The organism is Diaphorobacter caeni, assembly GCF_015354245.1.
Lineage (GTDB): Bacteria > Pseudomonadota > Gammaproteobacteria > Burkholderiales > Burkholderiaceae_C > Diaphorobacter_A > Diaphorobacter_A caeni.
The window spans coordinates 1-113236 of sequence record NZ_JADKYZ010000009.1; the positions used below are offsets into that span (position 1 = coordinate 1).

Below are 113236 nucleotides of genomic sequence, written 5' to 3' on the forward strand. Positions count from 1 at the left end.
CGGGGGAATGAGGGGTTGCAGTTGTTGCCACAACTCTTTGCTGATGGGGGCTCGGGACATGAGACTGTGAAGCATAAATGCTTTTGGAGCCCTCAAATTGAAGTTGTGTTAGCCGCTCTTAGAGCGTATGAGGTAAAGGGTTAGGCATTGAGAGCATGAAGAATCTGAATTGCCAACCCGTCAATGCCGTGCAGGCGGTAGTGGCTCACCCAGGTGCGGATCTTCTCCTCGGGCACGGGCCACTGTCGAGCCAGCAGCTTGGCCCCGCCTTCCCCAGCCATAAAACGCTTGACCACCGTGAGCTTGAAATCTGTTTGATACTTCTTCATGACCCACTGAAGTTTGTCACACTTCTGGGGGCAGTTCAAAACCGGGGATGTTCAGTTTTGGGTTGCATTCATCCCAGAGGATGGGTTGCATAAAAAATCAAATCCTCTTTCAAATTTGAGATTGTTGTAGCACTTGTACGTCATTCGTACTTCGCGAAGTCTTACAAACGAGTCGAATAGTTTTGCATACATTGGTCTCTGCAAAGGAGGCGCAAATGCTACGTTATGCCGTGATATTTTTGGTGATCGCCCTTGTCGCAGCGGTTTTTGGATTTGGTGGAATAGCTGCGGGTGCGGTCGATATTGCGAAGATACTTTTCTTTGTCTTCATCATCATTGCAGTCATTACCTTCGTTCTGGGTTTGATGAAGAAGTAACGTAAACACTCATCCTAAGGAGAAAACATGAACACACAAGGAATCTCTCGAATCGCCGTTCTTGCTGTCGCGCTGGGTGTAGGCGCCTTGACAGCGACTGGTTGCTCGGTCGCACGACATCAACAAACAGCAGGGTCTTATCTTGATGACAGCGGAATTACAACTGCTGTGAAGGCCAAGTTCGCCGAAGACAAGACTGTTGCGGCGACGTCGATAAGTGTGGAAACGCTGAAGGGCGAAGTGCAGCTTTCAGGCTTTGCCAAGAGCCAAGCGGAAAAAGACCGTGCTGCAGCGATCGCGCGAGATACCAAGGGTGTCACGGGCGTGAAGAACAGCATCGTTGTTCGTCCCTGATGAGTGACGCAAGGCCGACCGAATCGAAGTGAGGACGGGCACTTAATAAACGAAACCGGGCAGCGTCCCGGTTTTTTTATATTGATCTACTTACGGCGGGCGGAGGGCGATTCGGCAAGATTGAAAGCGGTATCTTCAATCGCGAAGGTACGGCTTTAGAGTGATGAGCTCTTGAGCATGCAGTGATCGCCTGGCCGCACCATCGCTCACCTCATCTTTTGGTGATCAAGAAGCCCGCCAATACGCCCAAGGCAACAGCAGTACCGACCACAGGCCATGGATCGTCGTGCACGTATGCGTTCGTGTTGCGCGCAATCTTCGCGCCTTTGCGTCGTGCCTGCTTCATCATGTCGGAGGCGGAATCTTCGAGTTCTCCCATGCCCGCTTCGAGCTTTTGGCGCAGCTCCTTGACTTCCGGTATGTGATCGAAGTCTTTGTTGGCGAGTACCTCCTTGAGGCTATCTACCGAATCTTCAAATTTGCTTTTCGCGTTGGCGATGTTCCGCTTTCTTAACTGCATTTCAAACCTCCTCAGAATTGGCAGAAAATTGGGCGGTCTGCGTGACTCGTAGACCGCCCTGATGTGGTAGTCGGTTTACAGATACGGAATGCCGTAATACTCATAGACCCGACGGCCATAGTCGTCGTTATAGACCGGCGTGGAAGCAGTGTCATAACGCGGTGCACCCTCCAGTTGCTCCTTGCTGAGGCTCACCACATAACCGCCTTGTTCGGGGCTGTATTGGAGGGTGTCCCAAGGAAGCGGGTAATGGTCGGTGCCAATACCAAGAAAGCCGCCGAACTCCATAACGGCATAGCGAACTTGGCCAGAAATTTTGTCGATCATCAGGGTCTCAATGGAGCCGAGTTTGTCGCCATTGGGGTTATAGACGTGCGTGCCATTGACCTTGTCCGATGAGATGACACTCGATGCTGTGTTGTCGATATCCATGATTGAATCCTCGCGTGCTGAGTTGAACTGCCAAGGCTGCTCACTCTAGTTTTTCAACAAGTCGTGCTGAAGTGATCACTTCTGTTTTCATGTTAGTTGGCTACGCGGCACATCGCGGTAGTCGTCGCTTGTACACGTCCGTAGGACATACCTTGCGTAGAAAAAAACCGCCACGCAGGCGGTTGAAATGAGTGGGCAGCGCAGAGCGGCGTAACGACGCTCTCGCCAAAGGTCAGTGCTGTTGCTGCGAACGCGGCAATGGCTGACCTTGTTGACGTTTATACGTCTTGGTTTGCATCTGGCTATAGTTTTCGTCCGTGATGGGTTGACCCATTTGCATTGGCACGTAATGGCGTTGATGCGAACCCAGAATTGGAAGGAGCTGTTTCATTTCTAAGCCTTCCTTTCTCGATAAGTGGAGAACCGCGAAGTCCTCCACAGCCTTACTTAGGAGTTAAGAGCCTCAGCGTTGCTGTTGAGGCTGCTGCTTCTGGTCTTGCTGACCAGATTGTCCCGGTTGCTTTTGTCCCGGGCTTTGCTGCTGCTGGCCGGGGTTTTGCTGACCCTGACCGGGCTGCTGTTGGTTAGGGTTCTGTTGTTGTTGCTGAGAATTTTGCTGAGACATAGGAACACCTCTTTCTTGAAATAACAGGGTGCTACACAGCGAGCTGTGTAGCGGCTCAAGTCAGCGGTGGTGCGCACCTCTTCGCTGGTCTTCATTGTGGGCACATCATCGGCTGAAGGCTTGTAGGCAAATGCGCCCGATGTCCATGCAAGTAAGTCCCTCACCTGTAGTCCAGTACAGAAGGCGGGCCGGTGTCGGTGCGAATCTTTCTCGATGCTGATTGCAAGGCGTTCCAGTGAAGTCATGGCGGTGTCTGCGACTCGCCGATGTGGTGCGAGGCGATGGAGCGTGTCATTGCGTGATGAATTGAATATGGCTATATACTGTTAATTCGTACAGTTATTTCTGAGGCGTTTATTCGCGTCCCACTTCATCTGCTCGCATCATGCAAATCATCGCCAAACTGAAAATTCTGGCCGATGCAGCCAAGTACGACGCCAGTTGCGCCTCCAGTGGCGTGAAGGGCAGGGACTCGCTGGATGGCAAGGGACTTGGCTCGGCTGAGGGGATGGGAATCTGTCACAGCTACACGCCCGATGGGCGCTGCGTTTCGCTGCTCAAGATTCTCCTCACCAACTTTTGCATTTATGACTGCCGCTATTGCATCAACCGCAAAAGCTCCAACGTGCAGCGCGCGCGCTTCACAGCCGAGGAGGTGGTGCGACTCACGCTGGATTTTTATCGACGCAACTGTATAGAGGGTTTGTTTCTTTCGAGCGGCATCATCCAATCGTCCGATTACACGATGGAGCAGCTGGTTGAGGTGGCCCGCAGTTTGCGAGAGGATCACGATTTCAGGGGCTATATTCATCTCAAAACCATTCCCGATGCCGATCCGCAATTGCTGGTGCTGGCGGGTCGCTACGCTGATCGCCTCAGCATCAACGTGGAGCTGCCCACCACAGAGGGTTTGCAGCGATTGGCTCCTGAGAAGGACGCTGCAGGCCTCGTTGGCGCGATGAAGCATGTGGCAAAGCATATTGAGATTGCGAAACTCGAACTTCAAGCACAAGCCTCTGGCAGGGTGGTTTCACTGCCCGGTGCGCAACGCACTCAACGTGCTGTGCCGCCGCGTTACGCGCCAGGTGGGCAGAGCACGCAAATGATCGTGGGAGCCGATGGGGCCAGCGATGCGCTGATTCTTGGCACGAGCAGTGCACTCTATCGTCGCCAGCGGTTGCGCAGGGTGTATTACTCAGCGTTCAGTCCGATTCCCGATGCCTCATCCGATTTGCCTTTGCAAGCTCCGCCACTGGTGCGCGAGCATCGTCTGTACCAAGCGGATTGGCTGATGCGCTATTACGGATTCACGCACGATGAGATCGTCGCGCCGGGCAACGCGGGCATGCTGGATCTGGAAGTCGATCCTAAATTGGCGTGGGCGCTCGCCAACCGCCACGTCTTTCCCGTTGACCTGAATCGCGCGTCTCAGAGAATCCTGTTGCGCGTGCCCGGCTTAGGTGTTCGCAGCGTGCAGAGATTGGTCGCTGCACGTCGTGTGCGTTCTCTGCGCTTGGCAGACCTTCAGCAACTGCATATCGCTAGCGCTAAAGTGCTGGCCTTTGTCGAGTTGGCGGACTACCACCCGCGGATTGATTTGCTGGACAGTCCATTGCTTCGCCGGCAACTGCTTGCACAGATGGCGCAGAACTCAACGCAGCGCTCGCACAGCGGCATGAAGCCGCGCGTTGAAGCGCAACTGGCTTTGTTTTAGACATGCATAGCAGCCACGAAACGCTGGTAGTCGAGCTGGATGCGCCTGACGATTTCGCAGGCTTTCGCCAAGCAGCACGCGTTTTGCTTCTTCTTGGTGTTGAGCCGGACTATGTGCAATGGCGATGGGTAGATGCGCTGGACATACGAGCGAATATGCAAGTGAATGCGCAAGCGGATTCGGACGATCTGTTCACCTCGATCGCAGCCAAAGTGGTGACAACCGCTGATCTCGACCGCGTACCTGCTGCGGGTAGCTCACCCGTGCACATACGCAAGTCCCAATTGACCGTCCTGCGCAATGCCTGCTGCCATAGCCATGTTGGACGATACGCGCTGTGTTATCGCTGGCTTTGGCGTGTGCAACAGTTCCCTGAGTTGATTGGCGATGTGCTCGACAGCGACTGGTGCCACATCGAGCAGATGGCGCAGGCAGTGAGTCGTGAGATTCACAAAATGCATGCCTTCATCCGTTTCAGGCCCACGATCAACGAAGAGGGCGAGACCGTACACATCGCGTGGTTCGAGCCCGACAACCATATCCTGCGTGCTGCCTGCGATTTCTTTGAGCGCCGGTTTGCTAACATGCGCTGGGTCATCCTGACGCCCAAAGGTTGCGTGAGTTGGGATTTGCACCAGCTGAAATGGGCGCCGGGAGCCACAGCGGCCCAAGCACCCAAGGCGGACGAAGGCGAGGCGTTATGGCTTGCTTATTACCAATCGACCTTCAACCCGGCGCGTTTGAAAGAGCAAGCGATGCTGCGGGAAATGCCGCGCCGCTACTGGAGGAATCTCCCTGAGACTCGACTGATCAGCCCCATGGTATCGATGGCGCGAAGCCGCAAACATGAGATGCTCGAGAAATTGCCTCATTCGGGAAAGAGGACTTAACCGTACAGAGGCAAATGAGAGCGCCTCGGGAATCGCTGTGCGTGAATAGGATCTCCTCGAGTTGAACGGCCGCTATGCGTGACCGGCAGCCTGACGTTTTCGCGTCTCTGCCGCTTTTTTCGCCGAGGCTGAGCGAGCCGATGCAGGCCTGTTTGCGGGGCGTTGTTGCACAACTCAACCGGTCATCTGCGGTAGCCTTACCGCATGAGTGAATCGAGCTGGGGCAAGCGGCGCTACCGCACTACAAATTGGAAGGCGTACAACGCAGCATTGAAGGCCCGGGGTGATTTGACCATCTGGCTGGACAAGGACATGCAATGGCAGGCCGTTCCAGATGGCAAGCCTGGCCGCAACAAGACATTTTCGGATGCTGCCATCCAGTTTTGCCTGACCGTCAAATGCCTGTTCAGCTTGCCTTTGCGCCAGACCTTGGGCTTGATTCAGTCGCTGCTGAGAATGGCTGGCCTGCCTTGGTCAGCGCCTGACTACAGCACGGTGTGCCGTAGACAAAAAAAGGGTTTGAATGTTCAGGTGCGTTATCGTCCAAGCCGCAACGGACTGCACTTGCTTGCTGACTCTACGGGCATCAAATTTTTGGGCGAAGGTGAGTGGAAAACCAAGAAGCACGGCACAGAGCGTCGCCGACAGTGGCGCAAGCTACGCAAAGGGTTGGTGTTCGCGCATCGCAACGAGGCCGTCAATGCATGTAGGCGGTTGGGCCGTTATATCTGGAAACGCTGGAGCGGCTACCACCGCAGGTCTTTGGTGGAGACGAAAATGAATTGCTTCAAACGATTGGGTGAGAAGGTAATGGCTCGCACGTTTGAGCGACAAGTGGCCGAACTCAACATTCGCGCATCTATCCTCAATCGCTTTACCGAGCTGGGCACACCCCAAACAGTGGCTGTGGCATAGCTACGTCTGGGGTTGGGGGAAGCTTGACCTCAGATGGGTTATGCAACAGAGCCATCCCAATCCACCGATTGTTAGTTCGGTTGGCCTTGCGCAGCCTCGGTTGCGGCAATGACTCGGCCAATGCCTGCACTTTGGCTGTGCGAGTTGGCTCATTCGCTCACGAGCTAACAGGTGCGGCTCCTTCTAGGAATTGCTCATCGTTCACAACTGCTAGCCTACTGTTAGGTGAGTCTCGTGATCAATCCGCTCTCAACCTTGGCACTCCCAAACAGGTTGCAGAGCGGGTCGTCTGCAAGCGGGTGCCACTGGTTCCTGATGACGTACGTATGCCCCTGTCCCATAAAGGAGCTCGCTCCTTGACTATTCAGACGGCCGCGTTCCTTGTAGACAACGCTGTGGACATGCGCGCGAGAGTCCGCTTGGAGTAAATCCGATGTCATGATTTGCAATCCTGTCGCCCCTGCTCGCACATTGGAGTCGGACTGGCCTAGCGAAAGAATCTGATCGTCTGTCATGTCGTGCAAGGCTGCAACCAGCCGATCATGCCGGCGATGGACTCGATGGCCGCCCACTGCGACGGATGCTCACCACGGTGCTCCAGCACCATGCGCACGGCGCGCTCTCGGACTTCAGGTGAAAACTTCGGGGACTTCTTCATGACTCCATTCTCCTGTGTTGGAGCCTTCCGCGAAACCCGGGGCGCTTCATTTTGCCGGTAAGCAGTTCGGCAGCGTGAATCAACTCGGACGACGGAACATTCAGAGCGGACGCGATCCTTGGATACGATTGGGTCATCGCGCCTTCATTGGCTCTGGAAATGGAGTGTTGTGAGACGTTCTCTTTCGGCTCAAGTTGACAACTTTGTGACCCCCATCACATACTGCTCCAACTTTGCTGTTCGACGGAGACATGAGCGACCCGCCATTCACCCTTGTCATCAAGACCAAGTTGGCGCCGCCACGGGTGGGGGGGGCGTTGGTGCGTCGTGAGCAGATTTTGGCGGCGCTGCAAACGCGGCCACATGATGCGCTGACTTTGATTCTGGGGCCTGGAGGATCAGGCAAGACCGTTTTGTGTGCTTTGTGGCGGCAGCAGCTGGTAATCAGTGGTTGTGATGTGGCCTGGTACAACCTGGGCGCGGAAGATGATGATGAGGCGCAGTTTGTGGACTACATCGCGGCCAGTTTGCAGTCTGCAGGCCTTGCGCTGGGTGCTGACGCGGCGGGGCTCTATAACCGCTCTGGCGGTAAGTCGTTAGATGCGTTTCTTGCGGTGCTGGTCAATGCCTTGCAGCAGCATGAGCGGCCTCTGTATCTGATGCTGGAGGATTTTCACTACATCCGCTCATCCGCGATCACACACTTCATCGATAAGCTGGCCGCCCTGGCGCCGCCAAATTTTCATCTTGTGATCAGCTCGCGGGTGCGGCCATCGCTGGATCTGGTGCCGCTGCGCGTGAAGAATCAGTTGAGTGAATTCAGCTTCAGCGATCTTCGCTTTACGCTGGAGGAATCGATGAGCTTTATGCGCAATCAGCGCATTGACCATCTGACGCCCACGCAGTTGCGCACGTTGCATCAGTTGACGGACGGCTGGCCCGCAGGTTTGCAACTGGCGGCGTTTTCGCTGCGCAAGACGCAGGATGCCGATGCGTATCTGCGGCGCTTTACCGAGACGCTGACCCCAAGCCGCGATCACAGCCTGCGCGACTACTTGAGCGAGTGCATCTCTGATCATCTGAACGATGAAGAGCTGGATTTTCTCGTGCGCACCTCGGCTTGCCGGCGCTTTAACCGCGCGCTGTGCGAGCAGATTACCGGCAATGAGCGTGCGGGCGAATTGCTGGAGAAGTTCGAGGCGGAGCACCTGTTTTTGCTGCCGATTCTCGGCGGTGGTGCTGGTCGATCCGGATCGCTTCGTTTTGCCTGTGCCGCCGCCCAATCAGGTGCTCAAACTGGAGAATCAGAGCATTCTTTGATCTGGGTAGCACTGTAACTGCTTGTCGTTGTTTGACACGTTCCTGTCAGCGTGATACCGTGCCCCCAGACAGATTCAGTTCAACGTATCTATCAGAGGTACAGAGGGGAAAATTCAGTGAGGAAGAGAGTCCAAACCTCTTTTCCAACAGACTCTATTTAGTAGATACGATGTATATTATGTTTAATCACAAAATCACTTCGGCGACGCTTCACGGCCCTAGTGCTTCCCCTGATTCCGCGTCTCAAACCCCAATTGACAACCTACCGTCAGTGTGCATCTCAAACATGAGCGCCCTTTACTCATGTTTCGCTCACCATCACAAGCCGGTTTGCCCCACCTCACGTACCTAATCGACGATCTGCCAGCGACACGCGAGCAGATCGCTCGCCACCTTGACATAGCACCCCGAACGCTCGACAGGTACATCAAAGACGAGCAAGCGCCGCGCGCCATCATGTTGGCGCTTTTCTGGGAGTCAGTCAGATCGAAAATTCGCCGGCCGCCTGCACTGACCACGAAGGTTTGCAGCACCTGGCCTGCCTTGCGAAGCTCGCCAGTCAGATGCACCAGCTTGCCAAACAACGGATCGACCGTCTGCGATGCAGGTGGCGGCGCACTCGCAGCAGTCACCGGCGGCTCATGACGACCGGCCTCCAGAGCCTTCGCTTTCTGATACTCATCAGCCGTCATAGATGGAAATTCGCGCTTCTCGCGTGGCTTGAAGCCAGTCACCTGCATACCCGCAGGCCCCTGCTTCGCCTCCTTCGTGCCGTACCACGTATAGCCCGGCTTAGGCGAGAACGCCCAGAAACAAAGCAACGCAGTGACTGCCATCACCGCCCATTTCACCCTGTTGAAATGCACGATCATCGGCTTGACGTCCTGCGCCTTTGCCTCTGAGCTTCCATTGCTCTGCGTGTTGCTCTGATACAGGCCAAAGTACTGCGCTTCGTACTTGCGTTCGTCCTGCTGAATCTGTGCGCCACGATAGCCCGCGTGCACCTTACGGATGTACTTATGGGCCTTCCCGAGAATGTCAGCTTTGCGCACCTTCACGAGCATGGCCAGCAGCTGCGCGATTGGCTGGTTGATATCCCTGAATGACTGAGTCATCAAGAGAACGTCTGCGTTGAAATGGCGGTGCAACTTGAACCACTGAACAACGCTATCGGGCGTGCCAACTTTCGGAAAAGCTACATGACACTCATCTATCACGTAGAGTGGCCCCTGCCCCGTTGCGCTGCGCCACGTTGTGAAGAAGTCCCAAACAGTGCCGAAGGTAAACACGTTTTCTGGTGGTGGTTCTGGGTCGCGGTCCGTCCAAAGTTGAAACGCTGGCCGCGCTGCTATGTCCGTTGCATCCCAATCACCAAGGCGGTTTGCAGGACGCGTGCGCACTTCAATCAGATCGCGGTAAGCCGGATCGATGGCAGCGAACGACTCAACATTGAGCGGCAGATTGGTGATGACCATGCGGCCTTTTTTGAGAGCATCGAGCACATGGAAAACAACGGCTTCATAACTCTTGCCAGAGCCAGGAATGCCCTCCAAACCGTTGATCATGATCCAAGCCTTGTGAACGGAATCAATTGAAGAATGAGCCGAATGCCGATGGCTGCTACGACGATGGGCACAGCAACAGAAAGGCCTGACAGCTGCATGACATTGACGATTTCGGGCGGCATGATTGACCAGTCACTCGCGTGACCTTGGAGGCCAGATAGATCGAGTGCATTGGCTGCAGAAACAGCGACTCCGAGCAGTTGCTCGAGCACCCAGCAAACACCATCGCCGAGGAAATCCCACGCTGCTTTGAAGATCGCGACAAAGATATCGCCAAACCAAGAAAAAAGCTTATCGAACGCGGTTTTGAGCCAGTCCAAAAGGGTTTGCATATCTCAACCTCCAAAGACCAACCGACGCGCCAACACGAGCGCGGAAATGATGGTGAAAGCCCGAAGCACAGACCACACGGCAGGATCGGGCATCAGGTTGAAAGAGCCGAAATTCCAATGACCGCCGAAATCCAAATCAATCTGCCAAGAAGGCTGCATTCCGCCATCGCCATGAATCACACCGGGTTTGGTGGAGGCTAGATTGTTGAAGTACAGGCGTCAGCCTGCACAGGTTTTGCAGCTCGCTGCCGCCAGTAGTTTGCCTCAGCTTCTGCCGGCGGTATATGCCCTATGGGCTCCAGTAGTCTGGTGTGGTTAAACCAATGCACCCACTGCAGCGTTGCCAGCTCCAGTGATTCACGTGTTTTCCACGGCCCACGTTTGTAGATGACCTCCGTTTTGTACAAGCCGTTGATAGTCTCCGCCAGGGCGTTATCGTAGGAATCACCTGTGCTGCCTACAGATGGCATGAGCCCCGCTTCTGCCAAACGCTCGGTATAGCGCACTGAAACATATTGACTACCTCTGTCCGAGTGGTGAATCAGTCGGGACTCTTGCTGCGGCTGTCTTGCGTGCAGCGCTTGCTCCAATGCATCCATCACAAAATCGGTCCGCATGTGGTTGCTGACTCGCCAACCCACAATCCGGCGGGCATAGACGTCAATCACAAAAGCCACAAACATCTGGCCTTGCCATGTCGAGACATAGGTGAAGTCAGACACCCAAAGCTGGTCTGGGCGCTGTGCTTTGAACTGGCGATTGACCAAGTCCAGTGGACATGGCCGGGCTGCATCGGGCAGAGTGGTTCGGACCTTCTTGCCTCTGCGCGCTCCTTGCAGCCCAAGCCTTCGCATCAGGCGCTGCACGGTACAGCGGGCAATTGACAAGCCCTCTCGGTGCATCTGCCTCCAGACTTTGACGACCCCGTAGACCTGCCAATTGGCATGCCAGACACGTTGAATATCGCTACAGTGCTCGGCATCGGATTGGCTGCGCTTGCAGCGCAGCCAGGGGCAGGCTCTCTGCTGAACCCTGCACCTGTAGCCCGACGGGGCAATCTGCAGCAGCCTGCAAATTGGCTCGACCCCATAGGCACCTCGATACCTGTCGACGAAGTCAATCAACTCTTGATGCGACGGTCGAGCTCCGCCTGGGCGAAAAAAGCGCTCGCAGCCTTCAGGATGTCGTTGGCCCGACGCAGCTCCTTGACTTCGCGCTCGAGTTGCCTGAGATGTTCACGCTCATCTGTGGTCAAGCCAGGACGCTGTCCTGCGTCAATCTCAACACGCTGGACCCAACTGTTCAACGTGGTGACGCTGCAACCAATCTTGGGCGCAATGGATTCACAGGCCGCCCATAACGATGAATAGCTGGAGCGGCACTCCTGCACTAGGCGGACTGCACGTTCACGCACTTCTGGCGAGAATTTATTGGCTTTACTGTTCATGACTCAATCCTCTCAAAGGGTTGAGCCTCCATTAAACACGGTGTGATTCACCAACACTGGGCATCAACGATGACGCGAGCGAGCCAAGACCAGATGATTTGAGATCAGCGGACTTGGCATCCCAAACGCCCTTCACACCGTTTGGATACTTTTTTTCCCAAAGCTTTGGCATTGCACCGCCCGGTGCGCCGGGAGCATTCAGATCGTCATCACCGTCACCGCTGCCTGAGCCGCTGCCACCCTGCCCTCGTGTCTCGCCTGATTGATCTGTTGGGCCGCGGCATATCGCCGAACGTGGATGCTCACCGCAATACTGATCGCGGCTCATGTTCGTTGTCGTGATGGTGCCGCCACCGCCGCCGCTTGGATTTCCGCTATTGCTGATATTCGTTGTGGTCACCGTGCATTGCTCACCCTTGCACGTCACATCTGTTGTCGTGGTGCTGGTGTTGCCATTGGCATCGGTCGTGTTGCGCTTGTCTGAGGCCGTTGTGGTGCCGCTGGATGCGTCGATGCACACGTCCTTACCGTTGACCGTTCCGGCTTGCCCCTTGCATGGTGGATCAGGCTCCATAGGCTTGGGCTTGTCATCAGTGCCAGGAGCGTCATCAAGACCCGGAACACATGCAAGACCGGCGCCGTCTGTATCGGCCCAGCTTGTACCGTCCGAATGCCATACCTTCGCATCCTTGTCCATGCTGAACGACATATCTGCAGTGAACGTGTGTTTGCAGCCCGGCGGCGGAAGATAGCCTTCTTTGCCGAATCTGACCTCCGGATCGACATCCATACAAACCTTGATCGGCTCACCAATTGGCACTTTTCCGGGAACGCGGCCTTCACGATTGCCGTTTTCCCAGCTGTTGTAAAGCATGCCAAGAACACGGCATTTTTCATCATCAGTAGGCTCGACCTCCGGGGGGACGCATGCGGCTCCAGTGGCCTGTTTTGACAGGATCGGTGCCCAAGCAATGTTTCCATTAGTCGATGCGATCATCTTGCATTGACCATTGACAGGGCCGCCAGTAGTCCAAATGCCTTTTACGAGTGCGGAGCAAACATCTGCCTGTGTCAGCTTGTCGCCCGTGGCAGTCGCATTCCAGTTAGCGTAATAGAGCGTGCAGGTGGTTTGCGCACCAGCAGGCAACACAAATAGCGCAAACAGCAGCGCGAAAATTTTGATCATCTTCAACCTCGCGCAAGGCTGAAAAACACCATTGCCCCGATAGCGCCGATCAGCGCAAAACAGGCGTGGATCAGCGTTATCAGGGCAATGAAAAGCATCAGCGAACCCCGATTAGATTTTGCTGATGATGCGCTTGACGATGCTCGGACCCTTGATAACGAATGCGATGGTCACGATGATGGCGGCGAGAGCCAGGATCTTGGTGGCGAGGCCGGAAAGGTCGATCTGATCGAACAGGCTGTCAATGCCGGTCGCTTGAGCGTGAGCACCCGTAGCGGCCATCACCAGCGCACCAGCGGTGCAGACGCGAGCCATGTTGCGCACAGCCAGAGCGCGCAGAGTTTGCAGTTTTGCCTTCATAGAAATCTCCAGAAAAAAGTAAGGATGGAAAGGTGCGAAATTGCACCGGCAAGGCCCAAAGCCTTGACGCTGGAATCTCAGATAGTGCGGATCAGCCGAACGATCCAGCCAGCCACCAGACCGGCAACGGCCAGGAAGAAGACGAGGCCGAAACCCAGCGTTGTGGCTTGCGCCAGAGAGGCCGCAGAGATGCCCATTTCTGCGAGCTGCTCGACCGTGACGTCGGTCAGCAAGACCTGATTGACAAGCTGACAAGGGGACTCGCTGACTTGGCAGATGAAGACCTGAGCCATCACGTTTCCCCTTCCACGATCCAGCCGCAGGACGGGCAAAAAGGCTGCACGTCGTCATCAGCCGCGGGGCCTTCGTAACCACATTCAGGACATTCGATTTCTTCATCGTCCATGACACCTCCTAGTAGTCGTCGACAGTACCGAGACGATCCAAATCGATCACCTGGGCGAAGTCTTCCGGATCGCAGTGATCCGCGAGTAGCTGGGCGACACGCTCAGGGTCATCTGTCACGCCGCCGCCCGCTTGCTGGAGCAACTGAACCCAGCACGGCTCACCGCCTTCCAAATCAGCGGCGAGGAATCGACCCGAGGTAGCAGACTGGATGACGTAGCGAGCCATCGCCCTACTCCTTACGCCTTCGCCTGCGATGCTGGCTTGATAGCCAGCAGCGTCAGCTTGGTGCCGTCAGACGAGGCCACCACATCAAATTCGCACTCGACGGGGACAGGTTTTCCCGCGCTCAGATGCGGAGCAAATGCCGTCCACTTTTCAATCTCGGTCGAATCACCCAGCTTGAAAGGGCGCGTCACTACGCCGATGGTCTTGCCGTTCGATTTCGATCCCATATCGACTGAGATATGAAACTTGGTGCTGTCATAGGTCGTGTTTTCGAACGTGCCTTTGCTGCTTTCGATACCGAACAGCAATGCATTGCTTTGCATCTTCATTTGCGATCCTTATGCGGCTAGCCGCGTGCGTGGTTGATAAATTGCAGGAGAGAGCGCGGTGAATGCCGCTTTGATTTCCGAGCCTGAAAATTTCTTCAGACGACCCGGCAAATTGCGATGAGAAACGAGCTCTATGAATTCGTCTTCACCGAGAAACTGGAAGGCCAGCGCAAGCGACTGAGAGGCGGTGTCGCTGAGCCAGCGCACTGCGCGAGTCACTTCGGCCTTGACGCTTTGCACTGCCTGTTTTGCTTTGACTTTGACCGGCTCGGGAGCCGTGATGCGGCCATGCTCGGCAAGCATTGCTGCATGCCAATCAGACGCGCCCGCGAAAAAAGCATCAGGGCGGCGCAGGATGTCGGCAGGCAGCTCGCGGAGCTTGTTCCCATAGCGGAGCTCGATGCGCTCCCAGTTGGTAGCGTCTTTTTTGCCGAAGAGCTGCACACCCTTTTCATAGGCGTTGGTCTGCTTGCCCGCTTCCTTGCTGCCAAAGTAGAAAGATCGACCACGACCGCCATCCACCCATGGGCCGACCGTGTTGGCATCTGGACGATGCCCCCTGATGTCCATCAGGCCCGCATGCCAGTCATCGCGCACACGATCCACGCCACCGCTGATGCCATCAAAGAAGTCGAGCGCCAGGTCAACGCGGGTAACCTTGCCGTCGTGTTCCTCAATCAGGTGAGCCATGCGATGCCGCCAATCGCCATTTGCGAATGTGCAGGCCGCGCCGTAGAGATTTGCATGAATCGTTTGACCTTGCGCTTGCTGGCGTGGTGATTCGCCCGATGCGAGGAAGCCGACCCATGCGCATTCAGCGCCATTGCGCACGATTGACCAGCGAAAACGGTAGAAATCCTGGCCCTTCTTCAACTCAGGTTCAACGCTGAATTGACTGCCCAAGATGGCACAGATTTTCTGGGCCAGCAGATGGGCTTGAGCACTTGCCGCGAAGTCTGCATCGGGCATCTCGCGAAGCATTTTTGCCACCTTGGCACGCTTCCAACGGACTATGTCCATGTCCGCTTCCGACATGCTGTAGTCGTAGGAGTCGCGCTGCACCGGATCAGGGAAAAGTGTCTTAACCGTTGGGATCGGTGCGTGCTTTCGCTGGAACGTGACACGGAGCCAATCGACGTGCACCGCGTGGCCGGAGACCCGGCGATCAGCCTGCAGACGCAGCTTGATTTCGTTGCCTTCGAGGATCAGGGCTTGAGCGTTCTTTCTCATGCATGCACCCCAGCACAGCCAGAAGCCAGCTCAACCAAAAATTTCGCGAAAGCCGGAGGAGTTCTTTCTCGCTCAGCTCGACCCATTCGCTCAACGGTCGTGACTGCGTGACAGACAGGATCTGGCAACGCAGGGACTGGACCGCATACATAAAGGCCCGTTGCTTTCGGCGCACGATGTCCCCACCAAGATTGAAGAACCGGAATGAGAACCCCACCGTGGCTATCGCGAACGCCATATGGCAAAGCTCCGATTTCTTTCCAGAGCCGGGAATTAATGGGATGCTCAACAACACCGCCAAACTCGCGGCAACGATCAACAGCCCACAAAGCCAGCTCACGTTCGCCAGGTCGCGGCTTCGCAAAATGAGACAGCTGCCCCCAAGAGCGACACGGAGGGTGAAAGACGCCAGGTTGACCGCCTAGCCAGGTCAAGGCATTGCGGTGAATGTCATAACAGTCACAGCCCAGCTCTGAATAGTGGTTATCAGCCCGGACAAACAAAGCTGCCACGTTCATACGCCCTGCTCCTTGACATAGCCCGATATCTCCCCGTGATTACCAACGGGGAGAGCCAAGGCCGCCGCCGTGCGTGCGGCTACCTTCCCCGCAAGCGGGGCCCCTTCCGCACGCGCGGCTGCACCACGCGAGGCAAGTTGGTCACACAGGTTTTGACGGACCAAAAAATCAGCGACGGATAGCCATTCGTTACGATTGCGACTTTCAACAGGAGGGAAAGACGTGAAGCTGCTATTTGCCGTACTGGCCGTATTGATAGTCGTAGTCGTATTGGCCGCGCTGCTTGCAAAGAAGAACGGCGATTCATCTGCCAAGACAGGAACCGGAGAACGACCCACGAAAAGGCCAGTACTCACCGAGCGCGAGCAAGCAATGCACAACCGGCTAACACAGAGCGTGCCCGACTTGATCGTGTTGGCGCAGGTGAGCTTCAGCGCCCTGCTAAACGCGAAAGCCACCGCGACGCGGAACACGTTTAACCGCAAGACCGCAGACTTTGTGATTTGTGACAGGGCCTTCCAAGTTCTCGCCGTCATCGAGCTAGACGACGCCTCGCACCGAAGCAAGAAAGCCAATGACGACGACCGCGATGCAATGCTGCGCAACGCTGGGTATCGAGTGATCCGATATGCCAACATACCGGATATCGAAAAAGTGCGGCAAGACTTCGCACCCGCACCTGTTGTCGCGATCACGGCAACATCATCAACAGCCGACCGGCTTGAACCAACGCTCGATTGAGTGGAGCCGCCCCCCTGCCCTTCGACGGCTAGAGCCGTCACGCAATCAGCCGCCGCAGTTTGTACGGCAGGGGGACGACATAACCATTGATCGGAATATTGAGACATGACGGCTCCAGGTGATGAGCCGAAATGTAGTCCTATGATTTCGTACTAGTCCTAATTCCTAGGACCGTTGAAGGTCATAGGACTTAGGACTACCATGCTTTCGTTTCAACCAAGCAACGAAAGGCGCGAAAAATGAAAGCTTTTGAATGGATAGATCGCGTGAAATCTGTACGCGGTATCGAGAGTGATTACGCCGCCGCGAAGCTGCTCGGCATCAGTAAACAAGCAATCAGCACCTATCGAGCACGTGGATCAACGCTCGACGAAAATGCTTCAATTACTGTAGCGTCAGTGCTAGGAATAAAGCCAGAAGGCGTGATATTGGATCAAGCTGCAGAGCGTGTGAAATCGCCTGAGGCACGCACTGCCCTGCTCGCTACTGCAGAGCGCCTCTGTATATTATGTTAAATTACATATTCAAATTGGCAAACACCCAAGCCATACATCCATCCCCTTTCGTCATCCCTCAAAGTTCGCTCGTCTTCAACAACAACCTACAGCAATCTGAAAATTCAGCCACCGCCGCAACGGGCCTCCAGTGACCTTTGCCCAGGTCCGAAGAGATTCACCCACCCGGTGGCACACGGAAATTTTCCATGATGCGTCGCTCGGCACGAGCCAGCCATTCCGCGGCACAGGCGGTCCAGCGATTCCATAGTGACGAGGTTTTGTCGCGCGTTGGAGGCTTGCTGGTTTTGCTTTTGCCATCGTCTGGTGTTGCGTCGCCGATGCAGTTGGGAGGTTTGCTGTCGTTTTCCATGGGCGTCAATGCTCGGCGTACAGGTACCATCTGTAAAGTTGAATTGACTAACGCATAACGTCAGAAAACCTGATGCGTAACCTGAACCTTGACCAACTGCAGACGCTGATCGCCATTGCGGATCTGGGGACGTTTGCGGCGGCCGCGCAGGCGTTGCATCTGGCGGCGCCTACCGTCAGTCTTCATATCAAAGAGCTGGAAACGCGTCTTGATGCAACGCTGCTCGTGCGGGGGCGGCGGCATGCCGAGCTCACTCCTGCCGGGCGGGCGCTCGTGGACGAAGGACGGAAGCTGCTGCTGGCGAGCGACGATCTGATCGAGTTGGTCAAGCGCCGCGCCACTGGGCGTGAAGGCGTGGTGCGCGTGGGCATGTCGGCGGGGGTCAGCACGCGTCTGTTGCCGTTGATGCTGGAGACCCTGATCGCCAGAAGTCCCGGTGTCGAGGTGCGACTTGAGGCGCTCGGAACGGGCGAGTCCATCAAGCGGCTGCAGGCGGGGACGTTGGAGATCGGGATCGTTGCGAGTCCGCAGGCGGCCTCTGCAGAGGTGAAGATGATTCCGTGGCGCAATGATCCTATGGTGGCCGTGCTGCCCTCCTCCTGGGATCCTCCCGAACACGTCACGGCCGAGTGGCTGGTGAGTCGGCGCTGGGCCTCGTTTGCGCCCGCAACGCAGATGCACGGGTTGATTTCCAGCTGGTTCGCGCAGGCCGGGCAACGCCCACGCCCGTTTCTCACGATGAGCTATCCAGGCGCGCTGATCAGCATGGCGGTGGCCAGCCAAAGTGCCGCGTTGCTGCCGCTGGAAATTGTCGATGAGCAGCAGTTGCCCGAGCATCTTGTGATCCGCCATCTGTCGCCGGCGCTCATGCGCCCGATGGCAATCGCCCACCGGGTGGCCGCACACCCCAATCCTGCGGTTGAAAGCGTGCTTTCAGTTATCGCAGAGTACGGAAACTGATAGGCAAACTGAACGTGGCATCCGCTATGCTGCGCTCCATGGACTCGCAGACGTGGACGGTTTTCATCGATGGCAGCGCCCTGCCCAATCCCGGCAAGCTGGGGATTGGCGGGGTGGCCTACGCTCCGGATGGCTGCGTGGACGCGTTCAGTCTTCCGTTGCAACGAACCGGCTGCAACAACGAGGCGGAGGCCCGTGCGGCGATCCATGCCTTCGAGTGGTTGGCGGCCAAGCAGGCGCGCCATCTATGGATTCACACCGACAACAGCATTCTGGCCGAGCAATTGAGCCTTGCTGCACCCAAGCGGATCGAGCGCCTTTCAGCCGTTTATGAGAAGGCGCGTGCGCTGGCGCTGTGCTTTGAGAGCGTCCGAGTGACCTGGATTCCCCGCCACAAGAACCCCGTGGCCGACGCTCTGGCGCGCGGGGATTGGGAAGGTGCGGGATTTGGTGACATCTCCGAGTGCGGCACTGTAACAACGCCCTAGTCTGCACCGCAGACGTCCATTTTCGGTTCTTCAGCCGCAGGACGATCGAGTGCCTGCGCGGCCAGAATCCGTTTTTTTCTTCACTTTGTCCTTGCCGCACCGGCAACAGAACACCCTTGAGGCCCGATAAGGGCCCGAGAACACTCCTCGTACGATTGATTGGCCTTTTCCCCCAGACACTTTTCAATTACCATCGATAAATGAAGATTATCGTTATTTTGTAGTATGCATTGTAATTAACAATACATACTACATATTGAATATGACAATACAGCCGATTTTTTCACTACAAACTGCTGGTTTGGGGCTTTCGCCGCTCCTGGACCCTCAAAAACTGTCCGAAATCGCATCCCAGGCCGTCGAAGAGTTGCTTCGCGAGGGAGAGTCGGCCAATACCCTGGCGAGTTACCGCAGTGCGCTGCGCTATTGGGCAGCTTGGTATCAATTGCGATTTGGTCAGGCGATTGCCCTGCCCCTGGCTCCGAGCGTGGTGATGCAGTTCATCGTTGACCATGCCCAGCGCACCACGACGGCTGGGCTGCAGCACGAATTGCCGGAGGTGATCGACGAGTTGCTGGTGAAGCTGAAATTCAAGGGCAAGGCCGGCCCGATGACGCTGAGCACGCTCACGCATCGGGTTTCCGTGTTGTCCAAGGCCCATCAGCTGCGCCAGTTGGAGAACCCCTGCCAGGACGCCAAGGTGCGGGAGTTGCTCTCGCGCACGCGGCGGGCGTATGGCAAGCGTGGTGATCTGCCTCAGAAAAAGGATGCGCTCACGCGGGAGCCGCTGATGGCGATGCTTGAGACCTGTGACACCAGCCTGCGCGGCAAGCGTGACCAAGCCCTGCTGCTCTTTGCGTTTGCCACAGGCGGACGCAGGCGCTCGGAGGTCACCAGCGCAGAAATGAAGCACCTGCGGCGCATGGGAAGTGACGCGTTCGTGTACATGCTCGCGTTTTCAAAGACCAACCAGACCGCAGCCGACCGACCAGAAAACCAGAAGCCCATCGAAGGCAAGGCGGCGCAGGCGCTGTCGGCGTGGCTGGCCGCGTCCGGTGTGGTGGACGGGCGCATCTTCCGGCAGGTGCGCAAGAGTGGCGCGCTCGGCGGGCCGCTCTCCCCCTCTGCCGTGCGAGACATCGTCAAATACCGGGCCGTGTTGGCCGGTCTGCCAGACAGCTACTCGGCCCACTCGCTGCGCAGCGGCTTCGTGACCGAGGCCGCCGCGCAGAATGTGCCGCTGGCGGACACCATGGCGATGACCGGCCACCGCAGCGTCGCAAGCGTGCTCGGCTATTTCCGGCCTTCGGGGATGAGCAAGGCAGCGAAGCTGCTCGATTGAGTGCGGCCGAGTGCACTGAATCCCGCACGTACCGGCTCGTGCACACAAGCAATTTCTATTTAGTGCACTCAAATACATCGTATTTGTGTTGTTTTGTGCACCCAAAACCTGCAGATTCACCTATTTAGGGGACATACAAACTATCGCTTACTTGATGTAATAGTTTTGACAAGGGTCGACGGGCCATGTGTCGATCCGCTTCATCATTCAACTCGTCAGGTCAAGCAATGCAAAAAACGTCCCTTGGCTGGATCCAGCACGCACTCCTCAGCATCGCCGTTCTGGCGCCGCACGGCATGCTTCAAGCCCGTGAACTGAGCAAGGTGGATGCGCTGGGAGATGCGCCACTCGCCGCCGTGCAGCTCAAATCGCTGCCGGCGGGTGTCGAGCGCCTCTCGCGCGAAGAACGGCTCGGCCTGCCGACCTTTGTGCAGATCAAGCCCATTGCGAAATCCGCAATGCTGTCCGGTGCCGGCAGGAGCACGCCGGAAACCGCAGCGCGCGCGGAGATCAAGCAGCTCGCGAGCCTCTACGGGCTCACCGATGCAGAAGTGGATGCCGCCCCGCTTCACCACGTGCAGACGCTGCCGAGCGGTGCTCTGCTCGTGCTCCTGAACAATCAGCGCGACGGCATCGAGGTGTTCCGCGAACGTGCCACCGTGCTGCTTGACGCCGACATGAAGGCGACGGCCATCGGCGGATATCTCGGCAGTACCCGGACCGTGCAGGCGAGCACCAAAGCGGCTTCGGCCAACCGCGTGGACGCCGCCGGCGCGGTGGCCCGGGCTCTGCAGGATTTCGGGTTCTCCGCACAGGTCGTCGGGCAGTTGCAGACCGTGGCTCCTGACGCGAACCAAAAGAAGGGGCCCTATCAGCAACTGTCGCTGCCTCCGGGCGTGAGCGGCAACGCCGGTGCGACGCTGTCGGTTCCGACGCGGGTAAAGCCCGTCTGGTTTCGCCTGCCCGATGGGCTGGTGAGCGCCTTCTATGTGGAAGTGCAAGGAGAGGAAGACGGTGCGCACTTCGCATACGCGTATGTGATCGCGGCCGACGATGCGCGCCTGCTGCTGCGCCACAGCCTCACGTCGCACGCAGCCGATTTCTCTTACCGCGTCTGGGCTGATCCGGCCACCGGAATGCCGTTCTCCGGACCGCAGGGCCAGAATGGAGTGCCTCATCCCACGGGGCTGCCCGACGGCTATGCCGCGCTGCTCGAGCCAGCCCAGCTGGTGACGATGAACAGCACGCTCGCCAGAGTCAATGCGCCGTGGCTCGCCGATGCCGCCACCACCACCTCGGGCAACAACGTGCAGGCATTCGCCAACCTCAATGGCCCAGGAGACAGCTTTCCAACGGCCGACCAGAACAACTGCGACTGGGTGGCCAACCGCGACATGATCGCGTGCACCACGGCCCCCTCCACATTCGATCATCGCTACGACCACAGCCGCACGACACGGGCAGATACGGCGCAGGTGTCCGCTTCGGTGGTCAACATGTTCTACACCACCAATTGGCTGCACGACTGGTTCTATGACTCGGGCTTCGACGAGGCGGCCGGCAACGCGCAGAAGGTCAACTACGGCACGGAAGGTCTGGATGGCGACGCACTCATCGCCCAGGCGCTGGACAACAGCGACTCAGACCCGTCAAACAACCTCAACGGTGCGAGCATGACCACGCCGGCGGATGGTTACTCCCCCATGATGCGCATGCATCGCTTCGTCAATGCGTCCGTTGTGCGGGCGCGGGTGGTCACTCAATCCGCTCCGTCACTCACGTCCGCTGTGAAAGGCGCTTTGTTCGGATCATCGTTGTACGAGATCACGGGGGAATTGGCCACGACGTCCGCTACGTCGAACGAAGCGTGCGCGACGCTGCCGGCTGGATCGCTCACCGGCAAGATTGCATTGGTAGACCGTGGGACCTGCAATTTCGCAACAAAAACGTTGAATGCCGAGAAGGCCGGAGCCATCGGCATCGTGATCGTGAACAACTCAACGTTCCCGGCAAACACGATGGAAGGCAACGGCATCGATCACCCTACGATTCCCGCCATCCACATGGCGCAGGTTGACGGAAACGCGCTGAAAGCCGCACTCGGCAACGGCCCGGTGGAACTGAGCATGTCTGGCGAACATTCCGAGCGCAGCAGCGCACTGGACAACAGCATCATCGCCCACGAGTGGGGTCACTACATCAGCAACCGCCTGATCGGTGATGGAAGCGGCCTCGGCACCAACCATGCCGGCGGGCTGGGTGAAGGCTGGGGAGATTTCCATTCGCTGCTGATGCTCGTAAAGGATGATGATCGCAATCGCCCGGGGAACAGCGCTTTTCAGGGTGCCTACAACATCGCGAGCTATGTCTTGGGCCGCGTGACCGCGCCAGCTCTGGATAGCAACAACACCGCATTGTTCGGCATTCGCCGCTATCCCTACTCGACGGACATGACCAAAAATCCGCTGTCGTTGCGCCATATCGTCCAAGGCACACCGCTGCCCACGAATATACCGATCAACAAAAAAAACAGTAACTTCAACCCCGATGTCCACAACGCCGGCGAAGTCTGGGCCACCATGCTGTGGGAGTGCTATGCGTCGCTTCTGAACGCACACCCGTTTGCCGAAGCGCAATCGCGCATGAAGAACTATCTTGTGGCTGGGTACAAGCTCACACCCGTCATCCCGACCTTGACGGAAGCCCGTGATGCGCTGCTCGCCCCCATGGCGAGCAATGATCCCGCCGACTATGCACGCTGCAGCGCAGCGTTTGCCAAGCGCGGAGCGGGCATGCTCGCCGTGATCCCGGACCGCTATTCGCAAACCAATGCCGGTGTGATCGAAAGCTACTCCACCAACGGTGACCTGGCGCTCGACAACATGCAACTGTCCATGAGCGGTGCGGCAGCCCAGCGGTGCGATGCCGACGACGTGCTGGACAGCGGCGAAACCGGCGTGCTGACCTTCACCGTGTACAACAATGGCTCTTCTGCCGTGGCCAGCGCACAGCTGGCGCTTTCAGCGGACCTTTCCAACCTGAGCTTTCCGGATGGCAACATCCTTGCCATTCCGTACATCGCGACTGGCAACTCGATCACGGTCAGTACACGCGTGCACGTGACGGGCCTGACCGCGCCGAGTGGCTCGCGCATCACCGCCCGCCTGACATTTCCCGGACAGCGAGGGGGGGCCAAGGAGCGCACGCTGTTTGTTCCGTTGCACCGTGATCGCCTGGCGGACAGCCTGCAATCCGACGACGCCGAAGCGCTGCCCAGCGCCATGGAGTTCGGCAGCAGCAGTTCGACCAATGTCAACGCTTGGGCTTCACGCGTCATTGATGAAGCGGGTCAGCCGGTCGATCGCCGCTACACCGCGGCGGGTCCGGACACTTTTGGCTCGCACTGGATGCGCACGCCCCCGCTTCAGGTGTCGACAAGCGAAAATTTCACCGTATCGTTCAAGCACCGGTACAGGTTCCAATTCTCCGGCAGCGGGGTCAACTACGACGGCGGGCAGCTGATGATCTCCACCGATGGGGGGACTTCCTGGGTGAGCGTCGCCGACAGTGCTTACAACGGCACGGTCTATGACTATCCTGGAAGCCGCAATCCCGCCAAAAACCAGCGGGCATTCGTGATGTACAGCGCCAACTGGCCGGCCATGCAGTCCGTGACCGTCGACCTCGGCTCCGCCTTCAGCGGGCAGGCCGTGCGATTCGCCTGGGTGATCCAGACCGATCAGTTTGGTGAATCAAGGGGCTGGGAGGTGGACGATATCGTCTTCACGGGCATCACCAACACGCCGTTCCCCAAGGTCATCACCGACGCGCAGACCTGCGTTGGCACCCCTGCCCTGAACGCCATCAGCGGCGACGCGCAAAACGCGCAAGTCAACACGGCCTTCACTCTGCCTTTGCGCGTGCGCTTGTTGTATCCGAGCGGTACACCCGTCGCCAACGCCGCCGTCAGCTTTGCCGCGCCCACCACCGGAGCCTCCGCAGCGCTGTCCTCCAATTCCGCGCAGACTGACGGTGACGGCTATGCCCAAGTGACCGCGACCGCCAACAGCATCGAAGGCAGCTACACCGTGACCGCCTCGGCCAACGGCGTCAGCGGCCAGTTCACGCTGACCAACACGGCCGCGCCGGTGCATCCGGGCGGCGGTACAGGTGGCACTCCGCTGTCCATCAGCGGCCCGTCGCCCAACGGTCAGGGCACCGTCACGATCACCGTGAATGGATCCACCACCGCATTGCCCGCCACGGCGGAGTTCGCCAACGACCAGTTCGGAAACGAGTCCACCGTGGCCGTTCCTGCCCTCCCCGGCTACGGCTTCCCGTTTGGACTTGCGGGCTTCAAGCTTCAGAACGTGGGCGCGAACAATACCGTCACGCTGCGCATCAAGTACCCTGCAGACATTCCGGCAGGCGCAGAGTACTGGAAATACGGCAAGACCACCCCGACCGGCCGGCCGCAGTGGTTCAAGATCCCCATGACTCAGGTCGCCAGCGACACAGTGGACATCACGCTCACCGATGGAGCACAAGGCGACTCGGACGCCACGGCCGACGGCACGATCACCGACCCGGGCGGCCTGGCCGTTGCGGCTGCCGTGCCACCGGTGACCGGCGGCACTGCGATCACACCCGTGCCTTCGCTCTCGCAATGGGCGCTGGTGATGCTGTCGATGGGGCTGGCGTGGATGGCGTGGATGGGCTTTGCGTCCAGAAACGGACGAAAGGAACGCTCCGCCCGCTGAGCATTGCCCGAGCGCTGGCGCACAGGCAGCGTCCGCGCTCGGATGGTCAATACATCAAGGAATACGCCAAGGAGTACGTCAAGGCCGCGCCGCAGCTCAGCGCTGCGGCGCGTTGGCCTGGCTCCAGTTGCTCTTGCGCAGGCGGGCCTCGATGTTCGCGGCCTCGCGGCGCAGTTCGGCGGCGATCTTCTGGATGCGCGCGTTGGGCATGCGCTGAGTGAGCGCGGCCACGCTGATGGCGCCGATGGGCGTGCCCACGGAGTTGCGGAACGGGATGCCAACGGCCGTCACCCCCATGCTCACCTTGTTCTGCACCAGTGACATGCCTTCGGCGACGGTGTGTTCGCAGGCGTCCTTCAGCAGCGCGGCGCTCATGTTGCCGAAGTCGGGCAGATAAGGCTCCACCCGTTCGATGATGTCACTGCGTTCGTCGGGATCGATGGCCGCGAGTATCGCGAGCCCGCCCGCGCCGACGCCGAGCGGCCTGCGGCTGCCCACCTCCAGCACCAGAGCGCGGATCGGAAAAGGGCCTTCGCAGCGGTGCATGCAGACCGCCTCGAAGCCGCTGCGCAAGACCAGGTAGACAGTGTCCTCGGTGGTCTGCGCGAGGTCGCGCATCGAGGGCTCGCACAGGTCGCGTATGTCGTGCAGGCTCGATCCGGCAAGGCCCAGCTCGAACACCAGCGGTCCGAGCTTGTAGCGGTGGGTCTCGAAATGCTGGATCGCGAGTCCTTCGGCGATGAGCTGCTTGAGGATGCGATGCGCCGTGGGATGCGGAATGCCGGCCTTCTCGGCCACTTCGGTCAACGCCTGACCGCGATTGCCGGCGGTCGCCAGGATCTTGAGCAGCGCGACGCCGCGCTTGAGGGAGCCGGCATCGGTGGCGATTTTCGAGTTCATTTAATGGACAGGTGTCTTTTGTCGGTGATGGCATTGGAAAACAATCGATCCATGCACTCACAGCCATGTCCGATAAACGGACATTGTATGTAGAACCCCAGCAGCACCGAAGCGAGATCCGAGAGAGACAACATGAGCGACCCATGCGCCACTCCACCCATCGCCCATCCGATGGACTACGACATCATCATCTCCGGCTACGGTCCGGCGGGCGCGACCATCGCCAACCTCATGGGCCAGCGCGGCTACCGCGTCGCGGTGATCGACCAGTTCGAGACCATCTTTGACAAGCCGCGCGCGATCACCGCCGACCAGGAGGTCATGCGCGTGTTCCAGGAAATCGGTCTCGCCGACGAGATCAACGCGAGCAGCACGCCGCATCCGGGCACCGACTTCGTCGGCATGGACGGGCAGGTGATCAAGCGCTTCTACCCCGCTCCGCCGCCCAACCAGCTGGCGTGGGAGCCGACGTGGATGTTCGTGCAGCCCGAGCTCGAGGCCACGCTGCGCAAGGGCGTGGCGCGCTTTGCCAACGTGACCGAACTGCTCGGCCACCAGCTCGTGCGCCACGAGAGTCGCGCCGATGGCGTGACGGTCGAGCTGCTGCGCCTGTCTGACCGCACGCCCGTTCGCCTGACCGGCCGCTATCTTCTGTCATGCGAGGGCGCGAACAGCCCGATCCGCCTGCGCGAGAACGCCAGCGTCGAAGATCTCGCGTTCGACGAATGGTGGATCGTCGTCGACATGTGGATCCGCGGCCCCGTGGAGCTGCCCGAGCGCTGCGTGCAGTACTGCCGTCCATCGCGCCCCGGCACCTACATCGTCGGCCCCGACAACCTGCGCCGCTGGGAAATGAAGATGCTGCCCGGCGAAGACCCTCAGGAATTCATGAAGGACCCGGCGCTGGTGATGAAGGCCCTGTCCTCGTTCGTGGACACCACGCATCTGGAGCTGTGCCGCATCGCCGTCTACCGCTTTCATGCGGTGGTGGTGGACGACTGGCGGTTCGACCGCGTGTTCCTGCTCGGAGACAGCGCGCACCAGATGCCGCCGTTCCTCGGTCAGGGCCTGTGTGCGGCGGTGCGCGACGCCGTCAACCTCGCGTGGAAAATCGACGGCGTGGAGCGTCTGGGCTACAGCCAGCGCATCCTTGACACCTACGGCCACGAGCGCAAGAAGCATGTACGCACCGTCGTGGGCCATGCCAAATCATTCGGGCTCATCATCGGAGAACTCGACGAGGCCAAGGCCCGCAGGCGCGACGAGGAACTGGGAGAACTGCTGCGCGCGGGCAAATCGGAGACCGTGCGCCAGAAGTTCATTCCGGGACTCGAGACCGGCGCGCTTGCACGCAACGCGGACGGCTCCCTGCTGACGGGGGCGGGCGATCTTTTCGTGCAGCCGTGGGTGCGCCACGCAGACGGCTTCACGCGCATGGATGACGTGATGCCGTGCGGCTTCTGGATCGCCACCACGCCCGACACGCCCACGCACGAATGGAGCCAGCTGCCGGCCTGGCGCCGGATGAACGGCCGCACGGTGGTCATTCACGACCACGCTTTCACGGCGCCGAGCAATGGCGACCCGCAGGTGCTGCATGTGCAGGAACAGGACGCGCTGTTCACCCACTGGCTTGCGCAATACCACGGCGTGGCTGTACTGGTGCGCCCTGACCACTACATCTACGGCGTCGCCCACTCGGTGCAGGAACTCAAGTCGCTGATCGCCGGTGCCGCAAAGGACCTGTTCGATCGTCCGGACGCGGCGGCCGATCTGAGCCACGGCGTCATGGATGCACGCGCCGCGCTCGCGCAAGTGTCGGCCTGAAGGCCCACGTTTTTTCAATCATCACAACAAGGAGGCAAACATGTCCAAACCATCCATTCTTCACGCGCTCCAGCGCCGTGCCCTGATCTGCGGGATCGCGCTGGCCGCCGCCCTGCCCTCGTTGGCGGACCCGCCCGAGGCCTTTCCCAACAAGCCCATCAAATGGACGGTGGGCTTTCCCGCAGGCGGCGGCACCGATGTGCTGGCGCGCACCGTGGGCGTGGAGCTCGCCAAGCATCTCAAACAGCAGGTCATCATCGACAACCGCGCGGGTGCGGCCGGCATGATCGCCGCCGAGGCCATCTCGCATGCGGCGCCGGACGGCTACAACCTGCTGACCGCCGATGTCGCCATCCTCGCGTTCAATCCGGCGATCTATTCCAACATCCGCTACGACGCGCAAAAGAGCTTCACCTCCGTCGGACTCATGGGCCGCTTTCCCATCCTGATCGCGGCCTCCACGCAGAGCGGCATCAAGAACATGAACGAGCTCATGGACCAGATCCGCAAGGGCGGCGTCGGCTACGGCACGGCGGGCGTGGGAACGCCCCACCACCTCGCGATGGAAATGCTGCTCGGCAACACCCAGACGCAGGCCGACCATGTGCCCTACAAAGGCGATGCGCCCGCGCTGCAGGATCTGGCGGGCGGCCAGATCAAGGTGGCGGCGCTCGCGCCATCGCTCTCGCTGCCGTTCGTGAAGGAAGGCAAGCTCGTGCCGCTGGCCGTCACCGGCGACAAGCGCCTGCCGCAACTGCCGAACGTGCCGACGCTCAAGGAGCTCAACCTGTCGACGCAGGCCGTGTACGCCTGGCAGGGACTCGTGCTTCCCAAGGACACGGCTCCAGAGCGTGTGCAGCTGATCTCCACGGCGCTGAAGACCTCGCTGGCCAACCCGGATGTCGTGCGCAAGCTCGAGGAGCTCGGCATGGAGGCGATTCCCAGCACGCCCGAGGCCATGACCGCGTACGTGCGCGAGGAGCAGAGTCGCTGGGGGCCGATGATCAAGGCGCGCGGAATCACCAACAAGTGAACCGCAGACAACAGTTTCAATTGCAAACTTATTTCAGTCTCAATTGACATGGTGAATATTGAAGACCATAGCTATCATCAGGCGGTCTTCAATAAACTGGTCAAGCCATGGCATTGCAATTCTGGCGAGCGCGGGGAGTGCGCGCTCTGGGTGTTTTGAGCGTTCCCCTGCTGCTGGCCGGTTGCGCCAACTGGCCTCTGTTGACGGGCGAAACCGAAGATCAGGCCACCCCGTCCGCCGAGGCCGCCGAGGCTGCGGAACACGCCGCCTCGGCCTACAACCGCAATGACCAGTCGCCCGGCTTCTTCCGCATGAAGATGGGCAAGTACCTCGTCACCGTGCTGTATGACGGCAGTTTCGAGATCAACAGCAAGCTGATGAAGGGCCGCACGCAGGCCAACATCATCAATCTGCTCAAGCTCTCCAAGCAGCCGCGCGACGTGCGCACATCGGTCAACGCGTTTCTGCTGGATGACGGCGAGAACGTGATTCTCATCGACACCGGCGCTGCAGAGGCGCTCGGCGCCAGCATGGGCAAGCTGGCGACCAGCCTGCAGATGTCGGGCTACAAGGCGGAGAACGTGCGCTATGTGTTTCTCACCCACCTGCACCCCGACCATGACGGCGGCCTGAGCACCGACGGCAAGATGGTGTTCCCCAACGCCATGGTCTATGTTCCCGAGCAGGAAGCCGCCTATTGGCTGGGCAGCGAGCGCGGCAAGGACAACAAGCCGGTCTACCAGGGCGTGCAATCATCGCTTGCGGCCTACAAGGATGTGGGCCGTCTCCAGCAGTTTGAGGCAGGCACCTCGCCGATTCCAGGCATCCAGTCCGTCCTCATGCCCGGCCACACACCGGGACACACCGGCTACCGCATTCGTTCGGGCAGAGAGAGCATGCTGATCTGGGGCGATGTGGTGCACAACGTGGCGACGCAGTTCGCCGATCCCGCGATCACCGTCGAGTTCGATCTGGACCAAGCCAAGGCACGCATGACCCGCGCGAAGGTGCTCAGGGAAGCCGCGCAATCCGGTGAGTGGATCGCCGGATCGCACCTGCCCTTCCCCGCCATCGGCCGGGTGCAGGCGGCGGGGAAGACCAGCTACCGCTGGCTGCCCATCGACTACTCGCAGGCCATGATGGAGGCCGACAACCGCCAGCCGACGGGCGGCAAGTGAACGTTTGCGGGCAACGCGTTCCGCATCAATGACAAGGGGGCCACGAGGCCCCCTGTCTGTTGGTGCAGAAGCTTACTTTCCAGCGGACTTGGCCACGTCGGCCTTGGCCTGCTTGAAGACCGGGCCCCAGCCCGGATGGCCGCTCTCGGCCTCGCTCAACTCAAAGTCGGGCTTCTGCTTGAGCAGCTGCACGAAGGTGCTTCGGCACTGGCCGGGGTTGTTGTTCAGGCAGAAGCTGAAGGCCAGGTACTTGAGCGACTTGGTCTGCAGCTCGGGCCACGCGCGGCTGAAAATGGGATCGCGGAAGATGCGGATGGCATTGGGATAGTTGCCATCGTTGTACTGATTGAGGCCTTCGGCGAAGCGGCGCTCCACGCCCGTCAGCGCCTCGGTGTTGTTGGTGGCGGTGGGCTCGGCTTCCACACGCTCCGCACGCGATGCAGGCGGTGCGACCGGCTCGGGCTCCGGCGCCTGAACCGGCGGAGGTGGTGGTGGCTCGGCTTTTTTCGGGGCGCTTTCGCAACCTGTTATGGCCAATGCGGCGGCCATCAACGGCGCGAGAAAATAGATTCGTTTCGACATCTTGTTCGTTCCTTCTTCCAACACGTCCAACACTTTCAACCGCCGAAGCGGTAGCTCAGCGAACTGTCCTTCTTGTCTTCGATTTTCAGCCGTGTGCTGAAGTTCGGGAAGCCCGCGTTTTCGATCACGATGCTGTGCTCGCCCTCGGGCAACCACATTCTCACCATCGGTGGCGAAACGCCCTTCTCCACGCCGTCAACGATCACCTTGCCCCATGGCTTGATCGAAAACCGCACAAAAGCGCCCGGCTTGTTCGACGGCGCGACCACCGTCGGCTTGTTGCTCGGTTGTTCGAGGGGAGGAATCGTATTGCCAGCAGTTCCGATGGTTCCAGTGGTGCCATCGCCTGGCTGCGTCGTTCCGTTGCCGCGTCCCGGCAGGGATGCAGGCGGCGCTGGCGGAGGCGGAAGCACGGGTGGTGGCTGAATGGGCGGCGGTGGAACCGGCGCCACAACGACCGGCGGCGGTGCGGGCACCGGAGCCGGATCGTTGATGACAGGCGCTGGCGGTGCAGGCGCGGGCTCCGGTGCTGCCTGCGCGGGTGGCGCGGGTGGCGGCATCGGGTCGCTCGGCGGCGGTGGTGCGGGTGGAATCTCGATGTTCCGCTCGCCCTGCGCCACCGACGGAATGGCCGTGGATTGACCGTTGTCGCCAAGAAAATACGCGGCTGCCACCAGAGACGCAAGCGCTGCCACGCCTCCGGCCGCGTACAGGCCCCATGGGCGCTTCTTGCTGCCGGACCTTCTTTCAGCGGCGCGGACTCCCTGCGATGCGGGTGTGGGCGCGGGCGCTTTGACTGGGGGCGGCGCAGGTGGTCGCGGAGCGGGCTGCGGAGCAATCGGTGGGGGCTCCGGCACCTCGGGAGCCACGGCCGTTGGCTCGAACGGCTCGACGATCGGTTCGGGCACGGGCACGGGCACGGGCACTGCGGCAGCCTGCTCAGCCGCCGAAGGCAGACGCTGCGAATGGCGTTGCGAATGACGCTGTGAGTGCTCGAACGGAGGCGTTTCGGCCACCTGCTCCTGCGTTTTCCATTCGTCATGCGCCGGTTGCAGCAGTTCGTTGACTTTGGGCGCCATCACCGTGGCCGGGTAGTCCTGCACGGGCTCGGGTGGTGGCGGCTGCTGCTGCACCGGTACATTCAACAAAGCTTCGGCTTGATCTTGAACCTGCGCCTGCGCCTGCGCCTGCGCATTTTCCTCGGCCTGCGCCTCGAGCATCGCCTGCTGGCGCGCGGCGACGGCCGATGCGGTGACCGCCGCCCCGCTCAAGGTCGGGAACACCTGGAAGTGCGAAACCGGGCCGTCCTGCGTGAGCAGCTCGTTTGCAAAATCATCGACCGACTGCGGCCGGTCCGCCGGGAACAGCGCGAGCGCATGATCGACCGCCTGCGCGAACTGTGGCGACAGCGCCAGATTCGTCTGTGCGGAGAGCTTCTTGAGCGGGTCCTTGACCAGCCGCGCCACCGAAGCGGTCGGAGCCTTGCCCGTGACCGCGAAATACAGCACCGCGCCCGCGCCGTAGATGTCGGTCCACGGGCCTTGGCGCATGGACTCATCATCGGCGTATTGCTCTATGGGCGCGAACCCCGGCTTGAGAATCACCGTGAGGGCCTGCGTCATGTCGCCGATGACCTGCCGCGCCGCGCCGAAGTCCAGCAGCATGGGCGCGCCGGAATCGAGAATCATGATGTTGTCGGGCGAGAGGTCGCGGTGGTAGCAGTTGCGCGAATGCAGGACGCGCAGCGCGTCGAGCACCGGAGACATCACCTGCTTGAGCCAGACCTCGTCGCTGCCACGCGCCGGATCGTTCTGCAGGATCTGGCGCATGGTCTTGCCTTGGCAGTACTGCATGACCATGTAGGCCGTGCCGTTCTGCTCCCAGAAGCGGTGGATGCGGATCAGCGAGTGGTGCTCGAACTGCGCGAGGATGCGCGCCTCTTTCAAGAAGCTCTGCAGGCCGGTCCTGAAGGTGCTTTCGTACTTCTCGAAGCGCGGCTGCACCGTGCCGTCGGCGGCGCGGTACGCGATGGCCCCGGGCAGGTATTCCTTGATCGCGACGGTGCGCTCGAGCTGGTGGTCGTGCGCCAGATAGACGATGGAAAAACCGCCTTCGCCAATGACGGAAATGATCTCGAACTCGCCCAGCCGCGTGTGCAGCGGCAGGGCCATAGGAGCGCCTGCGCCTGGGATCGCGCCCGAATGGTTGTCAGCTGATTCTTGCACCATAGACTTGTTCTCTTTGTTGGGGACGCCGTGTCATCGGTCGCTCCTTGTACCTCAACGCCCTGCCCGGCCAAAAAGCCAGGTCAAGAGCTGCCCGTCAAGCGGGGATTCATAGGCCAGCGCCTTGAGCGGCGCACCGCCCGCCGGGTGTGTCCACCAGAAACTCGGGCTGTTGGCCGAGTGCAGGCTGGGCATGATGTCGGGCCACGGGTAGGCGGACTCGCGCGTGGCCGGACGGGTGCTCATGTCCGCCTCGTTCGCGTCGTGCAGGTCATGCATTCCGTTGCCCAGCACGTCCAGTATGTCGGAGCCGCTGCTGGCGATCGGGCTGGAGCGCATGTGCACATGCGGTGCCCAGCTCTGTCGCCATTGCGCGAGCACGTTGGCCCAGATCGAATCGAGCACCGTGCGCGGCAAGGCGCGGCGGATGGCGGTGTGCAACTGGTGGCCGGTCATGTGCAGCAGCATCGGCAACTCCATCACCAGCTCGCTCGAGTGCAGCAGCATCTCGCGCTGGAACACGTAGCCCACCATGAACGGGTACTGCCGCCCCACCCGGTCCACGCTCGGCGCGAGGCTCCCCGCCACCACATAGGGCATGCTGAGCGCATCGAACGGCACGAGGAAATTCCACACGTGGGCACCGGCCATGAAGTCGCGCCAGGCGTCGCCGAACTGCGAGCGGCCCTGCATCATGCCCGCCTGCAGCCAATCCTCGAAGCGCGCGCGCACGGCGCTTCGGGGATTGCTCCAAAGAAAGTCCCCGTGGCTTGGCAGCTTGCCGCCCCAGATGACTTCCACTGCAGGTAGATCGTTGATGCTGTTCATCATGCTTGTGTGGTGCTCGATGTCCGGTCTTTCATCTCGGTGATTCCGTTCGGGTTTGCCGCAAGGGCTAGCCCGGACAGCTGAAGGTCTGCAACTGGTTCAGGCGGAACGGGTTCTGCACGCTGCCCGCCGTCACCTCGAAGACCACCTTCTTGTCGCCCACCATCGCGGTCGCGGTGAACGACTCGGGGCGCGAGCCCGCCGCCAGCGTGAGCTTGTCGAAGAAACGATGCAGCGCCCAGGCGCCGTCGGCCGTCATGGCGCTCTGGCCGCCGTTCTTGTCGGTGATCTGCAGCGACACCTGCTGGCGTCCGCGCGAGCCCGGCCACATGACCGGCTGGCTCATCTGCGGCCCATGGGCGTAACGGATCACCGTGCCGTCGATGTCGAGCGCCATGTTCGAGATACTCGGATCCATCTCCACCACCTTCATCTCGATGCGCAGCTTGGGCATGGAGTCGCCCGAGAAGAACACGCTCTTGATGACGCTGGCCTTCTGGAACGATCCGAGGTTTGCGCCACCGCCCGTGGTGCTGCCGTCGATGTTCTTCTTGTAGGTCCAGGTCGTGGTGTCCACGTTCTGCGCGAGGTTGCGGTTGAAGAAGTCCTCCATCAGCCCTGCCGGACCGAAGAGCCGCGCGAAGTCCTGCGGCGTCACGTCGTTGGTCGCGCCGCGGTTGAGCGGATAGCGCCCCGCGACGGCCTTGCGGCAGAAGTCGCCGACGTTGGCGCGCAGTTCGGAATCGATCTTGGCGTTGGCCGTGGCCTGGATGGAACGGGTGGTGGTGTTGACGATGCCGCCCAGCATCTGGCCGAGCGGCGCAGGCAGGCGCGAGGCCTCGGTCTTCAGGCGCAGCGCCATGTCGTTGGGCGGCGGCGTGCCGCCCGAGCGATGCGCGGCATCGGCGGCGATCAGCGTGCCGTAATATTCGTCGAGCGTTTTGATCAGCGTATCGATGGGCATGTTGCCCTGCGTTTGCTGGCCCGGCGCGCCGACCAGACGACGCAGCGGCTCGAAGTAGTCATCGACGATGCGCTCGTCGCGGTTCTCGCGCGTGGTGTGCGCCCCCGGCACCGGGCCGACCACGCGCTCGAAATCATCACGCGTGTTCTTGAGCTTCTGCGCCATTTTGTCGACCACCGTCTGCTGGCCCTTGTCGGGCTCGCGCAGCAAGGTGGTCTCGCGCACCACCGCACGCAAAAAAAGGGGGAGCGGCGAATCCTGCGACGACAGAACGCTCATGCGCTGGATCGAGGTCGCGAGCGAATCGCTGGGGATCAGCTGCACGTCCTGCATCAGCTGCGACCAGGTCTGCTGGTACTCGCGCAGAAACAAAAGACGCACCTCGCGCACCAGCTTGCCCTGCAGCGCTTCGGTGGCCTGCGTCTTCAAGGTCGCCGCAGGCAGGCCCAGCACCCAGCCCTCGTCGTCGCTGACCTCGGTCACCACGCTGCCCACCGACTTGTCGAAAAGATCCCAGTAACCCTGATAGGTGAACAGTCCCGGCACGCCGCGATTGAGCGGCAGACCGCTCTTGCGCATGAACACGTTGGCCGCCTGCGGGCCCGCGACGTCCATGATGTTGAACTCGCGCATGTCCCTGAGCATCAGTCGGCTGCGGAGCCGAAAGTACACGCGCTGCGCGGTGGACAGCGTCGAGAGCTTGAGACGCACGCCGCTCACCAGCGGTTCATTGATCGGGAACGGCGAGCTCACCACCCGGTCATCGGCAAAGAGCGCGCTCACATGTTTTTCGATGCTCGCGGCGGTGGCCGGATCGGCGTCGGGAAGCACAAAGGTCTTGATGTCGGTGATCACCCAGTCGCGCACGCCCTTGGGCGAATAGCGCTCGGCCTGCTGCAGCATCAGATAGGCCTTGAGCGCCTCGTACAGATACTCGAGGTTGTTGACCGGAGGGTTGTGCAGCAGCGTCTCGAGGCGCTTGGAGACAAAGGGCAGCAGCCCGTTCTCGAGCATGCGCTGGTAAGCGGCATCGGACGCGGCCGTCACCTTCTCGCCCTGGTACAGCCCCCAGCGGTAGCTCATCGGCGGATCGTTGCTCGGGAACGCGTCGGTGTCGGCAATGCCCTTGACCTGACCGAGCAGCCCGAGCAGCGCGCCCAGATTGGCGGTGTTGCTGTCGTAGTGCGCGATCGACTTGGAGACCTTCTGCGCGTTTTCATCGGTCTGCGCGAGGTATTTGTTGTTGTTGCCATAGCTGACCACCCAGGCGCCGATGGCGCCCACCAGCAGCAATGCCGACAGCACGTAGCCCGCATAGGTGAGCGCGCGGGTGCGGCGCTCCCACTTCACGTTGCGGCCCGCGAGGTGCGATTCCGCGAAGATCACCTTGACCAGCAGATCGTGCAGGAAGTAGCTCTTGCCGCTGTCCGTGTTCTGCGCGGTTGGCACCTTGCCGGCGGTCGAGAACTGGCGGCGCAGGCTGCCGAGCACGCGGTCGAACACCGTGCCCTCCTGCGTTCCGCTGCTGAAATACACGCCGCGCAGCAGCGGCTGCTGGGTCAGGCGCGATTCGGCGAAGACGAAATCCACCGCCCGCGACAGGCGGCCCTGCAGGCCCGCGAACTGCTGCGGGAAGGCGTAGATGTAGTTGCGGCGACGCAGGTCCTGCTCGTGCGCGAGGTGCGAGTCCTGCACGCTGAAGAGCGAAGACTGCAGCGCCGCCCACTCCTGCTCGAACGCGGCCTTGGTCGGCCGGTTGGTCTTGGCCTTGTCCGAATACGGAAAGGTGAAGCCCCAGACCTGGTTGCGCTGCTCCTTGCTGTAGCCGCCGAAAAATTCGTTGAAGCCCGCCAGCAAATCGACCTTGGTCACCCACAGGTAGACCGGCAGCTCGATGGCGAAGGCGCTCTGCAGCTCGTTCAAGCGCTCGCGCAGCGCGGTGAGATGGGCCACCAGCTCTTCATCGGTGAAGGTCAGCAGATCGGAGACGCTCAGCGTCAGCACCACGCCGTTGACCGGCTGACGCGGACGGTATTTCTTGAGCAGGCCGAGAAAGCCCTGCCACTCGGACTTGTCGACGTCCTCGTTGCTGTCATGCGTGGTGTAGCGGCCCGCGGTGTCGATCACCACGGCCTGATCGGTGAACCACCAGTCGCAGTTGCGCGTGCCGCCGATGCCCTGCAGCGCGGCCTTGCCGTATTGCCCGGCGAGCGGGAAGTCGAGCCCCGAGTTGACGAGCGCCGTCGTCTTGCCCGAGCCCGGAGCGCCGACGATGATGTACCAGGGCAGCTCGTAGATGAACTTGCGGCCCCAGACGCCGTTGCGCGACTTGCCCTCAACGCGCATGTCCTTGAGGGTCTTGGCGGCGCCTGCAAAGCGGCTCTGCAGCTCCAGCACTTCGTCGCTCACGTCCGAGTTCTTGCGCTGCGACTCGACCGCGTCCTTGATGCGGCCGATGCCGCTGAACAGCAGATTGTTGACCCGGCGCCGACGCCAGAACGAAATCAGCAGCCAGAGGAAATACAGCCCGAACAGGCAGCCGATGATCCACCAGCGCACCTTGGTCGACTCCAGCGGGCGATGATCCGCAAACGCGAACAGCGGCCCCGCGAACCAGACGAACAGCGACAGCGCCACCACGCCGACGAAAACCCAGAAAGCGCGGCTCACGAAGAAGCCGAAAATGCGTCGCAGCCAATACATCATCGTGCACCTCCCGAGGCGGAAGGCGCGGTTTGCGTTGAGGGGTGAACGGGCGCGGCCGGGGTTGCGGGCGCGACGCTCGCTGCGGCGGCCGGTGCCGTCGGCACGGCGAACAGCACGACTTCCACCCGGCGGTTGCGCGAGCGGCCTTCGGGCGTGCGGTTGTCCGCCACGGGCTGGGCGTCACCCAGACCCTGCGAGCGCAGGCGCTCGGGCGCCACGCCGCGGCTCTTGAGAATCGCCGAGACCTGCTCGGCGCGTTCGCGCGAGAGCTCAAAGTTCGACGGATAGCGCGCCGTGCGGATCGGCTGGTTGTCGGTGTAGCCGCTGACCATCACATGGCCGGGCCGCGTGGCCAGCGCATCGGCCACGCGCGTGAGCACCGGCAGATACGCGGGCAGCACGCTCGTGGATCCCGAGGCGAACAGGCCATCGCCACGCAGGATGATGGTGCTGCGGTCGGCCTCGTCCTTCACGGTCACCAGGCCTTCGCGGATTTCGGGCTCGAGGAATTTGCTGAAACGCTGCTCCGGCGCGGCCTTGGGCACGGCTGCGACGACGCGGTTCAGGTGCAGTCCGCTGATGCTGGCATAGACCGCGTCCGAGCGACCGGCCAGCGAGAACGCGAACCAGAGATAGACGCCCAGACCGATCAGCGCGGCAAGGCAGGCCACCACCCAAGCAGGCAGCAGTCGCCAGCCTTGTGGACCGCCGCCGCTGGCGCCCTTCCAGCGCGGAGACAGCGTGTCGTCGCTGCCCACGCCCTGGTCGCGCAGAATCGTCCAGAGGCGCTGACGCAGCGTCTCCAACTGCGCACGGCCGTTGTCGACCACGCGAAAGCGCCCTTCGAGTCCGAGCGAGATGCAGTAGTACATGAGCTCGAGCAGATCGCGGTACTGCTGCGGATTCTGGGCGAGCTTGGAGAGCAGCTGGAAGAACTTTTCGCCGCCCCAGGTTTCGTTGTGGAACGTGACCAGCAGGCTGTGGCGCGACCACACGCCCGAGCCGCCCCAGGGTGTCTGCGCGGCGGATTCGTCCAGCAGCGTGCACAGGCAGTAGCGCGCGCCGATGATGGTCTCGGGCGGCACGCCAAGCTCGCGGGCGCGACGCTCGAACTCCTGCACCTTCTCGATCAGAAACTCACGGAAGCGCGCCGGGTCGCCCATCTGCGCGGTGCTGCGGATCTGCGGCACCAGATTGAGCACCGGATTGGCCGCCGTGACGATCGGATTCGAGCCACTGACGACATCGGGCAGATCCAGCACCGTGGGCGCATTGCCTGCGAGCATCGACTCCTGCGCGGCCTGCCCATGGGCCGGGACGGGCCGGTCATCGAACAGACTGGTGGCAGAAAAAGTAGTTGGACTGGACACGAATGTTCTTCTGGATTGCGTTCAAGAATGAAGGGGACGACACACCACTGCGCACTCGGCGGAGCCTCAGGGCTTGATGGCCCAGAACTCCAGACGCAGCCCCGGAAAATCGCCCGCAATGTGCATCGCCACGCCTCCCGAGCGCTGCAGTTGGTCCCACAGCTCGTTGGTCGTGTCGAGCTGGAAGTAGTTGTAGTTCGCGTGATAGGGCAGCTCGCGCGGCGCGATCGGCATCGGGTGCAGGCGCACGCCCGGCAGATGCAGATTGACCAGGTCGCGGATCTTCTCGACCGGACCGATCTTCACCTGCGTCGGGAAGCGCGAGCGCACCACGTCCGCCGGCAGCTCGGCGAAGACCGCGAGCACGAAGCTCGCCTCCTTGACGAGGTTGAGATCGGGGATGACGCCCACGCGCACGCCGTACTGGCGCTCGTGCAGTTCGATGGGAATCGCGTTCTGCTCCAGCACCATCGAGAGCGAGCGGCGGATGTCCGCCACCACGGCCTCAAAGCACGGGCTGGGCTCGTCATGGTCGTAGACCGGATAGGTGATCGGACGGCGGCCGTCGCGCGTGAAGGTCGAAAGCTCGCCCGCCAGCTCCAGCAGATTGCCGTAGACCCGCTCGGGGTGCAGGATCTGGTGGTCGCGCAGGTGCGTGATCATCGGCTGCCAGCGGTTGATGATGTTGAGCATCATGAAATCGCCGACTTCGGCGATGCCGCCGCGTCCCGGCTGCAGCACGCGCGCGGCCAGCGCCTCGCCGCGCTGGTGCAGAAGACCGGCGATGTCGTCGATCATCGAGTGCAGCAGCGTGCTCTGTCCGTAATTGATCGACGGCTGAATGAAGCGGTTGTCGATGACCACCGTGCCGTCGTTGCGGCGCTCGAGCACATGGACCACGCCGATGCGAAGCCACTCATCGGTGATCTTGGAGGCGGGAATCAGCTTGGCGCGCATGTGCGCGACCTGCGACAGCGCGGGCTCGCCCGACTGCGAATTGGAATCGGTGAGCTCGGCGTCTTCAGCCGTGTAGCGCGCGAGCACGTCGTCGTCCTCGAAACTCAGCTCGGTCGCCAGCACGCGCCGCATCGGCAGCGCCAGATAGATGCGCTCGTCCTTGCAGGCCTTGTCGATCTCGAGCGGCTCGACCATCGTGTCCTGCCCGGGAAGGCTGAACGGCGTGCCGTCGGGGAACACGCCCACCGCCTTCACCAGCGCGATCTTGCCAAGCGCCAGCGCCTCGAGGTCCAGCACCAGTTCACGAAAGCCCCAGAAATACGGTTCGGCCGACATCGCGCGCGAGTGCGTGAAGAACTCGAGATATCGTTCCTGCTGCTGGAAATGCTGCGGCCTGAGGAACATGCCTTCCGACCACACCACCTTGCGTGAATACATTGCTCAACTCCCTCCGGTAGCTTTCTCAGAATTCGAAATCAGGCGCTCGGCGATCAGAACGGCAGCGAGATGCCGCCCGGCAGCTTGGGCATGCCGCCACCGCCACCGCCGCCCGTCGGCACGGGCATTTCCTGCACGTTGGACGTCACCGACACCTTGCTCGCGCCCACCGCCACCTTCACGATGGCTGTATCAAAGGACGGCTGAAACACCGCGAACCGACCGAGCTCCTTGGGTGCCGGAAGCGGCGCAATGCCGCGCCATACGGCCTTGTCCAGATCGCGATAGGCCACGAACACGCCCAGCAGGCGCTCGTCACCCGAGGCCTTGCCCATGAGCACCTTGGCCTCGCCGGGCTGCAGCGTGATGGTTTCCTTGGAGACCAGCTCGGAGCCCAGAATCTGGTCGTCCTTCTCGTAGAGCGTGAAAAAGTCCGCGCTGCTGAACGCGCTCATGCCGCGCAGGCGATAGACCTTCACCTGCACCGGCGACGGCTTGCCGTTGCGATCCGGGTTGAGTCCCTCGTCCGCCGTCAGCACCACCGTATAGGGCGCAGGCATGGACGCACGCGGACCTGCGCATCCGGCCAACAACATCGCACCAACAACGACCACCCCAGTCAGCAGCTTCTTCATGATCTCGCAACTCTATGAATGTGACTAGCTCAATAGCAATATCTAATTATTACAGAGCATTGTGTCAGGCCGATTGAATTGCGCAACCATTAGTTGAAAGTTATCGGGTTTTGCAACGAAAGTCGATGTAAATATTTGTCATTGCAAGAAACCAAACAACGTAAGTTGTTGCTGTAAATAACCAATTCGAGAATCAAAGGCGGAGACGCGCACCGTCGGTGCTTCCCCGGTCGCCGTCCGCAGTCAGAACCAGGACAGCGCTTTTTGCAGATTTTGACGTGCCCGCGCTTCCAGCAGCGCACGGAAATGCTCCGTGCCATAGATGTGCGGCCGGTCTGCAAAGCTGCGCAGCACTTCCCTGCGCTTGATTACAAAAAGTGGCTTGGGCACCCAGGCGTATTCGGCCCGGACCTGCTTTTCATACTCGGCAAACCGAGCGGGTTCAGCCGCGAGGATGCTCAGGTCCACATCGACAAGCAGGCGCGCATCGGCGTCGACCGGCTCGGCGCTGTGCTGCGTCGCGAGAATCAGGCGCTCGACCTCGACGCAGACGGCCTCGCAAGCGCCCTGCTCCTTCAGGACCCGCAAGGCCCAGTCTGCGCTCAGCGCCTCGTTGTCCTTGCCCTTGGGGTCGTAGATCGCGTCATGGAACCACAAAGCCAGCTCCACCGCGCCGGGCGAGCGGCACTGCGGCAGCACCGGCTCCAGCAACGCGAGCGTCTCGCGTAGATGCTGGGGCGTGTGATAGTGACGCTGTGGCTCGCAGTAGGCGCGCAGCAAATCCTGCCGCACCGGCTCCGGCGGCGGCAGACCGAGCGCCTGCCAGGCCCGCGACCACGAAGCCTCGAAAAATGGCGCGTCGCTGGGCTCAGGCATCGCCGGGAGCGCCGAAGACTTCCTGCACCCGCCCGCTCTGGTCCTTGATCTGCGAAGGCTCCACGCGCCAGATCAGGTGGTTGATGCCGGGAACCACATAGTCCGCACCGCGCGGCTTGAGGGTGTCGAGAAGCGCCTGCAACTCGCGTGGGCCGAGGCTCACGACCAGCGTCTGCGGGTCTTCCCATTCATGCTGGCTGCCGGCATCCGCAGGCTCGAAGATCAGCGCAAAATCATCGCCAGCGACGCTCAGGTCCTTGCCGTGCGGCAGCCGTCCCGGCAGCAGGCCCAGCAGATCCCGCACGAGCAAGGCCCCCATCGTCACGGTGATCTTTTCGGCGCGCAGCAGTTTCTTTTCGGACTTCAGGGTGAGCACGCTTCCGTAGAGCACGCCGGTGTTCGATCCTTCCTTCTCCGCGCCCTGATCAATGGCGGCCTTCACCTCGGGCCGCGCGTGCAGGCTCGCGCGGTGGATGTCGGTCACCCACAGCGGCATCTGCGGCTCGAGCGCCGACAGCAGCCCGCGCAGATTCCAGCGCTTGCCCTCTGCCAGTTCGTCCGCGGTGATGCCGACGATCTGCAGGAACTCCACCCGGCCATAAGGCGAGACCGTCGCGGGAAACTGTGGATCGGCCACAAAGCCCATCTCGGTGATCTGCGTGTCCGCCCCCGCCTTGATCGGGCCATTGGCGGTCATCCAGTGCCCGGCAGCGAACACGTTGCCGCTCTGGAAGACGTAGCGCGCGATGTTCTGCAGAAAGTTCAATGGCCAGGACGGCGGCGTCGTTTCCCCGTCTTCGATGGGCAACCGGAAAGTGAGCTCGAAGCCATAACCGCTGCGCTTTTCCTCATCCGGTTCACCGCTCTCGTCACCCTCGTCCTCATCTTCGCCATACAGATCGCTGAATCCGTAGGTCAGATAGTGCCAATGCGGCTTCGAACCCGCGTCGCCCGCGTTGCGGTAGACACTGATGCCCTGCAGCGGATCGTTTCCACCCAGCCGGTAGCTGATCGCCGTGCCGTAGTGCTGTGGCTCCTGCCCGCCGTAGACCTTCTCGGCGACGGCATCAATGGCATCCCAGCCCAGCGTGGAATCGTCGTCATCAGTGTCTGGCACATCGGTCATGCGCGTTCCTTCATCATGGTGATAGCGCGAATACTAACGAATTGCCGAGTTCAATTTATTCCAGCGGTTTGAACAGCGCCGAAAGCAGGTCGCGCAGCTTCATGACGCGGGGTCGGCGCAATGCCTCGAAATGCCAGCTCAGGCCAAACGCATAGCGTGGAAACGCCACCGGACAGGGCGATGAAGCGAACAGTCCCAAGCGGCACAGCGCCGCCGCCGCGTGGCTGGGAATGGTGGAGATGCGATCCCCTCCCCTGAGAAGAAACGGCAGGCCCGAGAAGTGCGTGGTCGCGGCATGCACGGTCCGCCTGAGTCCGTGTTCGGCGAGCACCTCGTCGGTGACGCCGGTCAGCCCGGAAAACGAGACCAGCAAATGCTCGCGCGCAAGAAACTCTTCGAGCGTGAACGCGCCCTGCTCCGGCCTGCGGAACGCCGGATCGTAGACGATGGCGTAGTCCGCGCTGCCCAGCGACAGATGGCGGATGCGCGCATCGTTGATGCTGCCCGAGGTGATCGCCAGATCGATCTCGCGGTCGTGCAGCGCGGCGGCGGCCATCGCGCTGTTGGTCTGCCGGAACACGATGCGCGTGCGCGGCAGCTGCTCCCGTGCCAGAGCGATGATCTGCGCTCCGTAGGCCATCTCGAAATCGTCGGAAAGCCCGATGCGCACGATCTCCTGCGGTTTGGCAGGTTCGTCGCCCACGCTCGCCAAGGTCTCCTCGACGATGCGCAGCGCCTCGTTGATGGCTGGCTGCAGCAGCACCGCGCGCGGCGTGGGCTGCAGGCCGCGCTGCGTGCGCTTGAACAGCGGATCGCCATAGAGCACGCGCAGCCGCTTGAGCGACGCGCTCACCGCCGCCTGGCTGATGCCCAGCCGTTCGGCCGCGCGCGTGGCATTCAGCTCGCTCGAAAGCATCTGGAACACCCGCAGTAGGTTGAGATCGACGCGCCTGTCATCAAGCATGTTGATAACTGATAGTTTTCATACTTGTTTTGATTATGCCAAGCAGCTCCTACCATGCTGCAATGCAGCGCAAACACATTCTTCTGGCCATTCTCGTCACCGCGATCTGGGGTATCAACTTCTCGGTGATTCGCATCGGCCTCGGCACGTTTCCGCCGCTCCTGCTGCTGGCGCTGCGCTTCGTGCTCGCCTGCCTGCCCGCGCTGTTCCTGCCGCGCCCGAAAAACATCTCCTGGCCGCGCCTGATCGCCATCGCCTCCACGCTGTTCATCGGACAGTTCTCGCTGCTGTTCCTGAGCATGGCCCACGGCCTGTCCGCTGGACTTGCTGCGGTCATCCTGCAGGCGCAGGCCTTTCTCACCATGCTTTTCGCGTCCACGGCCTTTGGCGAGAAGATCCGCGTGAACCACGTCATCGGCAGCCTGCTTGCCTGCTGCGGGCTCGCCCTCATCGTCACATCGGCGGGCGGCGCGCAGTTCACGCTGCTGGGCTTCGCGCTGTGCATCGGCGCGGCGGTCAGTTGGGCTCTGGGCAACGTGCTGCTGCGCGGCTCGGGCTCCGCCGACATGATGGCGCTGATGGCCTGGCTCAGCCTGATTCCGCCTCTGCCGCTGCTCGCGATGTCGGCACTCATGGAAGGACCGGAGCGCATGCTGCACGCCCTCACCCACATCCAGCCCAGCGGCATCTTTGCTGTGCTCTATCTCGCGGTGCTGTCGACCACCATCGGCTACGGCATCTGGGGCAAACTGATCAGCGAGTACCCCGCCTCCAAGATCGCGCCCTTCTCGCTGCTTGTGCCGGTGTTCGGACTGACGGCTTCGGCCCTGCTGCTCGGTGAACGGTTCAATGCAGGCGAACTGGCTGGCGCCCTGGCGGTGCTCGCGGGACTGGTGGTGCTGATCGGCTCGCGCGAGCAACTGGCGAAGCTGTTTCAGGCGCTCGGACTGATCGGTGCGCGGAAGACGGTTTGAAGGGATCAGCGCCCTCCCGCCTTCTTGCCCTCCCGCCGGCGCATCTCCCCCGCTCCTTCCCTATTGGCAGAGCGTGCCAAGTTCGCTTAGGCTCATTCCCATGAACACCTCCACTCCACAGTCCCCCATCCACTTCGGCCTCGGCAATCGCGTCTGCATCGTCACCGGCGGCGCGCAGGGCATCGGCGCGGCCTGCGCACAGCGCTTTGCTCGCGAGAACGCCAAGGTCATCGTCTCCGACGTGAACGACGCCATCGGCAGGCAACTCGCCGAAAGCATCGGCGGCGTCTACATCCACTGCGATGTGGGCAACAAGTCGGAGGTCGATGCGCTGGTCAGCCAGGTGATGGCGCTGCACGGCCGCATCGATGTGCTGGTCAACAACGCGGGCATTTTCAAAGTGGCCGATTTTCTGGACATCGCAGAGGAAGATTTTGACGCCGTGCTGCGCGTGAACATCAAGGGCGCCTTTCTCATGGGCCAGGCCGTCGCGCGCGAAATGGCCAAGCAAGGCTCGGGCAGCATCATCAATATGAGCTCGGTGAACAGCGTGCTCGCCATCCCCAACCTCGCCAGCTACAACGTCAGCAAGGGCGGCATCAACCAGCTCACGCGCGTGATGGCGCTGTCGCTGGCCGACAAGGGCGTGCGCGTCAACGCGGTCGCCCCCGGCACCATCGCCACCGAGCTCGCCGCCAAGGCCGTGCTCACCAGCGAGGAGGCCAAGAACAAGGTGATGAGCCGCACTCCGATGCGGCGCCTCGGCACCCCCGAAGAGGTGGCCGACGCCGTGGCCTGGCTGGCAAGCGATGCCTCCGGCTACGTGACGGCCGACATCATCACCATCGACGGCGGGCGCATGGCGCTGAACTACACCGTGCCGGTGTGATCGCGGCCGTTAACCCGCACGTTCACAACCATCGCGAGATGACGGCAAAATAGCGCCATGCGACTACTCCACACGATGCTGCGCGTTGGCGATCTCCAGCGCTCGATTGATTTCTACACCCAAGTGCTTGGCATGACATTGCTGCGCAAGTCCGAAAATCCCGAATACAAGTACTCGCTGGCTTTCGTCGGCTACGAGGGCGGGAATCCCGGTCAGGCCGAGATCGAGCTGACCTACAACTGGGGCACCGACAGCTACGAACTGGGCACCGCCTACGGCCATATTGCGCTCGGCGTGCCCGATGCCTACGCCGCCTGCGAGAAGATCAAGGCCAACGGCGGCAACGTCACCCGCGAGGCCGGACCGGTCAAGGGCGGCTCCACCGTGATCGCCTTCGTGACGGATCCGGACGGCTACAAGATCGAACTGATCCAGGAAAACTCCCGCAGCCACGCCAACGAGCGTCAGGGCTCGGAAGGCGGAACATACGATCCGCTGCGCAACTCCTGAGTTTCCCAGTCAAAGGCAGAAGCCGCTTTCGGGCGGCTTTCTTTCGCCATTCTGCATCCCACCCAGACCCGGCGTATAATCCTTGAATGCGCTAGGCACACTCTCGCCTTTTCTTAGCGCCTGTCTGACCCGACTAGGCCCCTTGGCTAGCGGGTCCAACTTCCTTCAAGAACGATTCGCCGAATCGCTTCTTTGTCCTGCGGTGAGTGTCTTCGAGCCCCACTGCGCGGGCTCTCACCCTGCTTCCGACATGGGCCTCATCCGTTGACGCCGTCGTGAAGCTGCATTCCCTTTTTTTGTTGTCAGCACTCTAGGCAGTGAGTGCATCGCGCATGCGTCCAGCTCCCCAAGCGAGTTGGTCGCCACGCATTCAGGCCACTCGCCAGTTCTGCTGAAGAGTGCCGTAGTAACCCAAGGAGAACCGTGTCCAAAGAAGAATTGATTGAAATGCAAGGCCGGGTCGATGAAGTGTTGCCCGACTCACGCTATCGCGTCACGTTGGAAAACGGACATCAGCTCATCGCCTACACAGGCGGCAAAATGCGCAAATTCCGAATCCGCATTCTGGCTGGCGACAAGGTCACGCTGGAGATGTCTCCCTACGATCTGACCAAAGGCCGTGTGACGTTCCGCCACATCGAAACCCGTTCCGGCGCGCCCGCCAAGACGCCGTTTCGCAAGCGGCACTGATCGATCACTTTTCTTTCGCCCTCCAATCCATCCAATGTTTCGGACCGGCATTCGCCGATCCGATTCCATCCAACCAGGAAATCCTTATGAACAACCGCCTGTACGTCGGCAACCTCTCCTACTCGACCACCAACGAATCGCTGCTGCAAGCCTTCGGTGAATTCGGCAACGTCGCCAGCGCCAAGCTGGTGATGGACCGTGAAACCGGTCGCTCCAAGGGCTTTGCCTTTGTGGAAATGGAAACCGACGCTGAAGCGCAAGCCGCCATCAACGCACTGGACGGCCAGTCCCTCGACGGCCGCGCCATCAAGGTGAACGTGGCACGTCCTCCAGAGCGTCGCGAAGGCGGCTTCGGTGGTGGCAACCGCTCCGGCGGCGGCGGCTACCGTGGTGGCGATCGTTACTGATCGGCCCAGGCCCACAGCCTCAAAAACACAAAAACCGCCTTCGGGCGGTTTTTGTGTTTTAAGCAAGCAAGCCTTGAGTCATGCCGCCCAAGGCTTTTTGCTGTCTCAGCCGCGCGGCTTGAGCAGCGCGGTATCCCATGCCAAGCGCGTAATGTGCGCCCAGTCCTTGGCTGCGACCACATCGGCAGGGACGAGCCACGAGCCGCCCACGCAGATCACGTTGGAGAGCGCGAGAAACTCCGCCGCATTGCTCGGGGTGACGCCGCCAGTGGGGCAGAACTTCACGTCGAAGAACGGGCCCTGCCAGGCCTTGAGCATGGGGATGCCACCCGACTGCATGGCCGGGAAGAATTTGAGGTGGTTGAAGCCCGCCTCCATCGCCATCATCACTTCGCTGCCGGTAGCCACGCCAGGCAGCAGCGGCAGATTCACGTCGCGCGCGGCCTGGGCCATCTTTTCGGTGAACCCCGGGCTCACGGCGAAGCGCGCACCAGCGTCCGCAGCGGCCCTGGCATCGGCCGCAGTGCGGATGGTGCCCGCACCCACGACGGCTTCAGGCACATCGCGCGCGATGGCTTCGATGCAGGCCAGAGCCTGCGGTGTGCGCAGCGTCACTTCAAGCATGCGCACGCCACCTTCCACGAGGGCCTTGGCCATCGGGACGGCGTCGTTGACGTCATTGAGGACGATGACGGGAATGACGGGCGCGTCGCTCATCACGTCGAGTGCGGTCAATTGTTCTAGAGCCATGTACAAGCACCTTCTTCTGCGCTGAGCGCATTGCGGCGAAAGCCCGCGAACAGCTCGCGTCCCCAGCCGTGGCCATTGGAGTCGAGTTCGGCTGCCGGAGGAATTGCAAGGGGGCGGTTTCGCCATTGATCGGCGGGCACGAGCACGTCAAGCGTGCCGGCGACCGCATCGAGGCGAATCATATCGCCGTCCTGCACCTTCGCGAGCGGCCCACCGTCCAAAGCCTCGGGGCTGACGTGGATGGCGGCCGGCACCTTGCCGGAGGCTCCGCTCATGCGCCCATCGGTCACCAGCGCCACGCGAAAGCCCTTGTTCTGCAGCACGGCGAGCGGCGGGGTGAGCTTGTGCAGCTCGGGCATGCCGTTGGCCTTGGGGCCTTGCCAGCGCACCACGCAGACGACGTCGCGGTCGAGCTCGCCGGCCTGAAACGCCTCCTGCAAGGCCGACTGCGAGGTGAACACACGAGCGGACGCCTCGACGATGTGGCGATCCTCCGGCACAGCCGAGACCTTGATCACGCTGCGGCCGAGGTTGCCCTTGAGCAGCATGAGTCCACCGGTCGCCTGGAACGGCGCGGTATGCGGACGCAGTACGGCGTCATCGCCCGATGCACCGGCATCCTCCCAATGCAGGCGCCCTTCCCGATCCTCGGGAATGCGCGTGAATTCGCGGATGCCGCCTTCGCGCACGGCCAGCACATCGGCGTGCATGAAACCGCCGTCGAGCAGCTCGCGGATCACATAACCCGGGCCTCCTGCGGCCTGGAACTGGTTCACGTCGGCGCTGCCATTGGGATAGACGCGCGCGAGCAGCGGCACGACGGCCGAGAGCGCGGAAAAATCATCCCAGTCGATCACAATGCCCGCCGCGCGGGCCACCGCGACCCAGTGGATCAGGTGGTTGGTGGAGCCCCCCGTGGCGAGCAGCGCGACCACGGCGTTGACGATCACGCGCTCGTCGATCAGCCTGCCGATGGGCGGGCACTCCTTGCCGAGCACGGTGCGCGCCGCCTCGCGGGTGAGCTCGGCGCGCATCTCGTTGCCGGGATTGATGAAGGCGGTTCCGGGCACATGCAGGCCCATGGCCTCGAGCAGCATCTGGTTGCTGTTGGCCGTGCCGTAGAAAGTGCAGGTGCCCTCGGAATGGTAGGCATGCATCTCGGCGTCGAGCAGCGTCTCGCGACCGACAAGGCCTTGGGCCGCCTGCTCGCGCACCTTGGCCTTGGCGCTGTTGGACAGGCCCGAGGTCATCGGCCCCGCAGGCACAAAGACGGTGGGCAGATGGCCGAACTGCAGCGCGCCGATCAAGAGGCCGGGCACGATCTTGTCGCACACGCCGAGCATCAGCGCACGGTCGAACACGTCATGCGACAACGACACGGCCGTGCTCATGGCAATCACGTCACGCGAGAACAGCGACAGCTCCATGCCCGGCGCGCCCTGGGTCACGCCGTCGCACATGGCGGGTACGCCGCCCGCGACCTGTGCGGTCGCGCCGTGCAGTCGGGCCTCGGCCTTGATGAGGTCGGGATAGTGCTGCAGCGGCGCGTGCGCCGAGAGCATGTCGTTGTAGGCGGTGACGATGCCGATGTTGGGCGCACGCTCGGCCACGACACGCAGCTTGTCATTGCCCGGCATGGCGGCGAAGGCGTGTGCCACGTTGGCGCAGCCCAGCCGCTGCGCACCGCGATCGCGCCGGGAGTGGAAGTCCACCTGCTCCAGATAGGCACGGCGGGTGTCCGCGCTGCGCTCGCGAATGCGCTGCGTGACGGCTTCAACGGTGGGATGTACTGGCATGCTCTCTGGTCACGCGGTGGGCGTGGCTTGTAGGTGTGGGGTTGGCGTCCATCGTAATACCGTCATGCGACGGCAGATGGAAAGAAACCTGCATCCAACGAGCAGGTTTCTGTTTGGTTCAGTGTGAAGCGCGGCTTACTTCTGTTCGCGCGCGCTCTTCACAGCAGCATTCACCTCGTCCCAGGTCGATTGCCCCACCGACTTGGCGATATTGGCGTTCACGCTCGTGAGCTTCTCGCGCATGCGGTTGACTTCGGCGGACGACAGCTCGTTGACCTGCATGCCCTTCGATTTCAGATCGGCCAGCGCCTTGGCCGCTTCTTCGCGTGTGTCCTTGCGCTCGAACTCGCGGCTCTTCACGGCGGCGTCCTGCAGCACCTTCTTTTCGGCAGGCGTGAGCTGATCCCACCACTTCTTGCTGACGGTGACGATCCAGGGGCTGTAGACGTGGTTGGTGACCGTGAGGTACTTCTGCACTTCATAGAACTTGCTGGACAGCACGGTGTTGTACGGATTTTCCTGACCATCGACCGCCTTGGTTTCCAGCGCGGTGAACAGCTCGGAGAACGGCAGCGGCACGGCGTTCGCGCCCAGCGCCTTGAAGCTGTCGAGGAACACGTTGTTTTGCATCACGCGCAGTTTCACGTCATTGAGGTCTTCCACCTTGGTGACCGGACGCTTGCTGTTGGTGAGGTTGCGGAAGCCGTTTTCCCAGTAGACCAGACCGACCAGGCCCTTGGCTTCGAGCTTGGCCTTTACTTTGTCTCCCATCGGGCCGTCGAGCACGGTGTCGGCTTCCTTGGCCGACGTGAACAGGAACGGCGTGTCCCAGATGCCCATCTCGGGCACGAGACCGACCAGCGTGGCGGTGGAGCCGACCATCATCTCCTGCGCGCCGCCGATCAGCGCCTGCTGCATCTGGGTGTCGGAGCCGAGGGACGCGTTGCCGATGGCGCGAACCTTCATCTTGCCGCCGGTGGCCTTTTCGACCTCTTTGGCGAACAGGCGCGCGGCGCGGCCTTGGTTGGATTCATCGACCAGCCCGAAGCCGAAGCGCACGATGCGCGGCTTGAAGTCCTGCGCCTGCGCGAAGCCTGCGGCGGTGGAAGCGACGGCGGCCACGGCCAGCGCGCAGAGGGTGAATTTGATTCGCATGGGTGATTTCTCCTCGGTCAAAACAAAAGGAAGGGTCAGGCGGAAAACGAAAGTCCTGTGCCGGTCAACGCAGCCGTCAGTGCATCCACTTGAGCGGCGCGGTCACGATCTGCGGGAAGATGATGAACAGAATCAGCAGCAGCACATACATGAGCAGGAACGGCGTCGTTCCCCGGATGACGGTCTCCATGCGGATGCGTCCGACGCCCGCCACCACGTTCTGCACGGTGCCGACCGGCGGAGTGATCAGGCCGATGCAACCCACATAGATGAACATGAAGCCAAAGTACACCGGATCGATGCCCGCCTTCACGGCCAGCGGCGCGCAGACCGGGCCGAAGATCAGGATGGTCGGCGTCAGGTCCATCGCGGTGCCGACGACGAGCAGGAAGACCATCATCAGCGCCATGAACCACATCGGGTTGCTCATCACGCTCGTGAAGCTCTCGGCCAGCATGTTGGGCAGATCGGCCAGCGTGATCATGTAGGCGGTCACCGTAGCAGCGCCGCACAGGAACATCACCACCGCCGTCGTCTTGCCCGCGTTGAGGAAGACGTCGTAGAGCTTGCTCCAGGAAAGCTGGCGATAGACGAACATCGAGACGATCAGCGCGTAGACCGCAGCCACCACGGCCGCCTCGGTCGGCGTGAAAATGCCACCCTTCAGACCGCCCAGAATGATCACCGGCATCATCATCGCCCAGAAGCTCTGCACCAGCGCCTTCATGCGCTCGCCCCAGCCGACGCGCGGCATCGAGGGCAGATCGTTCTTGCGGGCGATCCACCACCACGCACCGATCAGGAAGATGCCCATCATCAGGCCCGGCACGATGCCCGACAGAAACAGCTTGCTGATGGAGGTATTGGTCGTCACGCCATAGATCACGAACGGCATCGACGGCGGAATGATCGGCGCGATGATGCCGCCCGAAGCCAGCAGACCGGCGCTGTAGCCGGGCGGGTATTTCTGGTCGCGCATCATCGGCAGCAGAATCGTCGCGAGCGCGGCGGTGTCGGCAATTGCCGAACCGCTCATCGACGCGAGCAGCACGGCCGCACCGATCGCCACAAAGCCCAGACCGCCACGGATGTGGCCGCAGAAGGCGCGCGCCAGATCGATGATGCGGCGCGACAGACCGCCCGCGTTCATCAGCTCACCGGCCAGAATGAAGAACGGCACGGCCAGCAGCGGAAAGTTGTCGAAGCCTGCCTGCAGGTTCTGCGCGAGCAACTGCGAGTCGAAGAAGTCGAGGTGCCACATCAGCGCGACACCGGTGAGGATCAGCGCATGCGCGATCGGCATGCCGATGACCATGCCGCCAATCAGCACAGCCAGAAAAATGAGGGTGACGATCATGTTGTTCAGTCCTTGTGCGGTCGCCGCGTCTGCGTCATTCCACTTCCGCGCCTTCGGTCACGGGCGGCTCGCCGCGCAGCAGATCCACCACCACGCAGACCAGCAGACCCACCGCCAGCACCAGCGTGGCAGCGGCGCCAAGGGCAAGCGGATAGCCCAGCACCGTGCTGTAGCTGTCCATACCGGCCTTCACCTGCTCCCAGGAGCCCACAAGCAGCAGCACCATGCAGGCCGTCACCAGCAGTTGACTGACCCAGAACAGCGCTTTTTTGGGCGCACCTTTCAGACGCGAAGTCAGCATGTCGAAGCCGAGGTGCTTGCCCTCGAACGCGGTGACGATGGCGCCGACCGCCACCAGCCAGACGAACAGCAGGCGCGAGATTTCCTCGTAAGACACGATGCTGGTCGCGAACACATAGCGCAGCACGACGTTGACGAACACGGCGATCACCATGCCCGCAAGCGCGGCCACCATGAAATGCTCGGCCAGACGCTTGATCAACGGCTTGCGCTCGGGGGCGGCTTCGTTGGGGTGTGGAGTGGTCATTTCTCCGGGTCCTTCTGTCTTGTGTTGATCTCTTCGACTCGGCTCAGGCGCGGCCTGACGACTGAATCCAGCGCATGCGCTCGGCCCATGCCACGACCTGCGTCTGCAGTTCTGCGATCGGCAGCGTGGCGTTCAAGGTCAGCACATCGGACTCGTCGGCAGGTCGCTCGAGCGTGGCGAACTGGTTGGCCACGAGCGCGGGCGAGAAGAAATGCCCCGGCCGCTGCTCGACACGCTGCAGCGCATCGTCGTAGCTCAGGTCGAGAAAAGCGAATCCCATCCGCGAATTGGCGACACGCAGTCGGTCGCGGTATTTGCGACGAAGTGCGGAACAAGTCAGGACGACACCCTGCCCCCCCACCTGCGGCGCGAGCAGCGCGGCCAGCTGGTCGAGCCAGCCCGCACGGTCGTCGTCGGTCAGCGGAATGCCTGCCGACATCTTCTCGATGTTGGCCGCCGGGTGATATGCATCGCCCTCCAGCAGCCGCCAGCCAAGCGCGTTCGCGCAGGCCTCAGCCACGCTCGACTTGCCGCAGCCCGACACGCCCATCACGACGATGGCCGGAGTGCCGATTGTTTGGATAGCGCTATCCTGCATAATTCAAAAAAGAAGACCGACTCCCCGAAAGCCATCGACAACAACCGCCATAAACACGGCCACATTGGTTGCCCCTTCTGCGGAGAATCCATCTTTGGGTATAAATATTTCCAGTGAACTGGGTTGGATAGCGCTATCTTACTTCACAATCGATGCTGTTCCGCCCTAGGAGTTACCCTTGTCAGACACCTCTTCCGCACCGAAACGAAACCGTCGCGCCAGCGGCCGTGTCACCCTTGCCGACGTGGCGAGGGCGGCGGAGGTCAGCCCGATCACGGTCTCACGCGCCCTGCGGGGCGAGCGCAGCGTGGACAAGGAGCTGGTCGAGCGGGTGCGCAAGGCGGTGGATGCACTCCACTACGTACCCGATCCGGCGGCACGCGCCCTCGCCTCGCAGCGCAGCACGCAAGTGCTGGTGCTGGTGCCGCTGCTCTCGAACAACCTGTTCGTGGATGTGCTCGAGTCGATTCACCGCACGCTGTTTCCGCAAGGCTTTCTGCCGCTGATCGGCGTGACCCACTACGACACCGCCGAAGAGGAACTGCTGCTGCGCACCTACCTGCCGCATCGCCCCGCGGGGCTGCTCGTCACCGGCTTCGACCGCAGCGAGGCGGCGCGCCAACTCATCGCGCGAAGCGGCGTGCCTTGCGTGCACATGATGGAAACGAGCAGCGCGCCCGATGTCGGCAGCGTTGGCTTCTCGCAGGCCAAGGCCGGAGCGGCGATGACGCGCCATCTTCTGGACCGGGGTTACCGGCGCATCGCCTTCGCGGCCGCCCAGCTCGATCCGCGCGTGATGCAACGGGCCGAGGGCTACCGCCGCGCGCTCAAGGAAGCGGGCCTGTACGATCCGCGTCTCGAAATGCTGAGTCCGGAGCCCTCCTCCATTGCGCTCGGCGGACGGCTGTTCGAAGACATGCTTTCCCACAATCCCGACGTGGACGCCGTCTTCTTCTGCAACGACGATCTGGCACAGGGGGGGCTATTGGCGGCGAGTCGCATGGGCATTTCCGTGCCGGGCCGCGTGGCGATGGCGGGATTCAACGACCTCGCGGGCAGCGACCAGATGTTCCCGCCCCTCACCACCGTGCGCACCCCACGCAAGCAGGTCGGCGAGGCGGCCGCGCAGATGCTGCTTGGGCTGATGCGCGGAAATCTGCCCAAGCCGCGGGCAGTCGAGCTGGACTACGAGCTGGTGGTGCGGCAGAGCACCTGAAGAGCGTGTTTGCGATCTCGGCACCTTGCAGGATGACCGGGGTGGAGTGCAAAGCGCAAACCACGGAACCACCCGATGTCGCGCCTGCAAGGTCGCCTAGAAATCTTTATCTGGCGTTCAGAGTTCAGGGCAGCAGAATCACTTCCACGCGGCGTGCTTCCGCATTCGAGCCGCTGGCTTGCGATTGCTCTGGCTTCTTCAGATCGATCCTGTCTTCGGCCACGCCGAGGGACTTGAGCGCATCGGCAACGGCGATGGCGCGCAGCTTGGCGAGTTCCTGGTTCTTTGCGAGGTCACCGGTGGAGTCGTGGTAGCCGGAGATCTGGGCGCGCTTGCCGCCTTCGACCACGCCCTTGATCACTTCGACCAGCGCGGTGTTGGCGCCGGGAGCGACTTCAGCCTTGCCGGAGGCGAAGAAGAACTTCACCAGACCGTTGTCCATCACGACGACGGAGGCGGCGTCTTCTGCGATCACGTTGCCACCGGCACCGATCGTGGTGACCTCAACGGTCTTGACAAGGGCTGGCTTGGCTGGTGCGTGGGCGATGCCGCGCTTGTAGACCACGACGCCGACGACGGTCGAAACCACCAGAGCGATCAGGGCGAAAAGGAAACCAAGGGCAAAGCGTTGTTGGCTGTCGTCGTCGGAAGAATTGAAGGACATGAGTTGGGACTCCGTTGATAAATAATTCGTGATATGTTGGTCAGACAAAACCTGTCAATTGTAGAGTGCCTGACATGCCGACGACGCCCGTACCCATCCGCGACCCTGCACCGATGCTCGAAAGAGCGCTCGATGAGTGGGGCGGCGACGAGGATCTGTGGGTATTTGGCTACGGTTCGCTGATCTGGCGACCGGATTTTGACTACTCCGAACGTCGCGACGCCAAGGTGTTCGGCTGGCACCGTGCGCTCAAGATGTGGAGCCGCGTGAACCGGGGTACGCCCGACTGTCCGGGGCTCGTGTTCGGCATGCTCTCCGGCGGCAGTTGCCGGGGCGTGATCTTTCGCGTGGACAAGGCGCACGGTCGCGAGGTGATGATCAACCTCTGGGCACGCGAGATGGTGATGGGCGTCTATGACCCGCGCTGGCTCGAATGCCACACCAGCGAGGGGCCGATCAGATCGCTGGCTTTCACGCTGTCGAGAAAGAGCCCGAGCCATACCGGGATACTGAGTGACGATGAGTACTGCCGGATCTTCGCCGAGGCGACCGGCAAGTTCGGCACGACCCACGACTATGCGCGCGCCACGCATGAGCAACTGCTGCAGATGGGCATCGAGGACCGCGCGCTGGCCAGGCTGCTGAGTCTTCCCAAACCGCGCGCTTGATGCGAGGATGCTGGCTGGCGTGCAGGCGCCGGATCTTGGCTGAAGTTGCGTGAAGAGTCGTGAGTGCTTGCCGCTCGCTTGATTCCCTCCATTCGTAACAAGAGGTTTGCTCAACATGTCCATACGATCCGGTCTCTCCCTTGCCGCCGCGGCTGCGGTGCTCGCCCTTGCGGGCTGTGGTTCCACCTCCACTTCGCCGACCAAGCCACAGGCGGTCGGCGAACTCGAAGCCACGCGCGGCAACGACGCCAAGGGCACCGTGCGTTTCATGCAGACGGCCGACAACGTGGTGCTCGCGACCGGCCAGATCACCGGGCTCAAGCCCAATGCCGAGCATGGCTTCCACATCCACGACAAGGGCGATTGCTCGAGCGGTGACGGCATGAGCGCCGGCGGCCACTTCAATCCCACGGGCTCGGCCCACGGCAAGTACGGTGCGGATGCCCACCATGGCGGCGACCTGCCCAGCCTGCGTGCCGACGCCAACGGCGTGGCCCGCTTCAATGCGGAAATCCGCGGCATCAGCATCAAGACCGGCGCGGCCAACGACATCGTCGGCCGTGGCCTGATCGTCCATGCCGATCCCGACGACTTCAAGACCCAGCCCACCGGCAACGCGGGTGCGCGTCTGGCCTGCGCGGTGATCAAGTAAAGGGTCGCCGCTCATCAGGGGTGGTCAGGCGAGGCACAATGTCCGCATGACCACTCCTCTTTCCTCCCAGATCGCCGATCTGCGCAAAAGCTATGAGCGCGCGGAACTCAGCGAGGACGCTTCCAGAAGCGATCCGCTCCAGCAGTTTGACCAGTGGCTCAATGAAGCCATCGCCGCCCAGGTCCCCGAACCCAATGCCATGACCCTCGCCACCGTGGCCGGTGACATGCGCCCCAGCACGCGCATCGTGCTGATCAAGGGTTATGACGAGCGCGGCATCGTCTGGTTCACCAACTACGACAGCCGCAAGGGCCGCCAGATCGCGGGCAATCCGTTTGCCGCGCTGCAGTTTCACTGGGTTGAGCTTGAGCGCGTCGTGCGCATCGAAGGCCGTGTCGAGAAAGTCAGCGACGAGGAAAGCGACGCCTATTTCAAGAGCCGCCCGCTGGATTCGCGCATCGGCGCCTGGGCCAGCCCGCAAAGCCAGGTGATCGCGAGCCGCAACGTGCTGGTGACCAATGCCGCCAAGTACGGTGCCAAGTTCATGCTGAACCCGCCGCGTCCGCCGCATTGGGGGGGCTTTCGCCTCGTTCCCGATCGCTGGGAGTTCTGGCAGGGCCGCAAGAGCCGCCTGCACGACCGCCTGTCCTATCGCACGGACGGCGGCGACTGGATTCGCGAGCGCCTCGCACCCTGACCTTCAGCTCATCTGCCTTGAGATCGCAACCACGCGCTCAAGGCTGGATGATGTGGGAGACCCAGATCGCAAGCGGCAGCGTGGCAAGCGCAATCAGCGTCGATGCCGCGATGCTCGCCGAAACCTCCTGCTGCATCACGCCGTAGCGCTGCGTGAAATAGAACACGTTCGCCCCCACCGGCATGGCGGCGATCACGAACATCACCGCCAGAGGCAGACCCGACACGCCGAGCAACGGCGCGATCGCGAGCACCAGCGCGGGCATGACCAGGTTCTTCACGAAAGAAATCGACAAGGCGGCGCGCAGATTGCTGTCAAAGCGGGTGTAGGCCAGCGAGATGCCTACCAGCAGCAGCGCCATCGGGCTCAGCGCGTTGCCGATCATCTGTAGCCCTTGTCGAGCCCGGCGGGCAGCTGCAGCCCGGTCTGCGCGAACACGAGGCCGATCAGAATCGGCAGCGGCACCGGGTGAATGATGCTTTTTCGCGCGGCCTGCAGGAGCGTGCGCCACAGCGGCCTTGGAGCTTGATCGCCGCGCGCCGTGGCTTCGCGGGTTTCGGCCAGCTCGAAGATCAGCGTGGCCGACGTCAACAGAATCAGCGAGTGCAGTGACACCAGCGTGAACAGCACGATCAGCGCCGAATCGCCAAAGACGAACTGGGTGATCGGCACGCCGATCATCACCGTGTTGCCGAACACGCAGGACAGTGCCTCCGCTGCTGCCCGCTTGGAAAAGCCACGCACCAGCAGCGTGCCGATGAAGAGAATCGCCACCACCGAGAAGTAGAGAACGACGGGTTTGAAATCCAGTTCCTGCAACCGCACCTGCCCCATGGTGCGGAACAGCAGCGCGGGAGTGAGCACCAGAAAAACCAGATTGCTCAAATCCTTGATGGCCGCGTCGCGAACCCATCCTATGCGAGCCACCAACCAACCAAGGGCAATGCAGAACAGGACGGGGATCAGGGAGGAAAGCATGGATTGGTAAGCCGCCAGTTGTCGCGAGCCACAGAAGAAAAAGCGATTTGAAATAGGACTGCGATCCCGTGGATTCTAGGAGCAGTCCTGCTTGAGCATGGCCTTTGATATCACGCCGGCAAGCTGTTCTGCCAATTCCGCTTTGGGAGAGCCGCGCAGCCAAGCCAGGCCTACCGGCGGCAGTATCCATTTCAGCGGCCGCGACAGCACCTGTGCGTTGCCCGTATCAGCCACCATGCGGGCGATGTCGCCGGGAAGCACCGTGATTCCACGACTCAGGCGGCGCATGACGGATGATATGGCGCGAATCGAGTATGTCTCGATGACTGGAATGGGAACCTGCTTTCCCGCCTCGGCAAAAATCGCATTGATGGCATGCCGAATCGGCGTGTTGCTGGGCGGGAAAATCCATTCCATCTCGGACAGCTCTGCGATTTCGGGCAGAGGCATATCGGCCATGCGTTGAGCGCTGTCGTTGGCGACGACAAGGTAGGCCTGCTGCCCGTACAAAGGCACCTGAACCACTTCATCCTCGATGCTTTGATGTGAAAACCTGCAGACCGCGCAATCCAGCTCCCGATTGCGCACGGACTCCATCAGATTCAGCGACGTGTCCTCATGAGCCATGAGAGTCATGCGTGGCGTCATGGAAAGAAGGTGCTCCCACATGGCGTCCAGCGCACTGGATGCCACATACGGAATATGGCCGACGCGCAAATGCCCTTGCCGTCCTTGCTGCACAGCGGCCAGCTCCTGCTGAAGCACCGTCGCATCCAACAGCGCGAGACGTGCGCGTTTCAGCACGACCTCTCCTTCCGCCGTAGGCTCCAGACCGCGTCTGGTTCGCACGAACAGAGGAAGCATGAATATGTCCTCGATGTCCGCCAATGCCTTGGTGATGGTGGGTTGACTCAGCGACATCTGCTGAGCCACACGGGTGACCGAGCGGTACTTGCCAATGGCATCAAGCAATACGTAGTGCCTCAATTTGAGGCGATTTTCGATGCGAGTGGCCAAGCGATCGAGCATGGGGGCTGCCATAGAGAACGAGCAAAAGATAAAGCATAGAAGTTTATCTATGCATCTATCATCAAATATTCAATTACATCTATTTCAAATCTCTAAAATTTGATGCTCACATAGCTTTGCGCGCCCCACAGCGCACCACTGGAATGAGCTCCTTCACCACACGTCCCGAAATTGTCGGCACCTTCGGTGTCACCGCATCCACGCACTGGCTGGCAACTCAGACGGCCATGGGCGTGCTTGAACGCGGCGGCAATGCATTCGACGCCGCCGTCGCCGGCGGCTTCGTGCTGCAGGTGGTGGAGCCGCACCTCAACGGCCCCGGCGGAGAAGTGCCCATCCTGCTCTGGGACGAAAAAGCGCGTCGAATGCAATCGATCTGCGGCCAAGGTTCAGCCCCTGCGCTCGCAAGCGCCAGCCAGTTCCGCAGCATGGGTTTCGAACAGGTCCCCGGCATCGGTCTTCTGCCCGCCACCGTGCCTGGCGCGTTCGGAGCGTGGCTCACCATGCTGCGCGACCATGGAACATGGAGTCTTGCGGAGGTGCTGGCCCCAGCCATCGGCTACGCACGCGACGGCTTCCCGTTGATTCCCCGCGCAGTGCAGGCCATCTTTGCGGTTCAGGATCTGTTTCGCGAGCACTGGACATCATCTGCCGCAGTCTGGATGCCCGGCGGCCAGCTTCCAAAGCCAGGAGCGCTTTGGCGGCTTCCGCAGCTCGCGACGACCTATGAGCGCATCATCGAGACAGCACAATCCAGCGCCACCACTCGTACCGGCGTGATCGATGCCGCCCTGCAGTGCTGGTACCGAGGCTTCGTGGCGAAGTCGATCGACCATTACTACAGCACCGAATCCGTGCGCGACACCAGCGGCGAACGGCACTCCGGGCTGCTTCGCTACGACGACATGGCCCAGTGGACACCCACGATCGATCAACCGATCACCGTGGATTGGGGGCGCTACACGTTGGCCAAATGCGGCTTCTGGAGTCAAGGTCCCGCGTTCCTGCAACAGATCGGCATGCTCAAGCACTGCCAAATCGAACAACACGCGCCACACACGGCGGGGTTCGTGCATCGGGTGACGGAGGCCACCAAACTGGCAATGGCGGACCGGATGGCCTGGTACGGTGCATCACCAAACGCATCGCCCGAGCTCCAGAAGCGTCTGTTGAGCGACGACTACCTGCGCGAGCGGAGCGCGGGCATTGGCGCTCACGCCCAAACCGAGCTGAATCCAGGTGCTCCCAACGGCATGACCGCCCGATGGCCCGATCTCGATGTCGCTCGCCGCACTCTGCTGACAGCCGATACACGTTTCGGCATCGGTGAGCCCACCTTCGCGGCGTTGCCACCGGTCGAGCAATGGCTGGAACGAGAAGTGTTCGTGGGCGACACCTGCCACATCGACGTCATCGATCGCCACGGCAACATGGTTTCCGCCACACCGTCGGGCGGCTGGCTGTCCTCCAGCCCCGTGGTGCCGGAGCTTGGATTCTCCATCAACACCCGTCTGCAAATGACCTGGCTGGACGAGGGACTGCCCAACACCGTGACCCCGGGCGTGCCGCCTTGCACGACCCTGTCTCCGTCTCTGGCCTTGCGCGATGGCGAGCCCTACATGGCATTCGGCACGCCCGGCGGAGATCAGCAGGATCAGTGGTCGCCGGCCTTTTTCCTGCGCCACGCCGTGCATGGCATGAACCTGCAGGAAGCCATCGATGCGCCGGCATGGCATGTGGATCATTTCCCCGCATCCTTCTGGCCCCGCAAGACGACGCTCAATCAGATCACGCTCGAATCCCGCTTCGCGCCTGAAGTCGTGGACGAACTTCGCGCTGCCGGCCACACCGTCAAGGTGGGCGAGCCTTGGTCGGAAAGCCGCATGTCCGCTTGCACGCAGGAACGCGATGCACAAGGTCGACTCGTTCTGCGTGCTGCGGCGAATCCCCGCGGCATGCAAGGCTACGCCACGGGCCGATAAGCCCAGACGCTCTCACCCTTCCCCCCTCTTCCCATTGCCTTTCCCTTTTTGGAGCCACGTCATGACTTCACAAAATCGCCGCACACTCAGCCTCGCAGCCCTCGGCGCCCTCTTCGGGATGGGTACGCTTGCAAGCCTTGCCGTGCATGCGCAACAGGCCTATCCCAACAAGCCCATCACGCTGATCGTGCCTTGGGCTGCGGGAGGCTCCACGGACATCCTCGCTCGCGCGCTCGCCGAGCAGCTCACCAAGTCACTCGGACAGCCCGTCATCGTGGACAACCGTGCGGGAGCCTCGGGCAACATTGGCTCCAACGTCGTCGCCAAGGCCAAGCCCGACGGCTACACCTTGCTCGTGGGTTCGATGAGCACCCATGCGATGAACCCCGCGCTCATGCCAAGCATGCCTTTCAAGGGCGTGGAAGATTTCACGCCGATTGCCCAGATGGCCAATGTCGTGAACACCATGGTCGTTCACCCATCGGTGCCTGTCAGCAACGTCAAGGAATTCATCGCCTACGCCAAGGCCAACCCGGGCAAACTCAATTACGCCAGCGCCGGCAGCGGCTCCACCAACCATCTGAGTGCAGTGCTCTTCGAAAAGGCCGCCGGCATCGAGATGCTTCACGTGCCCTACAAGGGTGGCGCGCCTGCAGTGCTCGACACCGTGAGCAATCAGACCCAGGTGCTTTTCTCAGCGGGAACTCAGACGCTTCCTCATGTGAAAACCGGAAAACTCAAGCTTCTGGGCGTGACCGAAGCCAAACGTTCCGTCCTGATGCCCGATGTGCCTACCGTGGCGGAAACAGTGCCCGGCTACGAGCTCGGCGTTTGGTATGGACTGTTCGGCCCCGCAGGCATGCCCAAGCCACTTGTGGATCGCCTGAACGACGCCACCAACAAGGCGCTGGCCGATCCAGACATCCGCACCCGCATGGACGGCATCGGCGTGGAAATCGTCAAGGCGACGCCAGCGCAATTCAGCAAGGTGCTGCGTGATGATGCGGCGCGTTACGGCAAGATCATCCGCGAATTGGGCATCACGAATGATTGAGACAATGATGGAAGCATCTGCCGATTCGGAGCTTCGGCTTCCATTGTCAGTCTGCACAGCGTTGTTCGATGAGCTGCCTCGTGCAGCGAATCCCGACGCGGCGCTGAGCCTTATCGAACACTCGCGCCAGCGCGTGCTCGGTGATGGACTCCTCACCGTGAACCTCAATCTGGGAGCCGAGGCAGCGGCTTCGGCCACGGATGAGTGGAGCATTGTTCTGCGGCGGCTTTGGACCTCCAACCCGGACGCTTACCCTGTCTCCGGATACAAGCAAAAGAGTCTGACGCCGTGGACTCAGCGCTTGCTGCTGGATGCACAAGTCTTCATCGGCGAAGGACGTGAAGCGCTTCAAAGCGCGTTCAACGACCACGCACAGATTGCCGAGCTTGGTTTGAACTCGGTGGTCAACGTGCCACTCATCAACGCCGAAGGCAACTGCTTTGCCACCTTCAATGTGCTGGGTCCGCAGACAAGCTGGCGCCCGCAGGACCTGTGGTTCATCAAACTGCTGGCTTCGTTGTCCATGCCGTTTGTTCAAACGGCCAGGAACCGCGAGACGGTCTGATCGACGTCTCCAATTCGAAAGACGGTCGCGTGCTCAGCCGATGTGCGCCTGCCCACCATCAAAAGGACTAGGCCCGGAGAAATGGCCGCTGCGCAGCCCCTCGGGCAGTCGCTGCGCCCATACCTGCGCGCACACGTCCCACGACTGCTCCTGCACGTTGAGTCCGGCGAACACGCCATAGCCGTCGCCCGCGCGGATGTCCTCGCCTGAAGAGAGACTCTCGCCGGCCTTGATGGCGCCCTCCACGTGGATGAACTGCCCGGCGCGGATGCCCCAGCCGGCCTCGATGTGGGTCGCTGCGGCGATGCTCGCTCCCACCTGGATGCCCTGCCCCGCGCGCACCGCGTCGGCTGCCTGCAGATGACCACCGACCCGCAGACTCTTGTCGCACTGTACGCTGCATCCCGCGAGCAGATCCTGGCCGATCACGGCGCAGCCGCGCACCTCGATGCTGTCCTTGACGCTGAGATCCCAGGCCGCGCGCAGGTCGCCCCCGCAGGTCAGCGTTTTTTCCACGTCGATGCCCCAATCCGCCCGCAGATTGCCTCCGCAGCTCAGGTGCTCTGCGCAGACGATGCTGCCGCCCGCACGGATGTCCTCGCCTGCGGTGATCGAGCCACCGCTGCGAATGCCGCCGCCCGCTTGGATCGAGCGACCGGCATAGAGAATGCCGCCCACGTCGATGCCCGAACGCACTTCGATGGTGCCCGCGAAGATCACCGCGTCGGCTTCGAGGCTGTCCAGCTTGAGCACGTCGTTCGTGGGGCCGAAGGCCTTGATCAGCCATAGCGCGTCTTCGATGCGCCCCGCGTCGACCAGCGTATCGAGCGCTTTCTGGTAGCCCACGCCGTCTTCGATGTTGCGGACGAACCAGCGGAATCCCATCGCGCACGGGTTCTTGGCGCGAAGAAACTGCTTGGTGAACTCCATTGTGTGATCCATGCCGTCACTCCTTGAGGAAATCGTGCGGTAGGACTTGGAGCGTGGCAACGCCTACGCAAGTTACACACCGCGATGCAGAGCGTTGGAGCCCGGCGATGGATGAGGTTCTGCGTGGTGAAGAATGAAGGGGAGTTGCCTATCGCCGGGCGGAAGAATGTGCGACGGGCTGGTATGGCCAGATCTCGCGTGCGACGGCAAACGCGCGCACGACAGAACCTCCGCAGGCACCGGACGGCTGAATCAGCAGGCAGCGTGTAGAGGCGAGATGGCAGGCCATGGGTGTGGATCGTACCAGCGAGCGCTTGTCGCACGAAAGCGCACGGGTTTTCCGTGCGCTCGTGCGCCATGGCTCAGGTCAGAAGGACACGCGCATTCCCAGCACGACGTTGCGCCCCATCAGCGGTGCGGCGTCCTTGATGAATGAAGTGGCCGAATAGGCCAGCCGGTTCGTCAGGTTGCGTGCCTTGAGGTAGACCTGCCATTCGTGCGCCGTGCCGCGCCCGCCGTTGTAGGCCAGTCCCAGATTGAGCATGCCGTAGCCCGCCGTCTGCGATTCGAATTCGGCCACGCGCTTCTGCCGGGCAACCTGCACCCATTCGATGTTGCCGTCCCATTCTCTCCAGCGGGAATCGAGCCGCACGCCGAGCCGTGCCGGGGCCATGCGCGGCAGATGGCTGCCGTCGTTCAACTTGGCGCGCACCACGTCGCCGAAAACCGTCAGGCCCACGGCCTTGTGCAGTTGCTGGCGCAGCTTGGCCTCCACGCCGGTGAACGTCGCGTCGCGCTGGCTGTACTGCAGCAATTGGACGCCATCCTGCGCATCGAGCGTCTGGCCGTAGATGTAGCCTTTGATCCGGTTGCGGTAGGCGGTCACGTCGAAGGTCGTCGGACCACTGCTCTTCCTGAGCGATAAGTCGAAGTTGTTCGAGACTTCGTTGCGCAGATCCGCGCTGCCGATCTCGTACGTGGCGGTCGCCATGTGCAGGCCGCGTGCGTAGAGCTCCTCGGCGGTCGGGGCGCGGCTGGCGCGGCTGTAGGTCAGGCCTGCGGCATAGCCGGGCTGGAAGCGCCATACCGCCCCCAATGACAGCGACGTGCCGCTGTGGCCGCGCTCGATCCGGCTGTCCTCGGCCTCCGCAGTCTGGCGGTCGTGGCGCAGCGCGGCCTCGAATCGCCAGTCGTCGATGCGGTATTCCTCGAGCAGGAACAGCCCGGTCTTGCGCGTGACGGTCGGCTGCACATAGGCCTCCTCGCCGACCGCGCTGAACTTGCGCTGCGAGGTCTGCACGCCCAATACGCCCTTCCAGCCCGCGATGGGTTGGTGCTCAGCCTCAACGCGCAGGTCGTAGGCCTTGTTCTTGAACGTCGTTCCGACAATGCCGCCCTCAATTTCGTCATGGCGGTAATCGGTCAGTCCGCCGCGCATGCGGATCACGCTGAAGCCCGAGAACGGATTGCGCAGCTCTCCGCGCACGTCGAGGCGATTGCTTCGCATGTCGACCACCGGCACGTCGCCCGTGGCGTGTTCTTCGTGATCATGGTCGTGGTCGCTGTGATCTTCATGACCGCCGTGCGAGCCACAGTGCAGGTGGTCGCCATGCGGGTGGCAGCCTTCGATGTCGTGGTTGTGGCCAGGCAGGCCGTACTTGGCGTTCTGCTGGGTGACGGCAAAACCCAGATAGCCCTGCGATCCGATCCACGACAGGCCGAGGCTGCCGCCGCTCGTGCGGTTGAAGCTGCCCGGCACGTTCGCGCCGCCGCTCCAGCCACGGCCGACGTCGTAGTCGCCCGCGTTGCGCCCCGAGAGTTCCACATGCGCGGCGATGTTGCCCGCGCCGCCGGTCAGCGATACGGCTCCCGCCTTTTCGTTGGCAGCCGAACCGTAGCGGACCTCGGCGCTGCCCTCATATCCCTTCTCGGGAATCGCCGTGGGAATCTTGTTGTCGAGCACGTTGACCACGCCGCCCACCGCGCCAGCACCGTAGATCAACGCCGACGGGCCGCGCAGCACCTCGATCTGCGTGGCAAGCAAGGGCTCGGACGCGACTGCGTGATCGGGGCTCACGGTCGAGGCATCCTGGATTTCGGAGCCATCGGAGAGCAGCTTCACGCGCGGGCCATCCATGCCGCGAATCACCGGCCGGCTTGCGCCCGCGCCGAAATGACTGCTGGTGATGCCCGGCTCGCCTTCCAGCGTTTCGCCGAGCGTCGCGGCGCGACTGCGCACCAGCGCATCACCCTCGATCACGCTGACGGGGGTGGTCATGTCGGACACCCCGAGCGCCAGACCGCTCGACGAGACGACAACCTCGGGCAGTGCCGGCGCGGCATCGCGCTGCTGCGCCTGGACGACGCCCGCGCCGCCCGCGAACATCAGAAATATGGAAACGGACAGCGGACGCAGTCCATGGACGGACGAGACATCCGCCTTGCGAGAAATGGAAATGTGCTTCATTGCTTGAAGAAGAAAACGGGTCGCGCCAACGCACGCGCACCGGCGCTGTGCCGTGCATGCGGACGCGATGAATCGATGGCGCTGTGCGACGGCGAGCGCCACCGCGACAACGGGAAATTCAATCGGGAGAGTCGGCCGTGGTCAGCGAACAGGCCTCATCGTTGAGCGCGCGGGAATGCTGCGCAGTCAGAGCGAAGAAGCAAAGAAGCGAAACGTTCGATGAATTCAGGCCAACAGCAATGAAGAAGGCGGTCCGCGCGCGTGAAATGGCGCGGCGTGCTGGCCAGGAGGCGGTGCCGAGATATCCGCCACGGGCGGCGCTGCGGGCAACGGCTGCGCGAGCGGCAGGGCCTGCGCCATGAGCGCGTGGCCGAGCGCGATCTGGTCCAGCAGTACGCACTCGGCCTTGGTGTGCGCTCCGAACAGGCCGTGCACGCCATCCTGCGCTGGCTGGACGCTGGCGCTTTCGACCGTCGCCGCATCGCCCGCCTGCGCGAGCTGCGCCACGGCCTGGATCGCCAGGGGCGCAGGCACGCCCGATCCATGCACGACTTTGTGAACCAGTCCGAGCGCAGGCGAAAGCACCAGTGCCAGCATCAGCCAGCACATGCCCAGTCGTCGTCGCAATGAAAGTGGGGAGTTCATCAAGGTGCAGGTGCGGCGTCACCCGGAGGGGGTGTCATGCGCCGCGAACCCTGAAGCATAGCCCGTAAATCAGGCTCCGGGCTTCAGGTGCCGCGAAAAGGTCTTGCGGAATTTGTCGACCTTGGGGCCGACGACGAACGCGCAATAGCCCTGGTTCGGATGCTGCAGAAAGTAATCCTGATGGTAGTCCTCCGCCCGCCAGTAGCACTGGAGCGGCTCGACCTCGGTGACGACGGGCGCGCCGAACAGCTTGTCCTGTCCGATCTCACGCAGCAGTTCGTCGATCACCTGCTTTTGTTCGTCGTTCGTGTAGTAGATCGCGCTGCGGTACTGCGTGCCCACATCGTTGCCCTGACGGTTGAGCGTCGTCGGGTCGTGGGTCGCGAAGAAGATCTCCAGAATCTGGCGCAGGCTGATCACGGACGGGTCGTAGCGCAGCTTGACCACCTCGGCATGCCCCGTGTTGCCGTCACAGATCTGCGCGTAGGTGGGGTGATCCACATGGCCATTCGCGTAGCCGCTTTCCACGTCGGTCACGCCATTCACGCGGTCGAAAACGGCCTCCGTGCACCAGAAACATCCACCACCCAGAATGATGTCTTGCTCGTTGATCATGGTCGTGATTCCTTCATGGTGTGTGTTGCTGAACGAATTATGGAGGGCAACCATTTGACGTCGGAAAGTGAGGTTGTTATATTACTAACCAGTCAGTCATTAACTCATTCCGCGCGTCGTTGATCCCCGATCCCATGTCCCAAACCACCGAAAGCACCACCACCAAACGCGGCCGCCGCAAGGAAGCCCGCCCCGGTGAACTGCTGGAGGCCGCGCTCGACCTGTTCGTCGAAAAGGGCTATGCCGCCACCAAGGTGGACGAAGTCGCGGCACGCGCGGGGGTGTCCAAGGGCACGCTGTTTCTCTATTTCCCCAGCAAGGAAGAGCTGTTCAAGGCCGTGGTGCGCGAGAACATCTCGGGGCGTTTCGCCGAGTGGGAGGCCGAGCTGACCACCTTCAAGGGCACCTGCGGCGAAATGATTGAATACGCCTTCAACGCCTGGTGGGAGCGCATCGGCTCGACCAAGGCCAGCGGCCTCGGCAAGCTGATGATGTCGGAGGTGAACAACTTTCCCGAGATCGCCCTCTTCTACCGCAATGAAGTGGTGCTGCCCGCGCAGGGCCTGATCCGCAAGATGCTGCAACTCGGCATGGATTCGGGCGAGTTCCGCCGGCTGGATCTCGACTATGCGATCTACCTGTTCGAAGCGCCGTTGATGCAGCTCGATCTGATGCTTTCGTCCCGCTCGATGTGCATCGTCAATTCCGACAAATTCGACCCGGTGAAGTACCTGCAGATGCATGCAGAAAACCTGTTGCTGGGTTTGCGCCCGCGAGCGGCCTAGAATCAGAGGTTTGTCTGATCCAGAAGTCCGCAATTCGGAGTACCCCCATGAACATGCCCTTGAACACGTCCGCCGACACCACCAACCTCTTGGAGCAGGCTCGCTACAACATGATCGAGCAGCAGGTCCGCCCGTGGCGCGTGCTGGCCGAGGACGTGCTCGACCTGATGATGGAAGTGCGTCGCGAGGAATTCACGCCCATCGCGTACCGCTCCATGGCATTCATGGACATCGAGGTTCCGCTGAACGCGTCGGTTGAAGAAGCCGAGCGCACTGGTCAAGTGATGCTGCCTCCACGCGTCGAGGCCCGCATGCTGCAGGACGCTGCGGTCAAGTCCACGGACCGCGTGCTCGAGATCGGCACCGGCTCCGGCTACATGGCTGCCCTGCTGGGCCGCAGCGCCTCGCAGGTGCTGTCACTTGAGATCAATGCCGATCTGGTCGAGTTCGCCAAGGAAAACCTGCGCTCGGCCGGCATCACTAACGTTGATGTCCGTATGGCGGACGGCTCGCGCGACCTGAGCGCGGACGGCCCATTCGACGTGATCATGCTCAGCGGCTCCATCGCCGAAGTGCCCAAGAGCCTGCTGGCGCTGCTCACCGAAGGCGGTCGTCTGGTGGCCGTCGTCGGCCAGGAACCCATGATGCGCACCACCGTCGTCACCCGCAAGGGCAGCAGCTTCGAAGTCAAGGAGCCATGGGACATCGTCGTGCCGCGCCTGTTGAACTTCACAGAACCCTCGGCGTTCAAGTTCTGAGACTGAAACGCCCGTCATCCTTCCAGGAAACTTCGCATGATTGCCCACATTCGCCCCAACCAACTCGCCGACTGGATCGCCACGGCACCCGAGGGTGCCCGTCCGCTCGTGCTGGACGTGCGCGAAGCGTGGGAGCTGCAGACCGCGAGCATCACGCCCGCAGACTTTGAACTCGTCACGATCCCGATGGGCGAAATCCCCGCCCGCCTCGCCGAACTCGACCCAGCGCGCCCCGTGGCATGCCTGTGTCACCACGGCATGCGCAGCCTGCGCGTGGCGGGCTTTCTCGATCATCAGGGTTTTGAGCATGTCGCCAACATCACCGGAGGCATCGACGCCTGGTCCGCCGAAGTGGCCCCGTCGGTTCCCCGGTATTGATCGAGTCGCCCGCTTCAGAGTCAAAAGCAGTTCATTCATCCGCCCGCGAACGCGCACCCCGTGCGCGGCGTCGAGCGAATTCGTCATGCCGATTTGCTGGAAGGACACCATGCCCTTTTTGCCCGCCTTGCCATTCCCGTTGCGCAAGCTTGCGCTGAGCCTGCCCCTCGTGCTCGCCGCCAGCGCCCTCACCGCGCAGACGGCTCAAGCGCAAAGTCTTTTTGAACTGGTGGAAGAAGCTCGCGGCTACGACGCCCCCTGGCAGTCCGCCAAGGCACAGTACGACGCGACGGTGAGCCGTGGCGAACAGGCGCGCGCAGGTCTGCTGCCGAGCGTTGCGGCCCAGGCCGGGGTCAGCACCGCGCACACGCAGTACCGCGTCAAGACGCCCACGATGACGGCACAGAATTTCGATCTGCATGGTCCGTCGCAGCAGGCCGCCATCGTCGCCAGCCAGCCGCTGTTCCGTCCTGCCAACCGCATCGCATTCCAGCAAGGTCAGCGCGGCATCGAAATCGCCCAGGCGCAGCTGGACGCGGCCGATCAGGACCTTCTGATCCGCGTGAGCCAGGCTTACTTCGACGTGCTGGCGGCGCAGGACACGCTCAACGTCGTGCAGGCGCAGAAAAAGGCGATTTCCGAGCAGCTCGCGTCGGCCAAGAGCAACTTCGAGCTCGGCAACGCGACGATCACCGACTCGCGCGAGGCGCAGGCGCGCCACGACCTGGCCAGCGCGCAGGAGATCGCCGCGGCCAATGATTTGCAGGTCAAGAAGCTCGCCCTCGACCAGACCGTCGGTCGCGTGGGCATTGCGCCGCAGCCGCTCGCGCAACCGGTCGCCCTTCCCGCCGTCGAACCCGCAGACATCAACCAGTGGGTGGACACGGCAGAGTCCACGCAGCCCTTGGTTCGACAGGCGCAGATCGCGCTGGATGTCGCGCGTCTTGAAACGAAAAAGGCCGAAACAGGCCATCTGCCCACGGTCGATCTGCAGGCCAGCTACGGCATTCAGCGCAACCCCAACGGCATGACTTCCCAGCCTTTCGTGCACTCACGCGCCACCAGCGCGAGCGTTGGCGTGGCGCTCAACTTGCCGTTGTTCGCGGGCTTTGCAGTGCAGAACCGGGTGAAGGAAACCCTGTCGCTCGAAGAAAAGGCGCAGGCCGATCTTGACAACGCCCGCCGCAACGTCGCCCAGGCTTCGCGATCCGCCTATCTGGGCGTGCAGTCCGGAATGGGTCAGGTCAAGGCGCTGGAAGCCGCCGTGGCATCCAGCCAGAGTGCGCTCGATGCCAACCGGCTCGGCTATCAGGTCGGCGTGCGGGTGAACATCGACATCCTCAACGCCCAAAGCCAGCTCTACCAGACCCAGCGCGACCTCGCCAAGGCGCGCTATGACGTCCTCATGGGCCAGCTCAAGCTGCGCCAGGCCGCAGGCATCCTGGGCGACGAGGACATCGCCAAGGTCGATGGTCTGTTGATGAAGTGACTGGAGAAGTAACTGGTGAAGTGAGCGAGGCGCTCCTCACGAGCGCCTCCTCTTCCGCCGAATCAGAAATTCATCGTGCGCACGCCGGACGACGTGCCCAGCAGGCAGACACCCGCCTTCTGATGCGCGAACACGCCGACGGTGACCACGCCGGGCCACTGGTTCACGGTGCTCTCGAATGCCAGCGGATCGCTGATCTTCAGGCCGCGCACGTCGATGATGTGCTGGCCGTTGTCGGTCACGAGCGGCTTGCCGTCCTTCTGGCGGATGCTGGCCGTGCCGCCCAGTGCTTCAAAACGGCGCAGGATCTGCGCGGCCGCCATCGGAATCACCTCGACGGGCAACGGGAATTCGCCAAGTGTGTCGACCAGCTTGGACTCGTCGGCGATGCAGACGAACTGCTTGGCGAGCGCTGCGACGATCTTCTCGCGCGTGAGAGCAGCACCGCCGCCCTTGACCATGTAGCCCTTGCCGTCGATCTCGTCGGCGCCATCGATGTAGACGGACAGCGCGTCCACTTCATTGGCGTCGAACACCTGGATGCCCAGGGCCTGCAGGCGCTCGGTGCTCGCGACCGAGCTGGAGACCGCGCCGCGGATCTGGTCTTTCATGGTGGCCAGCGCGTCGATGAACTTGTTGACCGTCGAGCCTGTGCCCACGCCCACGATTTCGCCAGGCACGACGTATTGCAGTGCGGCCTGACCGACCAAAGTCTTGAGTTGATCCTGAGAAAGTGAGTTGGTTGTTGTCGTCATGGGCGAAAATCCGTGTTGAACCTCGAATTATCCCAATGTCTTTACTACCCTACGCTTTCGCTCGCCCAATTCTCTTCAACATGGACCCGGAAAAGGCCCATGAACTCACGATGGACATGCTCGCCAAGGGCCAGCGCACGCCGTTGTCGTGGGCATGGTGCAACCAGATGGTGAGCGATCCCATTGAGCTCGCAGGGTTGAAGTTCCCCAACCGCGTGGGCATGGCCGCCGGTCTGGACAAGAACGCCCGCGTGATCGACGGACTTGCCGCGATGGGCTTCGGCTTTGTCGAAGTCGGCACCGTGACGCCCAAGGGCCAGCCCGGCAACCCCAAGCCGCGCATGTTCCGTCTGCCGCAGGCCAACGCGCTGATCAACCGCCTGGGCTTCAACAACGAAGGTCTGGACGCGTTCATCGCCAACGTGAAGAAATCCCAGACCCGCGCCCAGGGCAAGCCCATGCTGCTCGGTCTGAACATCGGCAAGAACGCCGCCACGCCCATCGAGAACGCCACCAGCGACTATCTGATCTGCCTCGAAGGCGTGTATCCGCATGCCGACTACGTGACCGTCAACATCAGCTCGCCCAACACCAAGAATCTGCGTGAACTGCAGAGCGACGAGGCGCTGGACGCCCTGCTCTCGGCGATTGCCGAGCGCCGCGAAAAGCTCGCGACCCAGCACGGCCGCCGAGTGCCGATCTTCGTGAAGATCGCGCCCGATCTGGACGAGGACCAGGTCCGCCTGATCGCCGCGACGCTCCAGCGCCAAGGCATGGACGGCGTGATCGCGACCAACACCACGATCAGCCGCGAAGCCGTCAAGGGCATGCAGCACAGCGAGGAGACCGGTGGCTTGAGCGGTGCGCCGGTGCTTGAAGCGAGCAACCGCGTGATCTCGCAACTGCGCGCGCAACTGGGCAGCGGCTATCCGATCATTGGCGTCGGCGGCATCCTGAGTCCCCAGGACGCCGTGAGCAAGATTCGCGCGGGGGCTGATGTGGTGCAGATCTACACCGGTCTGATTTACAAGGGCCCCGAACTCGTTGGCCAGGCTGCTCAGGCCATCAAGGCGATGAAGCGCTGATTTGCGGCTTCTGCGCCTGACCAAGAGCCTGTCGGGAATGGAGCGCCCTGCTCGCTTCTTGGCCCGCTGCTCTGAACTCAACAGCCCGCATTCACAAAAAGGCCCATCGATATTTCGATGGGCTTTTGATGTTTGCCGATGGCGCTATTTGCCGCTGCGCATCTTCATGACGATGGGCAGAACGATGCCGCCTATGCGCATCAGCTTGGCGGGCCCGGCGATCAATGCCGCGCCGACAGCCACGGCCACTGCGATGGGGTGCAGTTTCGCGAATGCCAGCAAACGCATCGGCAGAGGAGCTTCAGCGTCCACGCGGTCGGCGTTGTCGGCTTTCAAGGCCCGCGCCTGTTGCATGGCCAGTTGACGGGCGTGGATGCGGTCGCGCTGGGCGTCAATGCGTTTGAGCACCGCGAGTTGTTCGGGGGATGCGAGCGAAGCGTTGATCTCGCGCTCGACGGCCGAGGTGGCAGAACGCACGGCCTTGGAGGTGGGAGTGGTGTTTTGGGTGTTGCTCATCACAGGCGATCCTTGACTTGCTGCCAATCTTGCGCGAGCACACGCTTGGTCAATGCGAAGGCGTTGCCCGCGCGCTTGGCGATCGTCACCAGCGAGATGAGCACGATCACCCACAGCAGCATCCAGCCACCAGCCAGCAGCCAGCCCACGGTGGCGCGGCTGGGCGTGTCCCAGTAGTTCACCAGAATCGCCAGCGACAGCATGATCAGAGCGATCACCGTGAGGCCACCGGCGATGATGCCCAGCACGGCGAGCATCACGAGTCTGCGCTTCTGGTCGGCCCACTCCATGCCGGCCAGCTCGATACGGTCCTCGACCGCGATGGCGCCCTCGATCACGTTGGCTCGCCAACGCGCGGCGAGTCCCTCCAATCCGAGCAGTGCAATCAGATTCATGCGCGCGCTTGCCTCTCTGGTTGTTATGGAATCTGCAAAAGCGCGGCCTGCGTGCCGCACTCCTGCAGTGAATCAACGGCTCGAACGATCAGCGGCGGGCGAGCAGAAAGCCCACCAGAGCGCCCACTGCCAGCGCGGCGCTGGCGACGCGCCATGGCTCGTCGTGCGCGTAGTTGTTGGCCACGCGAGCCGCTTCCTTGGCCTGGTAGGCCGCTTCCTGCGCGGCGCGCACGGCGGAATCGCGCACGGTGTACATGCTGTCGTCCAGACGCTTGCGCAGCTGGCGGATTTCAGGAACGCTGTCCAGATCCTTGCTGGCGAGCAGACCGCGCAGGTCACCCACGAGTTGCTCCAGATCTTGTTGTGCGCTGGCGATTTTTTCCGATGCGATACTCATATTCAAAGCCTCTTCCTGATGGTTAACAGTTGGAACAAAGATAAACGCAAGCCATGTCCGACCTTGTAGGTCCAGACCACATCTTAGCCTCTACAAGCCCTTTGATGCTACCAATTCCAAAGCACGCTGCGGGGCGAGTGCGCGGCTGGCCGGAATGTGCAAGAGCCTGTTGACGATCTCAGCGCGAGGATTGGCGACGCAGCAGAACGTCCTGAGGCCGCGCCTGCAAGACCGCGTGGAGGTCGTCGGGAAGCTCTCAAGCTTTCAAAAGCTGCGCCACGTGCTCGCCGATGGCCAAAGAGCTGGTCAGTCCCGGCGACTCGATGCCGAAGAGATTCACCAACCCGGCGATGCCATGCACCTGCGGGCCCTGGATCACGAAATCGGCCGCCGCGTCCTCGGGGCCGCTGATCTTGGGTCGTATGCCCGCATAGCCTGCCGACAGGGAACCGTCCGGCAGGTCCGGCCAGTATTTGCGCACCTCGCCATAGAAGGCCTCGCCGCGTGCGGGATCCACCACCAGATCGCCCGGCCCGTCCACCCACTGCACATCGGGGCCGAACTTGGCCTGCCCGCCGAGGTCGAGCGTCAGATGAACGCCGAGCCCCGCCGCTTCCGGTACCGGGTAGATCAGATGCGTGAACGGCGCCTTGCCGCCCAGCGTGAAATAGTTGCCTTTGGCGTAGAAGGCCTTCGGCACATGCTCGGGCGCAAGTCCCACAAATCGGCGCGCGAGGTCCGGTGCATGCAGACCTGCGGCATTGACCACCGTGTTCGCCAGCAGCTCCGTGCCATCGACCGCTCGCACCAGAATGCCATCAGGTCGGCATTCGGCACCGGAAACGGGCGACTGCAAAGCGAGCGCGCCGCCATGGTTTTCGACGTCGCCCAGCAGCGAGAGCATGAGGCCGTGGCTGTCCACGATGCCGGTGCTCGGCGAAAGCAAGGCGGCCACGCAGTGCAGCGAGGGCTCGAGCGCGCGCGCCTCGTCGGCGGAGAGCCATTGCATGTCGTGCACGCCGTTGGCGGCAGCGTGCCGGGCGATGCTGTCGAGCTTGGCTCGCTGCTGCTCCGAAGTCGCCACGATCAGTTTGCCGCAGCGGCGGTGGGCGATTCCGCGCTCGCCGCAATACGCGTAGAGCATGTCCTTGCCGCGCACGCACAGCCGCGCCTTGAGCGAGCCCTGCGCATAGTAGATGCCCGCGTGGATCACCTCGCTGTTGCGTGACGAGGTCTCCGTGCCAATCGCGTTCGCGGCCTCAAGCACCAGCACTTCGCGCCCCTGCAGGGCCAGCGCCCGGGCCACAGCAAGACCGACGACGCCCGCCCCTATCACCACGCAATCAACGCTTTCAGCCACAGCTTGCCTTTCAGTCCGAATTTTCCGCATTTTCACCCGAAAACGTCGCCTCAACACCTGATCTGCTTTCAGCTGGAAAAACCCCGGCCTTCTGATTCTCGAATGGCTGTGCTCGGGCTTTGGGGGCATGCTTGGACTCCACTTTTCACAGGCATCCAAGGAAGACAAGCAATGGCACAGAAAATGATGGAAGGCAAAATCGTCGTGGTCACCGGGTCGGGAGGCGGCATCGGACGCGACATGGCGCTGGCGCTCGCGGCCGAGGGCGCCAAAGTCGTGGTCAACGACATCGGCACCTCGACGAATGGCGAGGGAACGGACGACGGACCGGCCCACAAGGTGGTTGCCGAAATCAAGGCCGCCGGAGGAGAGGCGGTAGCCAACACCGACAGCGTCTCCGAATCGGCCAGCGCCGCGCGCATCGTCGAATGCGCGGTCGACAGCTTTGGAAAAATCGACGGCGTGGTCAACAACGCGGGCATTCTGCGCGACCGCTTCTTCCACAAGATGAGCCTCGATGAATGGGATGCGGTGATCAAGGTTCACCTCTACGGCAGCTACTACATGAGCCGCGCCGCCGCCACGCATTTCAAGGAACAGGAAAGTGGCGCCTTCGTGCACATGACGTCGACCTCGGGCCTCATCGGCAATTTCGGCCAGGCCAACTACAGCGCGGCCAAGCTCGCCCTCACCGCGCTCTCCAAGAGCATCGCGCTCGACATGCAGAAGTTCAACGTGCGCTCCAACTGCATCGCTCCCTTCGCCTGGAGCCGCATGATCGGCTCGATCCCCACCGACACGCCCGAGCAGCAGGCGCGCGTCGCCAAGATCCAGCAGATGACGCCCAACAAGATCGCGCCGCTGGCGGTCTATCTGCTGTCCGACGCGGCCAAGGACGTGAACGCGCAGGTCTTCGCCGTGCGCAACAACGAGATCTTCCTCATGAGCCAGCCGCGCCCGGTGCGCGGCATCCACCGCAGCGAGGGCTGGACGCCGCAAAGCATCGCCGAGCACGGAATGCCGGCCCTGCAATCCTCTTTCTTCGAGCTGGAACGCTCTGGAGATGTGTTCAGTTGGGATCCGATCTGAAGGAGCGCAGCAGCATGGCCATCAGCTACGCGCACCTCAAGCATCGCCCCTTCCCGCCCCAGCATCAGCATTACGCCGAGCGCGACACCATGCTGTATGCGCTCAGTCTCGGACTCGGCAACGATCCGGTCGACGAGAGCGCTCTGCCTTTCGTCTATGAAGGTGCGAAGGGAGGGCTGCGCGCCCTGCCCTCGCTCGCCGTCGTGCTTGGCTATCCGGGATTCTGGGCACGCGAGAGCGATACCGGCATCGATTGGGTGAAGCTGCTGCACGGCGAACAGCGCATGCGCATCCACCGCCCGTTGCCCGCGAGCGCCGAGGTCGTCGGCCACACGCGCGTCACGCATCTCACCGACAAGGGTGAAGGCAAGGGAGCGATCCTCGTGAGCGAACGCCGCATCGAAACCAAGCAAGGCGAGCTGCTCGCCACGCTTCAGGGCATGACATTTCTGCGCGGCGACGGCGGCTACAGCCAGCAAGCGGGCGGCCAGCCCAGCGACCCGCCGCTGCCCCCCCTCTCGCCCACGCCCGACGACCGCCCCCCTGACTTCACCGACACTCAGGCCACGCGCCCCGAGGCAGCGCTGCTCTATCGTCTGCTTGGGGACTACAACCCGCTGCACGCCGAGCCCGCCGTCGCGCGGGCAGCAGGATTTGAGCGCCCCATCCTGCATGGGCTTGCGAGCTACGGTTTGGTCACCTGCGCGATTCTGCGGCAATGTGCGGGCAACGATCCCACGCGTCTCAAGGCGCTGGACATCCGCTTCGCCGCTCCGGTCTATCCGGGCGAAACGCTGATCACGGAGATCTGGCGGATGTCCGGACAGCCCACGCAACTGCAGTTGCGCGCCCGCGTTCTGGAGCGTGACAAAGTGGTCCTGAGCCACGGATTCGCCGAATTGAACTGAGAGCGTGTCGACGATCTCCACACGGTCTTGCAGGCGCGGCCTCGGGCGGTCTGCTGCGTTGCACATCCTCGCGACGAGATCGTAAACACGCTCTGAGTCCCCTCAATACCCCCAAAGGAGACAAGCGCCCATGAACAATCCCCCCGTACTGACCCATGTGCAAGACGGCATCGGCACCATTACCCTCAACCGTCCCGAGGCGCGCAATGCGCTGAGCAAGGACATGCGGCAGGGCATCGCAGCCGCCGTCGTGCAGATGCGCGACGACGAGAGCGTGCAGGCCGTCATCATCACGGGTGCCGGAGGCGCGTTCTGCTCGGGCGGCGACGTGATCCAGATGGTGCAGTCCAACGAAAGCGGACTGCCATGGCGCGAGCGCATCCGTGCACTGCACCAATGGTTTCCCGAGCTGGTGAATCTGCAGAAGCCGGTGATCGCGGCGGTGGATGGACCGGCGTTCGGCGCGGGGTTCAGCATCGCGCTCGCGGCGGATTTCATTCTCGCGAGCAAACGCGCCCAATTCTGTGCGGTGTTTGGGCGCATCGGGCTGATTCCCGATCTGGGCGCAATGCAGCTTCTGCCGCGCATCGTCGGCCAGCAGCGCGCCAAGGAACTGGTCTTCACCGCGCGCACGCTCGGCGCGGCCGAGGCCAGAGAACTTGGCATCGTCTACGAGATTCACGAGGATGGTCCCGCCCTGCAAACCGCTGCGCAGGCGCTTGCCACGCGCTTCAAAGTGGCGTCCACACCTGCCATCGGCATGGCCAAGACGATCATGAATCAGGCCTTTGAGCTGGATGCGCGTGCGATGTCCGAACTCGAGGCCTACGCTCAGACCATGTGCCGTGGCTCCGAATACCACCAGCGGGCCGTGCAGCGCTTTCGCGACAAGCAGCCGCTGCTGTTCGACTGGGACAGGCCCGCCAAGTGAGCGAATGCCCATCGGGGCAAACCCTCTGCCGGAACGCGTGAACCCCGACTTCCGCAAAAGCAGATTCACAGCGCGCACGGGACGCCGCACCATGCGAGCGCTGCTGTTGACTCTCCCATCCCATTTCGGAGCCAAACCCATGCGAATCATCCCCCGTAGATCGGCCTTGCACCAACTGGCATGGGCCGCCGTCGCCACCATCGGCGCAAGCGCCCTGCCCGCCGCCGCGCAAGAGGCGCCATCCGTGCGACTGCTCGTGGGTTATGCCGCCGGCGGCCCGGTCGATCAGGGCGCGCGGCTGGTCGGCGCCGCCCTTTCCAGGGAACTGGGCACGCCCGTCATCGTCGAGAACAAGCCCGGCGCCAATGCCACCGTCGCCGCCGCCGAGGTCTCGCGCGGCAAGCCCGATGGGCTGCTGCTCTGGTTCGCCGCCAGTCCCACGGTCACCATCAGCCCCAACGTGATGACCAAGATGCCGTTCGATCCGGCCAAGGATCTGACTCCGGTGTCGCCCGTGCTCAGCTACTACAACGTGCTCGTGGTGAACAACGACCAGCCCTTCAAGACGGCCGCAGAGCTGGTGGACTACGCCAAGACCCATCCCGGCACGCTGAGTTACGGCTCCGCCGGCGTGGGCGGCTCCAACCACCTCGGCATGCTGCTGCTCGCCAGACGCAGCGGCGTGGAGCTCAACCACATTCCCTACAAGGGCAACGCACCGGCAATGACGGACGTGATCGGCGGCCAGATCAGCATGATGATGGACATCATCAGCACGGCGAGCGGCTTCATCGCGAGCAAAAAGGTGCGCGCGATCGCCGTCACCTCACCACAGCGCAACGCCCTGCTTCCCGAGGTGCCCACCGTGGCCGAGTCGGGCATCGCCGCGCTCAAGGACTTTGACGTCGGCGGCTGGTACGGCATCTACGGCCCCAAAGGCATGTCCCCCGAGCTGACCGCCAAGCTCAACAAGGCGGTGAACGCTGCGCTCAAACAGCCCGATCTCTCCAAGAGGCTCAAGGAACTGGGCTACGACGAATGGACCGGCGAGTCCCGCAAGCTCGCCGACCGCGCCGCCAAGGAACGCGCGATGTGGGCCACCGTCACTCAGGGCATCGTGGTGGATTGAACCGACCATGGGTCGCACTCCTCGCACCGGCCGAGACGCCCAAGCCGATTCAGGAAAAGCGCAACCGCGATTTCAACGCCGTGATGAATGACCCCGCCGTGCGCCAGAAACTGTTCGAGGCCGGTGCCGAAGCCGATCCCGGAACGCAAGATCAGATGAAGAAACGCCTGCGCTCGGAAATCGAAAAATGGGCCAAGGTGATCAAGGCGGCGGAAATCACGGCGAGCTGAACAGCCCGCGCCATCATGAGCCATGCACAATGTGCTCTCATGACGTTTCCGTTTTCACTCCGCTCCCTCGCCCTCTCGCTGCTTCTCGCTGGCTCAACCGCCCCGGTCTTGGCCGAGATGACCCCGGCGCAGCGGGAATTTGCCGACTCGATGATTCTCTGCAACTCGCACGCATTGCTCCTGTACATGTACACACAAGGCGCGGACGGCAAGCCTCTGACCGGCGTGCCCAAACCGGTCGACTACAAGGAGCTGGCCAAGCAGACCGCAGGCAAGGAATACGTGGGCCAATGGCTCGAATCCAATACCGTGCGTGACAAGGCAGTCGCCCAACTTTCGGAGTTGCTGAACGCCAAACCCTACAACGGCTTGAGCGAAAAGGAACGTGACGACCACATGGCCGCCACCTGGTCCAAGATTGTCTCCACCTGCAATGAGTTCGCGGCAGCAGGCCCCGCCAAGGCTGCGCCCAAGAAGCGCAAATGAAGCCCCTCAGCCAGCAAGTTGGAAAAATCCCCCATGAAGCCGCCATATTGCTTTCTCTGTCACAGAGATTTTCACAAGGAGAAAGGCGGGGATTTGGTGTATTTTTCTGACTACGTTCCCTTGGAAGAAGGGATGATGGGACATTCCAGCGGTTCGGAGTGGTTTTGCCCAGAGCATCAGGCCGCGGCAAATGCGCTCGCCTTCAAGACATCAAGCGAGGCGCTGCTTGACCTGCAACGCGAGTACGGGGAGTTTCCACCGCTTCCGCCTTTCGGACCCAACCCCGATCATGAAGCGAGGGAGCTGTCCGCAGGTGCGCTCATGCGCAAAATCGTTGACATCGTTCGCCGAATCACCGGGCGCGCAACTCCAAAAGACAAGTAGCAATCGACCATCGGGGCCTTCATGAACGCGACGGGCTGTCCGTCAACGAGCGCCATCGCTTCACATAGCCTTGAATGCCTTGAGTTCTTTTGCGAGGCTCTCCTTGAATTTCTTGACTGTGCGAGACTCTGGCTTCCACCGATCTGTTTTGGCCAACCATGTATTGAAGTGGGCTTGTACAAACTGGTTTCCAGTTTCTGTGAGATCGATCGCAGCGATGTAGAAGTGTTCGGGACTCTGGCGGTATCTCTCCAGAAGATTGACCCGTGCCAACTTCAACTCGTCAAACGCTTCTGCGACGCCAAGCGAGAACGTCAAGACGCTTTGTCGATAGACGGTGCTTTTGTTTCTTGGCAAGGCAAGCGGATTCGAAACATGGAGTGCGCCAAATTGCTTCCACAAAGCATCGTTTAACTCGGAGAGAGCCTTATCGGCCGCAACTCTGACGCACGACATGCACGAGCCATCGTTGACCAACAGCGTACTCTCCAAGGCAAGAGCGCCACAGACGTTGCAAGCAAGGCGATTTGGTTCCACTGGTAACCTGAGGAAAGGTATCCCGCGAACTTGCGGAGTTGGCTGAACGATACCGGATATGCAGGCACCACGGCAGCTCTCTATCGCATTTTTGTCGCCATTTGCATGGACGGTCCAGCCATCATGCCCCCATGCGGATGATCTGCCGAATCGCCTCGCCCCGTGCCAGGCGGTCAAAGCCCTCGTTGATCTCATCGAGCGTGAGCATGCCGGTGACCAGTTGATCGACGGGCAGACGTCCCGCCTCGTACAAGGACAGATAACGTGCCACATCGCGGCGCGGCACACAGCTGCCCATGTAACTGCCTTTGAGCGTGCGTTCTTCCGCCACCAGATGCCATACCGGCAGACTGATCGCCTGCGCGTTGGCGGGCAGGCCCACGGTGATGGTGGTTCCGCCGCGCCGGGTGACGCGGTAAGCCAGTTCCAGCGCGGGCGCGGCGCCTACCATCTCGAATGCGTGATCGACGCCGCCGCCGGTCAGGTCGCGCACTTTCTGCACAACCTCCGGGTCGCTCGCGTTGAAGGTGTGCGTCGCGCCGAACGACAAGGCATGCGCCAGCTTGTCGTCGTTCAGGTCGATGGCAATGACGCGCGACGCTCCGGCGGCCACCGCGCCCATCACGCCCGACAGCCCCACTCCGCCCAGCCCGACGACCGCAACGCTCTCGCCGGGCTGTACCTTGGCCGTATTGGCGACCGCGCCAACGCCGGTCATCACCGCGCAGCCGAACAGTGCCGCGATTTCCAGCGGGATCAGCTCATCGATCTTCTGCACGCCGCGCCGCGACACGACCGCGTGTTCCGCAAAAGCGGACACGCCCACGAAGTGCGAAATGGACTCGCCATTCCTTGAAATGCGCCTTGCACCCGAGAGCAACGTGCCCGCGATCCCTGCCTGCGCGGCCGGTTCACACAGCACGGGACGCCCTTCGGCGCAGGGCATGCAATTGCCGCAGCCCGGCACGAAGAGCAGCACGACATGGTCACCGACCGCGATGTCATTCACGCCCTCGCCAAGCGCTTCTATCACGCCCGAGGCTTCGTGCCCGAGCACGATGGGCGTGGCCCGTGGGCGGTCGCCGTTGATGATGGACAGGTCCGAATGGCAGACCCCGGCGGCGGCAATGCGCACCAGCACCTCGCCGGGGCCCGGTGGCGCGAGTTCCACCTCCCAGATCTCCAGCGGCTTGCTCTGCGCGTAGGGCGCGGGCGCGCCGGTGCGGGTCAGTACGGCTGCGCGGGTCTTCATGTTGAACCTTTCACCAGCTTGCAGGTGCTTTTGGCGAGCGGCTTGAACGCCTGATCGCCGGGGATGGTCTTGAGCACTTTGTAGTAGTCCCACGGATACTGGGATTCCTCGGGCTTCTTCACCTCGACGAGGTACATGTCATGCACCATGCGGCCGTCCTCGCGCACCTTGCCGTTCTGCGAGAAGAAATCGGAGATCGGCATCGACTTGAGCTGCTTGGCCACCGCCAAACCATCATCGGTGCCTGCCGCCTGGACGGCCATGAGGAAATGCGTGACGGCCGAGTAGCCGCCCGCATGCACCATCGACGGCATCTTCTTCATCTTCTCAAAGAAGCGCCGCGCCCATTGGCGCGACTCGGGCGTGCGGTCCCAGTAGAAGCCCGTTGCAAACACCATGCCCTGACCCTGCTTGAGCCCGAGCGCGTGCACGTCGTTGATGAACATGATGGTCGGCACGACGGTCTGCTTCCTGGTGATGCCGAATTCGTTGGCAGCCTTGATGGTGTTGACCGTGTCGGCCGTGGCGTTCGCGAGCGCGATCACCGAGGCCTTGGACGACTGGGCCTGCAGCAGGAACGACGAGAAATCGCTGGCGTTGAGCGGGTGGTAGGTGGCGCCGACGATGCGCCCACCGCCCTCGCCCACGAACTCGTTGAGATTGGCCGTCATCGCCTTGCCGAACGCGTAGTCCACGCCGATGATGAACCAGTCCTTCTTGCCCTGCGCCAGAATGCCGCGCACCGCGCTGTTGCCGAGAGCGTAGCTGTCATAGGTGTAGTGGATACTGGTCGCGGCGCAATGCTCGTTGGTGAGGATGTCCGAGGCGCCGCCGGTGTTCATCACCATCTTGTTGCGCTCGCGGGCCAGGTTGTTGACCGCCACCGCGACCGAGGAATTGTTGAGGTCCATGATCAGGTCCACACCCTCGCGGTCGAACCAGTTGCGCGCGGCCGTCGCGCCCACGTCGGCCTTGTTCTGGTGGTCCGCAAAGACCAGTTCGATCTTCTTGCCCAGCACCGTTCCTCCAAAATCCTGGATCGCCATGCGTGCCGCCTCCACCGAGCCCCGGCCCGCCGTGTCGGCATAGAGCCCGCTCATGTCGCTGAGCACGCCGATTTTCACCACATCGTCGGAAATCCCGGCGGCCTGCGCCGCACCTCCGACACTGGTGCAGGCCAGCGCGCCCGCCTGTAGAAACCGCATGAATCTGGAACGCATCCGTTGTCTCCTGTGAACTTGTGGCATGAGGAAGCAAGAGTCCGCTCCCACCGCCTTCCAAACCGGTATGGGAGCCGCGTCGGATGCTAGTTCTCGCCGCTGCCGGGTGCCTATGCGCGGTTGTGAAAGCGCGGCTTCAGCGCGAATGAAGCCGGGTTAACACGCAGTGCAAAGCGACGCAGAATCCGCCAGAGGGAACATTCCACAGCCGCGAGAAGCCTCCCTTTCAGAATGCCGAATTGCTGGCTCCTCCCCTGACAGGCATGCTGGGACAATGAACGAAGCACCGGTCACACAACACAGGAGACACAGCACATGCAAATGAGCGCACAGACGCATTACCAGGCCGAGCTGGACGCCGGCCGTTTCTGCATTCAGCAGTGTCCGCAATGCAGCGAACACGTCTTCACGCCGCGCGAGCTGTGTCCGCACTGCGGCGCCAGCCCGCTCAAGTGGGTGCGGGCCAGTGGCCTCGGCGTCGTTTACTCGACCAGCACCATCGCCCGCAAGCCTGACGCAGGGGGCGACTACAACGTGGCGCTCATCGATCTCGACGAGGGCGTGAGGATGATGAGTCGCGTCGAGCTCGTTGCGCCCGATGAGGTCCGCATCGGCCAGCGCGTGCAGGCCCATGTGGCGCAGCGCGACGGGCGCGGCCTGGTGCTGTTCCATCCCGCCGATGCGTCATCCGGCGTTGAAACCGGTGCTGAAGGGAGCGCAGCATGAGCATTCCCCAGTCGCATCTCGACGCAGCCAAGGCCAACCGCCATCTGCGCGGCAGCGTAGCCATCGCAGGAGCCGCCACATACGGCTGCGGTGAATCCCCCGGCATGGACGACATGACCCTGCTCGTGCGCGCCGCCCATGCCGCAGTGACCGACGCGGGCCTGACCATGCAGGACATTGACGGCCTCGCCACCTGCAGCGTGAACTCCGGCATGTGGACCATGCCGGTGATTGAGCATCTTGGCATCAACCCGACCTATGTGGACGGCACGATGGTGGGCGGCAGCAGTTTCATCGCTCACCTGCTGCCCGCCGTGCGCGCGCTCCATGCGGGGCAATGCAATGCGGTGCTGATCTGCTACGGCAGCGCGCAGCGCTCGGCCGCGTTCGGTCGCAAGGAGAGCATCGCGGCACGCCGCTTCATGGACCCGCAGCCCTACGAGCATCCGTTTGAGCCCGTGTTGCCCGTGACGGCCTACGCGCTCGCCGCCGCACGGCACATGCACGAATTCGGCACCACGCGCGAGCAATTGGCCGAGGTGGCCGTGGCCGCACGCGGTTGGGCACAGCAGAACCCGGAAGCCTTCATGCGCGATCCGCTGTCCATCGATGACGTGCTGAAATCCCGCCGCGTCGCGAGCCCGCTCGGCGTGCGCGACTGCTGTCTGGTCACCGACGGCGCGGGCGCGATCGTACTGACCCGCGCCGACCGCGCCCGCGATCTCAAGCAGCCACCCATCCATGTGCTCGGAAGCGCCACGGCCTGCTGGAACCGGCAGATCTCCTGCATGCCCGACCTCACGACCACCGCGGCCGCACAGTCGGGCCCGCAGGCCTTCGCGATGGCCGGCCTCGCCGCCAAGGACATGGACATGGCCCAGCTCTACGATGCCTTCACCATCAACACCATCCTGTTCCTCGAAGACCTAGGCTTCTGCAAGAAGGGCGAAGGCGGCGCGTTCGTTCAGAACGGCGCGATCGCGCCGGGCGGACGGCTGGCGGTCAACACCAACGGCGGCGGCCTCTCGTGCGTGCATCCCGGCATGTACGGCATCTTCACGCTGATCGAGGCCGTGCGCCAGTTGCGTGGACAAGCCGGACAGCGCCAACTGGCGCGCGCACGCACCGCCGTCTGCCATGGCAATGGCGGCACGCTCTCGAGCCAGGCCACGGCGATTCTGGGCACGGCCGAAACCGTTTGAACCGTTTGAGCACAAGGAGCCTCACCCCATGATTCGTGATCAGGAAACGCTCGAAGCCCTGCTCGACAGCGTGCGCCGCTTTGTGCGCGAACGGCTTGTGCCTGCGGAGAACATCGTCGCCGAAACCGACGAAATCCCCGAGTCCATCGTCCAGGAGATGCGCGAGCTGGGCCTCTTCGGCATGACGATTCCCGAGCGCTACGGCGGTCTGGAACTCACCATGGAAGAGGAAGTGCGCGTACTCTTCGAGCTCTGCCAGACCTCGCCCGCCTTCCGCTCGGTGATCGGCACCACGGTGGGCATCGGCTCGCAGGGCATTCTGATGGACGGCACGCCGGAGCAGCAGGAGACATGGCTGCCCCGTCTCGCCACGGGCGAGCTCATGGCCTCGTTCGCGCTGACGGAGCCCGAGGCGGGATCGGACGCCGCATCCCTGCGCACCACCGCCATCCGCGATGGCGACGCCTATGTCGTCAACGGCAACAAGCGCTTCATCACCAACGCGCCGCATGCGGGCCTGTTCACCCTGATGGCGCGCACCGATCCGTCCAACAAGGGCTCCGGAGGCGTCTCGGCCTTCATCCTCGACGCGAAATCGCCCGGCATCAGCTTCGGCAAGAACGACGTGAAGATGGGCCAGCGCGGCGCGCACACCTGTGACGTGTTCTTCGACAACGTTCGCGTGCCGGCCGCCAACCTCATCGGCCTCAAGGAAGGCCAAGGGTTCAGGACCGCGATGAAGGTGCTCGATAAGGGTCGCATCCACATCGCCGCCGTCGCCGTGGGCGTCGCCAAGCGCATTCTTCGCGACGCGTTGAACTACGCGCTGGAACGCAAGCAGTTCGGCCAGCCGATCAGTGAATTCCAGCTCGTTCAGGCCATGCTCGCTGACAGTCAAGCCGAACTCTACGCGGCTGAGTGCATGGTGGTCGATGCCGCCCGCCGCCGCGACGAGGGCCGCAACGTCTCGACCGAAGCCTCCTGCGCCAAGATGTTCGCCACTGAAATGTCGGGCCGCGTGGCCGACCGCGCGGTGCAGATCCTCGGCGGCTCGGGGTATCTGGCCGAGTTCGGCATCGAGCGCTTCTACCGCGACGTGCGGCTTTTCCGCCTGTATGAAGGCACGACGCAGATCCAGCAGATCATCATCGCCCGCAACATGATCCGCGAGGCCAAATTGTAGCGAACGCTCACCGGATCAATCGCACTGCAGCTTGCCCTGCGCATCCTTCACGAGCAGGTCCACCAGTTCGCGTGCGAACGATGGCAGTGCCTCCATGCTGCGCACGCAGATCTGCATTTCGCGCACCGACCACGCGTCGGCCAGCGGCACGATGCTGATCGCCATCGCCTGCGCATGTCGGCTGGCGGCCGACTCGGGAAGAATGCCCACACCCACGCCGGACTCGATCATGCGGCAGGCGGTCTCGAAGTTGCCGACCTGGATGCGCTGCTTGATCGGACGATGAAGCTGATCGCTCGCCTGCCGAAGAAACGCGTGGATCGCGCTCGACTCGTGCAGGCCGACATGGTCAAGCTCGAGCGTGTCGGCAAAGTCCACCTGCATCTGCCCGTCGAGGGCATGACCGCGCGGCACCACCAGCACCAACCGGTCGCGCCGGTAGGGCAAGGTCTCGAGATTCTCGGTGCGCACCAGTCCCGCGACGATGCCGATGTCGGTCTGCCCTTCCGTCACGGCGCGCACGATGTCGTGCGACAGCCGCTCGCGCAGGTCGATGTTCACGTCCGGGTTGCGCCTGAGATAGTGGCGCAGCACGTCCGGCAGAAACTCCCCGAGCGATGTGGTGTTGGCGAATACCCGCACATGGCCCTTGATGCCGCTGGCGTATTCCTGCATGTCGCCGCGCAGATGCTCGATCTGCCCGAGCACCATGCGCGCGTGCGTCACGAAAGCCTGACCCGGCGGCGTCAGCGTCACCCCCTGACTGGTGCGATACAGCAGCTTGGTTCCGATGCTCTCCTCCAGATTCTTGATGCGCGTGCTGGCCGCAGGCAGCGATATGAAGGACAGCTCAGCCCCGCGCGTCATGCTGTTGGCTTCGGCGATGTGCACCATCAGGCGCAGGTCAACTAGGTCGAAATGCATGGACATGCGGCGATTCTAGGGAAAGTGAGCGCTGCCGACGAATGTCTTATTTCAATGATTGGTGGCGAATGCCTGCTTAAAAAGAATGGAAGCCAGCGGTCGGAAACACGCTCTACGATGTCGCCACATTCCGTTCAAGCGGAGAACCACCACGGAGACCTATGGCGACGCAGAGCAGCAACACCCATCCCCAAGGCGCACTGAGCCACATTCGCGTGCTTGACCTCTCGCGCGTGCTCGCGGGCCCCTGGTGCACCCAGAATCTGGCCGACCTGGGTGCCGACGTGATCAAGATCGAAAAACCTGGCGAAGGCGACGACACGCGCCACTGGGGGCCGCCCTTCTTCAAGGACCCAGACGGCAACGACACGGCGGAAGCCTGCTATTTCGCGTCATGCAATCGCAACAAGCGCTCGGTCACCGTGGACATGGCCACGATCGAAGGCCAGACGCTGATCCGCGAGCTGACACGGACAAGCGATGTGCTCGTCGAGAATTTCAAGACCGGTGGCCTCCAGCGCTACGGGCTAGACTACGAATCGCTCAAGGAACTCAATCCGCGCCTGATCTACTGCTCGGTCACCGGTTTCGGCCAGACGGGTCCTTATGCGCCGCGTGCGGGCTATGACCTGCTGGTGCAGGCGATGAGCGGCCTCATGAGCATCACCGGCCGCGCCGACGGCGAACCGGGCGGTGGGCCGATGCGCGTGGGCGTCGCGGTGATCGATCTGTTCACCGGCATGTACGCCACCACCGCCATTCTCGGCGCCATCGAGGCGCGCCACCGCACCGGACGCGGTCAGCACATCGACATGGCGCTGCTGGATGTGGCGATGGCCGTGCTCGCCAATCAGGGCGCCGGGTTTCTCAACGCGGGCAACATCCCGCAGCGCCTCGGCAACACTCACCCAAGCGTCGTTCCCTATCAGGACTTTCCCACGGCCGACGGCAACATGCTGCTGGCCATCGGCAACGACGGCCAGTTCGCGCGCTTTTGTGAAGCCGCTGGAATCGACTGGGGCGGCGACGACAAATTCCGCACCAACAGCGCCCGCGTCAAGCACCGGGAGGAACTGATCCCCCGCATGTGCGACATCACACGCCAGCGCGCCACCGCCGAATGGGTGGCGCTGCTCGAGGACAAGGCCGTGCCCTGCGGCCCGATCAACAACATCGCCGAAGCCTACGCAGATCCCCATGTGCAATCGCGGAGCATCCGCGTCGAGCAGGACCGCTTCACCGACGCGCCCGATGACCTTGCGTGCGCCAACCGCATCGTCACCGCCGCGAGTCCCCTGCGGCTGTCGGACACGCCCACGGCGCTGCGCCATGCCCCGCCGTCGCTGGGCCAGCACACAGAAGAAGTGCTGCAGGCGGAACTCGGGCTCACGCTGGCACAGATCGACGGACTGAGAAGACGCAACGTGCTCTGAATCGATTGCTGCAAAGCACTTCAAAAGCGGAGTCGCCACAAAAGAAGCGCTGTGCGCCCCCACAAAAGCCCGTCGGATGGAACGCCGACCGGCCTTTGAGGCAATACGTCGCAGCCGGTAGACAGCATGCTCCCCTGAATCTAGAGCTGATGGACGACGAGACGAAACTCCGGATCATCCGGGAACGCCTTGATTTCAAAACCAAGCCTGCGCATGAGCTTGAGCATGTTGGGATTGTTGCCAAGCACGAGTCCCTGTATCTCGGCGAGGCCCCGGTCCCGCGCGACTTCCATGATCGCCAGCATCAAGCGCGACCCAAGCCCCCGCCCCGCAAAATCGTCCGCCACCAGCAGCGCAAACTCGCAGCTCGACTGGTCAGGATTCGTCACATAGCGCGAAACGCCGACGATACGCTCGGTCTCGGTGACCTGTCCCTCGTCATCGACCGCACTCTCCTTCTGCACCGCCACCAGCGCCATTTCGCGGTCATAGTCGATGAGGGTGAACCGCGCGAGCATCGAGGCGGGCAACTCCGCGAGCTGCGAGACAAAACGGAAATACCGGCTCTCCGGCGACAGCTCCCGCACCAGCTTCTGCAGCATCTGCGCGTCGTCGGGGCGGATCGGACGCACATGGTATTCACCGCCGCCGCGCATCGGCCAGATCTGCTCATAGCGCGCGGGGTACGGCATGATCGCCAAGTGCGCGTAGCTCGAATCCGCACCGAGCAGGCCGGTCGTGAGCGTGCCCGACGCGCCATGGGTCGCCTCGCCGACGACGATGCGCGCATCCACCGCGACCACGCCGTTGGCGTCCACGATCAGCGGGTTGATGTCCATTTCGCGCAACTGTGGCAGCGCGCAGGCCATTTCCGAGACGCGCAGCAGCACCTGCTCCAGCGCCTCGAAATTCACCGGGTCGGCCCCGCGCCATTCGCCCAGCGTCTCGGCGACGCGTGAACGCTCGATCAGGCGACGGGCCAGAAACTGGTTGAGCGGCGGCAGCTCCATCGAGCCATCGTCCATCAGCTCGACCATGGTGCCGCCTGCGCCGAAGGTGATGACCGGGCCAAAGTACTCATCGCTCACGAGGCCGATGCAGATCTCGCGGCCGCGCCGGGCGCGCGCCATGTTCTGCACGGTCACGCCGTTGATGCGCGCCGTGGGCTGCAGCCGCGCCACGCGCTGCACCATGTCGGCATAGGCATCGCGCACTGCCGTGCCGGTATGTACGTTGAGCGCCACCCCGCCGACGTCGGACTTGTGGCTGATGTCGGGCGAATCGATCTTGAGCGCGACCGGGTAGCCGAGCTGTGTGGCGATCATCATCGCCTCGTGCGCGCTGCGCGCCTGTAGGGTGCGCGTGACCGGAATGTGGAAGGCCGCGAGCAGCGACTTGGACTCCATCTCGGTGAGCACCTTGCGGCGCTCGGCGAGCACGCTCTCGATGACGAGGCGCGCGCCCTCGATGTCGGGCTTGGCGAGGGTCGACAGCGACGGCGGCGTCTGCAGCAGCAATTGCTGGTTGCGATAGAAGGTCGAGATGTTGCAGAACGCACCGACCGCCGCTTCGGGCGTGCGAAAGCTCGGGATCTGCGCCTTGCGCAGCGTCTGGCGCGCGGGCAGCACCAGCGTGTCGCCCAGCCAGCTGGTGAGCAGCGGCTTGCTCATCGAGCGCTTGGCGTCCGAGAGCGCCTGCGCCACCGCCGTCGCATCCCTGCCGGGCTTGGGCGAGAAGATCGCGAGCACGCCGTCGATCTGCTTGTCCTTGTTCGCGGCCTCGATCGCGAGGCGGTAATGTTCGGGCCCGGCTTCCTCCGACAGATCGATCAGATCGGACAGCGTGGCAAGGGGCGGCAACTGCGCGGCCAGCGCCGTGGCGGCCTCGGCCGACAGGCGAGCAAGCCCCAGGCCCTTTTCATTGATCCAGTCCGCCGCGAGCACGCCGGGGCCGCCGCCGTTGGTGATCACGGCCAGCCGCTGGCCCACTGGGCGGTAGCGTGAGGCGAGGCATTTCGCCGCCGAAAACAGCTCGACAAAAGTGCTCACCCGCACGGCACCCGCGCGGCGCAGCGCGGCGTCGAAGACCTCGTCGCTGCCAACGATGGCGCCGCTGTGGGTCAGCGCTGCCGCGTTGCCCGCGGGCTTGCGCCCCGCCTTGAGCACGATGACTGGCTTGGAATTGGCGGCCGTGCGCAGCGCGCTCATGAAACGCCGGGCGTTCTGAATGCCCTCCATGTAGACCACGATGCTCTGCGTGCGAGGGTCATTCGCCAGAAAATCGAGCACGGCGGCGATGCCCAGATCGGTATGGGGGCCAAGCGACACCACGCTGGAAAAGCCCACCGCATTGCTGCGCGCCCAATCGAGAATCGAAGCGGTCAACGCACCCGACTGGCAGATCAGTCCCAACGAGCCTTCCGCCGCAAGCGGCCCCACGGCGCTCGCGTTGAGCTGCAGCGACGGACGCTGTATGCCGAGCGAATTTGGACCGAGCAGAAACATGCCCTCGCGTTTGGCGATGCGCTTCAAGTCGGACGCCTGCGCCTGCGACATGCCGGTGGACAGCACGATGGCGGCGCGGCAGTTCATGCGTCCAGCCACTTCCATGGCCGCGACCACTTCATCGGCCGGCAACGCGATCACCGCGAGATCCGCGCGCGCCTGCGCAAGATCGGCCAACGTGCCGCTGGTGTGGATGTCCATGAACGTCAGGCTGCCGGTGAACTTCTGCGCGCGCAGGGCCTCCTGGACATTGCGCGCCAGCGGCGACAGAGACTCCGGCTTGTCGCCCGGCCCCGCCAGCACGACGACCGATGCGGGAGCGAACAAGGGGGTGAGGTAGTGCTTATCCAACATGGTGATGGTGAAACGACAGTGGCTGACCGGTGCCCGCGCCCATGGGATTGCGTCCCCATGACGGCGTGACAACTCACGAAAGCACATTGTCCAGCACTTGAGGGGAAACGATAGCTTCAACCGCCTCGACGTTTGTTTTTCGTCATAGTGCGAGCTTATCGATCGGCGTATTCAGCCCCAGCCCGTCGCTCGAGGAGTCAAACGGCGGCCTGACGAGGACTGTCGCCGCGCATCTGCTGCACCACGGCGAGCGCGGTGGACATCGCAGCGCCCCGGTGTGCGCTGGTGAAAGCATGGCAGCGCGAGGCCAGATCGGCGAGGCGCTCGGGCTCGTTGACAAGGCGCACGGATTCGAGCACGCCCGCGTCGATGTCGACCACCCGCAGCGCGACGCCCGCATCGGCGGCCAGTTCGGACGCCTCGGCGAAATTGAAGGTGTGCGGCCCCATGATGACCGGGCAGTCGCATGACAGCGCCTCGATCAGGTTCTGTCCACCCAGCGGCTCGAAACTGCCGCCGAGCATCGCGGCATGGGCCATTCCGTAGTACTGCGCCATCTCGCCCATGCTGTCGCCAAGCCAGACGTCGGCGGCTTCCGGTGCATCGACCCAGGCGCTGCGGCGCGAGACCGTCAGACCCGCATCGACGCACAGCGCGATCACCTCGTCAAAACGTTGCGGATGGCGCGGCACCAGCAGCCATTGCACTTGCTGTTGCCTGCTCGCGAAGCTCTCGCGCTGACGCAGCCAAGCCTGAAGCCATGCGGCCTCCTCGCCCTCGCGGCTGCTCGCGAACAGCACCACCGGGCGTTCGCTGGTCGCGCGCCAGGCACGGCCGCGTGCGAGCAAGGCCGCGTCGGGCACGCTGTCGAACTTGAGATTGCCGAGCACCCCACGCACCGGCGCACCGACGTCCGCGAGTCGCCGGGCGTCCACCTCGGTCTGCGCCCAGACGGCCGACAGGCTGCGGTATGCGGGCCCAGCCAGCCACGACAGCCGCTTGGCCCCGCGCCACGACTTCTCGTTCATGCGCGCGTTCGCAAGCACCAGCGGAATGCCCCGCTCCCTGCAGCCAGCCACCAGATTCGGCCAGATCTCGGTCTCCATGAGCACGCCGATGTCGGGCCGGAAGTTCAGCAGGAATCGGCGCACCGCCTGCGGTGAATCCCAGGGTTGCCAGACCTGGATGTCGTCTGCGCGCAGCAGCTTCTTGCCCTCTTCGCGCCCCGTGGCCGTGCCGTTGGTGAGCAACAGCTGCATGCCGGGCAGGAGTTCGCGCAGTTCCTTGAGCAGGATGGCGGCGGCGCGCGTCTCGCCCAGCGACACCGCGTGGATCCAGACGAGCGGCCGGGCCGCCCCCCCAGATGCCCCGGACGCGCCAGCCACGCGCGGCGGCGTGTCGTAGTGCCCGAAGCGTTCGCCGACGGCCATGGCGTAGCCCGGCTCGGATTGCGCGCGCCGCGCCAGCTTGCGCCGCAGGAGCGGCGTCGCCAGCTGAATCGCCAGTGAATAGAGTCCCCTCACTGAATGCTCGAAGCGTCGATGCTCAGTGCGCCGCCCCGCCCACCTTGGCTCCGGGCTTCACGCGCTCGAGCAGCGCCAGCATGTCGGTTTCGATGCGGTGCATCGCTTCCTGCGTGTGGCCTTCAAAGCGCAGCACCAGCACCGGCGTGGTGTTGCTCGCGCGGATCAGGCCAAAGCCGTCCGGCCAGTCGACCCGCAGACCGTCGATGGTGCTGAGCTGTGCGGGTGCGCTGAACGTGGAGGAAGCGATTTCCTGCAGTTGGGCCGTCAGGCGATGGGGTTCGCCTTCTTCGCAGGTCACGTTGAGCTCGGGCGTCGAGAAACTGGTCGGCAGCGCATTGAGCACGGCGCTCGGATCGCCGTGTTTGCTCAGGATTTCCAGCAGACGGCAGCCCGCGTAGGTGCCGTCGTCGAAGCCGAACCAGCGCTCCTTGAAGAAGATATGGCCGCTCATTTCGCCGCCCAGAGGCGCATCGAGCTCCTTCATGCGGGCCTTGATCAGCGAGTGGCCGGTCTTGTACATGACGGCCTTGCCACCCGCCGCCTCGATGGCGGGCGCAAGGCGCTGGGTGCACTTCACGTCGAACAGAATCGAGCCACCGGGCACGCGCGCGAGCACGTCCTGCGCGAACAGCATCATCTGGCGATCGGGAAAGATGTTCTGACCGTCCTTGGTGACGATGCCGAGGCGGTCTCCGTCGCCGTCGAACGCGAGACCGAGTTCGGCGTCGCTGTTCTTGAGCGCCGCGATCACGTCCTTCAGATTGTCCGGCTTGCTGGGGTCGGGATGGTGGTTGGGGAAATCGCCATCCACCTCGGAAAACAGCTCGATCACCTCGCAGCCGATGGCGCGGAAGATGCCCGGAGCCGAAGCGCCCGCGACGCCGTTGCCGGAATCGACGACGATCTTCATCGGACGCGCAAGCTTGATGTCGCCGACGATGCGGTCCGTGTAAGCCTGCAGCACGTTGGCTTCGCGGATGCTGCCACCTTCGTGCGCCTGCCAGGTCTGCTCGTCCATCACGCGGCGCAGGTTCTGGATTTCCTCGCCATAGATGGCCTTGCCCGCGAGCACCATCTTGAAGCCGTTGTAATCCTTGGGATTGTGGCTTCCAGTCACCTGGATGCCGCTGTGGCACAGGGTGGCGGCCGCGAAATACAGCATCGGCGTCGTGACCATGCCCACATCGATCACCTCGATGCCCACGTCCACCAGACCCGCCATCAGCGCGGCCGACAGCGCGGGGCCGGACAGACGGCCGTCACGGCCCACCGCCACCACGCGCTCACCCTTGGCGCGCGCGGCCAGTCCGAACGCCCGGCCCAGATTGTGGGCCACGTCTTCGTTCAGAGTGCTGGGAACAATGCCGCGAATGTCATAGGCTTTGAAAATGGCTGGCGAAAATGGCACGGAACAACCTGTCGATGAAGTTGAAAAACGGACACGATTGTAGGCGTGCCGGATGGTGCCGCCGTCGCCGCCTGATTTCGTGGACGCGGTTTTTGATGGACATGTCCGAAAACTGCCAGCGTCCGGCGTCGCCTTCCCTATCATGAAGCCATGACCGAAATCACACCACCCGCCATGACATCCGTGGATGACGCACGCTATCTGGCCCTCAGGGCGCGCGATGCGCGCTTTGACGGCAGCTTCTTCACGGGCGTGACCAGCACCGGCATCTACTGCCGCCCGGTCTGCTCCGTGCGGGTTCCGCGCCGGGAAAATTGCCGCTTTTTCGAGCTGGCGGCTCAGGCCGAGCATGCCGGTTTCCGCCCCTGCCTGCGCTGCCGTCCCGAGCTGGCACCACAGGCGCTGGTCTGGTCGAGTCAGGACGCGAGCGGCATCTTGCTGCGGCAGGCGCTGCGCATGCTGGACGCGCCCGAGAACTGGTCGGATGTCGAAGGCGGCGCGGTCATCGACTGGCTGGCCGGGCGCTTGGGCGTGACGGACCGCCATGTGCGCCGGATTTTCAGCGTGGCGCTCGGCATCTCGCCGCTCCAGTACCTTCAGACCCGCCGCCTGCTCGCTGCCAAGCAGTTGCTGACCGACACGACGCTGCCTATCACCCAGGTCGCGCTCTCCAGCGGCTTTCGCAGCGTCCGCAACTTCAATGCGGCGTTTCTGCAGCACTACGCGCTGCGGCCCAGCCAACTGCGCAAGGACGGCGGTGAGTCGGGCGACGGCGATGCGGTGCAGTCGCACGTGATCCGCCTCGGCTGGCGTCCACCCTACGATGTGCAGGCCATGCTCGGGTTTCTGGGCACCCGCGCCATCGCGTCGCTGGAACAGCTGGAGGCCGCGCCGCCCAAAGGCATGCCCGGCATGCGCCGAACGCTGCGCATGGGCGACGGTGCCAAGGCCGCCAGTGGCTGGTTTGACGTGCGTTTTGACGAGGCGTCGGCCCGCCTGCTGCTGACCGTGAGCGACTCCTTGCTGCCCGTGCTCCCCGCACTGATTGCGCGCGTGCGCGCGATGTTCGATCTGGACGCCGATCTGGGCGTGATCGACGGCGTTCTCGCACCCTTTTTTCGAGCAGGGGAAGGCATGCGCGTGCCGGGCGCGGCGGACGGCTTTGAGCTCGCGGTGCGCGCCGTGCTGGGCCAGCAGATCACGGTCGCCGCCGCACGCACACTGGCTCAGCGGCTCGTGCAGGCTTTCGGCGAACCCGTCGCCACGCCATGGCCGGAGCTCTCACGGCTGTTCCCCACGGCCGATGCATTGACCCACGCAAGCGGGGATGCGCTGGGCGCGCTCGGCATCGTGCGCCAGCGCCAGCAGGCGATCAAGGCGATCGCCGCAGCCACGGCCGAAGGCAGGCTGCGGCTGCAGCCTGGCGAAGACCCAGAAGCCACCATGGCCGCGCTGCGCGAGCTGCCCGGCATTGGTGACTGGACGGCCCAATACATCGCGATGCGCGCCCTTCGCTGGCCCGACGCATTTCCCGCAGGCGATGTCGCCCTGCAATCGGCGCTGGGCATCGCGCGCGGCACGAACGCGGCACATGCGGCGCGCGATGCGCTCACCGCATCGCAAGTCTGGCGGCCGTGGCGCAGCTACGCCGTCATGCGCATCTGGGCGGGACTGGCCCGGCCCTGATCGTGAACCCTCAGTCAATCGACATTCCGGAGCACTTCCATGACCACCTTTTCGAACGACCTCGTCTGCACCCGCTTTTCCACACCGCTCGGCGACATGTACGCCGCCGCATCGAACCAGGGTCTGGTGGGCCTGTGGTTTCACGACCAGAAACACCTGCCCGCGCAACTCGCGCCCGATCTGCCGCATCCCCTCTGGCGGATGGAGGACGATCACCCGGTGCTGACGAAAGCCAGAGACCAGGTGCGCGAGTTTCTTGCCGGCGAGCGTCGTGACTTCGATCTGCCGCTGGACATTTCCGCAGGCACGCCGTTCCAGCGTTCGGTATGGCAGGCGCTGCTTCATATTCCTGTCGGCAAGACAACCACCTACGGCGCCCTCGCCCGCCAGCTTGGCAAGACGCAGGCCATGCGCGCGGTCGGAGCTGCCGTAGGGCGGAATCCACTGAGTCTGGCCGTGCCCTGCCACCGGGTTCTCGGTCAGGACGGCAGTCTGACCGGCTATGCTGGCGGGCTGACGCGCAAAACCGCGCTGCTGACGCTCGAAGGCGCGCTCGCGGGCGGCGTCCATGGCGTTCCAAAGAATTGAAAACAACATGACTTCCACCACCGTGCCGACCCACTCGGCGCAACGCTCCTGGGTTCCTGAATTTCTGCTGCTGTCAGCGATCTGGGGCGCATCGTTTCTGTTCATGCGCATGGGTGCGGTGGAGTTCGGTCCGTTTCCGACGGCCGGCCTGCGCGTGGCGCTCGCGGCCGTGCTGCTGCTGCCATTCGTGGTGCTCGCGGGTGAGTGGCCTGCCCTGCGCCGCCACTGGAAAACCGTGATGCTCGCCGGCGTGATCAATTCGGCGATCCCCTTTGCACTGTTCGCCTGGGCGGTGATGCACATCACCACCGGCCTCACCTCGATTCTGAACGCCACCGTGCCGCTGTTCGGCGCGCTGGTCGCGTGGATCTGGCTGGGCGAGCGCATTCAGCGCCTGCGCTGGCTGGGATTGCTGCTCGGCTTCGTGGGCGTCGCGCTGCTGGCTTGGAAGGCTCCGGGCGGCGCGGGCATGAAGAGCAGCGATGCGGGCTGGGCCATCGCGGCCTGCCTCGGTGCGTCGATCTGCTACGCCGTCGCGGCCAATTTCGCCAAACGCTATCTCGTGGGCGTGCCGCCGCTCGCAAGCGCCACCGGCAGTCTGCTCGGCGCGAGCGCCTGCCTGGCCATCCCCACCGTGATGAACTGGCCGACCCAGATGCCCGGGCCGCGCGCCTGGGGCGCAGTGGTCGCCATCGCCGTGCTCTGCACCGGGCTGGCCTATTTTCTGTATTTCCGCCTGATCGCCAACGCCGGGCCCAGCCGCGCGGTCGCCGTGACCTTTCTCGCGCCCGCGTTCGCCGTTCTCTACGGCGTGGTGTTTCTTCACGAAACCATTACCCCCTGGATGCTCGGCTGCGGCGTGATCATCGTATGCGGAACCATGTTGTCTACGGGTCTGGTTCGATTTGACCGTAAACCCCGATGAATTGTCTGACAAGACGAACTCGAAAACGCTGTTCACACCCCAAACAATAGATTACAATTAATTCAAATGCACATTCGATAGAAATATTTTACGAATTGCACAATCACGGTTTGTTTCGGGTTGGCTGACGCATTTCCAGAGTGATCGCGGGGGAGATGGTTGGCGAACGAAGACTCACGTCACTATTCATCACCGCTGTCCACTTGGCATATGACCAATGAATTCTTCGTCACGGGCTTGATTCTGGTGACGCTGATCATTGGTGCCGCGCTGCTGCCGATTTCCACTTTGCTCAACCCCAGCCGACGCGACCAGATCTGCATCGGCCTGGTCTGCGGGTTGTTTTCGCTGTTGGTGACGATGCTGCACGTGCGCTCGACCATGGGCGGCATTTCCTTCGTCTACCCCAGCATTCTTGCGTCGGTGAGCTTTCTCTTCGGCCCGCTGGCCGGAGGCGTGGCGACGCTGTGCTCCCTGCTTGGCATGTTTCTGGACACGCCGCACGCCTGGTGGATAGACCTTGGGCTGGCACTCTCCATGTGGGGTGTGGGCAGCGTCGCCTGGCTGGTTCAGCGACGCACCCGACTCAACTTCTGGCTGCTCTTTGCCCTGCTGATGGTGCTCGTGCCCATGTTCATCACTCCATGGGCCACCCTCGGAGATCCGGCCGAGCGCCATGGCTGGGCCACGCTGGATGTGATTCCTCTGCGATACGTTCTGGGGCTGGTGACGCTGTGCGGGGGCGTCGGTCTGATCATGCGTCAGGCACGCACTCAGCGCATGCTGCTGCACAGCGAGAACGAGCTCGTTCACGCACTCAGGGCGACGGGCGGCGGGCGCTGGGAATGGAACGTGCGCGAACGGCTTTTCAGCTACCACGGCAGTTTTTTCCGCGATTTCGGACTTGAAGACAGCCCCGGCGACAACGACATCGCTCCGCTCAAACCCCTTCGACGAGCTGATCAATTCGCTACCCTGCGTTCACGCATCGACCCGGATGACTTCGAACGCGTGAAGCCCCGACTGCTGCAGATGCATGCGAGGCATGCTGCCCCACTTCCACGGCGAGTTCCGCATCAGGGACGACCATGGGCGCACTCGCAAGCTGATCGCGCGCGGTGCCGTGGTCGAGTTCGACAAGAGCGGTCAACCTCTGCGCCTCTCCGGCATGCTGCTCGACGTGACCGAGCAGCACGAGATGGCGAGCGCCCTGCGTCTCTCGGACATCAAGTACACCACTTTCTACAAGACGTTGCCCGATCCGGCCGGCATCGTGCGCATGTCGGATGGGCACTATATCGATGCGAATCCGGCCATGGAGCGCATGTGCCAGCTGCCGCTGTCCAGCATTCTGGGCAAGACGGCCGAGGAGTTCGGGCTCGTGATTTCGAAGCAAGATCGCGCCCAGGTCAGTTCGCTGGGGGAGGATGCGGAAATCAACGGCATGTCCCTGAAGGTCGAGCTTCACGGACAGGTCATCACGGGGCTGTTCTCCGCGCGCAGTGCGCTCATCGAAGGCGAACGCTGCCTCATCTTCGTGTTCCACGACATGACGCACACGCATGTGATCGAAGAGAACCTGCGTGTGTCCAGCCATTCTCTCGAGCAGGCGAGCTGGCTGGCCCGCCTGGGCACCTGGGAAGGCATTCCCGGCCAGGGCGTGATCTACTGGTCGGACGTCTGCTGCGTGATCCATGGCGTTCCTCCCGGCACGCCGCCGCCGGCCGACTACATCGAGCGTTTCGTGGCACCCGAATGGCGCGAGCATGTTCGAAAGATCAGCCGCTACAAGCGCAATTCACACATGGTCTGGGAGACGGAGTTCGAGATTCTGCGGGCCGACCGGCAGCGCGTATGGGTGCGGGTGCGCAGTGAAACCGTCATGGAGGATGGCAAATTCCTCAAGATCCGCGGCGTGCTGCAGGACATCGACGCCCTGCGCCGCACCTCCGAGCGCATGCTTGCGTCCGAGGCGCAGTTCGCATATATCTTTCAGGCCATCCCGATCTCGCTGGCCTTCGTGCGCCGCGACGACGGCCGGGTGGTCGATGTGAATCCCGCGTGGGAACAAGGCTCGGGCTACTCCCGGGAAATGTCGATCGGTCGCACTTTCGTCGAGCTGGGCATCTATTCGGCCCAGTCCCGCGAGACCATGCTGCGCGAGGCGCGCAAGACCGGCGAGCTGACCGGATACGAAAACGAACTGCGCTCCCTCGACGGAAAAGTGCACACCGTCCTGCAGTCCATGAGCCCCATCGACGTCGGTGGCGAGGCCTGCTGGCTGATCACCGTGATCAACATCACCGAGCGCAAGCAGCAGGAGCGCAGGGTCCGCGAACGCGAGGAGCTGCTCTCGCTCACCGTCAATGCCGCCGCGCTCGGCTTGTGGGATCTTGACATGCAGTCAGGCATCGTGCGCGGCGACGCCCGCTGGCATGAACTGCAGGGTGGCGCGTCGGGCAAGGCGCCCGAACCCACGCCTTGGGTCAGGGGCATCAGCGGCGAGCAGATCAGAGTGATCGAAGGCGCACTGCAGCAACACCTGAACACACCCACCAAGCCGTTCGACGCCACCTGGCGCATCGCCCCCCCGCAGGCGCAGACGCGCTGGCTTCGCAACGTCGGCAAGGTCGTCGGTTTTGATCAGAATGGCGCGGCACGACGCATGGTGGGCGTGGCGATGGACGTGACGCTGCAGCACGAGCAGCAGGAGCTGCTGCTCCACATGGCCCACTATGACTCGCTCACGGGCCTGCCCAACCGCGCGCTGCTCGGCCAGCGGCTGCGCGATGCGGTGGAGCGCAGCATCAAGGAAGACGTCAAGCTGGCCATCGCCTACATCGATCTCGATGCGCTCAAGGCCCTCAATGACCGCCTGGGCCACAGCCTCGGTGACCGCCTGCTGGTGCAGGTCGCCGGACGTCTGCAGCGGGCGCTGCGACCGGCCGATTGCGTCGCGCGTCTGGGTGGAGACGAATTCATCGTGCTGCTCTACGACGTGATCGACCGCGAGGCCGCCGAGAAGCGCATGCGCGCCTTGATGGAGGCGGTCTCGTCTCCGTATGACATCGAGGGGGAGCGCGTCGACATCACCGCCAGCGTGGGCTACACCCTGTTTCCCGAGGACTCCGCCGACACCGACACCCTTCTGCGCCACGCCGATCAGGCCATGTACCTGGCCAAGCAGGCCGGTGGAAACCGCCTGCGCGCCTTCGATTCAGTGCAGGAAACGGCGCGCCAGAGCATGGTCGAGCGACGTGCGCATGTCGATCAGGCCATCAACAACGGCGAGCTGTCGCTCTACCTCCAGCCCAAGGTGGACATGCGCAGCGGTGCGGTGATCGGCGCCGAGGCGCTGGTGCGCTGGGTGCATCCTGAACTCGGCGTGATTCTTCCGGGCTCCTTCCTCCATGTGATCGACGGCACCGAGCTGGAGGCCAAGTTCTCCGAATGGGCAATGGACTCGGTGCTCACGCACATCGCTCAGCTCAAGCGTCAGGGTCTGGACATACAGATCAGCGTCAACATCGACGCCGAGCGCCTTCGCCATCGCGATTTCGCCAATTGGGTGCTGGGCCATCTGCAGCGTCATCCGGAAGTGCAGCCCCGACAGCTGGACCTGGAAATCACGGAAAACGCGGCGCTCTACGACGTCAACCATGTCGCGCGCGAACTGGCGCAGCTGCGCGCCATCGGCATAACGGTCTCGCTGGATGACTTTGGCACCGGCTATTCGTCGCTGGCCTATCTGCGGCGCCTGCCCATCGATCAATTGAAGCTTGACCAGAGCTATGTGCGGGGAATGATGCAGGACCCGGCCGATCAGGCCATCGTGCAGGGCGTGGTCGGGCTTGCCCGATCGTTCGGCTACCGCATCGTGGCCGAAGGGGTGGAGTCGGAGGAGCAAGGCATTCTGCTGGTGCGCATGGGCTGCCTGATCGCACAGGGCCACATCGTCTCGCGCCCCATGCCAGCCGAACATTTCGCGGATTGGGCCAGGCACTGGCACGCCCCGCGCTCCTGGCTGGAATCGGCCCGGACCATCTCCGAGCCGCTTCCGCTGGTATAAAAAAAGCTGCTACCACCGCTCCAACCGCGATAACAGCTGTAAAACCGCTCCAGATTCCTCAGCCGAGCAGATCCCTGATCTGCTGCAGCGCCGTCGGATCCTCCATCGTCGTCACGTCGCCCGGATCGCGTTTTTCCGCGACCGCCTGCAGCGTGCGGCGCAGCAGCTTGCCGCTGCGCGTCTTGGGCAAGGCATTCACGAAGAACACGCGCGCAGGACGGGCCACAGCGCCCAGCTGGCTGTCGACATGCTTCATGATCTCGCCCTCGAACTTGAGGCGCGCCGCATCGTCCGTCAAACCGGAGGCATCACGCGCCACCGCGAACGCCATGGCGACCTGCCCCTTGAGGTTGTCCGCCACGCCCACCACCGCCACTTCGGCGATGTTCGCGTTGCCCGAAATGCACTCCTCGATCTCGCGTGTTCCAAGGCGGTGTCCGGCCACGTTGATCACGTCGTCGGTGCGACCGAGAATGAAGAAGTAACCATCCTGATCGCGAACGCCCCAATCAAAGGTGCTGTAGATCAGACGACCGGGAATGCTCTTCCAATAGGTGTTGACGAAGCGCTCGTCATTGCGCCAAACGGTCTGCAGGCACCCGGGAGGCAGCGGCCCTTCGATGGCCAGCACGCCCTTCTGGTTGGGCGCCGTCAGCTCTTCGCCGTTGGTCTCGTCGATGAGCTTGACGTTGTAACCGTAGACCGCCTTGCCGGGACTGCCGAAGCGCGACTGCTGCTTCTCCACGCCATTGCACAGCGTAAGTATCGGCCAGCCGGTTTCCGTCTGCCAGTAGTTGTCGATGATCGGCACCTGCAGCGCGCCGCTGATCCACTGCGCGGTCGGCTCGTCCAGCGGCTCGCCCGCGAGCCAGAGGCCCTTGAGCGTCGAAAGATCGTAGCGCTTGAGATATTCGGGATCCTGCTTCTTGAGCACCCGCACCGCGGTCGGCGCGGAGAACATGTGCGTGACCTTGTACTTCTCGACGATGCTCCACCAGATGCCCGCATCGGGGCGGGTCGGCAGGCCTTCGTACATGACGGTCGCCATGCCGGCGAGCAGCGGGCCGTAGATGATGTAGCTGTGGCCGACGACCCAGCCGATGTCGCTGGTGCAGAAGAAAGTGTCGCCAGGCTTGGCATCGAACACCCAGCGCATGCTGGAGGTCAGCGCCACCGCATAGCCGCCGGTGTCACGCTGCACGCCCTTGGGCTTGCCGGTCGTGCCGCTGGTGTAGAGCGTGTAGCTGGATTCCGTGGCGTCGAGCCAGACGCAGGGCACGTTGGCATCGAGATGCTGGCTGCGCAGCGCCGCCCAGTCGTGATCACGACCGGCGCGCATGCTCGCGGGCGCCAGTCCCCGATCGATCAGCAGCACGGCCTGAGGCTTGTGCGCGGACAGGTCGATGGCCTCGTCCAGCAGCGGTTTGTAGGGAACGACCTTGCCGCCGCGCGAACCCGCATCGGCCGACACGATCACGGTCGGCTCCGCATCCTCGATGCGAGAGGCGAGCGACGACGAAGCAAAGCCGCCGAACACGACCGAGTGGATGGCGCCGATGCGCGCGCAGGCCAACATCGCGAACGATGCTTCGGCGATCATCGGCATGTAGATCAGCACCCGATCGCCCCGCTTCACGCCCAGCGCCTGCAGGCAGGCGGCCATGCGCTGCACTTCCTTGTGCAGCTCGGCGTAGCTGTAGGCACGCTCGGTGTTGGTTTCGGTGGAAATCGCGATCAGCGCGTTCTGATTGGCCCGCTCCGCCAGATGGCGGTCAACGGCGTTGTGGCACAGGTTGGTCGTGCCGCCGACGTACCAGCGCGCAAACGGCGGGTTGCTGTAGTCGCAGATCTGCCGGGGCTGGGTTTGCCATTCGACGAACTGGGCCTGCTCGGACCAGAAGGCATCGCGATCCTCGATCGAGCGACGATGAAACTCAGAAAAACTCACCATTGGAATAGTCTCCTTATATGACCGACGGCGCTGCCCAACCGCTGTGGCAATTCCGTTGATTTCATTATGTATAAGCGAGTTTTCGTCAAGCTGACGCTCCTGAATGTCTTCTGGCATTCCGAGAAGCGATACAAAAGCACACCCTTCTCACCAATGAACACCCACATTTTGCGAGCATCTGACGGTGTTGGCGATAGCGTCGGGGTCGTGAATTCACGACGATTGAGCTATATCAATTGAGCAACGCAAGAAGACGAAACCCCGCAACGGACGTGAGTTCGGGCGGGGCTGAGAGAGGCGGGAGGCGCTGAGATACAAGGAACCGGGCACAGCGAGCGGCACGCGGTCCCGTCGATCACTTGACCAGAGTCAGCATGTCCTTGAAGTCGGGGTGCTCGCAGGTGCGCAGCCATTCAAAGGCGACCATTTCAGTGGTCACAAGTTCTGCTCCCGCGCCCGCCAGGCGGTCAAAGGCCGCGTCGCGGTTGCGCTCGGTGCGCGAGCTGCACGCGTCGGTCACCACCCAGACGTCGAACTCGTCTTCCAGCAGATCCAGCGCCGTCTGCAGCAGGCAGACATGGGCCTCGCAACCGGCGATGACGATGGTGTTGCGCTCGGGCGCCTGCTGCTGGGGCTTCTGGAGATGCTTGGGCAGGCTGCGGGCATTGCCGCCCTGCTGGGGCTTTGCGGGAGGGCGCAGCCATTCGCAAAGACCTTCTTCGGCGGCGCTGAAATGCATCTTCGAGAGCGTGTTGCGGCACAGCGCGCGCAGTTCAGCGTCGTTGCCGCCCAGGCGCGACGGATTCTGCTCCGTACCCCAGACCGGCACGTCTATGAACTGTGCGATTTTCGCGAGACGGCGGGCATTCTCGAGCACCATCGCGCCCTCGAATATCACCGGCATCAGGCGCTCCTGATAGTCCACCAGCACCAGTTGGGATTCGGATTCATCAAGCAGCATGGAATTTATTCTTTCTTACCTACAACGGGCGATTCAAAGCACAGATTGTCGCAGGATCATGCACCAATGCCATCGGCGGGGCTTGTTGGCGACTCGTCCGGAAAATTGACTTACATCATGGATGCAGGTCGCACTCGGCTTCACGATGGTCACACCAACTGTCACAAGCGCCACCCGTGCAAGGCTTGAACCCATGTCCTATCCCGTCCTGCTCACTATCCACCTCTTCGCCGCCCTCTTCTTCATCGGCGTGGTGTTCTTCGAGGTGCTGATGCTCGAGCCCCTGCGCCCCCAACTGCCGCCCGAGGCCATGCGCCAACTGGAGTCCGCAGTCGGCGCGCGCGCCCGGAAAATCATGCCGTGGGTCATGCTCTCTTTGTATGGAGCGGGGATCGCCATGGCATGGCTGGCCTACGCTTCCGTCCTTGCGGATCCGCTGCAGCATCGGTTTGGCCTGCTGCTGTGGATCAAGATCGCCCTCGCGACCAGCGTCATGGGACATTTCCTGACGGCCATGGCATTGCAGCGGCGCGGCAGGCTGCGCTCACGCAACTCGCGAATCATTCACTACAGCGTGTTCGCCCACATGATCGGCATCGTACTGATCGCCAAGTGGATGTTCCACCTGAACTGAACACCGCTCTCAGGGCTTCACCCGCAGCAGCTTGCCGTCCGAGCCGTCGGTCAGCAGATAGAGCAGCCCATCCGGCCCCTGGCGAACATCCCGGACCCGTTCACGGAGATCGGGCAGAAGGATCTCGTCGCGCACGACTTTCTCGCCATCCAGCTGCAGCCTGTGCAGACGCTGGAACTTGAGCGATCCAACGAAAAGGCTACCCCTCCATTCGGCACCGTATCGGTCGCTGGTCAGCTCGGCGATACCCGATGGCGCAATCGACGGCACCCAATAGTGCACTGTCTGCTCCATGCCGGGCGCCTGCGCAATGCCCTTGCCGATGCGACCGCCGCCGTAGTTTTCGCCATAGGTGATGACCGGCCAGCCGTAATTCTTGCCCGGTTGCACCAGATTGATCTCATCCCCGCCCTGCGGTCCGTGCTCGACGGCCCAGAGCCTGCCATCGGCCGTCAGCGTGGCCGCCTGGATGTTGCGATGGCCCCAGCTCCAGATTTCAGGCAAGGCGCCTGCCCTGTCAGCCAGCGGATTGCCCGGCGCGGCTCCGCCTTCCGGGCGGATGCGCACGATCTTGCCCAGATGGCTGTCCAGCATCTGCGCCTGCTCCTTGAAGCTCGAACGCTCTCCCAGCCCCAGAAACAGCGTGCCATCCGGGTTCTGTACGATGCGGCAACCAAAGTGCAGGCTGCTGCGCAGCTTGGGCTTCTGGCTGAACACCACTCGAAGATCCTTGAGTGAGTTGTCGGCTCGATCCAGCGTGGCGCTGGCCAGCGCCGTCGAGTTCAGCGATCGATCCTTGGCGTCGGGTTCGGAGTAGCAAAAGAAGATGCGGCGGTTTTTCGCGAAATCCCGGTCCAGCACCACATCCAGCAGCCCCCCTTGCCCGGTCGCGGCAATATGCGGCATCCCCTTCAGCGCTGGGCCGAGCAGCCCCGCTTCGTTGACCACCCGCATGCGCCCCGGGCGCTCGGTCACCAGCCAGCCGCCACCCGGCAAAAAAGCCATCGCCCAGGGGTGTTCCAGACGCTCGGTCACCGTTTCCACAGCAAGCGTTCGGGTTGATGCCTTGGGCAAAGGCTCGGCTGCGGGAAACGGTTGCGCTATGACATTGAAAGCAGACAGACCAAGCAGGACGGAACCCGCCACAGACAGTGCAACGCTCTTTGCGAAGGGGTTTTGTACAGTTTGAAACACAAAATCTCCTCAAGATCCCATATGGGCTTGCAGATACAAGCCACGACCACGAGATTTCTCGTTGTTATATAGGGAAGAGAACGCCTATCGATCTGATAGCCCCTGAATGCAAGTAGGTAACGATATGTCAAACAAAAGGCGGAATCAGGGATATACCGGGTCGCTGTAACAATTCTCGAGCTTGGCATCGAAGCGAGTCGTGGTACTCTCCGGCCCCATGTCTCGATGGTTTTGCTTACTGTTACTAGCGTTCGCGAACGTATCTATCGCCGCACCAACCCACTCCACTGCTGATGACATGGAGCGCATGCTGGCCGAACGCGGCCTCATTGCCCAGCTTCAGGACGTACGCCACGGAATGGCGGATCGAACGAGTGAGCTCGTCTCGACCGCGATGGGATTCATTGGAGTCCCCTACCGTCGTGGCGGCAACAGCGCGGAAAGCGGTTTTGATTGCAGCGGCTTCGTGCGCGCCATTTTTGAGCAGGCCAAGGGCTTGGCTCTGCCGCGTGTCGCCAAGGAACAAGCCGCGGCGACCGAAGTGATCGACAAGAAGGATCTGCGCCCCGGCGATCTGGTCTTCTTCAACACCATGCGCCGCGCGTTCAGCCATGTCGGCATCTATCTGGGCGATGGCAAGTTCATTCATGCACCTCGCACCGGCGCCTCGGTTCGCGTGGAAGACATGAGCATCTCCTACTGGCAGTCCCGCTTCAACGGCGCACGCCGCGTGAACGCCGAAGACCAGAAGGCCACCGACGACATCGCCAGGCTGATTCAACAGAAGTAAGCCAAGCGCCACCCACTGCACAAAAGGCCTGCGTCATCCGATGCAGGCCTTTTGTTTTGGTCGACACGCCATGGGGCTGGCGACGAAATGTAAACTTGTTTCACCAACGCATCGCCAATCGCTGATGCACCCAGCAGAATGCGCTGCTCTCCCTTTTGCAGCCTTTTGGCTGACACACAATGGCGTTTTGGCTGGGGTACAGTAAGCAGTCATTTCAAAGCGGCACCTGCCGCCTTGTCCATTTTTCCAAGGGAGTTGTTTTCATCATGATGAATATTCTGGGCACATTGTTCGTAGGTCTGATCGTTGGTTTCATCGCGCGCGCGCTCAAGCCCGGCGACGACAAGCTGGGTTGGATCATGACCGCGCTGCTCGGTGTCGCCGGCTCATTCCTCGCCACCTACATCGGCGTAGCGATGCACTGGTACCAGCAAGGCGAGGCCGCTGGCTGGATCGCCTCCGTCGTCGGTGCCATCGTGCTGCTCTTCATCTACGGCCTGATCCGCCGCAAGGCCTGACTTGTGAACACCCCCCTGAGTCGCTTCGCGCCTTCCCCCCGCTCTCGCATTGCTGCGCAATGCGGGCAGGAAGACTCAGTCATCGCAGCGGGGCGGCCCTTGCTCGACTGCCCTCGCTTGGTGTGCGCCGGTATCGAGGGCTGATGTCGACTCAAGCTTACAGGTGTTCCATCGACCAACTGATAGCGAGGTATGGCAGTTGAAAATTGGAATGCTCAAACACTCCCCGACTCCCGAGCAACTCGCGGGTGATGATCCCGCAGTGCTGGCTGCCATCGCACGCAGCCGCAAGCTGCTCAAGAATCGCGCGCTGATCGCCGCCGTGGCGGGCGCTGTGCCGATTCCGGGTCTCGATTGGGCCGCGCAGGCGGCCCTGCTCTCTCGCATCATTCCCAAGATCAACGCCGAGTTCGGGCTCACGCCCCAGCAGCTCGATGCGCTCTCGCCAGAGAAGCGCCAGAGCGTGCAGAATGCGGTCGCCATCGTCGGCTCTGCACTCATCGGCAAATTCGTCACGCGTGAAATGCGTGCTGCGCCTCGCCAAACTGGTCGGCATGCGCATGACGACGGCGCAGGCGGCCAAGTACGTGCCGCTGGCCGGTCAGGCCGCTTCCGCGGCGCTCAACTACGCGACCCTGCGGCTGCTTGGTGAACAGCATCTGCGCGAATGCGTGCAAGTGGTGCAAGCGGCGCACCTGAGCCTTCCGCCGCCATCCGGCTCCGGCGCCGGTTCTGGGATTTGAACCCGCGCGCTCAGATCGTCAACACGCTCTAAGATAGACCCCTCATTTTTCACGCCGGACAGCGATCCGGTTTGACTGCGGCCCCGTCCATCCTTTTTCGTGTCAGCGCCAGACCACCCTCCCCTCCGTTCATCCCGCAACTTTCAGCCACGCATCACGCTGATGACGCTGGGCCGTGGAGATGGGCTGCTCGGCATGCGCTCCCAAGGCAAGCTCGGGCCGCGTGCGGATCCGGTCAGTCTGGTGCAGATCACCTGGGTCTATCGGTTGCCGGATGGATCGCTCTGGGAGACCCCGGCCCCCACCTCCATTCTCGAACCGCGCGCGGCCGCCTCCAGCAGTCCCGTCGAGCGTGATCACGCGGCCGAACAGGACGCGATGGACCGTGTCTGGTCACTGCATCTCACACCCGTGAAGGCGGACCGTCTTCAATGGCGCCATCCCGATATCGCGCGCGATCTCGGCCCGCTCTGGACGCTGGCTCAGGAAGCGATGTTTTCGGATTTCTGGGCGGACGTTCTGCCTGAACTGCGGCGCGAGGGTTGGGACATCCACATGCTTCCCGGCTTCGCGCACGAGAGCGTGGCCGTGCAGCGCTGGCAGTTCCGGCTGGCGAGCGATTCAGGCGAAATCGAAAGTCTGCAGGTGGCGGGCGATTTCGCGACGAGGCCGCAGCCCGTTCAGGCGCTGCAGCTCGCAAGGCGCGAAGCTGCCTGGCTGCTGAGCCTTGGCATCGAGATCGATGGCATGACGCTTGATCTCGTTCCCATGCTCGCCAACCTTCTGGCACGCGACACGCGCTGGCTGTCGCTCGAACACATCGACAGCGTGGACGACCACGCGACGATCCAGCTGCGTGCCGTTGGCGGAAAACGCATTGACGTACCAGCGGCACCGCTCAAGGCGATTCTGCGCACCATGGTCGACCTGATAGCCGACCCAGCCCGCAAACAGCTGCGCGACGGCGAGCCGATTGCACTGCCGCAGTGGGACATGCGCCGCATCGAGGCGCTGCGCACCGCGTTGCTCCAGACCGGCCGCGTTGCTCCCGACAACCAATGGCAGCTGCAGGGCGATGCAGGTCTGGAGCTGCTTGCCCACAGACTCGGCAAGCAAGGCACGCCGCAGGCCTGCGAGGCGCCGCAAGGCCTCGGCATCGCCTTGCGCGACTACCAGCTCGACGGTCTGGCGTGGCTGCAATATTTGCGCGCCAACCATCTGGGCGGCATTCTGGCCGACGAGATGGGTCTTGGAAAGACGGCGCAGGCGCTCGCCCATGTGCTGACCGAAAAGCGCGAAGGACGGCTCACGCATCCCGCGCTGGTCGTCATGCCGACGTCGTTGGTCTTCAACTGGCTGGCCGAAGCGCGGACCGTCACCCCCGAGCTGCGCGTGCTGGTGCTGACGGGCGCGGACCGCGCCGAAGGCTTGCTCAGCGCGCACAAGCACGATCTGGTCTTCACCACCTACCCCCTTGTCTGGCGCGACGTGGATGCCCTGTCCGCCAAATCCTGGCACATGCTGATCCTCGACGAGGCGCAGATGGTGAAGAACGCGGGAAGCCGCACGGCTCGTGCGCTGCGCCGACTCAAGGCGCCGCATCTGCTGTGCCTGACCGGAACGCCGCTCGAGAATCATCTGGGCGAGCTCTGGGCGCAGTTCGACTTTCTGATGCCCGGCTTTCTCGGCGACCCCCACACCTTCGGTCGCCGCTGGCGCAAGCCCATCGAGGAAAACGGCGAGACTCTTCGCGCCGAGCTGCTCGCCCAGCGCATCGCGCCGTTCATCCTGCGCCGCAAGAAAAGTGATGTCGCCAAGGAGCTTCCCGAGCGCAGCGACATGCTGGTGCGCGTGGAACTGCAGGGGCGCCAGCGCCAGCTCTACGAGGCCGTGCGCACCGCCTGCGACAAGGAGGTGCGCCGCGTGCTGAAGGCGCAGGACTGGGGCAATGCCGCACAGATCGCGATTCTCGACGCACTGCTCAAGCTGCGTCAGGTCTGCTGCGATCCGCGACTGCTGCGCGGCACCGCCATTCACCCCGATACCGAACGCGCCAAGCTCGAGCATCTCGCGCACATGCTTCCAGAACTGGTGGAGGACGGCCGGCGCATTCTGCTGTTCTCGCAGTTCACCTCGATGCTGAGTCTCGTGGCGGAGTTGCTCGACAGCATCCGGATTCCGTACCTGATGCTGACCGGCGACACCGCGCCTGCAGAACGCGAGCACATCGTCGCGCACTTTCAGCAAGCCGATGAGAGCGTGCCGCCCATCCTGCTCGCCAGCCTCAAGGCCGGCGGCACGGGCCTGAACCTGACCGCGGCCGACACGGTGATCCATCTCGACCCCTGGTGGAACCCCGCCGTGCAGGAACAGGCCACAGCGCGAGCCCATCGCATAGGACAGACGCTGCCCGTCTTCGTCTATCGCATCGTGGTGCAAGGCAGCATCGAGGAGCGCATGCTGGACCTGCAGGAGCGCAAACGCTTGCTCGCCCAGGGCGTGCTTGGAAGCGACGCGGCTGGCGCAATCAAATTCAGCGCCGACGAATTGGCGGGACTGCTTGCGCCGCTTGCCGAACCGGCCAACAACCCGCTCGCCATTTTCTCTGCGGATACCAAGCGCTGGGGCGGAACGGGCAGACGCGGGCTATATTGAAAATGCCCGAATAATTTCTGGCATTGCATCGGATTCGTTTGGCGGACTTGTTTACTGTGTGGTCATTGACAATGCAGTTGTGAAATATTGCAACAATAATGCGCATGACCAGCGATGCCTCCCACGACCAACGAGCCAGACGATATTGGCTGATGAAATCCGAGCCCGAGGAATGCTCGATTGACGATGCATTGGGCGCCATCAGATCCACCGTGCAATGGACGGGTGTCCGCAATTACCAGGCCCGCAATTTCATGCGCGACGAAATGCAGATCGGCGACGGCGTGCTGTTCTACCATTCAAGCTGCCCGGAACCGGGCATTGCCGGCGTGGCCGAGATCGCATCGGGCACGCGCACCGATCCCACCCAGTTCGACTGGCGCTCGCCCTACTGCGATCCCAAATCCGATCCCGACAAACCGCGCTGGTTGCTTCTGGACGTCAAGGCGTTGCGTAAGACACGCTTATTGAGCCTTGCCGAATTGCGCGAACACCCCGAGTTGGCGAATCTCAAGGTACTGCAGAGAGGCAATCGGCTCTCCATCACCGAGGTGGATGAGAGCGATTGGAAGCAAGTCATCAAACTGCTGGGGTAATACAAGCAGCGATATTTCTGTTGACATTGTTGTGGCATTAACGACTTCGGAAATCAAACCATTGTCGAAAACATTTGGCTTGAATTCATCAGCCGGAGCACAATGCGCACATGCCAAATATTGCAGCACTCCTCAAATCCGAAATTTCTCGCGTCGCTCGCAAAGAGGTTCGCGCTGAAATCGAATCACTGCGCAAGCAGGTCTCAGCCCAACGCACCGCGCTGGCGGCGCTCAAACGGGAGTTGGGAGAACTGCGCAAGGAAAGCAAGCGCACTGCTGCGCCCAAAAGAGCGTTGCAGATGGAAATGGAAGCTCCTCAGCCCGACGAGGTCAAGCGGCGCTTCAGCGCCAGCCGCCTTGCCGCGCACCGCCAGAAGACCGGGTTGTCCGCCGCCGACTACGGCGCACTTGTCGGCGTATCGGGCCAGAGCATCTATCACTATGAGCAAGGCAAGGCACGTCCCCATGCGGCCGTCGTGCGCAAGCTCTCGATGATCAAGGAACTCGGAAAGACCCAGCTGCTTGCCCTGCTCGACGAGCAGAAGGCAACATCCAGCGAGTGACCTCTGCGATGCGCTGACGCTCCGGCCGACCGGACGTCAGTCAGTCGGTCAGTCGTGGCGCATCGAAATGGTCTTCAGTTGGGTGAATCCATACAGCGCCTCGAAACCCTTCTCGCGTCCGTGGCCGCTGGCTTTGTAGCCGCCGAACGGCAGTTCGATGCCGCCTCCAGCGCCGTAGTTGTTGATGAAAACCTGGCCCGCCTTGATCCTGCGCGCCATGCGCATCTGGCGACCGCCGTCACGCGTCCAGACGCTCGCGACCAGTCCAAAATCCGTGCCGTTGGCAAGTGCGATGGCGTCCTCTTCCGTGTCGAACGCAGCTGCTGCGATGACCGGCCCGAAGACCTCTTCCTGCGCGAGCCGGTGCGTGATCGGCACATCGCGCACCAGCGTGGGCACCTGATAAAAGCCATTGGCCGGAACACCCTCCGCCAACCGGCCCTGCGCGGCGATGGTCAACCCGTCCCGGGTCGCCTCATCAAGGAATGACTTCACCCGCACCTGCTGGCTTTTGCGGATCAGCGGGCCGCAGTCGAGATCCATCTGGGAGGATCCCACCGTGAGCTGCCCGAAGCGCTCGGCCAGCAGTCCAATGACCTTTTCATAAATGCCGCGCTGCACCAGCAGGCGGCTGCCAGCCGAGCAGGTCTGCCCTGCGTTCTGCACGATGGCGTTGACGACCA

Annotated in this window: 109 protein-coding genes, 2 pseudogenes and 1 other annotated feature (1 of these 112 cut by a window edge); of the genes and pseudogenes, 54 read left to right on the forward strand and 57 right to left on the reverse strand. The window is 62.5% G+C overall.

What is annotated here, in order from left to right; translation table 11 throughout:
• Window positions 1-140 precede the first annotated feature (140 nt).
• The gene (locus ISG32_RS20470; protein WP_194772887.1) at window positions 141-329 is read right to left on the reverse strand and encodes a helix-turn-helix domain-containing protein; all 189 of its coding nucleotides are present in this window, start codon (window positions 327-329) and stop codon (window positions 141-143) included.
• A 215-nt stretch (window positions 330-544) separates the two neighbouring features.
• Between ISG32_RS20470 and ISG32_RS20475 the strand changes: the two genes are divergently transcribed.
• Window positions 545-706, forward strand: coding sequence for a DUF1328 domain-containing protein (locus ISG32_RS20475; protein WP_194772888.1), 162 nt, complete (start codon window positions 545-547; stop codon window positions 704-706).
• Window positions 707-733: 27 nt separating this feature from the next.
• On the forward strand, window positions 734-1060 hold the full coding sequence (locus ISG32_RS20480) for a BON domain-containing protein (RefSeq protein ID WP_194772889.1): 327 nt from the start codon (window positions 734-736) through the stop codon (window positions 1058-1060).
• Window positions 1061-1271: 211 nt separating this feature from the next.
• On the opposite strand, the gene ISG32_RS20485 is transcribed toward ISG32_RS20480, so the two are convergent.
• From ISG32_RS20485 to ISG32_RS20495, 3 genes are all read right to left on the reverse strand, one after another.
• On the reverse strand, window positions 1272-1580 hold the full coding sequence (locus tag ISG32_RS20485) for a DUF883 family protein (RefSeq protein ID WP_194772890.1): 309 nt from the start codon (window positions 1578-1580) through the stop codon (window positions 1272-1274).
• A 75-nt stretch (window positions 1581-1655) separates the two neighbouring features.
• Window positions 1656-2012, reverse strand: a complete 357-nt coding sequence (locus ISG32_RS20490) for a PRC-barrel domain-containing protein (protein WP_194772891.1) — start codon at window positions 2010-2012, stop codon at window positions 1656-1658.
• Window positions 2013-2459: 447 nt separating this feature from the next.
• Window positions 2460-2882: a hypothetical protein gene (locus ISG32_RS20495; RefSeq protein WP_194772892.1), complete on the reverse strand. Its 423-nt coding sequence runs from the start codon at window positions 2880-2882 to the stop codon at window positions 2460-2462.
• 140 nt (window positions 2883-3022) lie between these two features.
• Between ISG32_RS20495 and ISG32_RS20500 the strand changes: the two genes are divergently transcribed.
• The 3 genes from ISG32_RS20500 (at window position 3023) to ISG32_RS20510 (ending at window position 6156) form a co-directional block, all read left to right on the forward strand.
• On the forward strand, window positions 3023-4351 hold the full coding sequence (locus ISG32_RS20500) for a putative DNA modification/repair radical SAM protein (protein ID WP_194772893.1): 1329 nt from the start codon (window positions 3023-3025) through the stop codon (window positions 4349-4351).
• A gap of 2 nt (window positions 4352-4353) precedes the next feature.
• Window positions 4354-5241, forward strand: a complete 888-nt coding sequence (locus tag ISG32_RS20505; RefSeq protein ID WP_194772894.1) for a TIGR03915 family putative DNA repair protein — start codon at window positions 4354-4356, stop codon at window positions 5239-5241.
• Between the two features lie 204 nt (window positions 5242-5445).
• Window positions 5446-6156, forward strand: a complete 711-nt coding sequence (locus ISG32_RS20510) for an IS5 family transposase (RefSeq protein ID WP_194772895.1) — start codon at window positions 5446-5448, stop codon at window positions 6154-6156.
• 535 nt (window positions 6157-6691) lie between these two features.
• On the opposite strand, the pseudogene ISG32_RS20515 reads toward ISG32_RS20510, so the two are convergent.
• A pseudogene (locus tag ISG32_RS20515) lies at window positions 6692-6814 on the reverse strand (IS3 family transposase); the annotation flags it as partial.
• A 251-nt stretch (window positions 6815-7065) separates the two neighbouring features.
• On the opposite strand from ISG32_RS20515, the gene ISG32_RS20520 reads away from it, so the two are divergent.
• Window positions 7066-8151 (forward strand): AAA family ATPase, encoded by a 1086-nt coding sequence (locus ISG32_RS20520; protein ID WP_194772896.1) that lies wholly within the window; start codon window positions 7066-7068, stop codon window positions 8149-8151.
• Window positions 8152-8352: 201 nt separating this feature from the next.
• Here the strand turns inward: ISG32_RS20520 and ISG32_RS20525 are convergent, their stop codons facing one another.
• From ISG32_RS20525 to ISG32_RS20565, 10 genes are all read right to left on the reverse strand, one after another.
• The gene (locus tag ISG32_RS20525) at window positions 8353-9699 is read right to left on the reverse strand and encodes a zonular occludens toxin domain-containing protein (RefSeq protein WP_194772897.1); all 1347 of its coding nucleotides are present in this window, start codon (window positions 9697-9699) and stop codon (window positions 8353-8355) included.
• Window positions 9696-10031: a DUF2523 family protein gene (locus ISG32_RS20530; protein WP_194772898.1), complete on the reverse strand. Its 336-nt coding sequence runs from the start codon at window positions 10029-10031 to the stop codon at window positions 9696-9698. The genes ISG32_RS20525 and ISG32_RS20530 overlap by 4 nt, the downstream gene beginning before the upstream one ends.
• 197 nt (window positions 10032-10228) lie before the next feature.
• Window positions 10229-11478 (reverse strand): IS3 family transposase gene (locus tag ISG32_RS20535; RefSeq protein WP_407645084.1). Its coding sequence is split into 2 segments (ribosomal slippage): window positions 10229-11196 and window positions 11196-11478, totalling 1251 coding nucleotides; the frame shifts between segments, so codons are not numbered across the junction.
• Window positions 11081-11197: a sequence feature (AL1L pseudoknot), on the reverse strand. (Overlaps the previous gene by 117 nt.)
• Window positions 11479-11509: 31 nt before the next feature.
• Entirely contained in the window at window positions 11510-12664 is a 1155-nt protein-coding gene (locus ISG32_RS20540) for a hypothetical protein (protein ID WP_194772900.1), read from the reverse strand.
• 111 nt (window positions 12665-12775) lie between these two features.
• Window positions 12776-13024, reverse strand: a complete 249-nt coding sequence (locus ISG32_RS20545) for a hypothetical protein (protein WP_194772901.1) — start codon at window positions 13022-13024, stop codon at window positions 12776-12778.
• Between the two features lie 77 nt (window positions 13025-13101).
• Entirely contained in the window at window positions 13102-13317 is a 216-nt protein-coding gene (locus ISG32_RS20550) for a hypothetical protein (RefSeq protein ID WP_194772902.1), read from the reverse strand.
• Window positions 13317-13430, reverse strand: coding sequence for an anaerobic ribonucleoside-triphosphate reductase (locus tag ISG32_RS27630; protein WP_228529982.1), 114 nt, complete (start codon window positions 13428-13430; stop codon window positions 13317-13319). The genes ISG32_RS20550 and ISG32_RS27630 overlap by 1 nt, the downstream gene beginning before the upstream one ends.
• Before the next feature lie 8 nt (window positions 13431-13438).
• Entirely contained in the window at window positions 13439-13657 is a 219-nt protein-coding gene (locus tag ISG32_RS20555; RefSeq protein WP_194772903.1) for a hypothetical protein, read from the reverse strand.
• An 11-nt stretch (window positions 13658-13668) separates the two neighbouring features.
• Window positions 13669-13986, reverse strand: coding sequence for a hypothetical protein (locus ISG32_RS20560; protein WP_194772904.1), 318 nt, complete (start codon window positions 13984-13986; stop codon window positions 13669-13671).
• A 9-nt stretch (window positions 13987-13995) separates the two neighbouring features.
• Window positions 13996-15216, reverse strand: coding sequence for a replication initiation factor domain-containing protein (locus ISG32_RS20565; protein WP_194772905.1), 1221 nt, complete (start codon window positions 15214-15216; stop codon window positions 13996-13998).
• A 740-nt stretch (window positions 15217-15956) separates the two neighbouring features.
• Here ISG32_RS20565 and ISG32_RS20570 point away from each other — a divergent pair.
• Complete coding sequence (locus tag ISG32_RS20570; RefSeq protein WP_194772906.1) at window positions 15957-16475, forward strand: DUF2726 domain-containing protein; 519 nt, start codon at window positions 15957-15959, stop codon at window positions 16473-16475.
• A gap of 239 nt (window positions 16476-16714) precedes the next feature.
• A complete protein-coding gene (locus ISG32_RS20575; protein WP_194772907.1) occupies window positions 16715-16990 on the forward strand; it encodes a hypothetical protein in 276 nt (91 codons plus the stop codon).
• A gap of 157 nt (window positions 16991-17147) precedes the next feature.
• Here the strand turns inward: ISG32_RS20575 and ISG32_RS20580 are convergent, their stop codons facing one another.
• Window positions 17148-17342 (reverse strand): hypothetical protein, encoded by a 195-nt coding sequence (locus ISG32_RS20580; protein ID WP_194772908.1) that lies wholly within the window; start codon window positions 17340-17342, stop codon window positions 17148-17150.
• 72 nt (window positions 17343-17414) lie between these two features.
• Between ISG32_RS20580 and ISG32_RS20585 the strand changes: the two genes are divergently transcribed.
• The 4 genes from ISG32_RS20585 (at window position 17415) to ISG32_RS20600 (ending at window position 24892) form a co-directional block, all read left to right on the forward strand.
• Entirely contained in the window at window positions 17415-18302 is an 888-nt protein-coding gene (locus ISG32_RS20585; RefSeq protein WP_194772909.1) for a LysR family transcriptional regulator, read from the forward strand.
• Window positions 18303-18316: 14 nt separating this feature from the next.
• Window positions 18317-18790 (forward strand): ribonuclease HI family protein, encoded by a 474-nt coding sequence (locus ISG32_RS20590; RefSeq protein ID WP_323745969.1) that lies wholly within the window; start codon window positions 18317-18319, stop codon window positions 18788-18790.
• 262 nt (window positions 18791-19052) lie between these two features.
• Entirely contained in the window at window positions 19053-20132 is a 1080-nt protein-coding gene (locus tag ISG32_RS20595) for a site-specific integrase (RefSeq protein WP_194772910.1), read from the forward strand.
• A 227-nt stretch (window positions 20133-20359) separates the two neighbouring features.
• Entirely contained in the window at window positions 20360-24892 is a 4533-nt protein-coding gene (locus tag ISG32_RS20600; RefSeq protein WP_194772911.1) for a M36 family metallopeptidase, read from the forward strand.
• 96 nt (window positions 24893-24988) lie between these two features.
• On the opposite strand, the gene ISG32_RS20605 is transcribed toward ISG32_RS20600, so the two are convergent.
• Window positions 24989-25792, reverse strand: coding sequence for an IclR family transcriptional regulator (locus ISG32_RS20605; protein WP_194772912.1), 804 nt, complete (start codon window positions 25790-25792; stop codon window positions 24989-24991).
• Window positions 25793-25924: 132 nt separating this feature from the next.
• Here ISG32_RS20605 and ISG32_RS20610 point away from each other — a divergent pair, with 132 nt between their 5' ends.
• From ISG32_RS20610 to ISG32_RS20620, 3 genes are all read left to right on the forward strand, one after another.
• Window positions 25925-27619, forward strand: a complete 1695-nt coding sequence (locus tag ISG32_RS20610) for a bifunctional 3-(3-hydroxy-phenyl)propionate/3-hydroxycinnamic acid hydroxylase (RefSeq protein WP_194772913.1) — start codon at window positions 25925-25927, stop codon at window positions 27617-27619.
• A gap of 40 nt (window positions 27620-27659) precedes the next feature.
• Complete coding sequence (locus ISG32_RS20615) at window positions 27660-28652, forward strand: Bug family tripartite tricarboxylate transporter substrate binding protein (protein ID WP_194772914.1); 993 nt, start codon at window positions 27660-27662, stop codon at window positions 28650-28652.
• 107 nt (window positions 28653-28759) lie between these two features.
• A complete protein-coding gene (locus ISG32_RS20620) occupies window positions 28760-29830 on the forward strand; it encodes an MBL fold metallo-hydrolase (protein WP_194772915.1) in 1071 nt (356 codons plus the stop codon).
• A gap of 72 nt (window positions 29831-29902) precedes the next feature.
• Here ISG32_RS20620 and ISG32_RS20625 read toward each other — a convergent pair whose 3' ends face one another.
• The 10 genes from ISG32_RS20625 to ISG32_RS20670 form a co-directional block, all read right to left on the reverse strand.
• Window positions 29903-30412 (reverse strand): TssQ family T6SS-associated lipoprotein, encoded by a 510-nt coding sequence (locus ISG32_RS20625; protein ID WP_194772916.1) that lies wholly within the window; start codon window positions 30410-30412, stop codon window positions 29903-29905.
• Window positions 30413-30447: 35 nt separating this feature from the next.
• On the reverse strand, window positions 30448-32640 hold the full coding sequence (locus tag ISG32_RS20630) for a serine/threonine-protein kinase (RefSeq protein WP_194772917.1): 2193 nt from the start codon (window positions 32638-32640) through the stop codon (window positions 30448-30450).
• Between the two features lie 51 nt (window positions 32641-32691).
• Window positions 32692-33468 (reverse strand): type VI secretion system-associated protein TagF, encoded by a 777-nt coding sequence (gene tagF / locus ISG32_RS20635; protein WP_194772918.1) that lies wholly within the window; start codon window positions 33466-33468, stop codon window positions 32692-32694.
• A gap of 64 nt (window positions 33469-33532) precedes the next feature.
• Window positions 33533-37135, reverse strand: a complete 3603-nt coding sequence (tssM, locus tag ISG32_RS20640) for a type VI secretion system membrane subunit TssM (protein ID WP_194772919.1) — start codon at window positions 37133-37135, stop codon at window positions 33533-33535.
• Window positions 37132-38505 (reverse strand): DotU family type VI secretion system protein, encoded by a 1374-nt coding sequence (locus tag ISG32_RS20645; RefSeq protein WP_194772920.1) that lies wholly within the window; start codon window positions 38503-38505, stop codon window positions 37132-37134. Before ISG32_RS20645 ends, tssM begins: the two co-directional genes overlap by 4 nt.
• Before the next feature lie 66 nt (window positions 38506-38571).
• Entirely contained in the window at window positions 38572-39900 is a 1329-nt protein-coding gene (tssK, locus tag ISG32_RS20650; protein WP_194772921.1) for a type VI secretion system baseplate subunit TssK, read from the reverse strand.
• 53 nt (window positions 39901-39953) lie between these two features.
• Complete coding sequence (tssJ, locus tag ISG32_RS20655) at window positions 39954-40535, reverse strand: type VI secretion system lipoprotein TssJ (protein WP_194772922.1); 582 nt, start codon at window positions 40533-40535, stop codon at window positions 39954-39956.
• A gap of 243 nt (window positions 40536-40778) precedes the next feature.
• Entirely contained in the window at window positions 40779-41411 is a 633-nt protein-coding gene (locus ISG32_RS20660; RefSeq protein WP_194772923.1) for an HD domain-containing protein, read from the reverse strand.
• On the reverse strand, window positions 41404-42537 hold the full coding sequence (locus ISG32_RS20665) for a suppressor of fused domain protein (RefSeq protein WP_194772924.1): 1134 nt from the start codon (window positions 42535-42537) through the stop codon (window positions 41404-41406). The genes ISG32_RS20660 and ISG32_RS20665 overlap by 8 nt, the downstream gene beginning before the upstream one ends.
• 55 nt (window positions 42538-42592) lie before the next feature.
• The gene (locus ISG32_RS20670; protein ID WP_194772925.1) at window positions 42593-43501 is read right to left on the reverse strand and encodes a LysR substrate-binding domain-containing protein; all 909 of its coding nucleotides are present in this window, start codon (window positions 43499-43501) and stop codon (window positions 42593-42595) included.
• Window positions 43502-43563: 62 nt separating this feature from the next.
• Between ISG32_RS20670 and ISG32_RS20675 the strand changes: the two genes are divergently transcribed.
• The 5 genes from ISG32_RS20675 (at window position 43564) to ISG32_RS20695 (ending at window position 46971) form a co-directional block, all read left to right on the forward strand.
• On the forward strand, window positions 43564-44475 hold the full coding sequence (locus tag ISG32_RS20675; RefSeq protein WP_194772926.1) for an EamA family transporter: 912 nt from the start codon (window positions 43564-43566) through the stop codon (window positions 44473-44475).
• 100 nt (window positions 44476-44575) lie between these two features.
• Window positions 44576-45364: an SDR family NAD(P)-dependent oxidoreductase gene (locus ISG32_RS20680; protein ID WP_194772927.1), complete on the forward strand. Its 789-nt coding sequence runs from the start codon at window positions 44576-44578 to the stop codon at window positions 45362-45364.
• Window positions 45365-45421: 57 nt separating this feature from the next.
• Window positions 45422-45874 carry a lactoylglutathione lyase gene (gene gloA, locus ISG32_RS20685; protein WP_194772928.1) on the forward strand — a complete coding sequence of 151 codons (453 nt, stop codon included), beginning with the start codon at window positions 45422-45424 and terminating at the stop codon, window positions 45872-45874.
• 423 nt (window positions 45875-46297) lie between these two features.
• Window positions 46298-46564, forward strand: coding sequence for a translation initiation factor IF-1 (gene infA / locus ISG32_RS20690; RefSeq protein WP_194772929.1), 267 nt, complete (start codon window positions 46298-46300; stop codon window positions 46562-46564).
• 86 nt (window positions 46565-46650) lie between these two features.
• On the forward strand, window positions 46651-46971 hold the full coding sequence (locus ISG32_RS20695; RefSeq protein WP_194772930.1) for an RNA recognition motif domain-containing protein: 321 nt from the start codon (window positions 46651-46653) through the stop codon (window positions 46969-46971).
• 105 nt (window positions 46972-47076) lie between these two features.
• On the opposite strand, the gene eda is transcribed toward ISG32_RS20695, so the two are convergent.
• From eda to ISG32_RS20725, 6 genes are all read right to left on the reverse strand, one after another.
• Window positions 47077-47721 (reverse strand): bifunctional 4-hydroxy-2-oxoglutarate aldolase/2-dehydro-3-deoxy-phosphogluconate aldolase, encoded by a 645-nt coding sequence (gene eda / locus ISG32_RS20700; protein ID WP_194772931.1) that lies wholly within the window; start codon window positions 47719-47721, stop codon window positions 47077-47079.
• On the reverse strand, window positions 47712-49517 hold the full coding sequence (gene edd / locus ISG32_RS20705; RefSeq protein ID WP_194772932.1) for a phosphogluconate dehydratase: 1806 nt from the start codon (window positions 49515-49517) through the stop codon (window positions 47712-47714). The genes eda and edd overlap by 10 nt, the downstream gene beginning before the upstream one ends.
• 135 nt (window positions 49518-49652) lie before the next feature.
• Window positions 49653-50672 carry a TRAP transporter substrate-binding protein gene (locus ISG32_RS20710; protein WP_194772933.1) on the reverse strand — a complete coding sequence of 340 codons (1020 nt, stop codon included), beginning with the start codon at window positions 50670-50672 and terminating at the stop codon, window positions 49653-49655.
• A gap of 76 nt (window positions 50673-50748) precedes the next feature.
• Entirely contained in the window at window positions 50749-52029 is a 1281-nt protein-coding gene (locus ISG32_RS20715) for a TRAP transporter large permease (protein ID WP_194772934.1), read from the reverse strand.
• 34 nt (window positions 52030-52063) lie between these two features.
• Window positions 52064-52576, reverse strand: coding sequence for a TRAP transporter small permease (locus ISG32_RS20720; protein WP_194772935.1), 513 nt, complete (start codon window positions 52574-52576; stop codon window positions 52064-52066).
• Between the two features lie 43 nt (window positions 52577-52619).
• A complete protein-coding gene (locus ISG32_RS20725) occupies window positions 52620-53174 on the reverse strand; it encodes a gluconokinase (RefSeq protein ID WP_194772936.1) in 555 nt (184 codons plus the stop codon).
• A gap of 178 nt (window positions 53175-53352) precedes the next feature.
• On the opposite strand from ISG32_RS20725, the gene gntR reads away from it, so the two are divergent.
• A complete protein-coding gene (gntR, locus tag ISG32_RS20730; RefSeq protein WP_194772937.1) occupies window positions 53353-54390 on the forward strand; it encodes an HTH-type transcriptional regulator GntR in 1038 nt (345 codons plus the stop codon).
• A 124-nt stretch (window positions 54391-54514) separates the two neighbouring features.
• Here gntR and ISG32_RS20735 read toward each other — a convergent pair whose 3' ends face one another.
• Complete coding sequence (locus ISG32_RS20735; protein WP_194772938.1) at window positions 54515-55054, reverse strand: OmpA family protein; 540 nt, start codon at window positions 55052-55054, stop codon at window positions 54515-54517.
• 74 nt (window positions 55055-55128) lie between these two features.
• Here ISG32_RS20735 and ISG32_RS20740 point away from each other — a divergent pair, with 74 nt between their 5' ends.
• The 3 genes from ISG32_RS20740 (at window position 55129) to pdxH (ending at window position 57071) form a co-directional block, all read left to right on the forward strand.
• Entirely contained in the window at window positions 55129-55722 is a 594-nt protein-coding gene (locus ISG32_RS20740; RefSeq protein WP_228529983.1) for a gamma-glutamylcyclotransferase, read from the forward strand.
• 115 nt (window positions 55723-55837) lie between these two features.
• Entirely contained in the window at window positions 55838-56374 is a 537-nt protein-coding gene (locus tag ISG32_RS20745) for a superoxide dismutase family protein (RefSeq protein ID WP_194772939.1), read from the forward strand.
• A gap of 46 nt (window positions 56375-56420) precedes the next feature.
• A complete protein-coding gene (pdxH, locus tag ISG32_RS20750; RefSeq protein ID WP_194772940.1) occupies window positions 56421-57071 on the forward strand; it encodes a pyridoxamine 5'-phosphate oxidase in 651 nt (216 codons plus the stop codon).
• A 37-nt stretch (window positions 57072-57108) separates the two neighbouring features.
• Here the strand turns inward: pdxH and ISG32_RS20755 are convergent.
• A pseudogene (locus ISG32_RS20755) lies at window positions 57109-58049 on the reverse strand (AEC family transporter).
• A 75-nt stretch (window positions 58050-58124) separates the two neighbouring features.
• Window positions 58125-59078 (reverse strand): LysR family transcriptional regulator, encoded by a 954-nt coding sequence (locus ISG32_RS20760; RefSeq protein WP_194772941.1) that lies wholly within the window; start codon window positions 59076-59078, stop codon window positions 58125-58127.
• Between the two features lie 143 nt (window positions 59079-59221).
• Here ISG32_RS20760 and ISG32_RS20765 point away from each other — a divergent pair, with 143 nt between their 5' ends.
• From ISG32_RS20765 to ISG32_RS20775, 3 genes are all read left to right on the forward strand, one after another.
• Window positions 59222-61060 carry a gamma-glutamyltransferase family protein gene (locus ISG32_RS20765; protein WP_194772942.1) on the forward strand — a complete coding sequence of 613 codons (1839 nt, stop codon included), beginning with the start codon at window positions 59222-59224 and terminating at the stop codon, window positions 61058-61060.
• Between the two features lie 118 nt (window positions 61061-61178).
• Complete coding sequence (locus ISG32_RS20770) at window positions 61179-62114, forward strand: Bug family tripartite tricarboxylate transporter substrate binding protein (RefSeq protein WP_228530010.1); 936 nt, start codon at window positions 61179-61181, stop codon at window positions 62112-62114.
• Window positions 62115-62118: 4 nt separating this feature from the next.
• Window positions 62119-62679, forward strand: a complete 561-nt coding sequence (locus ISG32_RS20775) for a GAF domain-containing protein (protein WP_228529984.1) — start codon at window positions 62119-62121, stop codon at window positions 62677-62679.
• 33 nt (window positions 62680-62712) lie between these two features.
• On the opposite strand, the gene ISG32_RS20780 is transcribed toward ISG32_RS20775, so the two are convergent.
• From ISG32_RS20780 to msrA, 4 genes are all read right to left on the reverse strand, one after another.
• Window positions 62713-63621 (reverse strand): hypothetical protein, encoded by a 909-nt coding sequence (locus tag ISG32_RS20780; RefSeq protein ID WP_407645085.1) that lies wholly within the window; start codon window positions 63619-63621, stop codon window positions 62713-62715.
• A 355-nt stretch (window positions 63622-63976) separates the two neighbouring features.
• A complete protein-coding gene (locus ISG32_RS20785) occupies window positions 63977-65995 on the reverse strand; it encodes a TonB-dependent receptor domain-containing protein (protein WP_228530011.1) in 2019 nt (672 codons plus the stop codon).
• Window positions 65996-66301: 306 nt separating this feature from the next.
• Complete coding sequence (locus tag ISG32_RS20790) at window positions 66302-66703, reverse strand: hypothetical protein (RefSeq protein WP_228529985.1); 402 nt, start codon at window positions 66701-66703, stop codon at window positions 66302-66304.
• Between the two features lie 87 nt (window positions 66704-66790).
• A complete protein-coding gene (msrA, locus tag ISG32_RS20795) occupies window positions 66791-67336 on the reverse strand; it encodes a peptide-methionine (S)-S-oxide reductase MsrA (protein ID WP_194772946.1) in 546 nt (181 codons plus the stop codon).
• Window positions 67337-67470: 134 nt separating this feature from the next.
• Here msrA and ISG32_RS20800 point away from each other — a divergent pair, with 134 nt between their 5' ends.
• From ISG32_RS20800 to ISG32_RS20815, 4 genes are all read left to right on the forward strand, one after another.
• The gene (locus ISG32_RS20800; RefSeq protein WP_194772947.1) at window positions 67471-68121 is read left to right on the forward strand and encodes a TetR/AcrR family transcriptional regulator; all 651 of its coding nucleotides are present in this window, start codon (window positions 67471-67473) and stop codon (window positions 68119-68121) included.
• A 47-nt stretch (window positions 68122-68168) separates the two neighbouring features.
• Window positions 68169-68879: a protein-L-isoaspartate O-methyltransferase family protein gene (locus ISG32_RS20805; protein WP_194772948.1), complete on the forward strand. Its 711-nt coding sequence runs from the start codon at window positions 68169-68171 to the stop codon at window positions 68877-68879.
• A 36-nt stretch (window positions 68880-68915) separates the two neighbouring features.
• Window positions 68916-69257, forward strand: a complete 342-nt coding sequence (locus tag ISG32_RS20810) for a rhodanese-like domain-containing protein (protein ID WP_194772949.1) — start codon at window positions 68916-68918, stop codon at window positions 69255-69257.
• Window positions 69258-69366: 109 nt separating this feature from the next.
• A complete protein-coding gene (locus ISG32_RS20815) occupies window positions 69367-70746 on the forward strand; it encodes a TolC family outer membrane protein (protein WP_194772950.1) in 1380 nt (459 codons plus the stop codon).
• A 62-nt stretch (window positions 70747-70808) separates the two neighbouring features.
• Here the strand turns inward: ISG32_RS20815 and rpiA are convergent, their stop codons facing one another.
• On the reverse strand, window positions 70809-71501 hold the full coding sequence (rpiA, locus tag ISG32_RS20820) for a ribose-5-phosphate isomerase RpiA (protein ID WP_194772951.1): 693 nt from the start codon (window positions 71499-71501) through the stop codon (window positions 70809-70811).
• Window positions 71502-71536: 35 nt separating this feature from the next.
• On the opposite strand from rpiA, the gene ISG32_RS20825 reads away from it, so the two are divergent.
• Complete coding sequence (locus ISG32_RS20825; protein ID WP_194772952.1) at window positions 71537-72586, forward strand: quinone-dependent dihydroorotate dehydrogenase; 1050 nt, start codon at window positions 71537-71539, stop codon at window positions 72584-72586.
• 144 nt (window positions 72587-72730) lie between these two features.
• On the opposite strand, the gene ISG32_RS20830 is transcribed toward ISG32_RS20825, so the two are convergent.
• The 4 genes from ISG32_RS20830 to ISG32_RS20845 all read right to left on the reverse strand — a co-directional run bounded on the left by ISG32_RS20830 (window position 72731) and on the right by ISG32_RS20845 (window position 75254).
• Window positions 72731-73102, reverse strand: a complete 372-nt coding sequence (locus ISG32_RS20830; protein ID WP_228529986.1) for a hypothetical protein — start codon at window positions 73100-73102, stop codon at window positions 72731-72733.
• Window positions 73102-73497, reverse strand: a complete 396-nt coding sequence (locus ISG32_RS20835) for a phage holin family protein (RefSeq protein ID WP_194772953.1) — start codon at window positions 73495-73497, stop codon at window positions 73102-73104. The genes ISG32_RS20830 and ISG32_RS20835 overlap by 1 nt, the downstream gene beginning before the upstream one ends.
• 88 nt (window positions 73498-73585) lie before the next feature.
• Window positions 73586-73894, reverse strand: a complete 309-nt coding sequence (locus ISG32_RS20840) for a DUF883 family protein (protein ID WP_194772954.1) — start codon at window positions 73892-73894, stop codon at window positions 73586-73588.
• 256 nt (window positions 73895-74150) lie between these two features.
• Entirely contained in the window at window positions 74151-75254 is a 1104-nt protein-coding gene (locus ISG32_RS20845) for an NAD(P)/FAD-dependent oxidoreductase (RefSeq protein ID WP_194772955.1), read from the reverse strand.
• Window positions 75255-75425: 171 nt separating this feature from the next.
• Here ISG32_RS20845 and ISG32_RS20850 point away from each other — a divergent pair, with 171 nt between their 5' ends.
• The 7 genes from ISG32_RS20850 to ISG32_RS20880 all read left to right on the forward strand — a co-directional run bounded on the left by ISG32_RS20850 (window position 75426) and on the right by ISG32_RS20880 (window position 80411).
• Entirely contained in the window at window positions 75426-76343 is a 918-nt protein-coding gene (locus tag ISG32_RS20850) for an SDR family NAD(P)-dependent oxidoreductase (protein ID WP_194772956.1), read from the forward strand.
• A gap of 14 nt (window positions 76344-76357) precedes the next feature.
• Window positions 76358-77251, forward strand: coding sequence for a MaoC/PaaZ C-terminal domain-containing protein (locus ISG32_RS20855; protein WP_194772957.1), 894 nt, complete (start codon window positions 76358-76360; stop codon window positions 77249-77251).
• A gap of 130 nt (window positions 77252-77381) precedes the next feature.
• A complete protein-coding gene (locus ISG32_RS20860; protein ID WP_194772958.1) occupies window positions 77382-78182 on the forward strand; it encodes an enoyl-CoA hydratase/isomerase family protein in 801 nt (266 codons plus the stop codon).
• 139 nt (window positions 78183-78321) lie between these two features.
• The gene (locus ISG32_RS20865; protein WP_194772959.1) at window positions 78322-79311 is read left to right on the forward strand and encodes a Bug family tripartite tricarboxylate transporter substrate binding protein; all 990 of its coding nucleotides are present in this window, start codon (window positions 78322-78324) and stop codon (window positions 79309-79311) included.
• A complete protein-coding gene (locus ISG32_RS20870) occupies window positions 79308-79541 on the forward strand; it encodes a tripartite tricarboxylate transporter substrate-binding protein (RefSeq protein WP_267254045.1) in 234 nt (77 codons plus the stop codon). The genes ISG32_RS20865 and ISG32_RS20870 overlap by 4 nt, the downstream gene beginning before the upstream one ends.
• Window positions 79542-79727: 186 nt before the next feature.
• Complete coding sequence (locus ISG32_RS20875) at window positions 79728-80027, forward strand: hypothetical protein (protein ID WP_194772961.1); 300 nt, start codon at window positions 79728-79730, stop codon at window positions 80025-80027.
• A gap of 33 nt (window positions 80028-80060) precedes the next feature.
• Window positions 80061-80411 (forward strand): hypothetical protein, encoded by a 351-nt coding sequence (locus ISG32_RS20880; RefSeq protein WP_194772962.1) that lies wholly within the window; start codon window positions 80061-80063, stop codon window positions 80409-80411.
• Window positions 80412-80471: 60 nt separating this feature from the next.
• On the opposite strand, the gene ISG32_RS20885 is transcribed toward ISG32_RS20880, so the two are convergent.
• From ISG32_RS20885 to ISG32_RS20895, 3 genes are all read right to left on the reverse strand, one after another.
• Window positions 80472-80888 carry a hypothetical protein gene (locus ISG32_RS20885; protein WP_194772963.1) on the reverse strand — a complete coding sequence of 139 codons (417 nt, stop codon included), beginning with the start codon at window positions 80886-80888 and terminating at the stop codon, window positions 80472-80474.
• 181 nt (window positions 80889-81069) lie between these two features.
• Complete coding sequence (locus tag ISG32_RS20890) at window positions 81070-82200, reverse strand: zinc-dependent alcohol dehydrogenase family protein (protein ID WP_194772964.1); 1131 nt, start codon at window positions 82198-82200, stop codon at window positions 81070-81072.
• The gene (locus ISG32_RS20895; RefSeq protein ID WP_194772965.1) at window positions 82197-83420 is read right to left on the reverse strand and encodes an ABC transporter substrate-binding protein; all 1224 of its coding nucleotides are present in this window, start codon (window positions 83418-83420) and stop codon (window positions 82197-82199) included. Before ISG32_RS20895 ends, ISG32_RS20890 begins: the two co-directional genes overlap by 4 nt.
• A 315-nt stretch (window positions 83421-83735) precedes the next feature.
• On the opposite strand from ISG32_RS20895, the gene ISG32_RS20900 reads away from it, so the two are divergent.
• The 3 genes from ISG32_RS20900 to ISG32_RS20910 are packed head-to-tail and all read left to right on the forward strand — an operon-like array spanning window position 83736 to window position 86531.
• Entirely contained in the window at window positions 83736-84146 is a 411-nt protein-coding gene (locus ISG32_RS20900) for a Zn-ribbon domain-containing OB-fold protein (RefSeq protein ID WP_194772966.1), read from the forward strand.
• Window positions 84143-85348: a thiolase gene (locus tag ISG32_RS20905; protein ID WP_194772967.1), complete on the forward strand. Its 1206-nt coding sequence runs from the start codon at window positions 84143-84145 to the stop codon at window positions 85346-85348. Before ISG32_RS20900 ends, ISG32_RS20905 begins: the two co-directional genes overlap by 4 nt.
• A 28-nt stretch (window positions 85349-85376) precedes the next feature.
• Window positions 85377-86531: an acyl-CoA dehydrogenase family protein gene (locus ISG32_RS20910; protein ID WP_194772968.1), complete on the forward strand. Its 1155-nt coding sequence runs from the start codon at window positions 85377-85379 to the stop codon at window positions 86529-86531.
• Window positions 86532-86546: 15 nt separating this feature from the next.
• On the opposite strand, the gene ISG32_RS20915 is transcribed toward ISG32_RS20910, so the two are convergent.
• Window positions 86547-87461, reverse strand: a complete 915-nt coding sequence (locus tag ISG32_RS20915) for a LysR substrate-binding domain-containing protein (protein WP_194772969.1) — start codon at window positions 87459-87461, stop codon at window positions 86547-86549.
• 155 nt (window positions 87462-87616) lie between these two features.
• Here ISG32_RS20915 and ISG32_RS20920 point away from each other — a divergent pair, with 155 nt between their 5' ends.
• A complete protein-coding gene (locus ISG32_RS20920) occupies window positions 87617-88888 on the forward strand; it encodes a CaiB/BaiF CoA transferase family protein (protein ID WP_194772970.1) in 1272 nt (423 codons plus the stop codon).
• A gap of 140 nt (window positions 88889-89028) precedes the next feature.
• Here the strand turns inward: ISG32_RS20920 and ISG32_RS20925 are convergent, their stop codons facing one another.
• From ISG32_RS20925 to ISG32_RS20935, 3 genes are all read right to left on the reverse strand, one after another.
• Window positions 89029-91746 (reverse strand): bifunctional acetate--CoA ligase family protein/GNAT family N-acetyltransferase, encoded by a 2718-nt coding sequence (locus ISG32_RS20925; RefSeq protein WP_194772971.1) that lies wholly within the window; start codon window positions 91744-91746, stop codon window positions 89029-89031.
• Between the two features lie 197 nt (window positions 91747-91943).
• On the reverse strand, window positions 91944-93269 hold the full coding sequence (locus ISG32_RS20930; RefSeq protein ID WP_323745970.1) for a 3-deoxy-D-manno-octulosonic acid transferase: 1326 nt from the start codon (window positions 93267-93269) through the stop codon (window positions 91944-91946).
• A 22-nt stretch (window positions 93270-93291) separates the two neighbouring features.
• Window positions 93292-94680, reverse strand: coding sequence for a phosphomannomutase/phosphoglucomutase (locus tag ISG32_RS20935; protein ID WP_194772972.1), 1389 nt, complete (start codon window positions 94678-94680; stop codon window positions 93292-93294).
• A 150-nt stretch (window positions 94681-94830) separates the two neighbouring features.
• Here ISG32_RS20935 and ISG32_RS20940 point away from each other — a divergent pair, with 150 nt between their 5' ends.
• From ISG32_RS20940 to ISG32_RS20950, 3 genes are read left to right on the forward strand one after another with little or no spacing between them, the layout of a single operon-like run.
• On the forward strand, window positions 94831-96366 hold the full coding sequence (locus ISG32_RS20940) for a DNA-3-methyladenine glycosylase 2 family protein (protein WP_194772973.1): 1536 nt from the start codon (window positions 94831-94833) through the stop codon (window positions 96364-96366).
• 39 nt (window positions 96367-96405) lie between these two features.
• Entirely contained in the window at window positions 96406-96954 is a 549-nt protein-coding gene (locus ISG32_RS20945) for a methylated-DNA--[protein]-cysteine S-methyltransferase (RefSeq protein ID WP_194772974.1), read from the forward strand.
• A 7-nt stretch (window positions 96955-96961) separates the two neighbouring features.
• A complete protein-coding gene (locus ISG32_RS20950) occupies window positions 96962-97879 on the forward strand; it encodes a DMT family transporter (protein WP_194772975.1) in 918 nt (305 codons plus the stop codon).
• A 189-nt stretch (window positions 97880-98068) separates the two neighbouring features.
• Here the strand turns inward: ISG32_RS20950 and ISG32_RS27635 are convergent, their stop codons facing one another.
• Entirely contained in the window at window positions 98069-98845 is a 777-nt protein-coding gene (locus ISG32_RS27635) for a hypothetical protein (protein ID WP_228529988.1), read from the reverse strand.
• A gap of 79 nt (window positions 98846-98924) precedes the next feature.
• Between ISG32_RS27635 and ISG32_RS20955 the strand changes: the two genes are divergently transcribed.
• The gene (locus ISG32_RS20955) at window positions 98925-101948 is read left to right on the forward strand and encodes an EAL domain-containing protein (RefSeq protein ID WP_228529989.1); all 3024 of its coding nucleotides are present in this window, start codon (window positions 98925-98927) and stop codon (window positions 101946-101948) included.
• Between the two features lie 58 nt (window positions 101949-102006).
• Here the strand turns inward: ISG32_RS20955 and ISG32_RS20960 are convergent, their stop codons facing one another.
• Together ISG32_RS20960 and ISG32_RS20965 are read right to left on the reverse strand one after the other, a co-directional pair.
• Window positions 102007-103899: a propionate--CoA ligase gene (locus ISG32_RS20960; RefSeq protein ID WP_194772976.1), complete on the reverse strand. Its 1893-nt coding sequence runs from the start codon at window positions 103897-103899 to the stop codon at window positions 102007-102009.
• A 355-nt stretch (window positions 103900-104254) separates the two neighbouring features.
• Window positions 104255-104860: an isochorismatase family protein gene (locus tag ISG32_RS20965; protein ID WP_194772977.1), complete on the reverse strand. Its 606-nt coding sequence runs from the start codon at window positions 104858-104860 to the stop codon at window positions 104255-104257.
• Window positions 104861-105053: 193 nt separating this feature from the next.
• Between ISG32_RS20965 and ISG32_RS20970 the strand changes: the two genes are divergently transcribed.
• Entirely contained in the window at window positions 105054-105494 is a 441-nt protein-coding gene (locus ISG32_RS20970) for a CopD family copper resistance protein (RefSeq protein WP_194772978.1), read from the forward strand.
• Window positions 105495-105503: 9 nt separating this feature from the next.
• Here the strand turns inward: ISG32_RS20970 and ISG32_RS20975 are convergent, their stop codons facing one another.
• Window positions 105504-106568, reverse strand: coding sequence for a PQQ-dependent sugar dehydrogenase (locus ISG32_RS20975; RefSeq protein WP_228529990.1), 1065 nt, complete (start codon window positions 106566-106568; stop codon window positions 105504-105506).
• 337 nt (window positions 106569-106905) lie between these two features.
• Here ISG32_RS20975 and ISG32_RS20980 point away from each other — a divergent pair, with 337 nt between their 5' ends.
• The 6 genes from ISG32_RS20980 to ISG32_RS27840 all read left to right on the forward strand — a co-directional run bounded on the left by ISG32_RS20980 (window position 106906) and on the right by ISG32_RS27840 (window position 112553).
• Window positions 106906-107478, forward strand: coding sequence for a C40 family peptidase (locus ISG32_RS20980; RefSeq protein ID WP_194772980.1), 573 nt, complete (start codon window positions 106906-106908; stop codon window positions 107476-107478).
• A 266-nt stretch (window positions 107479-107744) separates the two neighbouring features.
• On the forward strand, window positions 107745-107996 hold the full coding sequence (locus ISG32_RS20985) for a GlsB/YeaQ/YmgE family stress response membrane protein (protein WP_194772981.1): 252 nt from the start codon (window positions 107745-107747) through the stop codon (window positions 107994-107996).
• Window positions 107997-108207: 211 nt separating this feature from the next.
• Window positions 108208-108648 (forward strand): hypothetical protein, encoded by a 441-nt coding sequence (locus tag ISG32_RS20990; RefSeq protein ID WP_323745971.1) that lies wholly within the window; start codon window positions 108208-108210, stop codon window positions 108646-108648.
• Between the two features lie 253 nt (window positions 108649-108901).
• The gene (locus ISG32_RS20995; protein WP_194772982.1) at window positions 108902-111394 is read left to right on the forward strand and encodes a DEAD/DEAH box helicase; all 2493 of its coding nucleotides are present in this window, start codon (window positions 108902-108904) and stop codon (window positions 111392-111394) included.
• A 104-nt stretch (window positions 111395-111498) separates the two neighbouring features.
• Entirely contained in the window at window positions 111499-111990 is a 492-nt protein-coding gene (locus ISG32_RS21000; protein WP_194772983.1) for an EVE domain-containing protein, read from the forward strand.
• Between the two features lie 305 nt (window positions 111991-112295).
• Complete coding sequence (locus tag ISG32_RS27840; protein ID WP_323745972.1) at window positions 112296-112553, forward strand: helix-turn-helix domain-containing protein; 258 nt, start codon at window positions 112296-112298, stop codon at window positions 112551-112553.
• 48 nt (window positions 112554-112601) lie between these two features.
• Here ISG32_RS27840 and ISG32_RS21010 read toward each other — a convergent pair whose 3' ends face one another.
• A protein-coding gene (locus tag ISG32_RS21010; protein ID WP_194772985.1) for an aldehyde dehydrogenase family protein crosses the window boundary here: on the reverse strand, window positions 112602-113236 show its final stretch. It continues 793 nt past the right edge of the window; the window shows 635 of its 1428 coding nt (coding positions 794-1428); the start codon falls outside the window, past its right edge; it ends in the stop codon at window positions 112602-112604.

Bases quoted from the DNA above. Each gene is read 5' to 3' on its own strand.
- ISG32_RS20620 (WP_194772915.1), top strand. From the start codon at position 28,760: ATGGCATTGCAATTCTGGCGAGCGCGGGGAGTGCGCGCTCTGGGTGTT.
- ISG32_RS20675 (WP_194772926.1), top strand. From the start codon at position 43,564: ATGCAGCGCAAACACATTCTTCTGGCCATTCTCGTCACCGCGATCTGG.
- ISG32_RS20605 (WP_194772912.1), bottom strand. From the start codon at position 25,792: ATGAACTCGAAAATCGCCACCGATGCCGGCTCCCTCAAGCGCGGCGTC.
- ISG32_RS20480 (WP_194772889.1), top strand. From the start codon at position 734: ATGAACACACAAGGAATCTCTCGAATCGCCGTTCTTGCTGTCGCGCTG.
- ISG32_RS20660 (WP_194772923.1), bottom strand. From the start codon at position 41,411: ATGCCTGAGCCCAGCGACGCGCCATTTTTCGAGGCTTCGTGGTCGCGG.
- tssJ (WP_194772922.1), bottom strand. From the start codon at position 40,535: ATGAAGAAGCTGCTGACTGGGGTGGTCGTTGTTGGTGCGATGTTGTTG.
- ISG32_RS20855 (WP_194772957.1), top strand. From the start codon at position 76,358: ATGGCCATCAGCTACGCGCACCTCAAGCATCGCCCCTTCCCGCCCCAG.
- ISG32_RS20560 (WP_194772904.1), bottom strand. From the start codon at position 13,986: ATGAAGATGCAAAGCAATGCATTGCTGTTCGGTATCGAAAGCAGCAAA.
- ISG32_RS20940 (WP_194772973.1), top strand. From the start codon at position 94,831: ATGACCGAAATCACACCACCCGCCATGACATCCGTGGATGACGCACGC.
- ISG32_RS20530 (WP_194772898.1), bottom strand. From the start codon at position 10,031: ATGCAAACCCTTTTGGACTGGCTCAAAACCGCGTTCGATAAGCTTTTT.
- ISG32_RS20495 (WP_194772892.1), bottom strand. From the start codon at position 2,882: ATGACTTCACTGGAACGCCTTGCAATCAGCATCGAGAAAGATTCGCAC.
- tagF (WP_194772918.1), bottom strand. From the start codon at position 33,468: ATGATGAACAGCATCAACGATCTACCTGCAGTGGAAGTCATCTGGGGC.
- eda (WP_194772931.1), bottom strand. From the start codon at position 47,721: ATGGCTCTAGAACAATTGACCGCACTCGACGTGATGAGCGACGCGCCC.
- ISG32_RS20955 (WP_228529989.1), top strand. From the start codon at position 98,925: ATGCTGCCCCACTTCCACGGCGAGTTCCGCATCAGGGACGACCATGGG.
- rpiA (WP_194772951.1), bottom strand. From the start codon at position 71,501: ATGACGACAACAACCAACTCACTTTCTCAGGATCAACTCAAGACTTTG.
- ISG32_RS20595 (WP_194772910.1), top strand. From the start codon at position 19,053: ATGACAATACAGCCGATTTTTTCACTACAAACTGCTGGTTTGGGGCTT.
- ISG32_RS20710 (WP_194772933.1), bottom strand. From the start codon at position 50,672: ATGCGAATCAAATTCACCCTCTGCGCGCTGGCCGTGGCCGCCGTCGCT.
- ISG32_RS20665 (WP_194772924.1), bottom strand. From the start codon at position 42,537: ATGACCGATGTGCCAGACACTGATGACGACGATTCCACGCTGGGCTGG.
- ISG32_RS27840 (WP_323745972.1), top strand. From the start codon at position 112,296: ATGGAAGCTCCTCAGCCCGACGAGGTCAAGCGGCGCTTCAGCGCCAGC.
- ISG32_RS20830 (WP_228529986.1), bottom strand. From the start codon at position 73,102: ATGAGCAACACCCAAAACACCACTCCCACCTCCAAGGCCGTGCGTTCT.
- ISG32_RS20965 (WP_194772977.1), bottom strand. From the start codon at position 104,860: ATGCTGCTTGATGAATCCGAATCCCAACTGGTGCTGGTGGACTATCAG.
- ISG32_RS20555 (WP_194772903.1), bottom strand. From the start codon at position 13,657: ATGGCTCGCTACGTCATCCAGTCTGCTACCTCGGGTCGATTCCTCGCC.
- ISG32_RS20725 (WP_194772936.1), bottom strand. From the start codon at position 53,174: ATGCAGGATAGCGCTATCCAAACAATCGGCACTCCGGCCATCGTCGTG.
- ISG32_RS20490 (WP_194772891.1), bottom strand. From the start codon at position 2,012: ATGGATATCGACAACACAGCATCGAGTGTCATCTCATCGGACAAGGTC.
- ISG32_RS20735 (WP_194772938.1), bottom strand. From the start codon at position 55,054: ATGTCCTTCAATTCTTCCGACGACGACAGCCAACAACGCTTTGCCCTT.
- ISG32_RS20775 (WP_228529984.1), top strand. From the start codon at position 62,119: ATGATGGAAGCATCTGCCGATTCGGAGCTTCGGCTTCCATTGTCAGTC.
- ISG32_RS20915 (WP_194772969.1), bottom strand. From the start codon at position 87,461: ATGTCCATGCATTTCGACCTAGTTGACCTGCGCCTGATGGTGCACATC.
- ISG32_RS20805 (WP_194772948.1), top strand. From the start codon at position 68,169: ATGAACATGCCCTTGAACACGTCCGCCGACACCACCAACCTCTTGGAG.
- ISG32_RS20860 (WP_194772958.1), top strand. From the start codon at position 77,382: ATGAACAATCCCCCCGTACTGACCCATGTGCAAGACGGCATCGGCACC.
- ISG32_RS20840 (WP_194772954.1), bottom strand. From the start codon at position 73,894: ATGAGTATCGCATCGGAAAAAATCGCCAGCGCACAACAAGATCTGGAG.
- edd (WP_194772932.1), bottom strand. From the start codon at position 49,517: ATGCCAGTACATCCCACCGTTGAAGCCGTCACGCAGCGCATTCGCGAG.
- ISG32_RS20875 (WP_194772961.1), top strand. From the start codon at position 79,728: ATGTACACACAAGGCGCGGACGGCAAGCCTCTGACCGGCGTGCCCAAA.
- ISG32_RS20510 (WP_194772895.1), top strand. From the start codon at position 5,446: ATGAGTGAATCGAGCTGGGGCAAGCGGCGCTACCGCACTACAAATTGG.
- ISG32_RS20485 (WP_194772890.1), bottom strand. From the start codon at position 1,580: ATGCAGTTAAGAAAGCGGAACATCGCCAACGCGAAAAGCAAATTTGAA.
- ISG32_RS20565 (WP_194772905.1), bottom strand. From the start codon at position 15,216: ATGAGAAAGAACGCTCAAGCCCTGATCCTCGAAGGCAACGAAATCAAG.
- ISG32_RS20600 (WP_194772911.1), top strand. From the start codon at position 20,360: ATGCAAAAAACGTCCCTTGGCTGGATCCAGCACGCACTCCTCAGCATC.
- ISG32_RS20505 (WP_194772894.1), top strand. From the start codon at position 4,354: ATGCATAGCAGCCACGAAACGCTGGTAGTCGAGCTGGATGCGCCTGAC.
- ISG32_RS20680 (WP_194772927.1), top strand. From the start codon at position 44,576: ATGAACACCTCCACTCCACAGTCCCCCATCCACTTCGGCCTCGGCAAT.
- ISG32_RS20945 (WP_194772974.1), top strand. From the start codon at position 96,406: ATGACCACCTTTTCGAACGACCTCGTCTGCACCCGCTTTTCCACACCG.
- ISG32_RS20980 (WP_194772980.1), top strand. From the start codon at position 106,906: ATGTCTCGATGGTTTTGCTTACTGTTACTAGCGTTCGCGAACGTATCT.
- ISG32_RS20760 (WP_194772941.1), bottom strand. From the start codon at position 59,078: ATGCTCGATCGCTTGGCCACTCGCATCGAAAATCGCCTCAAATTGAGG.
- ISG32_RS20995 (WP_194772982.1), top strand. From the start codon at position 108,902: ATGACGCTGGGCCGTGGAGATGGGCTGCTCGGCATGCGCTCCCAAGGC.
- ISG32_RS20920 (WP_194772970.1), top strand. From the start codon at position 87,617: ATGGCGACGCAGAGCAGCAACACCCATCCCCAAGGCGCACTGAGCCAC.
- tssK (WP_194772921.1), bottom strand. From the start codon at position 39,900: ATGTATTCACGCAAGGTGGTGTGGTCGGAAGGCATGTTCCTCAGGCCG.
- ISG32_RS20815 (WP_194772950.1), top strand. From the start codon at position 69,367: ATGCCCTTTTTGCCCGCCTTGCCATTCCCGTTGCGCAAGCTTGCGCTG.
- ISG32_RS20785 (WP_228530011.1), bottom strand. From the start codon at position 65,995: ATGTTCGCGGGCGGCGCGGGCGTCGTCCAGGCGCAGCAGCGCGATGCC.
- ISG32_RS27630 (WP_228529982.1), bottom strand. From the start codon at position 13,430: ATGGACGATGAAGAAATCGAATGTCCTGAATGTGGTTACGAAGGCCCC.
- ISG32_RS20895 (WP_194772965.1), bottom strand. From the start codon at position 83,420: ATGCGTTCCAGATTCATGCGGTTTCTACAGGCGGGCGCGCTGGCCTGC.
- ISG32_RS20550 (WP_194772902.1), bottom strand. From the start codon at position 13,317: ATGGCTCAGGTCTTCATCTGCCAAGTCAGCGAGTCCCCTTGTCAGCTT.
- ISG32_RS20500 (WP_194772893.1), top strand. From the start codon at position 3,023: ATGCAAATCATCGCCAAACTGAAAATTCTGGCCGATGCAGCCAAGTAC.
- ISG32_RS20625 (WP_194772916.1), bottom strand. From the start codon at position 30,412: ATGTCGAAACGAATCTATTTTCTCGCGCCGTTGATGGCCGCCGCATTG.
- tssM (WP_194772919.1), bottom strand. From the start codon at position 37,135: ATGATGTATTGGCTGCGACGCATTTTCGGCTTCTTCGTGAGCCGCGCT.
- msrA (WP_194772946.1), bottom strand. From the start codon at position 67,336: ATGATCAACGAGCAAGACATCATTCTGGGTGGTGGATGTTTCTGGTGC.
- ISG32_RS21000 (WP_194772983.1), top strand. From the start codon at position 111,499: ATGACCAGCGATGCCTCCCACGACCAACGAGCCAGACGATATTGGCTG.
- ISG32_RS20470 (WP_194772887.1), bottom strand. From the start codon at position 329: ATGAAGAAGTATCAAACAGATTTCAAGCTCACGGTGGTCAAGCGTTTT.
- ISG32_RS20475 (WP_194772888.1), top strand. From the start codon at position 545: ATGCTACGTTATGCCGTGATATTTTTGGTGATCGCCCTTGTCGCAGCG.
- ISG32_RS20525 (WP_194772897.1), bottom strand. From the start codon at position 9,699: ATGATCAACGGTTTGGAGGGCATTCCTGGCTCTGGCAAGAGTTATGAA.
- ISG32_RS20615 (WP_194772914.1), top strand. From the start codon at position 27,660: ATGTCCAAACCATCCATTCTTCACGCGCTCCAGCGCCGTGCCCTGATC.
- ISG32_RS20905 (WP_194772967.1), top strand. From the start codon at position 84,143: ATGAGCATTCCCCAGTCGCATCTCGACGCAGCCAAGGCCAACCGCCAT.
- gloA (WP_194772928.1), top strand. From the start codon at position 45,422: ATGCGACTACTCCACACGATGCTGCGCGTTGGCGATCTCCAGCGCTCG.
- ISG32_RS20770 (WP_228530010.1), top strand. From the start codon at position 61,179: ATGGGTACGCTTGCAAGCCTTGCCGTGCATGCGCAACAGGCCTATCCC.
- ISG32_RS20810 (WP_194772949.1), top strand. From the start codon at position 68,916: ATGATTGCCCACATTCGCCCCAACCAACTCGCCGACTGGATCGCCACG.
- ISG32_RS20740 (WP_228529983.1), top strand. From the start codon at position 55,129: ATGCCGACGACGCCCGTACCCATCCGCGACCCTGCACCGATGCTCGAA.
- ISG32_RS20865 (WP_194772959.1), top strand. From the start codon at position 78,322: ATGCGAATCATCCCCCGTAGATCGGCCTTGCACCAACTGGCATGGGCC.
- pdxH (WP_194772940.1), top strand. From the start codon at position 56,421: ATGACCACTCCTCTTTCCTCCCAGATCGCCGATCTGCGCAAAAGCTAT.
- ISG32_RS20575 (WP_194772907.1), top strand. From the start codon at position 16,715: ATGAAAGCTTTTGAATGGATAGATCGCGTGAAATCTGTACGCGGTATC.
- ISG32_RS20610 (WP_194772913.1), top strand. From the start codon at position 25,925: ATGAGCGACCCATGCGCCACTCCACCCATCGCCCATCCGATGGACTAC.
- ISG32_RS20835 (WP_194772953.1), bottom strand. From the start codon at position 73,497: ATGAATCTGATTGCACTGCTCGGATTGGAGGGACTCGCCGCGCGTTGG.
- ISG32_RS20765 (WP_194772942.1), top strand. From the start codon at position 59,222: ATGAGCTCCTTCACCACACGTCCCGAAATTGTCGGCACCTTCGGTGTC.
- ISG32_RS20950 (WP_194772975.1), top strand. From the start codon at position 96,962: ATGACTTCCACCACCGTGCCGACCCACTCGGCGCAACGCTCCTGGGTT.
- ISG32_RS20745 (WP_194772939.1), top strand. From the start codon at position 55,838: ATGTCCATACGATCCGGTCTCTCCCTTGCCGCCGCGGCTGCGGTGCTC.
- ISG32_RS20545 (WP_194772901.1), bottom strand. From the start codon at position 13,024: ATGAAGGCAAAACTGCAAACTCTGCGCGCTCTGGCTGTGCGCAACATG.
- ISG32_RS20825 (WP_194772952.1), top strand. From the start codon at position 71,537: ATGTCTTTACTACCCTACGCTTTCGCTCGCCCAATTCTCTTCAACATG.
- ISG32_RS20925 (WP_194772971.1), bottom strand. From the start codon at position 91,746: ATGTTGGATAAGCACTACCTCACCCCCTTGTTCGCTCCCGCATCGGTC.
- ISG32_RS20850 (WP_194772956.1), top strand. From the start codon at position 75,426: ATGGCACAGAAAATGATGGAAGGCAAAATCGTCGTGGTCACCGGGTCG.
- ISG32_RS20715 (WP_194772934.1), bottom strand. From the start codon at position 52,029: ATGATCGTCACCCTCATTTTTCTGGCTGTGCTGATTGGCGGCATGGTC.
- ISG32_RS20990 (WP_323745971.1), top strand. From the start codon at position 108,208: ATGCTCAAACACTCCCCGACTCCCGAGCAACTCGCGGGTGATGATCCC.
- ISG32_RS20585 (WP_194772909.1), top strand. From the start codon at position 17,415: ATGCGTAACCTGAACCTTGACCAACTGCAGACGCTGATCGCCATTGCG.
- ISG32_RS20880 (WP_194772962.1), top strand. From the start codon at position 80,061: ATGAAGCCGCCATATTGCTTTCTCTGTCACAGAGATTTTCACAAGGAG.
- ISG32_RS20890 (WP_194772964.1), bottom strand. From the start codon at position 82,200: ATGAAGACCCGCGCAGCCGTACTGACCCGCACCGGCGCGCCCGCGCCC.
- ISG32_RS20800 (WP_194772947.1), top strand. From the start codon at position 67,471: ATGTCCCAAACCACCGAAAGCACCACCACCAAACGCGGCCGCCGCAAG.
- ISG32_RS20910 (WP_194772968.1), top strand. From the start codon at position 85,377: ATGATTCGTGATCAGGAAACGCTCGAAGCCCTGCTCGACAGCGTGCGC.
- ISG32_RS20630 (WP_194772917.1), bottom strand. From the start codon at position 32,640: ATGGTGCAAGAATCAGCTGACAACCATTCGGGCGCGATCCCAGGCGCA.
- ISG32_RS20900 (WP_194772966.1), top strand. From the start codon at position 83,736: ATGCAAATGAGCGCACAGACGCATTACCAGGCCGAGCTGGACGCCGGC.
- ISG32_RS20780 (WP_407645085.1), bottom strand. From the start codon at position 63,621: ATGGATCACACAATGGAGTTCACCAAGCAGTTTCTTCGCGCCAAGAAC.
- ISG32_RS20970 (WP_194772978.1), top strand. From the start codon at position 105,054: ATGTCCTATCCCGTCCTGCTCACTATCCACCTCTTCGCCGCCCTCTTC.
- ISG32_RS20580 (WP_194772908.1), bottom strand. From the start codon at position 17,342: ATGGAAAACGACAGCAAACCTCCCAACTGCATCGGCGACGCAACACCA.
- ISG32_RS20670 (WP_194772925.1), bottom strand. From the start codon at position 43,501: ATGCTTGATGACAGGCGCGTCGATCTCAACCTACTGCGGGTGTTCCAG.
- ISG32_RS20520 (WP_194772896.1), top strand. From the start codon at position 7,066: ATGAGCGACCCGCCATTCACCCTTGTCATCAAGACCAAGTTGGCGCCG.
- ISG32_RS20540 (WP_194772900.1), bottom strand. From the start codon at position 12,664: ATGATCAAAATTTTCGCGCTGCTGTTTGCGCTATTTGTGTTGCCTGCT.
- ISG32_RS20960 (WP_194772976.1), bottom strand. From the start codon at position 103,899: ATGGTGAGTTTTTCTGAGTTTCATCGTCGCTCGATCGAGGATCGCGAT.
- ISG32_RS20720 (WP_194772935.1), bottom strand. From the start codon at position 52,576: ATGACCACTCCACACCCCAACGAAGCCGCCCCCGAGCGCAAGCCGTTG.
- ISG32_RS20695 (WP_194772930.1), top strand. From the start codon at position 46,651: ATGAACAACCGCCTGTACGTCGGCAACCTCTCCTACTCGACCACCAAC.
- ISG32_RS20985 (WP_194772981.1), top strand. From the start codon at position 107,745: ATGATGAATATTCTGGGCACATTGTTCGTAGGTCTGATCGTTGGTTTC.